At 72.6% G+C, this 103,190-nt stretch carries 88 protein-coding genes, 1 tRNA gene and 2 pseudogenes; 45 read left to right on the forward strand and 46 right to left on the reverse strand.

Features of this window, described 5'->3' with window-relative positions; translation table 11 throughout:
* Window positions 1-20 precede the first annotated feature (20 nt).
* A complete protein-coding gene (locus CHF15_RS23695; RefSeq protein ID WP_089225878.1) occupies window positions 21-905 on the reverse strand; it encodes a phosphatase PAP2 family protein in 885 nt (294 codons plus the stop codon).
* A 260-nt stretch (window positions 906-1,165) separates the two neighbouring features.
* On the opposite strand from CHF15_RS23695, the gene CHF15_RS23700 reads away from it, so the two are divergent.
* Window positions 1,166-1,849: a TetR/AcrR family transcriptional regulator gene (locus tag CHF15_RS23700; protein WP_089225879.1), complete on the forward strand. Its 684-nt coding sequence runs from the start codon at window positions 1,166-1,168 to the stop codon at window positions 1,847-1,849.
* A gap of 93 nt (window positions 1,850-1,942) precedes the next feature.
* Here the strand turns inward: CHF15_RS23700 and CHF15_RS23705 are convergent, their stop codons facing one another.
* The gene (locus tag CHF15_RS23705) at window positions 1,943-2,287 is read right to left on the reverse strand and encodes a glycoside hydrolase family 18 protein (protein WP_143681626.1); all 345 of its coding nucleotides are present in this window, start codon (window positions 2,285-2,287) and stop codon (window positions 1,943-1,945) included.
* A 179-nt stretch (window positions 2,288-2,466) separates the two neighbouring features.
* On the reverse strand, window positions 2,467-2,910 hold the full coding sequence (locus tag CHF15_RS23710; RefSeq protein ID WP_089225881.1) for an SRPBCC family protein: 444 nt from the start codon (window positions 2,908-2,910) through the stop codon (window positions 2,467-2,469).
* 299 nt (window positions 2,911-3,209) lie between these two features.
* Here CHF15_RS23710 and CHF15_RS23715 point away from each other — a divergent pair, with 299 nt between their 5' ends.
* Window positions 3,210-3,452 (forward strand): hypothetical protein, encoded by a 243-nt coding sequence (locus CHF15_RS23715; protein ID WP_089225882.1) that lies wholly within the window; start codon window positions 3,210-3,212, stop codon window positions 3,450-3,452.
* A 74-nt stretch (window positions 3,453-3,526) separates the two neighbouring features.
* Here the strand turns inward: CHF15_RS23715 and CHF15_RS23720 are convergent, their stop codons facing one another.
* The gene (locus CHF15_RS23720) at window positions 3,527-4,915 is read right to left on the reverse strand and encodes a sensor histidine kinase (protein WP_089225883.1); all 1,389 of its coding nucleotides are present in this window, start codon (window positions 4,913-4,915) and stop codon (window positions 3,527-3,529) included.
* Window positions 4,912-5,589: a response regulator transcription factor gene (locus CHF15_RS23725; RefSeq protein ID WP_089225884.1), complete on the reverse strand. Its 678-nt coding sequence runs from the start codon at window positions 5,587-5,589 to the stop codon at window positions 4,912-4,914. Before CHF15_RS23725 ends, CHF15_RS23720 begins: the two co-directional genes overlap by 4 nt.
* Window positions 5,590-5,697: 108 nt before the next feature.
* On the opposite strand from CHF15_RS23725, the gene CHF15_RS23730 reads away from it, so the two are divergent.
* On the forward strand, window positions 5,698-6,258 hold the full coding sequence (locus CHF15_RS23730; RefSeq protein WP_089225885.1) for a hypothetical protein: 561 nt from the start codon (window positions 5,698-5,700) through the stop codon (window positions 6,256-6,258).
* A 47-nt stretch (window positions 6,259-6,305) separates the two neighbouring features.
* Here CHF15_RS23730 and CHF15_RS23735 read toward each other — a convergent pair whose 3' ends face one another.
* Complete coding sequence (locus CHF15_RS23735) at window positions 6,306-7,169, reverse strand: spermidine synthase (RefSeq protein WP_089225886.1); 864 nt, start codon at window positions 7,167-7,169, stop codon at window positions 6,306-6,308.
* Between the two features lie 34 nt (window positions 7,170-7,203).
* The gene (locus CHF15_RS23740; RefSeq protein WP_245939001.1) at window positions 7,204-7,593 is read right to left on the reverse strand and encodes a hypothetical protein; all 390 of its coding nucleotides are present in this window, start codon (window positions 7,591-7,593) and stop codon (window positions 7,204-7,206) included.
* A 198-nt stretch (window positions 7,594-7,791) separates the two neighbouring features.
* On the opposite strand from CHF15_RS23740, the gene CHF15_RS23745 reads away from it, so the two are divergent.
* Complete coding sequence (locus tag CHF15_RS23745) at window positions 7,792-9,138, forward strand: transcriptional regulator (RefSeq protein ID WP_089225888.1); 1,347 nt, start codon at window positions 7,792-7,794, stop codon at window positions 9,136-9,138.
* 114 nt (window positions 9,139-9,252) lie between these two features.
* Here the strand turns inward: CHF15_RS23745 and CHF15_RS23750 are convergent, their stop codons facing one another.
* The 4 genes from CHF15_RS23750 to CHF15_RS23775 form a co-directional block, all read right to left on the reverse strand.
* Window positions 9,253-9,819: a suppressor of fused domain protein gene (locus tag CHF15_RS23750; RefSeq protein WP_089225889.1), complete on the reverse strand. Its 567-nt coding sequence runs from the start codon at window positions 9,817-9,819 to the stop codon at window positions 9,253-9,255.
* 56 nt (window positions 9,820-9,875) lie between these two features.
* Window positions 9,876-11,546, reverse strand: coding sequence for an HNH/ENDO VII family nuclease (locus CHF15_RS45830; protein WP_245939002.1), 1,671 nt, complete (start codon window positions 11,544-11,546; stop codon window positions 9,876-9,878).
* Window positions 11,547-11,878: 332 nt separating this feature from the next.
* Window positions 11,879-12,445 carry a hypothetical protein gene (locus CHF15_RS23770; RefSeq protein WP_089225891.1) on the reverse strand — a complete coding sequence of 189 codons (567 nt, stop codon included), beginning with the start codon at window positions 12,443-12,445 and terminating at the stop codon, window positions 11,879-11,881.
* Window positions 12,446-12,453: 8 nt separating this feature from the next.
* Window positions 12,454-13,074 (reverse strand): hypothetical protein, encoded by a 621-nt coding sequence (locus CHF15_RS23775; RefSeq protein ID WP_089225892.1) that lies wholly within the window; start codon window positions 13,072-13,074, stop codon window positions 12,454-12,456.
* A 37-nt stretch (window positions 13,075-13,111) separates the two neighbouring features.
* On the opposite strand from CHF15_RS23775, the gene CHF15_RS23780 reads away from it, so the two are divergent.
* Window positions 13,112-13,873, forward strand: coding sequence for a GNAT family N-acetyltransferase (locus tag CHF15_RS23780; RefSeq protein WP_089225893.1), 762 nt, complete (start codon window positions 13,112-13,114; stop codon window positions 13,871-13,873).
* Between the two features lie 483 nt (window positions 13,874-14,356).
* On the opposite strand, the gene CHF15_RS23785 is transcribed toward CHF15_RS23780, so the two are convergent.
* From CHF15_RS23785 to CHF15_RS23800, 4 genes are all read right to left on the reverse strand, one after another.
* On the reverse strand, window positions 14,357-15,829 hold the full coding sequence (locus CHF15_RS23785) for a GH1 family beta-glucosidase (protein WP_089225894.1): 1,473 nt from the start codon (window positions 15,827-15,829) through the stop codon (window positions 14,357-14,359).
* A 75-nt stretch (window positions 15,830-15,904) separates the two neighbouring features.
* Window positions 15,905-16,822 (reverse strand): carbohydrate ABC transporter permease, encoded by a 918-nt coding sequence (locus CHF15_RS23790; protein ID WP_179279929.1) that lies wholly within the window; start codon window positions 16,820-16,822, stop codon window positions 15,905-15,907.
* 5 nt (window positions 16,823-16,827) lie between these two features.
* Window positions 16,828-17,859 (reverse strand): carbohydrate ABC transporter permease, encoded by a 1,032-nt coding sequence (locus CHF15_RS23795; RefSeq protein WP_089225966.1) that lies wholly within the window; start codon window positions 17,857-17,859, stop codon window positions 16,828-16,830.
* A 5-nt stretch (window positions 17,860-17,864) separates the two neighbouring features.
* Window positions 17,865-19,211: an ABC transporter substrate-binding protein gene (locus tag CHF15_RS23800; protein WP_089225895.1), complete on the reverse strand. Its 1,347-nt coding sequence runs from the start codon at window positions 19,209-19,211 to the stop codon at window positions 17,865-17,867.
* 158 nt (window positions 19,212-19,369) lie between these two features.
* On the opposite strand from CHF15_RS23800, the gene CHF15_RS23805 reads away from it, so the two are divergent.
* The 3 genes from CHF15_RS23805 (at window position 19,370) to CHF15_RS23815 (ending at window position 21,274) form a co-directional block, all read left to right on the forward strand.
* Window positions 19,370-20,398, forward strand: a complete 1,029-nt coding sequence (locus CHF15_RS23805) for a LacI family DNA-binding transcriptional regulator (RefSeq protein WP_089225896.1) — start codon at window positions 19,370-19,372, stop codon at window positions 20,396-20,398.
* A 127-nt stretch (window positions 20,399-20,525) separates the two neighbouring features.
* Window positions 20,526-20,714, forward strand: a complete 189-nt coding sequence (locus CHF15_RS23810; protein ID WP_089225897.1) for a hypothetical protein — start codon at window positions 20,526-20,528, stop codon at window positions 20,712-20,714.
* Between the two features lie 56 nt (window positions 20,715-20,770).
* Window positions 20,771-21,274, forward strand: coding sequence for a pyridoxamine 5'-phosphate oxidase family protein (locus CHF15_RS23815; protein ID WP_089225898.1), 504 nt, complete (start codon window positions 20,771-20,773; stop codon window positions 21,272-21,274).
* Between the two features lie 7 nt (window positions 21,275-21,281).
* Here CHF15_RS23815 and CHF15_RS23820 read toward each other — a convergent pair whose 3' ends face one another.
* Window positions 21,282-22,058 carry an isocitrate lyase/PEP mutase family protein gene (locus tag CHF15_RS23820; protein WP_089225899.1) on the reverse strand — a complete coding sequence of 259 codons (777 nt, stop codon included), beginning with the start codon at window positions 22,056-22,058 and terminating at the stop codon, window positions 21,282-21,284.
* Window positions 22,059-22,166: 108 nt separating this feature from the next.
* On the opposite strand from CHF15_RS23820, the gene CHF15_RS23825 reads away from it, so the two are divergent.
* Together CHF15_RS23825 and CHF15_RS23830 are read left to right on the forward strand one after the other, a co-directional pair.
* On the forward strand, window positions 22,167-22,376 hold the full coding sequence (locus CHF15_RS23825; RefSeq protein WP_018563956.1) for a hypothetical protein: 210 nt from the start codon (window positions 22,167-22,169) through the stop codon (window positions 22,374-22,376).
* A gap of 67 nt (window positions 22,377-22,443) precedes the next feature.
* Window positions 22,444-22,953: a flavoprotein gene (locus CHF15_RS23830; protein ID WP_089225900.1), complete on the forward strand. Its 510-nt coding sequence runs from the start codon at window positions 22,444-22,446 to the stop codon at window positions 22,951-22,953.
* A gap of 103 nt (window positions 22,954-23,056) precedes the next feature.
* On the opposite strand, the gene CHF15_RS23835 is transcribed toward CHF15_RS23830, so the two are convergent.
* The 3 genes from CHF15_RS23835 to CHF15_RS23845 all read right to left on the reverse strand — a co-directional run bounded on the left by CHF15_RS23835 (window position 23,057) and on the right by CHF15_RS23845 (window position 25,232).
* Window positions 23,057-23,129, reverse strand: a tRNA-His gene (locus CHF15_RS23835).
* 91 nt (window positions 23,130-23,220) lie between these two features.
* Window positions 23,221-23,832, reverse strand: coding sequence for an oligoribonuclease (orn, locus tag CHF15_RS23840; protein WP_089225901.1), 612 nt, complete (start codon window positions 23,830-23,832; stop codon window positions 23,221-23,223).
* A gap of 5 nt (window positions 23,833-23,837) precedes the next feature.
* On the reverse strand, window positions 23,838-25,232 hold the full coding sequence (locus CHF15_RS23845; protein WP_410169657.1) for a helix-turn-helix domain-containing protein: 1,395 nt from the start codon (window positions 25,230-25,232) through the stop codon (window positions 23,838-23,840).
* 840 nt (window positions 25,233-26,072) lie between these two features.
* Between CHF15_RS23845 and CHF15_RS23850 the strand changes: the two genes are divergently transcribed.
* Together CHF15_RS23850 and CHF15_RS23855 are read left to right on the forward strand one after the other, a co-directional pair.
* Window positions 26,073-26,594 (forward strand): universal stress protein, encoded by a 522-nt coding sequence (locus CHF15_RS23850; RefSeq protein ID WP_018563952.1) that lies wholly within the window; start codon window positions 26,073-26,075, stop codon window positions 26,592-26,594.
* A gap of 107 nt (window positions 26,595-26,701) precedes the next feature.
* On the forward strand, window positions 26,702-27,298 hold the full coding sequence (locus tag CHF15_RS23855; protein ID WP_089225903.1) for an acetate uptake transporter: 597 nt from the start codon (window positions 26,702-26,704) through the stop codon (window positions 27,296-27,298).
* An 82-nt stretch (window positions 27,299-27,380) separates the two neighbouring features.
* Here CHF15_RS23855 and glmS read toward each other — a convergent pair whose 3' ends face one another.
* The 6 genes from glmS to CHF15_RS23885 form a co-directional block, all read right to left on the reverse strand.
* Window positions 27,381-29,195 carry a glutamine--fructose-6-phosphate transaminase (isomerizing) gene (gene glmS / locus CHF15_RS23860; RefSeq protein ID WP_089225904.1) on the reverse strand — a complete coding sequence of 605 codons (1,815 nt, stop codon included), beginning with the start codon at window positions 29,193-29,195 and terminating at the stop codon, window positions 27,381-27,383.
* A 43-nt stretch (window positions 29,196-29,238) separates the two neighbouring features.
* Window positions 29,239-29,514: a hypothetical protein gene (locus CHF15_RS23865; protein ID WP_089225905.1), complete on the reverse strand. Its 276-nt coding sequence runs from the start codon at window positions 29,512-29,514 to the stop codon at window positions 29,239-29,241.
* 72 nt (window positions 29,515-29,586) lie between these two features.
* A complete protein-coding gene (locus CHF15_RS23870) occupies window positions 29,587-30,753 on the reverse strand; it encodes an acyl-CoA dehydrogenase family protein (RefSeq protein ID WP_089225906.1) in 1,167 nt (388 codons plus the stop codon).
* An 8-nt stretch (window positions 30,754-30,761) separates the two neighbouring features.
* On the reverse strand, window positions 30,762-31,718 hold the full coding sequence (locus tag CHF15_RS23875; RefSeq protein ID WP_089225907.1) for a hydroxymethylglutaryl-CoA lyase: 957 nt from the start codon (window positions 31,716-31,718) through the stop codon (window positions 30,762-30,764).
* Complete coding sequence (locus tag CHF15_RS23880) at window positions 31,715-33,709, reverse strand: acetyl/propionyl/methylcrotonyl-CoA carboxylase subunit alpha (protein ID WP_089225908.1); 1,995 nt, start codon at window positions 33,707-33,709, stop codon at window positions 31,715-31,717. The genes CHF15_RS23875 and CHF15_RS23880 overlap by 4 nt, the downstream gene beginning before the upstream one ends.
* A 21-nt stretch (window positions 33,710-33,730) precedes the next feature.
* On the reverse strand, window positions 33,731-35,359 hold the full coding sequence (locus CHF15_RS23885) for a carboxyl transferase domain-containing protein (protein ID WP_089225909.1): 1,629 nt from the start codon (window positions 35,357-35,359) through the stop codon (window positions 33,731-33,733).
* A 141-nt stretch (window positions 35,360-35,500) separates the two neighbouring features.
* Between CHF15_RS23885 and CHF15_RS23890 the strand changes: the two genes are divergently transcribed.
* From CHF15_RS23890 to CHF15_RS23900, 3 genes are read left to right on the forward strand one after another with little or no spacing between them, the layout of a single operon-like run.
* Window positions 35,501-36,124 carry an SACE_7040 family transcriptional regulator gene (locus CHF15_RS23890; RefSeq protein ID WP_089225910.1) on the forward strand — a complete coding sequence of 208 codons (624 nt, stop codon included), beginning with the start codon at window positions 35,501-35,503 and terminating at the stop codon, window positions 36,122-36,124.
* 37 nt (window positions 36,125-36,161) lie between these two features.
* Entirely contained in the window at window positions 36,162-37,319 is a 1,158-nt protein-coding gene (locus CHF15_RS23895; protein ID WP_089225911.1) for an acyl-CoA dehydrogenase family protein, read from the forward strand.
* A 31-nt stretch (window positions 37,320-37,350) separates the two neighbouring features.
* Window positions 37,351-38,232: an acyl-CoA thioesterase gene (locus CHF15_RS23900; RefSeq protein WP_089225912.1), complete on the forward strand. Its 882-nt coding sequence runs from the start codon at window positions 37,351-37,353 to the stop codon at window positions 38,230-38,232.
* A gap of 28 nt (window positions 38,233-38,260) precedes the next feature.
* Here the strand turns inward: CHF15_RS23900 and CHF15_RS23905 are convergent, their stop codons facing one another.
* The 4 genes from CHF15_RS23905 to CHF15_RS23920 all read right to left on the reverse strand — a co-directional run bounded on the left by CHF15_RS23905 (window position 38,261) and on the right by CHF15_RS23920 (window position 42,849).
* Entirely contained in the window at window positions 38,261-39,445 is a 1,185-nt protein-coding gene (locus CHF15_RS23905; protein WP_089225913.1) for a sensor histidine kinase, read from the reverse strand.
* Window positions 39,442-40,104, reverse strand: a complete 663-nt coding sequence (locus tag CHF15_RS23910; RefSeq protein ID WP_089225914.1) for a response regulator — start codon at window positions 40,102-40,104, stop codon at window positions 39,442-39,444. The genes CHF15_RS23905 and CHF15_RS23910 overlap by 4 nt, the downstream gene beginning before the upstream one ends.
* Before the next feature lie 326 nt (window positions 40,105-40,430).
* On the reverse strand, window positions 40,431-41,240 hold the full coding sequence (locus CHF15_RS23915) for a phosphatase (RefSeq protein ID WP_089225915.1): 810 nt from the start codon (window positions 41,238-41,240) through the stop codon (window positions 40,431-40,433).
* Window positions 41,241-41,343: 103 nt separating this feature from the next.
* The gene (locus CHF15_RS23920) at window positions 41,344-42,849 is read right to left on the reverse strand and encodes a PucR family transcriptional regulator (RefSeq protein ID WP_089225916.1); all 1,506 of its coding nucleotides are present in this window, start codon (window positions 42,847-42,849) and stop codon (window positions 41,344-41,346) included.
* 127 nt (window positions 42,850-42,976) lie between these two features.
* Between CHF15_RS23920 and CHF15_RS23925 the strand changes: the two genes are divergently transcribed.
* The 5 genes from CHF15_RS23925 to CHF15_RS23945 all read left to right on the forward strand — a co-directional run bounded on the left by CHF15_RS23925 (window position 42,977) and on the right by CHF15_RS23945 (window position 52,643).
* Entirely contained in the window at window positions 42,977-44,446 is a 1,470-nt protein-coding gene (locus CHF15_RS23925; protein ID WP_089225917.1) for a sodium:solute symporter family protein, read from the forward strand.
* A 52-nt stretch (window positions 44,447-44,498) separates the two neighbouring features.
* A complete protein-coding gene (gene speB, locus CHF15_RS23930) occupies window positions 44,499-45,461 on the forward strand; it encodes an agmatinase (protein WP_089225918.1) in 963 nt (320 codons plus the stop codon).
* Window positions 45,458-47,065 carry a thiamine pyrophosphate-binding protein gene (locus tag CHF15_RS23935; protein ID WP_089225919.1) on the forward strand — a complete coding sequence of 536 codons (1,608 nt, stop codon included), beginning with the start codon at window positions 45,458-45,460 and terminating at the stop codon, window positions 47,063-47,065. The genes speB and CHF15_RS23935 overlap by 4 nt, the downstream gene beginning before the upstream one ends.
* Before the next feature lie 255 nt (window positions 47,066-47,320).
* A complete protein-coding gene (locus CHF15_RS23940; protein WP_089225967.1) occupies window positions 47,321-51,097 on the forward strand; it encodes an ABC transporter ATP-binding protein in 3,777 nt (1,258 codons plus the stop codon).
* A 136-nt stretch (window positions 51,098-51,233) separates the two neighbouring features.
* Window positions 51,234-52,643 (forward strand): S28 family serine protease, encoded by a 1,410-nt coding sequence (locus CHF15_RS23945; protein WP_089225920.1) that lies wholly within the window; start codon window positions 51,234-51,236, stop codon window positions 52,641-52,643.
* Window positions 52,644-52,696: 53 nt separating this feature from the next.
* Here the strand turns inward: CHF15_RS23945 and CHF15_RS23950 are convergent, their stop codons facing one another.
* The 4 genes from CHF15_RS23950 to CHF15_RS23965 form a co-directional block, all read right to left on the reverse strand.
* Window positions 52,697-53,317 (reverse strand): hypothetical protein, encoded by a 621-nt coding sequence (locus CHF15_RS23950; protein ID WP_179279931.1) that lies wholly within the window; start codon window positions 53,315-53,317, stop codon window positions 52,697-52,699.
* Between the two features lie 98 nt (window positions 53,318-53,415).
* On the reverse strand, window positions 53,416-55,209 hold the full coding sequence (locus CHF15_RS23955; protein WP_089225921.1) for a glycoside hydrolase family 3 protein: 1,794 nt from the start codon (window positions 55,207-55,209) through the stop codon (window positions 53,416-53,418).
* Between the two features lie 79 nt (window positions 55,210-55,288).
* The gene (locus tag CHF15_RS23960; RefSeq protein WP_089225922.1) at window positions 55,289-56,236 is read right to left on the reverse strand and encodes a hypothetical protein; all 948 of its coding nucleotides are present in this window, start codon (window positions 56,234-56,236) and stop codon (window positions 55,289-55,291) included.
* A gap of 88 nt (window positions 56,237-56,324) precedes the next feature.
* Entirely contained in the window at window positions 56,325-57,230 is a 906-nt protein-coding gene (locus CHF15_RS23965) for a LysR family transcriptional regulator (RefSeq protein WP_089225923.1), read from the reverse strand.
* Window positions 57,231-57,341: 111 nt separating this feature from the next.
* Between CHF15_RS23965 and CHF15_RS23970 the strand changes: the two genes are divergently transcribed.
* Window positions 57,342-58,376 (forward strand): EamA family transporter, encoded by a 1,035-nt coding sequence (locus CHF15_RS23970; protein ID WP_458363512.1) that lies wholly within the window; start codon window positions 57,342-57,344, stop codon window positions 58,374-58,376.
* On the opposite strand, the pseudogene CHF15_RS23975 reads toward CHF15_RS23970, so the two are convergent.
* The 3 genes and pseudogenes from CHF15_RS23975 to CHF15_RS23985 all read right to left on the reverse strand — a co-directional run.
* Window positions 58,363-59,040 (reverse strand): annotated as a pseudogene (locus CHF15_RS23975) (sugar phosphate isomerase/epimerase family protein); the annotation flags it as partial. The gene CHF15_RS23970 and the pseudogene CHF15_RS23975 overlap by 14 nt on opposite strands.
* 10 nt (window positions 59,041-59,050) lie before the next feature.
* Window positions 59,051-59,959, reverse strand: a complete 909-nt coding sequence (locus tag CHF15_RS23980; RefSeq protein ID WP_089225925.1) for a bifunctional helix-turn-helix transcriptional regulator/GNAT family N-acetyltransferase — start codon at window positions 59,957-59,959, stop codon at window positions 59,051-59,053.
* 87 nt (window positions 59,960-60,046) lie between these two features.
* Window positions 60,047-61,153, reverse strand: coding sequence for a LacI family DNA-binding transcriptional regulator (locus CHF15_RS23985; protein WP_089225926.1), 1,107 nt, complete (start codon window positions 61,151-61,153; stop codon window positions 60,047-60,049).
* 686 nt (window positions 61,154-61,839) lie between these two features.
* Between CHF15_RS23985 and CHF15_RS23990 the strand changes: the two genes are divergently transcribed.
* Genes CHF15_RS23990 through CHF15_RS24000 form a run of 3 tightly spaced genes read left to right on the forward strand, consistent with a single transcriptional unit; the run spans window position 61,840 to window position 65,062 of the window.
* A complete protein-coding gene (locus CHF15_RS23990; protein ID WP_089225927.1) occupies window positions 61,840-62,997 on the forward strand; it encodes a Gfo/Idh/MocA family protein in 1,158 nt (385 codons plus the stop codon).
* Window positions 62,994-64,208: a dihydrodipicolinate synthase family protein gene (locus CHF15_RS23995; RefSeq protein ID WP_089225928.1), complete on the forward strand. Its 1,215-nt coding sequence runs from the start codon at window positions 62,994-62,996 to the stop codon at window positions 64,206-64,208. The genes CHF15_RS23990 and CHF15_RS23995 overlap by 4 nt, the downstream gene beginning before the upstream one ends.
* A gap of 2 nt (window positions 64,209-64,210) precedes the next feature.
* Complete coding sequence (locus tag CHF15_RS24000) at window positions 64,211-65,062, forward strand: sugar phosphate isomerase/epimerase family protein (protein ID WP_089225929.1); 852 nt, start codon at window positions 64,211-64,213, stop codon at window positions 65,060-65,062.
* 231 nt (window positions 65,063-65,293) lie between these two features.
* Here CHF15_RS24000 and CHF15_RS24005 read toward each other — a convergent pair whose 3' ends face one another.
* From CHF15_RS24005 to CHF15_RS24030, 6 genes and pseudogenes are all read right to left on the reverse strand, one after another.
* On the reverse strand, window positions 65,294-65,737 hold the full coding sequence (locus CHF15_RS24005; protein WP_089225930.1) for a DUF937 domain-containing protein: 444 nt from the start codon (window positions 65,735-65,737) through the stop codon (window positions 65,294-65,296).
* Window positions 65,738-65,801: 64 nt separating this feature from the next.
* Entirely contained in the window at window positions 65,802-66,191 is a 390-nt protein-coding gene (gene rbsD / locus CHF15_RS24010; protein ID WP_089225931.1) for a D-ribose pyranase, read from the reverse strand.
* Window positions 66,188-67,090 (reverse strand): ribokinase, encoded by a 903-nt coding sequence (rbsK, locus tag CHF15_RS24015; RefSeq protein ID WP_089225932.1) that lies wholly within the window; start codon window positions 67,088-67,090, stop codon window positions 66,188-66,190. The genes rbsD and rbsK overlap by 4 nt, the downstream gene beginning before the upstream one ends.
* A gap of 40 nt (window positions 67,091-67,130) precedes the next feature.
* Window positions 67,131-69,097: pseudogene (locus tag CHF15_RS46605) on the reverse strand (ABC transporter permease/substrate-binding protein).
* Window positions 69,087-70,607: a sugar ABC transporter ATP-binding protein gene (locus tag CHF15_RS24025; protein WP_179279937.1), complete on the reverse strand. Its 1,521-nt coding sequence runs from the start codon at window positions 70,605-70,607 to the stop codon at window positions 69,087-69,089. Before CHF15_RS24025 ends, CHF15_RS46605 begins: the two are co-directional and overlap by 11 nt.
* A gap of 26 nt (window positions 70,608-70,633) precedes the next feature.
* Complete coding sequence (locus CHF15_RS24030; protein WP_089225934.1) at window positions 70,634-71,647, reverse strand: LacI family DNA-binding transcriptional regulator; 1,014 nt, start codon at window positions 71,645-71,647, stop codon at window positions 70,634-70,636.
* Between the two features lie 193 nt (window positions 71,648-71,840).
* Here CHF15_RS24030 and recD2 point away from each other — a divergent pair, with 193 nt between their 5' ends.
* The 4 genes from recD2 to CHF15_RS24050 all read left to right on the forward strand — a co-directional run bounded on the left by recD2 (window position 71,841) and on the right by CHF15_RS24050 (window position 77,634).
* Entirely contained in the window at window positions 71,841-74,060 is a 2,220-nt protein-coding gene (gene recD2, locus CHF15_RS24035; RefSeq protein ID WP_245939006.1) for an SF1B family DNA helicase RecD2, read from the forward strand.
* A gap of 131 nt (window positions 74,061-74,191) precedes the next feature.
* On the forward strand, window positions 74,192-75,481 hold the full coding sequence (locus CHF15_RS24040) for a citrate synthase (protein WP_089225935.1): 1,290 nt from the start codon (window positions 74,192-74,194) through the stop codon (window positions 75,479-75,481).
* Between the two features lie 424 nt (window positions 75,482-75,905).
* Window positions 75,906-76,652 (forward strand): SDR family NAD(P)-dependent oxidoreductase, encoded by a 747-nt coding sequence (locus CHF15_RS24045; RefSeq protein WP_089225936.1) that lies wholly within the window; start codon window positions 75,906-75,908, stop codon window positions 76,650-76,652.
* 229 nt (window positions 76,653-76,881) lie between these two features.
* The gene (locus CHF15_RS24050) at window positions 76,882-77,634 is read left to right on the forward strand and encodes a DedA family protein (protein ID WP_245939007.1); all 753 of its coding nucleotides are present in this window, start codon (window positions 76,882-76,884) and stop codon (window positions 77,632-77,634) included.
* A gap of 40 nt (window positions 77,635-77,674) precedes the next feature.
* Here CHF15_RS24050 and CHF15_RS24055 read toward each other — a convergent pair whose 3' ends face one another.
* Entirely contained in the window at window positions 77,675-78,337 is a 663-nt protein-coding gene (locus CHF15_RS24055; protein ID WP_179279933.1) for a TetR/AcrR family transcriptional regulator, read from the reverse strand.
* Window positions 78,338-78,456: 119 nt separating this feature from the next.
* Here CHF15_RS24055 and CHF15_RS24060 point away from each other — a divergent pair, with 119 nt between their 5' ends.
* Window positions 78,457-80,760: an MMPL family transporter gene (locus CHF15_RS24060; RefSeq protein ID WP_089225938.1), complete on the forward strand. Its 2,304-nt coding sequence runs from the start codon at window positions 78,457-78,459 to the stop codon at window positions 80,758-80,760.
* 18 nt (window positions 80,761-80,778) lie between these two features.
* On the opposite strand, the gene CHF15_RS24065 is transcribed toward CHF15_RS24060, so the two are convergent.
* Together CHF15_RS24065 and CHF15_RS24070 are read right to left on the reverse strand one after the other, a co-directional pair.
* Window positions 80,779-80,982 carry a MarR family transcriptional regulator gene (locus tag CHF15_RS24065; RefSeq protein WP_089225939.1) on the reverse strand — a complete coding sequence of 68 codons (204 nt, stop codon included), beginning with the start codon at window positions 80,980-80,982 and terminating at the stop codon, window positions 80,779-80,781.
* A gap of 196 nt (window positions 80,983-81,178) precedes the next feature.
* Window positions 81,179-81,856 carry a TetR/AcrR family transcriptional regulator gene (locus CHF15_RS24070; RefSeq protein WP_089225940.1) on the reverse strand — a complete coding sequence of 226 codons (678 nt, stop codon included), beginning with the start codon at window positions 81,854-81,856 and terminating at the stop codon, window positions 81,179-81,181.
* Between the two features lie 59 nt (window positions 81,857-81,915).
* Between CHF15_RS24070 and CHF15_RS24075 the strand changes: the two genes are divergently transcribed.
* The 15 genes from CHF15_RS24075 to CHF15_RS24145 all read left to right on the forward strand — a co-directional run bounded on the left by CHF15_RS24075 (window position 81,916) and on the right by CHF15_RS24145 (window position 101,852).
* On the forward strand, window positions 81,916-83,937 hold the full coding sequence (locus CHF15_RS24075) for a M3 family metallopeptidase (RefSeq protein ID WP_089225941.1): 2,022 nt from the start codon (window positions 81,916-81,918) through the stop codon (window positions 83,935-83,937).
* A 246-nt stretch (window positions 83,938-84,183) separates the two neighbouring features.
* Window positions 84,184-84,699 (forward strand): FxLYD domain-containing protein, encoded by a 516-nt coding sequence (locus CHF15_RS44465; RefSeq protein ID WP_143681627.1) that lies wholly within the window; start codon window positions 84,184-84,186, stop codon window positions 84,697-84,699.
* Window positions 84,700-85,527: 828 nt separating this feature from the next.
* Window positions 85,528-85,965: a hypothetical protein gene (locus CHF15_RS24090; protein ID WP_089225944.1), complete on the forward strand. Its 438-nt coding sequence runs from the start codon at window positions 85,528-85,530 to the stop codon at window positions 85,963-85,965.
* Window positions 85,962-86,990 carry a phosphate ABC transporter permease subunit PstC gene (gene pstC / locus CHF15_RS24095; RefSeq protein ID WP_089225945.1) on the forward strand — a complete coding sequence of 343 codons (1,029 nt, stop codon included), beginning with the start codon at window positions 85,962-85,964 and terminating at the stop codon, window positions 86,988-86,990. The genes CHF15_RS24090 and pstC overlap by 4 nt, the downstream gene beginning before the upstream one ends.
* A 1-nt stretch (window position 86,991) precedes the next feature.
* Window positions 86,992-88,206 (forward strand): phosphate ABC transporter permease PstA, encoded by a 1,215-nt coding sequence (gene pstA, locus CHF15_RS24100; RefSeq protein WP_220093319.1) that lies wholly within the window; start codon window positions 86,992-86,994, stop codon window positions 88,204-88,206.
* 56 nt (window positions 88,207-88,262) lie between these two features.
* On the forward strand, window positions 88,263-89,972 hold the full coding sequence (locus CHF15_RS24105) for a phosphate ABC transporter substrate-binding protein PstS (protein ID WP_089225972.1): 1,710 nt from the start codon (window positions 88,263-88,265) through the stop codon (window positions 89,970-89,972).
* Window positions 89,969-92,461, forward strand: coding sequence for a hypothetical protein (locus CHF15_RS24110; protein WP_143681628.1), 2,493 nt, complete (start codon window positions 89,969-89,971; stop codon window positions 92,459-92,461). Before CHF15_RS24105 ends, CHF15_RS24110 begins: the two co-directional genes overlap by 4 nt.
* 101 nt (window positions 92,462-92,562) lie before the next feature.
* Window positions 92,563-93,552, forward strand: coding sequence for a hypothetical protein (locus CHF15_RS24115; protein ID WP_220093320.1), 990 nt, complete (start codon window positions 92,563-92,565; stop codon window positions 93,550-93,552).
* A gap of 56 nt (window positions 93,553-93,608) precedes the next feature.
* Window positions 93,609-95,183, forward strand: a complete 1,575-nt coding sequence (locus CHF15_RS24120; protein WP_220093321.1) for an Ig-like domain-containing protein — start codon at window positions 93,609-93,611, stop codon at window positions 95,181-95,183.
* 160 nt (window positions 95,184-95,343) lie between these two features.
* The gene (locus CHF15_RS24125) at window positions 95,344-97,212 is read left to right on the forward strand and encodes a hypothetical protein (protein WP_089225947.1); all 1,869 of its coding nucleotides are present in this window, start codon (window positions 95,344-95,346) and stop codon (window positions 97,210-97,212) included.
* Window positions 97,213-97,256: 44 nt separating this feature from the next.
* Window positions 97,257-98,120: a hypothetical protein gene (locus CHF15_RS43970; protein WP_107418561.1), complete on the forward strand. Its 864-nt coding sequence runs from the start codon at window positions 97,257-97,259 to the stop codon at window positions 98,118-98,120.
* Between the two features lie 18 nt (window positions 98,121-98,138).
* On the forward strand, window positions 98,139-99,446 hold the full coding sequence (locus tag CHF15_RS24130) for an Ig-like domain-containing protein (RefSeq protein WP_089225948.1): 1,308 nt from the start codon (window positions 98,139-98,141) through the stop codon (window positions 99,444-99,446).
* Complete coding sequence (locus tag CHF15_RS24135) at window positions 99,443-100,420, forward strand: sortase domain-containing protein (RefSeq protein ID WP_089225949.1); 978 nt, start codon at window positions 99,443-99,445, stop codon at window positions 100,418-100,420. Before CHF15_RS24130 ends, CHF15_RS24135 begins: the two co-directional genes overlap by 4 nt.
* 70 nt (window positions 100,421-100,490) lie before the next feature.
* Window positions 100,491-101,255: a phosphate ABC transporter ATP-binding protein gene (locus CHF15_RS24140; RefSeq protein WP_245939010.1), complete on the forward strand. Its 765-nt coding sequence runs from the start codon at window positions 100,491-100,493 to the stop codon at window positions 101,253-101,255.
* A 9-nt stretch (window positions 101,256-101,264) separates the two neighbouring features.
* Window positions 101,265-101,852 (forward strand): flavoprotein, encoded by a 588-nt coding sequence (locus CHF15_RS24145; protein ID WP_089225951.1) that lies wholly within the window; start codon window positions 101,265-101,267, stop codon window positions 101,850-101,852.
* A 416-nt stretch (window positions 101,853-102,268) separates the two neighbouring features.
* Here CHF15_RS24145 and CHF15_RS24150 read toward each other — a convergent pair whose 3' ends face one another.
* Entirely contained in the window at window positions 102,269-102,490 is a 222-nt protein-coding gene (locus CHF15_RS24150) for a hypothetical protein (RefSeq protein ID WP_089225952.1), read from the reverse strand.
* A gap of 208 nt (window positions 102,491-102,698) precedes the next feature.
* On the opposite strand from CHF15_RS24150, the gene CHF15_RS24155 reads away from it, so the two are divergent.
* Window positions 102,699-103,190: DNA-directed RNA polymerase subunit alpha (locus tag CHF15_RS24155; protein ID WP_143681629.1), on the forward strand; the 492-nt coding region annotated here is incomplete at its 3' end.

Raw genomic sequence — 103,190 nt, forward strand, 5'->3', positions numbered from 1 at the left:
CCGCGGCCCCCGGCCCGGTGTCATCGCCGAGGTTCGACCGCCGGTGCCGGCAGGATCCCCACGTCCGCCGGGGCGACGTCGCGGGAGGTCGCGACGACCGTGGAGGAGGCGGGCCGTGGTGTCGCGAACCGGGTGCGCGCGGCGTCCCGTGTGAGGTCCACCACACGCAGCGCGGGGCGCGCCAGGAGGAGTCCGATGCCCATCACGGCGATGCCGGCCAGGGCGTCCAGCAGGTAGTGGTTCGCGGTGCCCATGACCACCAGGGTCGTGCCGAGGGGGTAGAGGACGCCCAGGGCGCGGACGAAGGAGCTGCGCCCGTGGCGCCAGAGCATGATGCCGCACCACAGGGACCAGCCGACGTGCAGGCTCGGCATGGCGGCGTACTGGTTGGTCATCCCGCCCAGTCCGCGCGGCGCGCTCGCCTCCGCGCCCCACCAGCCGTACGAGCCGTACTGCGCCATGGTGTCGACGAAGCCGTGGCCGGCGGCCAGCAGCCGCGGCGGGGCGGTGGGCATGAGCGTGAAGCCGATCAGCCCGATGAGGGTGGACACCAGCAGCCAGGTGCGGGCGAGGCGGTAGACGGTCGGCCGCCGGCGCCAGAGCCAGACCAGCACCAGCGGGGTGACCAGGTAGTGGAGTGAGGCGTACCAGAAGTCGGCGGGAACGCCGAGCGCCCGGTAGCGGCTGAAGAGGGAGTTGAGCCAGCGCTCCGGATCGATGCTGAGCGCGCTCTCGAGGTGGAGTATGGCGATGCCGTGGTCGACTGCCCGGCCCACGTCGCCGCGTACGAGGAGGCGGCCCGCGGTGTAGAGGCCGTAGACCACCGCGATCAGCGGCAGCTCGGTCCACCAGCGGAGGCCGCCCCGGTAGGCGGACGCCCGCGGGGCGGTCATGCTCATGGTCATCCGGCCGTTCTCCCCCCATCTCTCCCTTTGAGAGTCACATCGGACTACCGTACGACGTACGCTAACCAACCCGGGCACCGGCCCCGCCTATTCCCTTCACCTCCGATTCGTCCTGGATTCAAACGACTGTGCTCGGGAAGACGTGCGAAAAGACGCCCCGCCACCTCCCCGGGTTGCCCCGGAACGCGGGAGAATCAAGGAAACCGCTCAACCTCCCGACCGCTCACCCACGATTCCCCCCGACCGGACACACATCCCTCATGACTGTCACCCCGCCGGCCCGCTCCCCACGGCGCCGCGTCCCCCGTAACACCCTGAACCCGGACCGCATCCTCGACGCCGCCGTCGCGCTCCTCGACCGCCACGGGCCCGAGGCCTTCACCATGCGTGCGCTCGCCCAGGAGCTCGGCGTCGGCACCATGGCCGTCTACTCCCACTTCAAGGGCAAGGACGAGATCATCGACGCGGTCAACGAACGACTGCTCGGCGAGATCGAGCTGCCCTCCGGCACCGGCCCGCCGCGCGGGCAGCTTATTGAACTCTGTGTCGGTGTGTACCGGCTTTTCAGTGAGCATCCCTCCGCGCTCCAGTTGCTCACCAGCCGCCCGCTCCGCGGCGACGAGCCCATCGCCGTCATCGACCGCATGCTCTGCCTGCTGATCACGGCGGGACTGGACCCGTCCGCCGCCGCGCGCGCCCAAGTGGCGCTGATGCAGTACACGGTCGGCGCCGCCCTGTGGGTCGTGCGCCGCAATCGCGCGGAGTGCGAGGAGGCCGAGGCCGGGCTGCGCGAGAAGATCCGCAGCCGGCTCGCCGCCCTGCCGCCGGACAGCTACCCCTCGCTCGTGGGCCTGGCCCCCGAACTCGTCGCGGCCCAGCAGTCGGGCCAGGCGCAGTACGAGGCCGGGCTGTCCGCGCTGCTGGACGGTCTGATCCGCAACTGAGCCCGCGCACACGGGAACGCCCCGGCCGGGGCGGGGGTGCTGAACTGCCGGCCGGGGCGCCCGTGTGGGGGGCGGAAATGGTCGCGTGCGGCCTCAGCCGCCGTAGGCCGTGTAGGCATTGGAGAAGGCGCCCGCCTCCTGGAGGACCGAACCGCAGGTCGGGTCGGCGACGTTCCCGGCGCCCCCGGCGCGCTGCTTGTTCCAGGCGGCGGCGTCCGACAGCCCGAGCACGCCCTTGAGTTGTCCCTTGGCGGCGGTGGTGGCGGTGGCGGTGGCGGCGTCGATTGCGTAGGCGTCCATGTCGCCGCTGAAGCAGGGGCCGTAGTCCATCGCCGTGATGTCGACCGCGAGGGCCCCGGTCGCGTCGACCGCACCCGCGGTCACACCTCCGAGGAGGGCGACCCCGCGGGTGGGACGACGACGATGTGAGTTCCTCATGGGCCGCACGCTAGCGCTGCCGATTCGGACAAATGCCCAGAGCTGTGCGGGCGTTCGACTTCTTATGGCGCGCTTAAGATCGGGCTAAGCGCGTGATCAGGTGGGGCGCGAGTACCGCGGGCGTGAAGCCCGACGGGACGCGCCCCGGCCCCGGCCTGGTCGCGGGCGGCCGTGGTGGGTCAGCTGGCGGTGCCGAGGAATGCCGTCAGGCTGTCCAGGAGCATGGTGGTGCCCTGCTCGGCGAGGTCGCGATCCGCGGCGGTGTCGCAGGTCTGGGCCACCACGATGCGGGTCCGGTGCGCGCCCTGCTCGGTGAGTTCGACCGTCATGAGCACCGGCTCGGCCCTCCCGGGTACGTCCATGCCGATCACCAGACGCCGGTTCTCCTCGACCTCGGAGTACGAGCCGGTCAACGGGAACTGCCCGCCGTCCGGGGTGACCATCGTCGCCTTCCACGTCCCTCCCGGCCGCACGTCCATCTCGACGGATCCGGGGGCGGCGTAGGACCACTGCGCGTACGACTCCGCAGTCGTCCAGGCGTTCCACACCGCCGGCACGGGACTCTCCAACGTCCGCTCCAACGTGTAGGAGAAGCCCGCCGCCGTCGTCTGTTCCGTGGTCATCTCATGCTCCGTGTCTCGCTGTTGTCGGGTCGCCGCACGGTAGACGGGGGCCGGACCCGGAACTCATCGGTCATCGGTGCTTTTCCGAGCAGACGCCGACGGCAGCGCCGGACCGGCCCTCCGCCGAGCGCGGCGCCGGCGCATGTCAAGCCCCGAATTCCCGGGAGGTGACGCGGCGCGGCGGGCCGGGGTCAATGGAGTCATGGGTGCACACGGAACGGATGACCCGGGGGAACCGCCCTGGCCGGACCGTTCGGCCCGTTCCCCTCACCGCAACCTCACACCGAAGGAGACGTCCCATGACTCGCACACCTCGCACACGGCGCCTGCTGGTCCTCGCCGCTTCCGCCGTCCTGGCCGCGGGAGGCGCCCTGATCCCCACCACCGCGTTCGCGGCTCCGGAATCGGCGTCGGCGTCGGCGTCGACTGCGGCTTCGGCACGGGCCGGCGCCGTGAACGGATACGTCACCGACGACTACTGCTACACCGGGGAGGACGCCTACTACGTCTATTACGACTACTGCGACGTCTACTGGGGATGACCCGCCGGTCGCGGGATCCGGCCGGAGCCCCGGCCGGGTCCCGGAGGCAGGGGACCACCGGGGTCCGCCGCGGTTCAGGCCTCCGTGGCCGCGGCGGGCCGCTTCAGCCGCCTGCGGCGTACCACCCGGTGGTTCCGCTTCCCGCCCGCCGCGAGCGGCCGCAGCGCGATCCACACCCGGATCTCCGCGCCGCCCAGCACGGAGGCGCCCAGGCGCACGTCGCCCCCGGTCGATTCCGCGAGGCGCCGTACGATGTCCAGCCCGAGGCCCGTCGAACCGTCCCCGCCCGCGCCCTGGCCGCGCCGCATCGCCGCCGCCGGGTCCGTGATGCCCGGGCCGGCGTCGGAGACCAGCACGATCACCGCCTCCTGGCTGCTGTGCACGTCCACCGCGAAGGCCGTGCCCTCCGGGGTGTGCCGGAAGACGTTGCCGAGCATGGCGTCCAGCGACGCCACCAGGTCGCTCCGCACCACCGGCACCCGTACGGGGCGTTCGACGCCGGCGGTGCGCACCTCGCGTCCCTGGTCCTCGGCGAGCGCCGACCAGAAGGCCATCCGCTCCCGGATCACCTTGGCCGCGTCGCATCCCACGGTGACCGGCTGGCTCTGCGCCTGCTGGGCCCGGGCGGCGCGGATGATCTGGTCCACCTCGCGCTCCAGCTGGGCCACCGCGTGCCGGGTCTGCTCCCCGGCCGGGCCGTCGCCGAGCGAGGCGGCGTTGAGCCGCAGCACCGTCAGCGGGGTGCGCAGCCGGTGCGACAGGTCGGCGGCCAGCTCCCGCTCGTTGGCGAGCAGTTGCACCACCTGGTCCGCCATCGCGTTGAACGCCACGGCGGCCGAGCGCAGTTCGGCCGGGCCGTCCTCCGGGACGCGTACGGTCAGGTCCCCGCGCCCCAGGCCGTGCGCGGCCTCCGCGAGGCGCTTGGCGGGGCGCACCATGCGGGTGCCCAGCCGGTCCGCCACGGCCACCGCACCCACGATCAGGCCCACGCCGACCAGCGCCAGCACCGCCCACGCGGCGGTGACCCCGCGGCTGACCTCGCCGTCCGGCACGAACACCTCGACCACCGCCACCGACCCCGAGCTGACCGCGGTCGGCTGCAGCAGGGCGTAGCCCCCGGCCACCGGGACGGTGGAGGCCCGGCCCAGTTCCGAGGCCCGTTCCAGGTCGGCGTCCGGCGCGTGGGGGTCGCCGATCTGCACCCCGGCCGTGCTCTCGGTCGCCGGCACCCGCACCGCGATCCGTCCGTCGGCGCCCGCCTGTGTGGACGCCACCGCCCGCTCCAGCTGGGTCCGGTCGGTGGTGATCGCCAGCGCCGGGCCGATCGCCGCCGCCTGCCGTTCCGCGTTGCCGATCGCCCGGTCGCGGGCCATCTCCCTGACCGTGAGCGCCAGCGGCACCGCGAAGGCGACGACGACCATGGCCGTCACCGCGACGCAGACCTTGACCAGCGCCCACCTCACCGCGGTGGCTCCAGCTTCACTCCCACCCCGCGCAGTGTGTGCAGGTAGCGCGGCCGGGCCGCCGTCTCGCCCAGCTTGCGGCGCAGCCAGGACAGGTGGACGTCGATGGTCTGGTCGTCGCCGTACGACTGCTGCCACACCTCCGACAGCAGCTCGCGCCGCGCCACCACCACGCCCGGCCGGGCCGCCAGGAAGGACAGCAGGTCGAACTCACGGCGGGTCAGGTCCAGCGCAGCCCCGTCCAGGACGGCCTGGCGGCGCAGGACGTCGATCTGCAGCCCGCCCACCCGCAGCACCCGGTCCGCCTCGTGGGTGCGGGAGCGGCGCAGCACCGCCGCCATGCGGGCCGACAGGTGCTCGACCGAGAACGGCTTGACGAGGTAGTCGTCGGCGCCCGCGTTGAGCAGCCGCACGATCTCCGACTCGTCGTCCCGCGCCGTCGCGATGATGACCGGCACATCCGTGATGCCGCGCAGCATCTTCAGTGCCTCGGCTCCGTCCAGGTCCGGCAGGCCGAGGTCCAGGATCACCACGTCGAAACCGACCTGCGCGACCTCCCGCAGTGCCTCCAGGGCCGTGCCCACGCTCCGTACGGTGTGCGCGGCCTCGGTGAGGTGCCGGATGAGAGCGGAGCGCACGAACTGGTCGTCCTCGACGACGAGCACACTTGCCATGGCCCGCAACCTAGCCCATCAGGGGGATGCCGGGTGGGCGCGAGCACGTCAGAACGGGAAGCGCAACCCCCGGCTCTTTTTCGGGGGTGCGTCCGGCACTATGGGCGGATGCGAAGAGGACTGGCGCACGCCGGAGCGTGGACGCTCGCCACGAGCGCCGCCGTCGCGCTGTCGTGGTTCGGCGTCCACCACGTCCTGGCGGGCACGGCCTACGACCCGCCCCGGGCCCTGCCGATCTCCGAGCCGGTCGCCGACAAGGTCCCCGCCCCCACGCGGTCACCGGACGGCGGCGCCACGCACCGCGCCGCCGGACCCGAGGCCACGGGCGGCCCGGGCCGGTCCGCAAGGGCCACGCCCCGTACCAGCCCCTCCAACGCCCCTGCCCGCCCGCGCGGTTCGGCCACCCCCGCCAGGACCTCCTCCGCCGACACCGGCAACGTGCACGGCTACACGGTCGAGGGCGGACGGGTCGTGCTCGACCTCGGCGAGGCCTCCGCGACCCTGGTCTCGGCGACGCCCGACTCCGGCTGGGAGATGAAGGTCTGGAAGCAACCGGAGTGGATCCGGGTCGACTTCGTCTCGGCCACCACGACCTCTTCGCTCTTCTGCACCTGGAACGGGCACCCGCCCACGGTCGACACCTACAAGGCGCAGAACACCGGGGGTTAGGGCAGACCGGGATACGCCCCCGTTCCGGCCGCGCTCCCCGTCCCGGCCTAGCGGAACACCGACTCCGGGGGAACGGGGGAGGCCGCCGCCGTGGCGTCCGTGACCGCCGCCGCGCCGCCCGCGAAGGACTCCAGCTCCCTGCCGTGCTCCACCCGTCCCGGATGCGGGTCCGAGGCCACGCGCCGGGTGAACTCCGCCACGGGCAGCTCGCCGTCCGCGGCCACCAGGATCACGTTGCCGAAGCGCCGCCCCCGCAGCACGGCGGGATCCGCCGCCAGGCACACGTGCGGGAAGCACGCCCGCACCGTCGCGATCTGCGCCCGCAGGAACTCCAGCCGTCCGCCGTCCGCCACATTGGCGGCGTAGAGCCCGCCGGGCGCCAGCGCGTGCCGCACCTGCGCGAGGAACTCGGTGCTCGTCAGGTGCGCGGGGGTGCGGGCTCCGCCGAAGACGTCCGTGATCACCAGGTCCGCCCAGGCCTCCGGGACCTTGGCCAGGCCCTCGCGGGCGTCGCCGCCGCGCACCTTGATGCGCCAGGTGCGGTCCCAGGGCAGCTCCCGCCGCACCAGCTCGACCAGCGCGGTGTCCAGCTCCACCACCTGCTGCGTCGAGCGCGGCCGGGTCGCCGCGGTGTAGCGGGCCAGGGTCAGCGCGCCGCCGCCGAGGTGCAGCACGCGCAGCGGGCGGCCGGGCGGGGCGGCGAGGTCGATGACGTGGCCGAGCCTGCGCTGGTAGGAGAAGTCCAGGTGCTCCGGGTCGTCGAGGTCGACGTGCGACTGCGGCGCCCCGTCGATCAGCAGCGACCAGCCCCGCGGCCGGTCCCGGTCCGGCACGAGCTCGGCGAGACCCCCGCCGACCCGCTCGCGTATGCCTTCGGGTGCCTTAGTCGTCCTCGTCCTGCGCGGTGCCATGCCACCCAGTATGGGCGGCGGCCGGAGGGCGGACTCAGAGCCGGTCGGCCAGCTCGATCATCCGGGCCGCCTCGCCGAGTGCGTCGCGCAGCACTGCCGGGTCCGTCACGGCGGTGTCGTTGCGCGGCGGCACCAGCCAGCCGGTACCCGCCCCCGGCGGCTCCCAGAGCTCGCCGGGGACGGTGAAGCCGCCGCCCGCGGTCTGCGTGCAGGCGCTGCCCGGCAGGTCCCAGCCGTCGGCCGTGCCCGGCGGCACCAGGAAGCCGAGGCTGTCACCCGAGCTGTCGTGCAGCACGGGTCCGAGGCCGGTCCGCATGCGCAGGATGTCCACGGCCTCCAGCCCCTGCCGGGAGGGGACGGTGACCAGGTCCCATGGCTCGTCCAACAAGGCGAATCCTCCTTGGGGTCGGACGGTGGGTTGCACGGTGGATTGCACCGTGTCCAACGCGCGCGGGCGTCAACAGCTACGCCTCCTTGACGCCGTCAGGGGTGGCGTTTCATGGCGAATGGAGGGTGAGATATCCCTTTTGTAGCCAAACCCCCGGTACTCGGACCCTCACAGCGAGTACGGTCGTCGCGCCGCCACCCGGCACCGCACCGACCGTCCAACGGGAGCCCGGCGATGCACTCGTCACCTTCCACCCCCAACACAGCCTTCCGGCGCCTGCGCGGAGACCGGTCCCCCGGTGAGTTCGCCGCCGCCGTACGCCGCGCGGGGCGGGACATCGGTGAGCAGGTCAGCTGCGACGCGCGCTACATCGGCCGCGTGGAGTCGGGCGAGATCCGCTGCCCCAACTACGCCTACGAACGGGTCTTCCGGCACATGTTCCCCGGCCGCGACCTCGCCGACATGGGCTTCGAACCGCGTGAACTGGTCCGCGGCCGGCGCGTTCCGGCCGCGGCGGCGCCCCGGCCGGTGCCCCGGCCGGCCCCGCGGCCGAGCCCGTACGAGACCGAACCCGACGAGGAGAGCGACGTGCTGCGTCGCGCGTTCATGACCGGCGGTCCGGCCGCCATCGCCACCACCCTGATGCTGGGGCCCGCCGCCGCGGCGGAGACGGTGCACAAGGTCGGCAGACCCCAGGCCCGGGCCGTCCGCGCGGCCGTCCGCGAGATCCGCCTGCACGACGACCGGCACGGCGCCGGCGCGCTCTACCGCCAGGCCGGCCACTCCCTCGGCGCCGCGTACCGCCTCCTCGACGAGGGCAGCTACAGCCAGGCCGTCGCCGAGGACCTGATGGGCGGCGCCGGTGAACTCGCCATCTCCGTCGGCTGGCTGGCCCACGACTCCGGGCGCCTCGCCGACGCCCGCTCCTTCTACGGCGAGGCCCTCGCCACCGCCCGCATGGCCGGCGACCGCGCCCTGGAGTCGCACGCCTTCTGCAACGCCTCCTTCCTCGCCCGCGACGCCGGCCGCTCCCGCGAGGCCGTCCGCGCCGCCCAGGCCGCCCAGCAGGCCGCCCGCCACCTCGGCTCGCCGCGCCTGCTCTCGCTGCTCGCCCTCCGCGAGGCGGGCGGCTGGGCCGGACTCGGCGACCGGACCGGCTGCGAGCGCGCCCTCGCCCGCGCCCACACCCTGTTCGGCCGCGGCCCCTGCGCCGCGGACCCGGAGTGGATGACCTTCTACGGCGAGGCCGAACTCTCCGGCCTGGAGGCCCAGTCCTGGTCCGCCCTCGGCGACCACCACCGTGCCGCCGAGCACGCGCGGCGCGCGGTCGGCCTGCAGGCCCCGCACTTCACGCGCAACGCCGCGCTGTACACCGCGGAACTCGCCAACAACCTCGCCTCCGCCCGCCGGGTCGACGAGGCCACCGACGCGGGCATCCGCGTCCTCGACCTCCTGGGCGGCGTCCAGTCCCCGCGCGTGCGGGGCATGCTCTCCTCTGCCGCGCAGACCCTCCAGCCGTACTCCCGGCGCCCGGACGTCGCCGAATTCCTGCGTCGCCAGGCGGAGTCGCGGCCGGCGTGAACCGGCGCGCTCCGCGGTGCCGGTGGCCGCGTCAGAGGCAGAAGTCCTCCCGGACATCGCGCCCCGCGTACCAGCCGCGCTCCCGCAGCCAAGGCCGGACCGTCGACTCGTGCGTCAAACGGCCGACGCCCTCGTGACGTCGAGCAGATCGGTCTCCTGCTCCTCCCACTGCTCGTAGAGCGCGTCGGGGCCGTGTTCCTCCACGTACGCGATCTCGGCCGCGGTCACCGGGACGACGGTGAGGAGTTGCAACTCGGTGCGGCCCTCCGCGTTCACCAGGGACTCGAACCCGTCCTCGATGTAGGGGTGCGGGACGATCATCACCCCTTCGATCTCCGTGTCGGGGATGAGCGGCTCCGGCGCGGGGACGACCTGGTCGAACGTGGGGCCCACCCCCATGCGGATGGCCAGCGTCGCGGTCAGCGCCGCCAACGCGCGGGCGGCCGCTTGCTGATCCGCCTTCAGGGTGCAGGCGAGCTCCAACGGCATGATCGCGGTGAGGTTCTGGAACCGCAGACCGTTCGTCACGGCGGTGACCAGATCCCCGTCCCCCGATACGCAGAAGAACAGGGCGAAACCGCGGTTTCCGCCGCCCGCCGTGGGACCCTCCGAATCCTGGATCGGTCCCAGGTAAGCCTGGATGTGGTCGAGGAATCCTGCGTACTTTTCCTCGGTGGGCATCTGCCTACCGCCCTTCTCGGTGACCCGTTCGTGTCCCGGGCCAGCCTATCGGTTGTTCAGCCGAACGGGCTCGGCGTGCCGGCCCCCGTGCTCTCGGCCCTGTCCAGCATGCCACCGTAATGTCCATATCCTGGCGTCGAGGACTCGGATCCATGGCCGACGTTCGTGCTCGGATCCTCGACCTGGTAATGGCTCGGGTCGTTGTACTCATTGAGGATCTGCTTCCACGTGAACTTTTTCGGGTTGTCCTCCACGAGCTCCACGAGCCGCCGGAATTCGCTGTCGGGGACGTGGCCGAAGTGGAAGTTCTGCGGCTGGCCCGAGTTGCTCGGCGGATTCGGCCGTGGACGTGTGAAACCTTCGGGGTCGACCCGTCCGCGGTCGTCGTATCGGATCGCGTTTCCGTCCGAGTCGCGTTCGCAGGGTATCGTCTTTCCGGAGTTCGGGCATATGAAGTCCTCGCCGTTGGAAGTGCGCTGGGCGTCGCGGAAGACCGCGAATTGGGACTTCTTTCTGATGGTCGGGCGGCGCGGCCTCCGGAGTTTGTCGAGTTCCGGATTGGCCGACGGTGCGGGAGGCGCTCCGTTTCCTGATCCGCTCCCCGAATCGCTTCCCGTACCGCTTTCCGCGGGCTGATCCCGGCGCGGGCCCTCGGAACCGCCGCGACGGCTTATCCCGTCGAGTTCGTCCGCGATGGTGCGGTCGTTCTCGTCGTGATTTCGGTGCATCTGCCGCAGACCGCGCCGCATGTCACCCTGCACATGGCCGATGGCGCTGGTGGCGGCCCGCCCGATGCCCTCCACCACGTCCGTCGCGAGGGGTAGGACGCGCTCGGCGATCTCGCCTCGGCCACTGGTCCGGCCCCGTGCGCTGCGGGCGCGTGCCATGTGCCCGGACGATCGGGTGTCGAGAGCGCGAGTGATGCCGTCGAGCTGGGTGTCCGCCCGGTCGAAGCTGTCCCCGTCACTCTGGAAGTGACTGCCCGCGCCGCCCGTACCGCCCGCGCTGCTTCCGCCGCTACCGGCGCCGCCCCCGCCTCCGGCGCTGGCGAGGGTGAAGCTGTCGGCCTGCTTCTTGGCGCCGTCGACGCCCTCGCCGAAGCCCTCCTTGCCGGCGTCGGCCGTCCGGCCCAGGTCGACACCCTTCTGGAGGCCGAGCGCGTTCGAGCCGACCTGGATCACCAGGTCGGCCGCCATCGACTCCAAGGCGGCGTAGATCGGGGCGGTGGCGATCGACATCAGCTGGTCGACGACCTGGTTGATGACCTCCCGGAAGATCTTCTTCACGATCATCCGGGTCGCCTGGGTCGCGGCGGCCCCGGCGAAGCTCGACAGCCCGAGCGTGAAGGGTGCCGAGGCGATGGTCGCGACGATCTCGGCTGCCAGGATGCCCAGTTGGACGATCGCGGCCCCCTTGGCGACCTCGATGGCTATCGCCACTCCGTCCAACGCGACGGCACCCATCCGCGCGGCCTCTCCGAGATTGGCCAGATGCGTGCCCTTGACCTTGCCCCAGTGGGCTTCGAAGGCGTCCATGGCGGCGCCCGCGTTCGCGCCCAGCAGCTCCTGCACGGCGGTGTGGGCTTCCATGGCGCCGCCGTCGATGTCGTCGGCGAAGTCCCGCAGGGACGTGGCCATTTCGCGGTAGTCGTCCTCGTCGACGTTCGGCCAGGCGACCCCGATCAGGTCGAGTACGTACGCCAGCTCGTCGGGCAGCACGACGCCCACCGAGGACACCCCCGTGTCTCTGATTGACCAAAGCAGCAGAGGTTTTGACGCTACGCGAGTGGCAAGGGTTCCTCAACTGGTCAGAAATCGACCGGATGGCTCTCGGATGCGCCCTCTGCAGCCCGTGTCGTCGCCGACGGTCATCCAGGTGCCGCCACTCGGGGGGACGGGCTCGGAACTCGCGGCGAAGGGGTACTCGATCTCCGTCGGGGTGCGCAGCGTCGTCGCGTCGAGCACGCGCCGCGATTCGTCCGGCCAGACCTCAGGCGCCACCGCCGCGAGCAACCGGTGCCGCCACCCGCTCCGCGGTGACCGTGCCGACGCCCACCCCGCTACGTCTCCCGGCCGACCGCGCGAGGCCGGACCTCGACGTCCGCCCGCCGCCAGGAGCCGTAGGAGAAGGGGTCGTCGCCGTCGAGCAGGGCGACCCATGCCCCGCCGCGCGACCACACAGCGGACCGGGACGCGAACTCGGAGACGTAGACCTCCGGCCCGGGCGGTTCCGGCTCGCCGAGCCGGGCGCGCAGCCGCCCCGCCATCTGCCCGTACGCGGCGTCGTACTCGTCCGGTTTGGCGTCACCGTGCTGGCCCTCGGGGGTCTCGCCGTCCGTGACATAGGCGAACGGCAGCACGATCGAGCAGTCCGCACGGCACTCCGGGTGGTCGCACACCGCGTCGGCGTCGTCCCCGCAACCCGGGTACTCGCCGAGCTCCAGCCAGTGCCCGCCGATGGGCCACGCGTCGAGCCAGCCGATGACGGGCCTTCCGTCGTCGCCCACGTGGTGCCAGCCGTTGCGCACGAACGCGTTCTCGAAGGCCCGGTAGCTCCGGGGCAGATCCGCCAGTTCGAGGATCCGGTCCGGCAAGTCGCCGTCGACGGAGCGCAATTGCGCGGCCACGATCGCCTCTACCGCTTCGGCCGTACGGCGACGCCCGCGCGGCGGTAGGCGCCGTACGACATGGCGTCGTTCCCGTCGAGCAGGATCACGTACGCACCGCCCCGCGACCAACGGACGTGCCGGGTGGCGTCGATGTCCTGGTACGGCCAGGGGCCCGCGGGTTCCGGCTCCCCGAGGCGGTCGCGCAGCAGCGCCGCCATCCGCAGGTACTCGGCGTCGTAGTCCGCTTCAGTCGCCTCGCCCCGCACGTCGGGGCGGCTGTGCCAGGGCCCGAACTCGTTGTCCCACGCGGCCGGGTCCTCGGGGTCGGCGAAGTACGCGAAGGGGTGCAGGACGTAGCTGCCCGCACCGCACCCGGTGTGGGCGCACACCGCGTCGGGGGAGCCGTCGTCCACGCAGCCGGGAGGATCGCCGAGCTCCAGCCACCAGTCGTCGGCGCCCTCCTCGCGCCCGGGGAGGAACTGGACCTCCCACCAGCCGATGTCAGGGCCCTCCTCCTCGTCCTCCGGGACCTCCCAGCCGTTGGCCACGAACGCGTCCTCGACCGCCCGCCGGCTCCACGGCAGGCCGGCCAGCGCGACCATCCGGTCGGCGAAGTCGCCGTCGGCCGCCAAGAGTTGCATCGCCATGGCGCACGACCCTAACGCCCCGCCTAGGCTGCCCCTCATGACCGGACCGGAACTGCGGCGGATCCGCGCCTTCGTCGCCGCCTTCGCCCGTCGCCAGGCCGCGCGCACCGTCGAGCTCCCCGGCGGCTTCGCCGTCCTCGACGACGCCTACGCGCACTCGCACGGCAACAACCACGTGGTCGTCGACGGCGGCATGGACCCCGAGGCGCTGCCCGCCCTCGCCGACAAAGCGCTCGGCCACCTCGCGCACCGGGCCGTCACCGTGCTCGACGACGCGACGGGCACCGCCTGCGCGGGGCCCATGGTGCGCGCGGGCTACAGCCACTCCGCCGAGGTCGTCATGCTGCACACCGGCCCGGTCCCGGACGGCGGCCCCGCGGAGGAAGTGGACCTCGGCGCCTTCCGTGAACCCCTCGCCCGGCGCTGGCGCGGCTTCCTCCCGGAGGCCGGTGAGGAGGTCGTCCGCCAGCTCGTCGACCGCCGCGAGGTCCGTCACCGCGGCGCGGACGTCGTCCGTTTCATCGGCGCGCGGACGCCCGAGGGCGACGTCGCGTCCTGGGCGGACCTCTACATGGACCGCGCGTCGGGCACCGCCCAGGTCGAGGACCTCATCACCGCCGAGGCCCACCTCGGGCACGGCTACGCGGACGCCGTCCTGTCCACGGCCCTGCGCCAGGCCGTCGACGCCGGCTGCGCCACCCGCTTCCTGGTGGCCGACGCGGACGACTGGCCCCGGCACTGGTACGGCCGCCGCGGCTTCACCGTCGTCGGCCGCTTCCACAGCTTCGGACGCGGCTGACGGTGCCGTTCCGCGGTCTCGTGGACGCGGAGAGTGCGGGGGTGGACGCGGATGAACAGCTGTCCGCCGCTCGACGACGAGACGATCGGGTACGAGTCGCGGCACGGCTGGAGCGACAGGAGAAGCCGCGGCGGAAACCCACAGGGCTGTCCGGCTTCGTGCTCTGCGAGGCGGCCCCGAGGACGGGCGCCGGCGGCCCCGAGGACGACCGTTGGCGATGAGAGGGCAGTTGCAGGCCCTGCTCGCCGTGGGCCTGCTGCGCAACGTCTCCGTCCAGGTGCTGCGGCGCTCAGCGGTTCGCCGGTGCTCCTGGAGACGCGGGAGCGCGAATACCCCGCCTATGCAGAGCGCGCGGGAGACCAGCGCCCTCTACGGCGACGACCACGGAGGCAACCGCGTCGAGCGCCCGGACGGAGTTCCTCCGCGGCGTGGGACGGGACGCGGCGCCCCCCTCCGAACAGTGCGCCGCGTCCCGCCGGTCCGTCACGACGCGGTGTCCGCCTCCGCCGCGTCCGGGAGCGCGCCGGTGCGGGCGACGCCCGCGTACCAGAGGGCGCTGGACTTCGGGATGCGCTCCTGGGTCTCGTAGTCGACGTAGACCGCGCCGAAGCGCTTGTCGTACCCGTACGCCCACTCGAAGTTGTCCATCAGCGACCACAGGAAGTAGCCCCGCACGTCGGCGCCGTCGTGCATGGCGCGGTGGACCGCCTCCAGGTGGACGCGCAGGTACTCCACCCGCTCGGGGTCGTGCACGGCGCCGTCGGCGCCCACGGAGTCCTCGTAGGCCGCGCCGTTCTCGGTGATGAGCAGCGGCAGGTCGGGGAACTCGCGGTTCATCCGCATCAGCAGGTCGTACAGGCCCGTGGGGTCGACGGACCAGCCCATCGCGGTCCGCTCACCCGGGGGCTGGTGGAAGGCGACGTCGTCCGCGCCCGGCCAGGGGGAGAACTGGCTGGAGCCGTGGCCGTCGCTGCGCGGCCCGTCGACGGAGGCGCCGTCCGACACCAGCGTGGGCGTGTAGTAGTTGATGCCGAGCACGTCCAGCGGGTGGCGCTTGATCGCGGCGAGGTCGCCGTCCTGGACGAAGGACCAGTCGGTCAGGCCGCGGGTGTCCTCCAGCAGGTCCTGCGGGTACGCGCCCCCCAGCAGGGGGCCGGTGAAGACCCGGTTGCCGACGGCGTCGATGCGGCGCGCGGCGTCCACGTCGGCGGGGGAGCCGGTGAGCGCGCGGACCTGGTGCAGGTTGAGCGTGATGCCGAGCTGGGCGCGGGCCGGGAGGACCGAGCGCAGCGCCTCGGCGGCACGGCCGTGGCCCAGGTTGAGGTGGTGGGCGGCGCGCAGGGCGGCGACCGGGTCGGTGCGGCCCGGGGCGTGGACGCCGGAGCCGTAGCCGAGGAAGGCGCTGCACCAGGGCTCGTTGAGGGTGGTCCACAGCTGGACGCGGTCGCCGAGTGCCTCGCCGACGATCCGCGCGTACTCGCCGAAGCGCTCCGCGGTGTCGCGCGCGGGCCAGCCGCCGGCGTCCTCGAGCTCCTGCGGCAGGTCCCAGTGGTAGAGGGTGACGGCGGGCTGGATGCCGTGCTCCAGCAGCTCGTCGGTGAGCGCGCGGTAGAAGTCGAGGCCGCGCTCCACCGCGGGCCCGCGGCCGGTGGGCTGGACGCGGGACCAGGAGACCGAGAACCGGTAGGCGCTCAGGCCGAGGTCGGCCATGAGGCGCACGTCGTCACGGAACCGGTGGTAGTGGTCCGCGGCGACGTCGCCGGTGTGGCCCTCGAAGACCTTGCCGGGGGTGTGGCTGAAGGTGTCCCAGATCGACGGGGTGCGCCCGTCCTCTGCAGCGGCGCCCTCGATCTGGTACGCGGCGGTGGCCGCACCCCACAGGAAGCCGGGCGGGAACTGGTGGCCGCCTACTGCGGCGGTGCCGCTCGCTGCGGGACGAATGTCGGACGCTGTCATACGGGAGCGCTCCCATCGGAACGAGTGAACAAGAGGGGTAAGGGGGAGGGGCGCGGCCGCGGCCGGGGGAGGGGATCAGCCCTTGACCGCGCCCTGCATGATGCCGCCGACGATCTGCTTGCCGAAGATCACGAAGACCAGCAGCAGCGGGAGCGTGCCGAGCAGCGCGCCGGCCATGATGACGGACTCGTCGGGGATGTAGCCGCGGCCGAGGCTGGTGAGCGCGACCTGCACGGTCGGGTTCTCCTGGGTCAGCGCGATGATCGGCCAGAAGAAGTCGTTCCAGGCCGCGACGAAGGTCAGCATGCCCAGGACCGCCATCGCGGGCCGGGCGGCCGGGAAGACCACGTGCCAGACGATCCGCAGGCTGCTGGCGCCGTCGACGCGGGCGGCCTCGATGATCTCGGTGGGCAGGGCCTGGGAGAGGTACTGCCGCATGAAGAAGACACCGAAGGCGCTGACGAAGGTCGGCAGGATGACCGCCTGGAGGTGGTTCGTCCAGTCCAGGTCCGCGATCCACAGGAACAGCGGGACCACGCTCAGCTGCGGCGGCACCATCATGGTGCCGATGGTCAGCATCAGCAGGAAGTTCTTCATCTTGAACTGCAGCTTGGCGAAGGCGAAGCCGGCGATCGTCGAGAACAGCACCGTGCCGATGGTGATGCTGCCGGCGACGATGGCCGTGTTCAGCAGCGCCGTGCTGAGGTTGGCCTCGGTCCACGCGGTCTGCAGGTTGCTGAAGAGGTTCGAGCCGAACCAGAACGGCGGCGGGGTCTGCGCCAGCCGCGAGTTCGTCCGGGAGGCGGCGATCGCGGTCCATATCAGGGGGAAGAGCGATACCGCCGTGAAGACGATCAGCACGATGTAGGTGAACGGGCCCGCGTGCAGCTGCCGTCCGGCCTTGGGCGCCCCGGGGGTGCGGCGCTTCGCCTTGCGGGGCGCGTCCGCCGTGCCGGCCGCCTGATCCGCCGGGTTGGTCGAGATGGTGGCCATCGTCGTCACCCCTCGTGGTTCTTGCGCAGCCAGCGGGCGACCAGCCCGTTGGCGGCGGCGATCAGCAGCAGGAGCAGGAACATCGCCCAGGCGATGGCCGAGGCCCGCCCGAGGTGGTAGTTCGTCCAGCCCTGCTCGTACAGGTAGAGGCCCAGCGTCTGGAACTGGTGGGAGGAGCCGCCCTTCTCGCCACCGGGGCCGCCGAAGAGGAACGGCTCGCCGAACAGCTGGGTGGCACCGATCGTCGAGACCACGATCGTGAAGAGGATCGTCGGCCGCAGCATCGGGATGGTCACGTGGCGGAACTGCTGCCAGCGCGAGGCGCCGTCCAGCGCTGCGGACTCGTACAGGTCGTGCGGCACGGCCTGCATGGCGGCCAGGTAGATCAAGGTGTTGTAACCGGTCCAGCGCCAGATCACGATCGACGAGACGGCGATCTGCGAGGACCAGGTGCCCGCCCGCCAGTCGATGTGGTGGCTGAACCCGAGGTGCTCCAGCGCCCAGTTGATCATGCCGTAGTCGGTGCCGAACATCAGCGTGAAGACCAGCGTCGCGGCGGCGACCGAGGTGGCGTACGGGGTGAGCATCGCGACCCGGAAGAAGGTCGAGCCGCGCAGCTTGTAGTTGAGCAGGTGGGCCAGGCCCAGCGCGATCAGCAGCTGCGGGACGGTCGAGATCACACCGATGGTGAACGTGTTCTTCAGGGCGTTCCAGAAGAACTCGTCCTCCAGCAGACGGGTGTAGTTGTGGAAGCCGACGAACTCGCGCGCGTCGAGGTTGGTCAGCTCCACCCGGTAGAAGGAGGACCAGCCCGTGTAGATCAGCGGGAAGAGGCCGAAGGCGGCGAAGAACAGGAAGAAGGGCGAGACGAAGGCGTACGGCATCGCCTTGACGTCCCACCGGTAGCGGCGGCTGCGCCAGCGGCCGCGTCGCTCGTCACGTGCGTCGCGCGGCCGGCCGGAGCCGCCGCGCGGGGCCGCGCCCCCCTCGGAGGGGGGCGCGGTCACTGCGGTCATGTCGGAGATCTCCGAAGCCATGCGGGTCACTGGTCCAGTGCGTTGTCGATTTCCTTCTCGGCAGCCGCCCAGCCCTGAGCAGGGGACTTGCCCTGCTGCTCGACCTGCAGGATGCCGACGTCGGTGATGGCCGTGTAGATCTGCTGGTCCTTCGGACCGATCACCAGGGTCGGGATGCTCTTGGCGGCGTCGGCGAAGATCTGGCCGATCGGCGCGTTGTTGAAGTACTCGTGCTTGGCGTCCTTGACCTCGGGCAGGTCATAGGCGCCCGGGGCGCTCGGGAAGCTCGCCTGCTTGGCGAAGACCTTCGCCTGCTGGGCGGGGGCGGTCAGCCACGCGGCCAGCTTGACGGCCTCTTCCTTGTTCTTGCCGGCCGAGGGCACGCCCACGAAGGAGCCGCCCCAGTTGGCGGGCTTCGGCGCGGCGGCGACGTCCCACTTGCCCTTGCCCGCGTCGCCGGCCTTCTCCTGGATGTAGCCGAGCATCCACGACGGGCAGGGGAGCGAGGCGAAGCGGCCGTTGGCGAAGCCCTGGTCCCAGGCCTTGTCGAACAGCTTCAGCTTGGCGGTCATCTTGCCGGTGGTGGCCTCCATGGCCAGGTCCCAGGCCTCCTTCACGGAGGGGCTGGTCTTGTAGATGACCTTGCCGGAGCTGTCGTAGTAGCGCTCGGAGGCCGAGTTGCTGATCGCCTGGTAGAGACCGGCGGAGGAGTCCAGGAACGTCGTGCCCTTGGGCGCGTTCTCGGTGTAGGTCTTGCCCGCGTCCAGGTACTTGCTCCAGTCACCGGCCCACAGCTTGCCGACCTCGGCGCGGTCGGTGGGCAGACCCGCCTTCTTGAACAGGTCGGTGCGGTAGCAGATGGCCATCGGGCCGATGTCGGTGCCGAGACCGATGGTCTTGCCGTCGGAGGTGCTGGCCTGGGCCCACTTCCAGTCGAGGTAGTTCGACTTCTCGACGCCCGCGGCCTTGGAGAGGTCCTCGAACTTCGCCGCCTGGGTGGAGACGATCTCGTTGATGTTGCCGACCTCGATGGCCTGGATGTCGCTCAGGCCGCTGCCGGCGGCGAGGTGGGTGAGGAGCTGCGGGTAGTAGGCGTCGTTCCGCTCGATCACGTTCTCCTTGATCGTGATGTTCGGGTTCGCCTTCTCGTACTCCTCGTACAGACCGGCCTGCTTGTAGCCGAAGACACCGAAGGTGCCGACCGTGAGGGTGATCTTGCCCTTGCCGTCGCCCTCCGAGCCACCGGCCTTCGCGGGCTCGTCGCTGTCCTTGGAGCAGCCGGCGAGCAGGCTCACTCCGAGCGCGGCAACCGCGGTTATCGCTACGGCAGCGGTACGGCCTCGTGGCCGGGACGACTTCCTTGTCGTGCGCATTCGGGTCCTCCGGGATACGTGCGGGAAGTGTACGTGTTCGATAGTGTGGGAGCGCTCCCACATGTGATGTGTTGAAGAGTCTCCGTTCCCCGATGAGGTGTCAAGGGAGCAGACGCTCTAAGTTGGCGCAGTTACCACCTCGTGATTGGGAGGCCGTAATGGTGATCGGCGGACGGCGCAGCGGCAGACCGACGCTTGAGGAGGTCGCCGCGCGGGCCGGAGTGGGCCGGGGCACCGTCTCCCGGGTGATCAACGGATCACCTCGGGTGAGCGACCATGCCAAGGCCGCGGTCGAGGCCGCCATCGCCGAGCTCGGCTACGTGCCCAACCGTGCGGCGCGCGCCCTGGCGGGCAACCGGACGGACGCGATCGCCCTGGTCATCCCCGAGGCCGAGACCAGGCTCTTCGCCGAGCCGTACTTCTCCGACATCATCCGGGGCGTGGGCGCCGAGCTCGCCGACACCGACATGCAGCTGCTGCTCACGCTGCTGCGGACGCCCAAGGAGCGGCAGCGCTTCGCCCAGTACCTCACCGCCCACCGCGTCGACGGCGTCCTGCTGGCCTCGGTGCACGAGGACGACCCGCTGCCCGACCTGCTGGAGCAGCTGGAGATGCCGACGGTGCTGAGCGGCCGCCGCTCCGACCTGGAGTCGGTGTCCTACGTCGACTCCGACAACGTCGGCGGCGCCCGCTCGGCGGTCGCGCACCTGCTGGGGCTCGGGCGCAGGAGCGTCGCGACCATCACCGGCCCCCTGGACATGTACGTCGCCCGCTGCCGCCTCGACGGCTACCGCCAGGCGGTCGAGGGCGCGGGGCTGCTCCACGACAACGCGCTGGTCGCGGCCGGTGACTTCACCGAGGAGGGCGGCCGTGCCGCGATGCGGGCGCTGCTGGAGCGCCGGCCCGACGTCGACGCGGTCTTCGCGGCCTCGGACGTCATGGCCGGCGGCGCGCTGCAGGTGCTGCGCGAGAAGGGCCGGCGCGTGCCCGACGACGTGGCGCTGATCGGCTTCGACGACTCCGCCATCGCCCGCCACACCGATCCGCCGCTCACCAGCGTGCGGCAGCCGATCGAGGAGATGGGCCGCACCATGGCGCGGGTGCTGCTGGAGGAGATCGCGGCGAGCACCGCCACCCGCCGGCACGTCGTGCTGTCGACCGAGCTCGTGCGCCGCGAGTCCGCCTGACCGCCGCGGGGCCGGAGCGCCGGCCGGGCGAGTGAGCCCCGTCACGTGAGGAGGCTCACGGTGTGACATGGGCCCACGAGGGCGTCAACCAGGGCTCTTTGTCATACCCCTCTCCTAAAATCAAGGCATGCCACCGACCGTTCTGGACCGCCGATCCGTCGAAGCCGCCAATGAGGCCATACGGCGGTACGTCGCGGGCCGGCGCACCTGGTCGCGCGCCGAACTGGCCGAGCTGGACCGCCTCCGCGGGATCTGGCAGGCCGCCCGCGCGGGCCAGGGCGACGCCCCGGCCCGCCGCCTTCCGGGCGAGGAGTGATCCCGCCCCCGGCAATGCCGACAGAAGATGTCGGGTATGCCGGGGAGCATGGCGGCATGACGACCAGGTGGACAGACCTAGAGGAAGCGCAGCCCGGCCTCGCCGAGGCCGTGCGCACCCGATTCGGCGGCTACAAGCACCACGTCCTCGGCACCCTCCGTGCCGACGGTTCACCGCGGCTCAGCGGCATCGAGGCCGAGTTCCGGTTCGGCGAGCTGTGGCTCGGCATGATGCCCGGCTCCCGCAAGGCCCTCGACCTGCGGCGCGACCCGCGTTTCGCGCTCCACGTCAACCCCGGCCCCGGCACCTCCATGGACGGCGGCGACGTGCGGATCTCCGGACGCGCCGTCGAGGTCACCGACCCGGCGGCGATCGCCCGCTTCACCGGTGAGGTGACGGTGCCCGAGGGGCCCTTCCACCTCTTCCGTGCCGAGATCGCCGAGGTCGTGCGCACCTGTGTCGAGGATCCCGACCTCGTCCTGCAGGTGTGGCGGCCCGGCGCCCCGTTGCGCACGATCCGCCGCGGCAACGACGAGTCGCCCCCGCGCACGGACGGCTGACGCATCGTCAGTCCGTGGGGAAGGGGTTGTCCCCGCGTGCCACGGCCGCGACGAGTCCGGTGAAGTACTCCTGCACCAACTGGTGGAGCTGGTGGCCGAAGCTGATCCGCGCCACTCCCAGCTCCGCCAGACGCGCCGGCGAGGGCCCGCCGGGCCAGGACAGCACGTTCACCGGGCGGCCGTCCACGGCCTCGACGACGGCCTTGACGGCCGTCTCGTCCAGCGCCCCGATGGGGTAGACGCAGTCCGCGCCGGCCTCCAGGTACGCCCGCATCCGGTCCGCCGCGTCCGCCAGTCGCTCCGCAGGGTCGCCCGCACCGCGGATGAAGCGGTCCGTCCGGGCGTTGATCACCAGGTCGGGGTCCGCCGCGCGCAGGGCCGCGAGGTACTCCGCCTGCTCCCCGGTGTCGGCCGGCAGGCCCGTGCGGTGGTCGCTGTCCTCCAGGTTGCAGCCCACGGCGCCGGTCGCGGCCAGCCGCTCCGCGAACTCCGCGGGCCCCATCCCGTAGCCCCGCTCCATGTCGGCCGTCACCGGTACGGGGACCGCCCGGGCGATACGGGCGACCGCGGCGAGCATCTCGTCCGCGGGCGTGCCCTCCCGGTCCTCGTACCCCAGGGCGGGCGCCACGGCCGCGCTTCCGGTGGCGACGGCCGGGAAGCCCGCGTCGACCACGGCGCGGGCCGAGGCGCAGTCCCAGATGTTCGGCAGGATCAGCGGGTCACCCGGCACGTGCAGGGCGCGCAGGCGGGAGGCGAGGGAGGTACGGGAGGGCTCGATGCTCATGCCCTCCACGCTACGAGCGCGGGCACCGGCCTGCCGAGGGCCATTCACCCCTTGCGAGGCGGGGCCACTTCAGGTGCGCCGTGCGCCGGGGTGCCGCAAGCTGGACGGGTGAGCACCACCCCGATCGTCGTGTCCCCCGTCCAGGCCGGTGACCCGCCCTTCCGCATCGTGCAGATCGACGGGCAACCCGTCGGCATCGCCCATGACCTGCTGGACGTCGTCCGCATCGCTCACGACGCCGGCAGGAAGCACGTCGACTTCGACGACCCGCAGGCCGTGCGCTGGCTCGGCGGGGGCAAGTACCACTGGTCCCCGTGAGGCCCGCCGGACCTCCGGTCCCGCATACGGTTGCGTAAGATCCACTTCCCACGGTTGGGTGGTCCGCATGACTCGGACCCTCTACCTCTTCGCCGGCGCCGCCCCGCCCGTCTTCGACGTCGCGCGGGTCATCGAGGACGCCCAGGTGCGCGGCTGGAACGTCTGCCTCGGCCTGACGCCCACCGCGGCCCGCTGGCTGGAGCCGAGTCTGGACGGACTGGCCGCGCTGACCGGCCGCCCCGTGCGCCATGAGTACCCGCTGCCGGGCCATCCCGAGGTCTGGCCCCCGGCCGACGTGATCCTGGTGGCCCCGGCGACGTTCAACACGATCAACGGATGGGCGCTGGGCCTCACGGAGACCTTCGTGACCGGCACCCTCGCCGAGGGCATCGGCAAGCGCGTCCCGATGGTGGCGATGCCGTCCGTGAACGCCGCGCTCATGCAGCACCCGCAGTTCGAGCGCTCGCTGGAGACCCTGCGCACCGCCGGGGTCACGGTGCTGTTCGCAGACGCCGGCGCAGGGCCCGAGTACCCCTGGCAGCCGGCGCTCGCCGCGGCCGAGGCGGTCGCCGGCTGACGCGCCCGGGCCGGGGCCGCGCGGCCCCGGCCGGCAGGCCCCCGGTCAGGGGCGCACGACGAGGGGCCGGTCCGTTTTCACGGACCGGCCCCTCGTCGATCAGGGTGAGTGACGGGACTCGAACCCGCGGCATCCTGGACCACAACCAGGTGCTCTACCAGCTGAGCTACACCCACCATGTCCGGTGTTCACTACTGCTTCCCACCGGCCGAGAAAAAGTGTACAGGGTCCGGAGGGGTGCTCGCTGCCACGTTTTCCGCGGGTCGCTCACTCCACCGTTTCCGCAGGCAGGACGTACTTCGCGGCGATCGAGCGCGCCGTGTCGGTGTCCGGTCCCGGCTGCGGAACGAAGACGGCCTCGCGGTAGTAGCGCAGCTCCGCGATGGACTCCCGGATGTCGGCGAGGGCGCGGTGGTTGCCGTTCTTCTCCGGGCTGGCGAAGTAGGCGCGGGGGTACCAGCGCCGGGCCAGCTCCTTGACGGAGGAGACGTCGACGATGCGGTAGTGCAGGTGCTGTTCGAGCGTGGGCATGTCCCGGGCGAGGAAGCCGCGGTCGGTCGAGACCGAGTTGCCGCACAGCGGCGCCTTGCGGGGTTCGGACACGTACTGGCGGATGTAGTCCAGGACGAGCTTCTCCGCCTCCTCCAGGGTCACGCCGCCGTCGAGCTCCTCCAGCAGGCCGGAGTTGGTGTGCATCGTGCGGACGATCTCCGGCATGCTCTCCAGGGCCTCGGCCGGTGGACGGACGACGATGTCCACCCCCTCACCGAGCACATTGAGCTCCGAGTCGGTGACGAGCGCCGCCACCTCGATCAGAGCGTCCTGGGCCAGGGAGAGCCCGGTCATCTCGCAGTCGATCCACACCATCCGGTCGTTCATACGTCTCACCCTACGGGGCGATCCCGTGGAGCAGGCATAGTCGCGCTGCGGCTGCGCCCGTCACGGCCGTCCCGCTCACCCCGCGGACGCCGGGAACCGTGCGGTTCACGGGGGTCGAAACGGCTGCCCGCCTGCTCCGGGATGCGCGCCGCGTAGGGCGGTTCGCCGTCGGTCTTGAGCGAAGCCGCTCCCGCACCCGCAGGTGCGCCGGACTGGCCGGGGAGCTGCAGCACCCCGCCGTGACCGCGGTCCGCGGTGGGTGCGGGGCCCCGGCGCGGGACCGGGACGGGGCCGCCGCCCGCCTCGGCGCCGCGCGCTTCCCGGGCGGCGGCGAGCGCGTTGGGGTCCGGCTCGTCCTGCGGGCGCCGGGCCCGGTAGGCGGCGCGGTACGAGGCGGGGGAGGAGCCGAGCTGGCGGCGGAAGTGACCGCGCAGCGCGACGGGGGAGCGGAAGCCGCAGCGCGCGGCGACCTCGTCCACCGAGTAGTCGGAGGTCTCCAGCAGCCGCTGGGCCTGCAGGACGCGCTGGGTGATCAGCCACTGCAGGGGCGCGCTGCCGGTCAGCGTGCGGAAACGGCGGTCGAAGGTGCGGCGGCTCATGTAGGCGCGGGCGGCGAGGGTCTCCACGTCGAACTGCTCGTGCAGGTGCTCCAGCGCCCAGGCGACGACCTCGGCGAGCGGATCGCCGCCGATCTCCTCGGGTAAAGAACGGTCGAGGTGCCGTGGCTGGCCGCCCCAGTCGCCGCGCCGCGGCGGCACGACCAGCCGGCGGGCGAGCGCGTTGGCGGCCTCGCCGCCGTGGTCGCTCCGTACGACGTGCAGGCACAGGTCGATGCCGGCGGCGGTGCCGGCGCTGGTGAGGACGTCGCCGTCGTCGACGAACAGCTCGCGCGGGTCGACGTGGACGGACGGGTAGCGCTTGGCGAGCGTCGGCGCGTACATCCAGTGCGTGGTGGCGGGGCGGCCGTCCAGCAGCCCCGCGGCGGCGAGCACGAAGGCGCCGGTGCACAGCCCGATGATGCGGGCGCCCTCCTCGTGGGCGCGGCGCAGCGCGTCCAGCGCCTCGGCGGGCGGCGGCTGGGAGATCGAGCGCCAGGCGGGGACGACGACCGTGCCGGCCCGCGACAGCGCCTCCAGCCCGTACGGGGCGGACAACTCCAGCCCGCCGGTGGTGCGCAGCGGGCCGTCCTCGCCGGCGCAGACCAGCAGCCGGTAGCGCGGCACGCCCGCGTCCTGGCGGTCGATGCCGAACACGGAGAGCGGGATGGAGCTCTCGAAGATGGGGCCGCCGCTGAACAGCAGTACGGCGACGACCTCCTGACGGCGTCGCGCCGACAACTTGCGCGGCCCGCGGGCCTGCTGGGCGGTGGCGGCCGGGCCTGACGGAACGGAGGTGCTCACCGGGGCGCCGGACGCTCCCGGGATGTGCGGGACGGCCGGCGTCCCCGTCGGTGCGGACGGTGCGGTGGACATGCCGGCGGCCGACTGGATCTCCGCCATGGTGCCGGTCCTGGACTCCTGTGTCATGGAGCTCAAGCCCCCCTCGGTCGTCTGGTCCTCTCGGTCCTGCACGGGTCCCCCGCCGTTGTCGCTCAAGATCGAATCTACTCGTTCCGCTGTACCCGCAGTGGCAAGTTCACCACCTGCCGGTATGTCGACATGACCACGTGGCGTGAAGCATTCGATCACGAAGCGTTCCCTTCGTGAAGTGTGCCTTCCGGGAGTGGAACCGGCGCACAGCGTCCGTGCGCCCCCTCATTCCGCTTCCACCCTGGTGGCGGCGGGGGTTGTGGGACATGATCCCAAGTCCCGCCGCACAAGGGGAAGTTGGCCGAAAATGATGGGAAGTATGGTACGCACCCCTGGTCAGCGCTCCGTCGTACGCCCCCTGGGTGGCCGGGGAGCGAGTGCGCCCCCGTTGCCCCGTGCGGCCGGGAGGACGATTCCGGATATGGCCGGAGGCGGACAGCGGGAGTGGGCCGGGCGCGGGGTGACTTGTCCGATTGGCGACGGGGCGTTGCGCTCGGCCGCCGGCTCCGGCATTCTCCTGGAAACTCCGGGGTAGGGGGACGCTGTGAGAGCGCCTGCGCATCTGTGCAGGGGCCCGCACTCGCCGTACTCTGGAGTCAGCGGGAAGGGCAGCCCCTTACCGGTCGAAATCAGGCCGGTCCCGCGGCCCCCGCACTGTTGTTGTCCGCCCACTCGGCGCCCCCGGCGCCGACCTTGCCGAGAAACCGCATCATGGCCGGTTACGAGCTCCCCGAGCCCGCCGACGGAAAGCCGCTCGCCGAACCGGCGGCGGTGCCGGAGGCGGACTGCGAGGCGCGCACTTCCTGTGATCCCGCCTTCCGGCACGGCGTGGTCGTCGGTTTCGACGGCTCCGTGTCGAGTGAACGGGCCCTGTCCTACGCCATCGGCATGGCACGCCGTTCCGGTTCCGCACTGATCATCGTGCACGTCGCGAACCGGCTGCCGGCGACCGTGTGGGCGGGCTGCGAGCCGCCCGTCTTCGTCGACGTCCCCGACCACCGGACCGAGGTGCTCGGCCTGGAACTCGCCTGCGCCGACCACCTGTCGGAAGTGCCGTGGATCCTGGTCGAGCGCGGTGGCGACATCTGCCACGAGCTGGAGGAGGTCGGCCGGGAGTACGAGGCCGACGCCATCGTGGTGGGCGGGACGCACGGGATCATCGGCAAGATCTTCGGGTCGGTCGCCGGGCGCCTCGCCCGCCGCGCCCAGCGGCCTGTCGTGGTCATTCCATAACGATTCGGTGCACGACGCCGTGAATCCGGCCTCCACGGGATTGCTTGTGCCCTTGTGAAGGGTATCTCATCTGCAGTTTCTTCCCTCGTACCCGAAGGGGGCCCGCGGTGGACAACGACGTCTCCACGGCACGCACGGCAGGAGCCGGCGCAACGGCTCTGGGATATCTGACACTCGGCCTGACGCTGATCGCCTACGGGCTGCTCAGCACCGGCGTATTCGACGGCACCGCGGCGGCGGACGCCGCCCGGCTCGCGCTGGTCGTCGGCGGCGTCACGCAATTCGTCGCCGGCATGTGGGAGTTCTACGGCGGCAACGGCTTCACCGGCACCGCCTTCGCCTCACTGGGCGCCTTCTGGGTGACCTGGTCGGCGGGGTCCGGTGCGGGCACGAGCAAGGAGGCCGCCGGGCTCTTCCTGCTCCTGTGGGCGCTGCTGGCGCTCAGCCTGACGATGGCCGCCTGGCAGATGGGCGGCGTGGCGCAGGCCGTCTTCGGGCTGCTGACCGTGTCCACGGCCCTGTCCGGTGTCGCGGTACTCGCCTCCAACGGCGGCCTCGGCAAGGTGGGCGGCTGGGTCGGCCTCGCGGCCGGCGCGGTGGCCTGGTACGGCGGGACCGCACTGCTCACCAATGCCGCATGGGGCCGGCGCGCCCTCGCCGACGGCTGGCGGCTGTCCGTGCCGCACCGCGGGCACGCGGCCTGACCGACGGGGAACACGGCAGCGAGGCCCCCCGCGCCTTCGGGCGCGGGGGGCCTCGTCGTCGGCCCGCGGGTCCCCGGCGGGGCTACTCGACGGTGACGGACTTCGCCAGGTTGCGCGGCTTGTCGATGTCCCGGCCCAGCGCCAGCGCCGTGTGGTAGGCCAGCAGCTGGAGCGGGATGCCCATCAGGATCGGGTCGAGCTCGTCCTCGTTCTTCGGGACGAGGATCGTGTGGTCCGCCTTCTCCTGCTCCCGGTGCGCGACCGCCAGGATCCGGCCGCTGCGGGCCTTGATCTCCTCCATCGCGGCGCGGTTCTTCTCCAGCAGCGAGTCGTCCGGGACGATCGCGACCGTGGGCATCGCGGGCTCGATCAGGGCCAGCGGGCCGTGCTTGAGCTCGGAGGCCGGGTACGCCTCGGCGTGGATGTAGGAGATCTCCTTCAGCTTCAGGGACGCCTCCAGCGCGACCGGGTAGCCGCGCACCCGGCCGATGAACATCATCGACTTGGCCTCCGCGTAGTCGGCGGCCAGCTTCTTGATGTCCTCCTCCTGCGTGAGGATCTCCTGGATCTGCTCGGGCAGCGCACGCAGGCCCTCGATGATCCGCTTGCCGTCGGCCACCGACAGGTCGCGGATGCGGCCCAGGTGCAGGGCGAGCAGCGCGAAGGCGACGACGGTGTTGGTGAAGCACTTGGTGGAGACGACGCAGACCTCCGGGCCGGCGTGCACGTAGACGCCGCCGTCGGTCTCCCGGGCGATCGCGGAACCCACCACGTTCACCACGCCGAGGACGCGGGCGCCCTTGCGCTTGAGCTCCTGCACCGCCGCGAGCACGTCGTACGTCTCCCCGGACTGCGAGACGGCGATGTAGAGGGTGTCGGGGTCCACGACCGGGTTGCGGTAGCGGAACTCGGAGGCGGGCTCCGAGTCGGCCGGGATACGGGCCAGGCCCTCGATCAGCGAGGCGCCGATCATCCCGGCGTGGTAGGAGGTCCCGCAGCCGAGGATCTTCACGCGGCGGATGCCGCGGGCCTCGCGGGCGTCGAGGTTCAGGCCGCCCAGGTGCACGGTGGAGAACTTGTCGTCGATCCGGCCGCGCAGCACGCGGTCGACCGCCTCGGGCTGCTCGCAGATCTCCTTGTGCATGTACGTGTCGTGGCCGCCCATGTCGTAGGAGGCGGCCTCCCACTCCACGGTCTCGGGGGTGGCGGTGGTGCGGGTGCCCGAGGTCGTGTACGTGCGGAAGTCGTCGGCCTTCAGGGTGGCCATCTCGCCGTCGTCGAGGGTGACGACCTGGCGGGTGTGCGAGATCAGCGCGGCGACGTCGGAGGCGACGAACATCTCCTTCTCACCGATGCCGAGGACCACCGGCGAGCCGTTGCGGGCCGCGACGATCCGGTCGGGGAAGTCGGCGTGCATGACGGCGATGCCGTACGTGCCCTCGACGATCTTCAGCGCCTCACGGACCTTCTCCTCCAGGGAGACGGCCTGGGAGCGGGCGATGAGGTGGGTGATGACCTCGGAGTCGGTCTCGGAGGCGAAGACCACGCCGTCGGCCTCCAGCTTGGCGCGCAGCTCGGAGGCGTTGTCGACGATGCCGTTGTGGACGACGGCGACCTTGCCCTCGGTGTCGAGGTGCGGGTGCGCGTTCTCGTCGCTGGGGGCGCCGTGGGTGGCCCAGCGGGTGTGGGCTATGCCGGTGGTACCGGCGAAGCGCTTGGGGACCCGAGCCTCCAGCTCGCGGACCCGGCCCTTGGCCTTGACGGCCTTGAGCCCGCCGGACTTGCCGGCGATGACGATGCCCGCGGAGTCGTAGCCGCGGTACTCCAGTCGCTGCAGGCCCTCCAGCAGCAGCGGGGCGACATCACGCTTCCCGATGTAGCCGACGATTCCACACATGTTTCCGTCCCTCCCGGTCGCTCGAGGCGGCCCGGTCTCGCTGTCAGCCGTAGACGATGCGGCGCAGCTGCCGCAGTGAGTACGCGGGCGGGGTGACCGCCCGGTGCGGCAGCTCGGCCGTGATCCGTTCGAAGATCTCCGCGTTCTGCAGACCCTTGGCCTGCAGCTCGCGGTGGCGGCGCCGTACGAAGTCCTCGGCTGTCTCGTCGAAGTACGCCAGGACGTCGAGGACCACCCGGGCGGCCTCACCGCGTTGCAGCGGCGTGGTCCGCACCAGGTGGTCGACGAGATCGTCATGGGTCGTCTGGCGTTCGAGCACCGGTCGATACTGAGGGACGGAGGAGGCTGATCGCAAGATTTCTGCCCGATTTCGGGCAGGGGGGTGCCGAAACTACGCCGGAAGGCCGAGCTCGCGCGCGATCAGCATGCGCTGCACCTCACTGGTGCCCTCGCCGATCTCCAGGATCTTGGAATCCCGCCACATGCGGGCGACCGGGTACTCGTTCATGAAGCCGTAGCCGCCGTGCACCTGGGTGGCCTCGCGGGCGTTGGTGACCGCGATCTCCGAGGAGTAGAGCTTGGCCATCGCCGCCTCCTTCTTGAAGGGCTCGCCGGCGACCAGCCGGGACGCCGCGTCCCGCCAGGCCAGCCGGGCGGTGTGGGCGCGCATCTCCATGTCGGCGAGCTTGAAGGCGATCGCCTGGTTGCCGCCGATCGGGCGGCCGAAGGCCGTGCGCTCCTTGGCGTAGGCGACCGACTCGTCCACGCAGCCCTGCGCCAGCCCGGTGGCCAGCGCCGCGATGGCGATCCGGCCCTCGTCCAGGATGCGCAGGAACTGTGCGTAGCCCCGGCCCTGCTCACCGAGGAGGTTGGCGGCCGGCACACGGCAGTCGGAGAAGGACAGCTCCCGGGTGTCGGAGGCGTTCCAGCCGACCTTGCTGTACTTCTTCGAGACCGTGAAGCCCGGGGTGCCGGACGGCACGATGATCGAGGAGATCTCCGGGCGGCCGTCCTCCTTCCGGCCGGTGACGGCCGTGACCGTGACCAGCGCGGTGATGTCGGTGCCCGAGTTGGTGATGAAGCTCTTGGTGCCGTTGATCACCCACTCGTTCGTCGCCTCGTCCAGACGGGCCGTGGTGCGGGTGCCGCCGGCGTCGGAGCCGCAGTCCGGCTCGGTCAGCCCGAAGGCGCCCAGCTGCTCGCCCGAGGTCAGCTGCGGCAGCCAGGCGCGCTTCTGCTCCTCGGTGCCGAAGCGGAAGACGGGCATGGCGCCGAGCGAGACCCCCGCCTCCAGGGTGATCGCCACGGAGGAGTCCACCCGGGCGAGCTCCTCCAGGGCGATGCACAGGGCGAAGTAGTCGCCGCCCATGCCGCCGTACTCCTCGGGGAAGGGCAGCCCGAACAGGCCCATGCGGCCCATCTCGCGGATGATCTCGTAGGGGAACTCGTCGTGCTCGTAGAACTCGCCGATCTTCGGCGCGACGACGTCGTGCGCGAACTCCTCCACCGTGCGGCGGAGTTCCTCGTACTCGGCGGGGAGCCGGTGGGCGGTCGTCATGGCTGTGGTCACTCCTGGTGGGAGAGGGCGCGGACGGTACGGGACGGGCTCGGTCGGCCCAATTGCTCCGCCATCCACACGCTGGTGGCGGTGAGGCGGCTGAGGTCGACCCCGGTCTCGACGCCGAGGCCGTCGAGCATCCAGACCAGGTCCTCGGTGGCGAGGTTCCCGGTGGCGCTCTTGGCGTAGGGGCAGCCGCCGAGGCCGCCGGCGGAGGCGTCGACGACGGTCACGCCGTGCCGGAGGGCGGCCAGGGTGTTGGACAGCGCCTGGCCGTAGGTGTCGTGGAAGTGGACGGCGAGCCGCTCGACGGGCACGTCCAGGCCGGCGAGGGCGTCCAGCAGCGCCACGACGTGGCCGGGGGTGGCGACGCCGATGGTGTCGCCGAGGCTGAGCTCGTCGCAGCCCAGGTCGTACAGCCGGCGGGCCACCGCGGCGACCTGCGGGACGGGCACCGCGCCCTCCCAGGGGTCGCCGAAGCACATCGACAGATAGCCGCGCACCCTCGCCCCCGCCTCCTTGGCGGCGGTGACGACCGGCGCGAACATCTCCAGGGACTCCTCGACCGTGCGGTTGAGGTTGGCCTTCGCGAAGGACTCGGTCGCGCTGCCGAAGACGGCGACCTCGCGCACCCCCAGGGCCAGCGCCCGCTCCAGCCCGCGGCGGTTGGGCACCAGCACGGGCAGCAGGACCCCGTCGCCCAGGTCGTCCAGCAGCGGCATCAGCTGCTCGGCGTCGGCGAGCTGGGGCACCCACTCGGGGCGCACGAAACTGGTGGCCTCGACGGTGGTCAGCCCGGCGTCCGCCAGGCGGTGCACGAACTCCGCCTTGACCTCGGTGGGCACCGTGGCCTTCTCGTTCTGCAGCCCGTCGCGTGCGCCGACCTCGTGGATGCGCACCCGCTGCGGCAGCCCGTCCAGGGGCACGGACATGGGCAGCCCGGGGGTTCGCTCGACGGCCGTCATTCCGCCTCCCCCTGGTGCGGGGTGACGACGGCCAGCACCTGGTCCATGGCGACCGTGCTGCCCGGGGTCACGTCGATCTCGGTGACGGTGCCGTCGTGCGGGGCCGTGATGACGTGCTCCATCTTCATCGCCTCCACCACCAGCAGGCTCTGGCCCGCGGTGACCTCGTCGCCCTTGGCGACCTTGACCACGGTCACCGTGCCCGGCATGGGCGCGGCCAGGGTGTCCACCCCGCCCGCGCCGGCTCCGCCGCGCAGCGCGGCCTCTACCGGGTCGTACGGCTGCAGGTGCCAGCCGTCGCCGTCCCTGCCGAGCCAGTCGCCGGCGTGGTCGAAGGCGTGCGTGACGCCGTCCCACTCGACGGTGATCCGCTGCCCGGTCTCCGGCAGCAGCCGGGCCCGCAGCGGTGCGCCGTCGCCGACGCGGACCTCGGCGTCGTCCGCGGGGCCGCGCGTGCGTACCCGTACGGCGTCGGCACCGGAGACGCGCAGCCAGTGGTCGGTCCAGGCGGGCTCCCCGCCGAGCCGCCAGCCGCTCGGCACGGAGAAGGGGTCGGTCCAGCCGCCGGCCGCCGGCTCCAGGGCGGCCTGGCGCAGCAGCGCGGCCGCGGCGTACACCTCGGCGGGCACCTCGGAGGGCACCAGGCCCGCCAGCTCCCGGTCGATCAGTCCGGTGTCCATCTCGCCGGAGACGACGTCGGGGTGGGCCAGGAGGCGGCGCAGGAAACCGGTGTTGGTCTCCAGGCCCAGCACGGTCGTCCCGGCGAGGGCCGCCCGCAGCCGGCGCAGCGCCGTCGGGCGGTCGGGGCCGTACGCGATGACCTTGGCGAGCATGGGGTCGTAGGACGTGCCGATCTCACTGCCGGCGCTGAGCCCGGAGTCGACGCGCACGCCCTCGCCGGCCGGTTCGTCCAGCGCCAGCACGGTGCCCGCCGACGGCAGGAAGTTCCGCGAGGGCACCTCGGCGCAGATCCGGGCCTCGACGGCGTGCCCGGTCAGGGCGACCTCCTCCTGCCCGAACGACAGCCGCTCGCCCGCGGCGATCCGCAACTGCCACTCCACCAGGTCCAGCCCGGTGACCAGTTCGGTGACGGGGTGCTCGACCTGGAGGCGGGTGTTCATCTCCATGAAGCAGTAGGCGGACGGATCGGCGCCCGGGACGATGAACTCCACCGTGCCCGCGCCGACGTAGCCGCAGGACAGCGCGGCCTGCACGGCGGCGGCGCCCATGGCGGCCCGGGTCGCCTCGTCCAGCAGGACCGAGGGGGCCTCCTCGATCACCTTCTGGTGGCGGCGCTGCAGCGAGCACTCGCGCTCGCCGAGGTGCACCACGTTGCCGTGGCCGTCGGCCAGCACCTGGATCTCGATGTGCCGGGGACGGTCGATCCACCGTTCCACCAGCAGGGTGTCGTCCCCGAAGGAGCCGCGCGCCTCGCGGCGGGCGGCGGCGATCTCCTCGGCGAGCAGAGCCGTGTCGCGCACCAGGCGCATGCCCTTGCCGCCGCCGCCCGCCGACGGCTTCAGCAGCACCGGGGTGCCGATCTCCAGGGCGGCGGCCGTCAACTGCCCGTCGGTGAGGCCGCTGCCGCTGCTGCCCGGCACCACCGGGACCCCGGCCTCGCGGACCGTCTCCTTGGCGCGGATCTTGTCGCCCATGAGCTCGATGGCCCGGGCGGGCGGCCCGATGAAGGCGAGCCCCGCGTCCGCGCAGGCGCGGGCGAAGGCGGCGTTCTCGGCGAGGAACCCGTAGCCGGGGTGGACGGCCCGGGCGCCGGTGCGGGCGGCGGCCTCCAGCAGCCGCTCGATCGACAGATAGCTCTCGGTGGCGGCCGCGGGGCCGATGCGCACGGCGGTGTCGGCCTCGCGCACATGGCGGGCGCCGGCGTCGGCGTCGCTGAAGACGGCCACGGAACGGACCCCGAGCCGCCGCAGGGTGCGGATGACGCGGACGGCGATCTCGCCGCGGTTGGCCACCAGGACGGTGTCGAACATCGCTGACATCACAGTGCTCCCCTACATCCGGAAGACGCCGAAGCCCGGCGCCTGCGGATCGCGTTGCGGAATCGGCGCGTTGGCGCAGGCGGTCAGGGCCAGCCCGAGCACCTGACGGGTCTGCAGGGGGTCGATGACCCCGTCGTCCCACAGCCGGGCCGTCGCGTAGTAGGCGTTGCCCTGCTCCTCGTACTGGGCGCGGATGGGGGCCTTGAAGCCCTCCTCGTCCTCCGCCGCCCAGGTGTCGCCGGCGCCCTCGATCTGGTCGCGCTTGACGGTGGCCAGCACGGAGGCGGCCTGCTCGCCGCCCATGACGGAGATCTTGGCGTTGGGCCACATCCACAGGAAGCGCGGTGAATAGGCGCGGCCGCACATCGAGTAGTTGCCCGCGCCGTAGGAGCCGCCGATGACCACGGTCAGCTTGGGCACCCGGGTCGTGGCGACGGCGGTGACCATCTTGGCGCCGTGCTTGGCGATGCCGCCCGCCTCGTACTGACGGCCCACCATGAAGCCCGAGATGTTCTGCAGGAAGAGCAGCGGGATGCCCCGCTGGTCGCACAACTCGATGAAGTGGGCGCCCTTCTGGGCCGATTCGGAGAACAGGATGCCGTTGTTGGCGACGATCCCCACCGGATGGCCGTGGATCCGGGCGAAGCCGGTGACCAGCGTCGTGCCGTACTCGGCCTTGAACTCCGCGAAGCGGCTGCCGTCGACGAGGCGGGCGATCACCTCGCGGACGTCGTAGGGGGTGCGCGAGTCCACCGGGACCGCGCCGTAGAGCCCGGCCGGGTCGACGACGGGCTCCTCGACGGGTCCGACCGTCCACGGCAGTTCGCCGCGGGCGGGCAGGGTCGCCACGATGTTCCGCACGATGCGCAGCGCGTGGGCGTCGTCCTCGGCGAGGTGGTCGGTGACGCCGGAGGTGCGGGAGTGCACCTCGCCGCCGCCGAGCTCCTCCGCGGTGACCACCTCGCCGGTGGCGGCCTTCACCAGCGGCGGGCCGCCGAGGAAGATCGTGCCCTGGCCGCGGACGATCACCGCCTCGTCGCTCATCGCCGGGACGTAGGCGCCGCCCGCCGTGCAGGAGCCGAGGACGGCGGCGATCTGCGGGATGCCGCGCGCGGACATGGTGGCCTGGTTGAAGAAGATCCGCCCGAAGTGGTCGCGGTCGGGGAAGACCTCGTCCTGCTTCGGCAGGAAGGCGCCGCCGGAGTCGACCAGGTAGACGCACGGCAGCCGGTTTTCCAGGGCGATCTCCTGGGCGCGCAGGTGCTTCTTGACCGTCATCGGGTAGTACGTGCCGCCCTTGACGGTGGCGTCGTTGGCGACGATCACGACCTCGCGGCCGGAGACCCGGCCGATCCCGGCGACGACACCGGCGGCCGGGGCCTGGCCGTCGTACATGCCGTCGGCGGCAAGCGGGGCGAGCTCCAGGAAGGGGGATCCGGGGTCGAGCAGCCCGTCCACCCGGTCGCGGGGGAGCAGCTTGCCGCGCGCGGTGTGCCGGGCGCGGGCCTTCTCGCCGCCGCCGAGGGCGGCCGCGGCGAGCTTCTCGCGCAGCCGCGCGGACAGCTCGGCGTGCGCCTTCTCGTTGGCGCGGTAGGCCTCGCCCGCCGGATCCGCGGCGCTGGCGAGGACGGGTGCTTCCATGTCACGGGCCCCCGGAGGAGTTAGCGGTCGTTAACGTGTTGTCGACCACGTTAGCGGTCGTTAACACGGCTGTCTAGAATGGTAGGACGATGAGATCGCGGGGGGCGTCCACAGGCCGGACGCCTCGCGGAAAGGTGCGGTGTGGAGCCCACGAGGACGGCAGCCAGGACGGCCGGCGGCAGGCGCGACCAGATCCTGAGGGAGGCCGCGCGGCTCTTCGCCGAGCGCGGGTTCCACGGGGTCGGCGTGGACGAGATAGGGGCGGCGGTCGGCATCAGCGGCCCGGGGCTGTACCGGCACTTCGCGGGCAAGGACGCGATGCTCGCCGAGCTGCTCGTCGGGATCAGCGGCCGGCTGCACTCGGCGGGCCGCATGCGCGTCGCCGAGGCCGACGGCGCGGCCGCGGCGCTGGACGCCCTGGTCCGCGGGCACATCGACTTCGCCCTCGACGACCGGGCGCTGATCATCCTGCACGACCGCGAGCTGGACCGGCTCCGCGACTCCGACCGCAAGCTCGTGCGCCAGCTGCAGCGCCAGTACGTCGAGCAGTGGGTCGCGGTCGTCCGCGAGGTCCATCCCGGGGCGGCCGAGTCCGAGGTCCGCGCGGCCGTGCACGCCGTCTTCGGCCTGCTCAACTCCACCCCGCACCTCGGCCCGCACGGGGGGCTGCCCGGCCGTTCGGCGACCGCCGTGCTGCTGCACCGGCTGGCCCTGGGCGCCTTCGCCGCTCTGGACAGCGCGCACAACCGGGAAGTAACTTACTGAGCGCTTGCTTATCGCTCGGGTGCAGAGGAGGCGCCAAGTGCGTCGCACGGTATTCAACGAGGACCACGAGGCCTTCCGGGAGACGATCCGGGACTTCATCGCCAACGAGGTCGTGCCCGTCTACCCCGAGTGGGAGGAGGCCGGGTACCCGCCCCGCGACTTCTACCGGCGCCTGGGCGAGCTGGGCATCTTCGGCATCGAGGTGCCCGAGGAGTACGGCGGCGCCGGCATCACGGGCTGGAAGTTCAGCGCCGTGGTGACCGAGGAGTGCGCCCGCGCCGGCGTCAGCTTCGGCAGCAGCGGCGTGCACACCGGCCTGGTGCTCCCGTACCTCCTCGAGTTCGCAAGCGACGAGCAGAAGAAGCGCTGGCTGCCCGACTTCATCAGCGGCGACATGATGACCGCCATCGCCATGACCGAGCCCGGCACCGGCTCGGACCTGGCCGGCATGACCACCACCGCCAGGCTCTCCGAGGACGGCACCCACTACGTCCTCAACGGCGCCAAGACCTTCATCACCGGCGGCGTGGTCGCCGACCGCGTGCTGGTCGTCTGCCGCACCTCGCCCGCCACCCCGGAGGACCGCCGCCGCGGCCTGTCGATCCTCGTGGTCGACACCACGAGCGAGGGCTACGCCGTCGGCCGCAAGCTGGAGAAGATCGGCCTGCGCACCTCCGACACCGCGGAGCTGTCGTTCAGCGACGTCAAGGTCCCCGTCGAGGACCTGCTCGGCGAGGAGGGCAGGGCCTTCTCCTACCTGGCCCACAACCTGCCGGTCGAGCGCCTCGCGATCGCGGTCGGCTCCTACGCCCAGGCCGACGCCGCCGTCCGCTTCGCCACCCAGTACGTGCGCGACCGCAAGGTCTTCGGCAAGAGCGTCGCCGAGTTCCAGAACACCAAGTTCGTGCTCGCCGAGTGCGCCTCCGACGTCGACGCCATGCAGGCCGTCGTCGACCGCGGCCTGGAGGCCCACGAGCACGGCGACTTCACCGCCGCCGACGCCGCGCGCGCCAAGCTGTTTTGCACCGAGACCGCGGCCAAGGTCATCGACCGCTGCCTCCAGCTGCACGGCGGCTACGGCTACATGCTGGAGTACCCGATCGCCCGCCTGTACGCGGACAACCGCGTGCACCGTATCTACGGCGGCACCAGCGAGGTCATGAAGTCGATCATCGCCAAGTCGATGGGGCTGTGACCGGACGGTACGCCGACCCCGAGAGACGCACGTGACCCACCACGCACTGCAGTCCCTGCTCGATCTGCTCGACCTGGAGCGGATCGAGCAGGACATCTTCCGCGGCGCCAGCCGCCCCGCCGTCGTCCCCCGCGTCTTCGGGGGCCAGGTCGCCGCACAGGCGCTGGTCGCGGCGGGGCGCACGGTCCCCGAAGGACGCGACGCCCACTCCCTGCACGCCTATTTCCTGCGCATGGGGGACCCGGGCGCGCCGATCGTCTACCAGGTCGACCGCATCCGTGACGGCCGCTCCTTCACCACCCGCCGGGTGGTCGCGGTGCAGCACGGACAGCCGATCTTCCACCTCTCCGCGTCCTTCCAGACGTACGAGGACGGGCTGGAGCACCAGGAGCCGATGCCGCCGGCGCCGGACCCGGAGTCCCTGCCCACCGGGGAGGAGCTGCTGCTCCCGCACCGGGACCGGTTCCCCGACCCCTCGGTCGTGGACCGCCTCCTGGAGGCCAGGGCCGCCGTCGACCTGCGCTACGCCGACGCCCCGCCGTTCCTCGCCGCCGGGGCCGGGCCGCGTGAGCCCCGCTCCCAGGTGTGGTTCCGCACCAACGGCAAGCTCGCCGACGACCCGCTGCTCCACGTCTGCCTCGCCACCTATGTGTCGGACATGACGCTGCTGGACTCCGTGCTGCTGGCCCACGGACGCGGCGGCTGGGCGGTCGGCGACGTGGTCGGTGCCAGCCTGGACCACGCCATGTGGTTCCACCGGCCGTTCCGCGCCGACGAGTGGCTGCTGTACGACCAGCAGAGCCCCTCCGCCTCCGGAGGGCGCGGGCTCGGCACCGCGCGCATCTACACCCAGGACGGGCGGCTCGCCGTCTCCGTCATCCAGGAGGGCGTGGTCCGCGTACCGCGGGACTGATCCACCGGGTCGCAGGTCGTCGCGGCCGTCACCGGCAGGCGTCCAGCGGCAGTGTCGCCCGCACCAGGAAGCCGCCGTCCGGCTCGGGGCCCGCGTCCAGGGTGCCGCCCAGCGCGGCGGCGCGTTCGCGCAGCCCGGTCAGGCCGTGCCCGCCGGACGGCAGCGCCGGGCCCCGGCCCTCCTCGCCGCCCGGCGCGTTGCGCACCGCGACGTGCAGGGCGTCGGCGGCGAGCCGCACCGTCACCTCGGTCCGCGCCCCGGGGGCGTGCTTGCGCACGTTGGTCAGGGCCTCCTGCACGGTGCGGTACGCCGCGTGCTGCACCGGCGGCGGGCATCCGGCACGGCCCGGGGCGGGCAGGTCTCCGTGCACCTCCGGCCCGGCCGCGGCGAGCAGCGTGGCCAGCTCCGCGAGCCCCGGGCCTGCGTCCTGGCCGCCTCCCGCCACCGGCATCCGCAGCAGCCCCACCATGTGCCGCAGTTCGTCCAGCGCCTCACGGCTGAGCTGCCGCACGGTTCCTGCCGCGGCCCGGGCCTCGTCGCCCCGGGCGGTCGCCTCCAGCGCGCCGGACTGCACGGCGATCAGGCTGATGTGGTGGGCCACGGTGTCGTGCATCTCCCGCGCGAGCCGGGTGCGCTCGCGTTCCACCGCCCGCTCCGCGGCCAGCCGCCGTTCCCGCTCCCGGCTCTCGGCGAGCTCGGCGAGCCGCGCGGCAAGCTCCCGGCGCGACGCGGTGAGCAGCCCGAGCGCGGTCGGGGCCACGGCCAGCAGTGCCGACAGCAGCACCGCCAGCAAGGTCGCCGCGGGGGCCCAGTCGACCTCCCCGATCCACGGCCAGGGGAAGAACGACACAAAGGCGACGGCCGCCGCGCCGCCCCACGTCACCGCCGTGGGCGGCGTGATCCCCCTCCGGCCCGGGAGCGGCACCGTCCCCCGCCGCAGCAGCCGCCGGGCGCACGCGACGGTCGGGGCGCCCCCGTCGGCGGCGATCGTGTACAGCGCCGCCATGGGGGCCAGCCACACGTAGCCCAGCGACAGGGCGGGCAGGGTGGCCAGCAGCACCGTCAGCGGCAGCCGGCGGCGCAGCGCGAGGGCGCCGGCCGCCGCGTACGCCGCCGTCAGCGCGAGGGGACCGCCCAGGGAACGGGTGGCCCAGGCCTCGGCCGCCGCGACGGCGACCAGGCCCCCGTCGACGGCGGCCCGGCGGAGTCTCACGCGGCGCTCCCCGGCGAGAGCCCGGCCCGGTGTGCCGTGATCGCCAGCGACACCCGGTTCGGCGCGTCGAGTTTGCGCAGCAGGGCGCGGACGTGGTCCTTCACCGTGGCCACGGTGATGTAGAGCCGCTCGGCGATCTCCAGGTTCGACAGGCCCCCGGCGACCAGCAGCAGCACCTCCCGCTCCCGTCCGGTCAGCCGGTCCAGGGCCGTACCGGCGGGGTCCGTCTCCCGGGCGTCGGCCGTCCCCAGGTATCCGTCGACCACGGCGCGGCTGACGGTGGGCGTGAAGACCGTCCCGCCGGAGGCGAGCACCCGGACGGCGTCGATGAGGGTGGCGACCGCCGTGTCCTTGAGCAGGAAACCGGTCGCGCCCGCGCGCATGGCGGCGGTGATGTGGGCGCTGGTGTCGAATCCGGTGAGCATCGCGACGGCCGGCGGATCGGGCAGCGCCCGTACGGCGCGCAGCACGGTCAGCCCGTCGGGTTCGGGCATCACCGTGTCCAGGAGCACCAGGTCGGGCGCGTGCCCGCGGACGGCGGCCAGTGCCGCGCGGCTGTCGCAGTCCGCGACCACCCTGATGTCGCCGGCGGACTCCAGGATGCGCCGCAGGGCGGTCCTCACCAGTGTCTCGTCGTCGACCACTACGACCCGTATCACGCTCCCGCGCCTCTCTCCCGACGGCCTTCCACTCCACCCGGGGGTGGACCGCGATGTCCGTCCCGGGGGTGATCCTCCGGCGGCGCCGGACCGGCGGAATCGACGGCGATCGTAACGAGCGCACCGCCGGGTCGCATGCCCGGGCGGCCGTGCCCGTCGGTCGACGGGGGAGACCGGGGGCCGACGGGGGCCGGCGGGGGACGACGCGGCCCGCGGAGGAACCACGGGGAACGGGGGTTCTCATGCCGTGGACCAAGGGCGGGGGCGCAGGCCCCGGCCCGTCGGGAAACGGCGGGCCACGCCTCCTCGGGGGCGTGGCCCCGCTGTCACGCGGAGCCGGTCAGGCCCGCCGCCTCCAGCAGGTAGGCGGTCATCGGGTCGTAGTGGCGCGGGTCGGTGACGTGGTCGTCGAGCGGGACGGTCACCGAGACCGTGCCCTCCGCCTCGGCGAGGAAGAGCGCCGGGTCGTTGCAGTCGGCGAAGCCGATCGCGTCGATGCCGCGCTGTCCGGCGCACCCCGCCCAGCCGTGGTCGGCGACGACCAGGTCGGGCATCGGCCGGCCCTGCGCGGCCAGCCCGTCCAGGACCGCCGCCATCGGACCGGGGGAGTGGGTGTGCCACAGCGTGGCGCCGCGCTCCAGCATGGCCACGTCGCAGAACTGGAAGACGCCGCCCTCGTCGGTGGACAGCCCGCCGGGGATCGCGACGACCTCGGCCCCGGCGGCCCCCGCGGCCGCCGCGAGGGTCCGGTGGACGTCCAGCAGGCCGCCGGGGTGGCCGGTGGCGAACAGCACCCGCTGCCCGCCCTCCACGGCCTTGCAGAGCATTCGGGCGGCACGGTCCAGGGCGCTGATCGTCAGCTCGGGGTCGATGGTGTCCTGCCCGCGGAGGTGGCCGGGGTCGGCCACGACCCCGCAGCGCTCGGCCATGACCGCCAGCACCGCCTCCTCGTCCGTCCAGCGGTCGCCGAACTCCAGGCCGAACCAGTAGTGGCGGTCGCCCTCGGCGAGTCTGCGGTAGTGCGAGCGGTTGTTCTCGCGGGGAGTGGCGACGTCGCCCGCGATGCGCGTGCGTACGAGGTGGTCGGCGAGGGCCTTGCGGGACGGCGCGGTGACATGGGGCAGCATGACCCCCATTGTCGCCTGCTGTCGGACGTGCGTGCGGGGGGCCGGCGATCGACGCCGGTCCGTTACCTCCTGCCGGGGCGTCAGGAAGCCTGCCACCGCCGGGCGCACGGGTTCACAGCCAGCGCAGCGCGAACCACAGCTCCATGCGTACGTCCGGGTCGTCCAGGTCCGCCCCCAGCAGGGCCGCCGCCCGCCCGATGCGCTGGCGCACGGTGTTGCGGTGCACCTCCAGGGCGACGGCCGTACGGTCCCAGCTGCCGTGCAGACCGATCCAGGTGCGCAGCGTCTCCACCAGGGCGGGCGAGTCCGTCACCGGCGCCAGCAGGTCCTCCGCCCTGGCCCGGGCGTCGTCCGGGCTGACCAGTCCGGTCATGCCGGGACCGGCTCCGCGGTGGACCACCAGCGGCGCACGGGTGCCGATCGCCCGGCGCAGCGCGGCCGCGGCCTGTCCGTCCCCGGTGACGAGGGCGGCCACCGCCACGGGGCCGCTCACCCCGAGGGTCCACCCCGGCTGGGCGGTCACCTCGCGTCCGGCCGGCAGCAGCAGGCGTACGACCGCGTCGCCCGGCTCGATCAGTGCGGTGCCCAGTGCCGTGCCGAGGGCGGCGGCCGCCAGGGGTCCGGCCGGGCCGCCGCGTCTGCGGGCGTGGACGACGGCCCACCGGGACCCGGGTCCCAGCAGCGGGGCGGCCTCCTCCGGGGCCGCGCCCAGCAGCAGCCGGACCAGTGCCGCGGAACGGCCCGCCTCCGCGCTGCCCAGGTGCGGCCCGGTGAGCAGGGAGAGCAGCACGGCCGCGACGTTGGCGACCGCGTGGTCGCCCGGATCGGGACGGCCCGTCACCAGGACGAGCGCCGGCCGCTCGCTCGGGGCTCCGCCGGCGAGGGCGTACGCCGACAGGCGCGTCCCCGCGTGGGAGTCGGTCGCCGACGACGGCGCGTGCGCGTCCGGCGCCGGGCGTACCACCCCGGCGAGCCGGACCGCCGCCGCACGCGCCCCGGGGTCCGGGACACTGCCCGCCGCGTACACCTCGGAGCCGTCCGGGGCGATCAGCGCGGCCCAGGCGCCCAGACGGCCGGCGAGCCTGCGCAGCACCGAGGGGACGGGATCGGGGCGCGCGGCGGCCGCGGCCAGGGCCTGCTGCGACTCGGTGACGTGCCGCAGCTCGCGGACCCTGGCCTCGCCCATGGCCTGCCATACCGCCCGCGCGACGGCGGTGAAGGGCGTCCGCGGCGGCACCTCCACCAGCGGCAGGCCGTGCCGGTCGCAGGCGGCGAGCAGCGCCGCCGGAGTCTCGTCGTGCACCGGGGCGAGGCCGAAGCCGAGCGCCGACGCCCCCGCCTCGACGGTGCGGGCCACGTAGCGGTCCAGGTAGGCGCCGGCGCCCTTCGCCGACGCGAAGTGCACCCCCGCGGTCAGCAGCAGCTCCCCGCCGAGCAGATAGGGGAAGGGGTCCTCCATCTCGCTGGTGTGCACCCACTGGACGCGGACGTCCCGCTCGGCAGCGGACGGTCCCGCGACCTGGCGCAGCCCGAGGTCGGGCAGGGCGAGCAGGGCGGCAAGGGGGATCGGCGGGGTGGGCGGGACGGCCGGCGCCGGGTCCCGGCGCGGGGGAGTCATGTGCGTTTCCTCCGTCCGGGCCGCTGGCGATGGAGGAAACGTACACTTCAGCGTCTCTTCCCGGCCACCTATCGTCACCGCAGAGGAAGCCAGCGGCTCCGCCCGCGCTACCGATGGAGGAGGGCTCATGGCCGTCGACTACGCCGTGATCATCGCGTATCTGGCCGGCATGCTCGCCATGGGCTGGTGGGGCATGCGCCGCGCCAGGTCCAAGAGCGAGTTCCTGGTCGCCGGCCGCCGGCTGGGCCCGTCGATGTACTCCGGCACCATGGCGGCGATCGTCCTCGGCGGCGCCTCCACCATCGGCGGCGTCGGCCTCGGCTACCGGTACGGACTGTCCGGCGCCTGGATGGTCTTCACCATCGGCCTCGGCCTGCTGGCGCTGAGCGTCTTCTTCTCGGCCCGCATCGCCCGGCTGAAGGTCTACACCGTCTCCGAGATGCTCGACCTGCGCTACGGCGGCTCGGCCGGGGTCATCTCCGGCGTCGTGATGTGGGCGTACACGCTCATGCTCGCGGTCACCTCGACCATCGCCTACGCGACGATCTTCGACGTCCTGTTCGGCCTGGACCGCACCCTGGCGATCGTCCTGGGCGGCGCCGTCGTGGTGGCGTACTCGACGCTGGGCGGCATGTGGTCGATCACGCTCACCGACATGGTGCAGTTCGTGGTCAAGACCCTCGGCGTGCTGGTCCTGCTGCTGCCGATCGCGGTGGTCAAGGCGGGCGGCTTCGCGGAGATGAAGGCGCAGCTGCCGACCGAGTACTTCGCGCCCCTGGGCATCGGCGGGCAGACGATCTTCACCTATGTGCTGATCTACACCTTCGGCATGCTCATCGGACAGGACATCTGGCAGCGGGTGTTCACCGCCCGCAGCGACAGGGTCGCCAAGCTCGGCGGCACCGTCGCCGGTGTCTACTGCCTGGTGTACGCCATCGCCGGCGCCGTCATCGGCACCGCCGCGAAGGTGCTGTACCCCGATCTGGCTGCGGCCGACGACGCCTTCGCCACCATCGTCAAGGACGCGCTGCCGGTGGGCGTGCGCGGCCTGGTGCTGGCCGCCGCGCTCTCCGCGGTGATGTCCACCTCCTCCGGTGCGCTGATCGCCTGCGCCACGGTGGCCAACAACGACATCTGGTCGCGGCTGCGCGGCGTGGTCGGCCGCGGGCGGGACGACGAGGGCGCGCACGACGAGGTGGCGGGCAACCGCGCCTTCATCCTGATCATGGGTGTGGCCGTCATCGGCATCGCCATCGCGCTGAACAACGTCGTCGAGGCGCTGACCGTGGCCTACAACCTGCTCGTCGGCGGGCTGCTGGTGCCGATCCTCGGCGGACTGCTCTGGAGGCGGGGCACCGCACCGGGCGCCCTGTCCTCGGTCGTGGTCGGAGGCGTGGCGGTCGTCGGCTTGATGGCCTGGAAGGGCATCCTCGCCAACGAACCCGTCTACTACGGCCTTCTGGCGTCCCTGGTCGCCTACGTCGCGGTGAGCCTCGCCACCAAGCCGACCGACGCCGCCGTGCTGGCGGCCTGGCGGGAGCGGCTGGCCGGACGGACCCCCGTCCCGGCCGCCGAGGGGACCGTTCCGGTCGGATAAAGTCACAAAGCGAGCAGAGCGCAACGAAGCGTACGAAAGAAGGCAGTTACCCATGAGCAGCACCGAGCCGCGCGGCCCCATCGACTCCTCCCGCACCCCGCGGTACGCCGGTCCCGCCACCTTCGCGCGGCTCCCGCGCCTCGACGAGGTCGGCACCACCGACGTCGCCGTGGTCGGCGTGCCCTTCGACGCGGGCGTCTCCTACCGCCCCGGCGCGCGCTTCGGCGGCAACGCGATCCGCGAGGCCTCCCGTCTGCTGCGCCCGTACAACCCGGCGCAGGACGCCTCGCCCTTCGCGCTCGCCCAGGTCGCGGACGCCGGTGACATCGCCGCCAACCCGTTCGACATCCATGAGGCCGTCGAGACCATCCAGGCCGCCGCCGACGACCTGCTCGACACCGGCGCCCGCCTGATGACCCTCGGCGGCGACCACACCATCTCGCTGCCCCTGCTGCGCGCCATGGCCCGCAAGCACGGCCCGGTCGCCCTGCTGCACTTCGACGCCCACCTCGACACCTGGGACACCTACTTCGGGGCCGAGTACACCCACGGCACCCCGTTCCGCCGGGCCGTCGAGGAGGGCGTCCTCGACACCTCCGCGCTCTCCCACGTCGGCACCCGCGGCCCCCTGTACGGCAAGCAGGACCTCACCGACGACGAGAAGATGGGCTTCGGCATCGTCACCTCCGCCGACGTCTACCGGCGCGGCGCCGACGAGGTCGCCCAGCAGTTGCGCGAGCGCATCGGCGACCGCCCGCTCTACATCTCCATCGACATCGACGTCCTCGACCCGGCGCACGCCCCCGGCACCGGCACCCCCGAGGCCGGCGGCATCACCTCCCGCGAGCTGCTGGAGATCCTGCGGGGCCTGGCCTCCTGCAACCTGGTCTCCGCCGACGTCGTCGAGGTCGCCCCCGCCTACGACCACGCCGAGATCACCAGCGTCGCGGCCTCCCACACCGCCTACGAGCTGACCACGATCATGACCCGGCAGATCGCGGCGGGCCGCGCATGAGCGAGCGGAACGGCGGCGACCTGGTCGTCGAGTCCCTGGCGGCGCTCGGCGCGACGACCGTCTTCGGGCTGCCCGGGCAGCACGCCCTCGGCGCCTTCGACGCGCTGCGGCGCTCGAAGCTGGAGTACGTGGGCCTGCGTGTGGAGAACAACGCGGGTTTCGCCGCGGACGCGTACGCCCGCGTCACGGGCGGCGCCGCGCCGCTGCTGGTCTCCACCGGCCCCGGCGCGCTCATGACGCTCGCCGCGCTCCAGGAGTCGGCCGCCGCCTCGGTGCCGGTCGTCGCCATCGGCAGCCAGGTGCCGGTCGCCGGACTCGGCGGTGGCCGCCACGGCTACCTGCACGAACTCGTCGACCAGAAGGCGTCGTTCCGCGACATCGTCAAGTCGGTGCACACCGTGCGCACCGCCTCCCAGATCCCCTCGGCCCTCGCCGCCGCCTGGGAGACGGCCCTGACCGCGCCGTACGGGCCGGTCTGGGTGGAGATCCCGCAGGACGTGCTGCTCGCCCCCGTCACCGTCCCGCCGGTCGGGGAGCTGGCTGCCGAGCCGCGGCCGCTGCGCCCGCGCGCCGAGCTGGTCGCCGAGGCCGCGGCGCTGCTGTCCCGTGCCGAGCGGCCGGTCGTGCTGGCCGGCGGCGGGGTCGTGCGCGCGGGGGCCGAGGCCGAGCTTCGTGCCCTCGCCGAGCGGCTCGACGCCCCGGTCGCCTGCACCTTCGGCGGCAAGGGGGCCTTCCCCTGGGAGCACCCGCTGTCGCTGCGGAGCTGGCTGGAGGACCGGCACACCACCGACTTCCTGGAGGACGCCGACGTCCTGCTGGTCGTCGGTTCCGGGCTGGGCGAGCTCTCCTCGAACTACCACACCTTCCGCCCGCGCGGCCGGGTGATCCAGGTCGAGGCCGACCTCGGCAAGCTGGAGTCCAACCACCCGGCGCTCGGCATCCACGCCGACGCCCGGCTCGCCCTCGGCGCGCTCGCGGCGGCCGTCGGCGAACGCCGCGACGCGGCGGCACCCGGGGTGGTGGCGGCCCTGCTGGAGCGGGTCCGGGAGCGGATCGACGGCCAGGACCTCGGCCTGGAACGGGGCGTGCTCGCCGCCGTCCGGGACGCCCTCCCCGAGGACGCCCCCAGCTTCTGGGACATGACGATCCTCGCCTACTGGGCCTGGTCGGCGTGGCCCGGTCCGATGCACTCCGCACAGGGCGCCGGCGGCCTCGGCTACGGCTTCCCGGCGGCGCTCGGCGCGGCCGCCGCGGACCGCACCCGGCCCGTACTGGCCGTCTCGGGCGACGGCGGCGCGATGTACTCGATCGCCGAGCTCGCCACGGCCCGGCAGTACGCCCTGCCCGTCACCTGGCTGATCGTCGACGACGGCGGCTACGGCATCCTGCGCGAGTACATGACGGACGCCTTCGGCGAGGCCACCGGGACCGAACTGGCCCGGCCGGACTTCGTCGCCCTGGCCGGATCCTTCGGCGTCCCGGCGGTCCGTACGAGCCCCGAGAGGCTCCGGGACGACCTCGCGGAGGCCCTCGCGGCGCCCGGCCCCTCGGTGGTCGTGCTCCCCGCGTGCCTGCGGATGTTCGCGCCGACCCACCTGGGGTGACCGGGCGGGCCCCGGCCCGCCCGCGCCCGCCCGTCCCCCCGGGCGAAACGTTTCGCTGCCCTTTGTCCCAGGACCTCCGTCCGAGCGCTGTCGGACCTTCGTCGTAGTTTTGTTGCGGGAGGATGAAATCAGCACTCCAGCGCGTTGTGATCCTCCGGCGAGCAGGACGGGACGGAAGGACACCGGGTGGCGGCGAAGGACGACGAGGCGAAGGCCGGGCAGGCCGTGGCGGCCGAGGGCTGGCTCCGGCGGCTGATGCGCTACTGCTGGCGCTACCGGTGGAACGTGGGCCTCGCGCTCGGTTCCTCGCTCGCCGGCATGGCCGTGATGGCGCTGGTGCCGCTCGTCCCCAAGCTGATCATCGACGACGTCATCGTCAAGCACGACAAGCCGCTCGGCCCCTGGGCGGCCGTGCTGATCGCCGCCGCGGGCGTGGTCTACCTGATGACCTTCCTGCGGCGCTTCTACGGCGGCCGGCTCGCCCTCGACGTGCAGCACGACCTGCGCACCGACATGTTCCACTCGCTCACCCGGCTGGACGGCGCGCGCCAGGACGAGCTCAACACCGGCCAGGTCGTCGGCCGGGCCACCAGTGACCTGCAGCTCATCCAGGGCCTGCTCTTCATGGCGCCCATGATGATCGGCAACGTCCTGCTGTTCGTCCTGTCGATCGTCGTGATGTTCGTGCTCTCGCCGATGCTGACCTTGATCGCCCTCGCCGTCGCGCCCGCCCTGTGGTTCATCGCCGACCGCAGCCGCAAGCGGCTCTTCCCCGCCACCTGGTACGCGCAGGGCCAGGCCGCGGCCGTCGCCGGGATCGTGGACGGCTCGGTGACCGGCGTCCGCGTCGTGAAGGGCTTCGGCCAGGAGCAGCAGGAGATGTCCAAGCTGCGCTCGGTCAGCGAGCGGCTCTTCGCCGGCCGGTTGCGCACCATCAGGCTCAACGCCCGCTACAGCCCCGCCCTGCAGGCCGTGCCCTCGCTCGGGCAGGTCGGCATGCTGGCGCTCGGCGGCTGGATGGCCGTACGGGGCCAGATCACCCTGGGCACCTTCGTCGCGTTCTCCACCTACCTCGCCCAGCTGACCGGCCCGGTGCGCATGCTCACGATGATGCTGACCGTCGGCCAGCAGGCCCGGGCCGGCGTCGAGCGCGTCACCGAACTCATCGACACCCGCCCCAGCCTGGAGGAGGGCGCCGGGCAACTGCCCCGCGAGGCCGCGGCCACGGTCGAGTTCGACCACGTCAGCTTCGGCTACGACCGCACCCGCCCCGTGCTGGACGACTTCTCGCTCACCGTCGAGCCCGGCGAGACCGTTGCCGTCGTCGGCGCCTCCGGCAGCGGCAAGTCGACCGTCTCGCTGCTGCTGCCCCGCTTCTACGACGTGACCGGCGGCGCCGTCCGCGTCGGCGGCCGCGACGTGCGCGACCTCACCTTCGACTCCCTGCGCGACGCCATAGGACTGGTGCCGGAGGACAGCTTCCTGTTCTCCGACACCATCCGCGCCAACATCGCCTACGGCCACCCCGACGCCACCGACGAGCAGATCCTCACCGCGACCCGGCACGCCCAGGCGGACGAGTTCATCAGCGCCCTGCCCGAGGGGTACGACACCGTCGTAGGCGAGCAGGGGCTGACCCTCTCCGGTGGCCAGCGCCAGCGCGTCGCCCTGGCCCGCGCCATCCTCACCGACCCGCGGCTGCTCGTCCTCGACGACGCGACCTCCGCCGTCGACGCCCGCGTCGAGGCGGAGATCCACGACGCGCTGCGCGAGGTGATGGCGGGCCGCACGACCCTGCTCATCGCCCACCGGCGCTCCACCCTCGCCCTCGCCGACCGGATCGCCGTGCTGGAGGCCGGCCGGCTGGTCGACGTGGGCACCCACGAGGAGCTGGAGGCACGCTGCCCGCTGTACCGGCGGCTGCTCACCGACCCCGACGAGCTCGGCTCGGACGTCGTCACGCACGACCCGGCGGGCGAGGTCGTGCCCCTGACCGAGTGGCCCGGCGAGGGAGCGGTCGCGGACCCGGCGGCACGTCCCGCCGCCGCGGCGCCCGCGGACGGCGGCGTGACCGCGGCCCTGTGGCCGCAGGACCGCCGGCACCGCGACGAGGGCACCGGGCGTTCGCAGGCGGGGCCCACCCCGGCCGCCGTGCGCGGCGGCCCCGGCGGCATGGCCTCGGCCATGGCCGGGATGCCCGCGACCCCCGAGCTGCTGGCGCAGGTGGCCGCGCTGCCCCCGGCCCTGGACACCCCGGACGTCGACGAGCACGCGGCGGCCTCCGTCGAGAAGGACTTCGGCCTGCGCAGTCTGCTGCGCGGCTTCCGCGGCCCCCTGCTGCTGAGCCTGGTGTTCGTCGCCGTGGACGCGCTGGCCGGGTTGCTGCTGCCCGTCCTGATCCGGCACGGCATCGACTCCGGAGTGCGGCAGGCCGCGCTCGGCGCCGTCTGGGCGGCCGCGCTGCTGGGCCTCGCCGTGGTCGTCGCGCAGTGGGCGGCGCAGTGGGGCTCCACGCGGCTGACCGGCCGCACCGGCGAGCGGGTGCTCTACACGCTCCGGGTGAAGATCTTCTCCCATCTGCACCGGCTCGGGCTCGACTACTACGAGCGCGAACTGAGCGGCCGCATCATGACCCGGATGACGACCGACGTCGACGCGCTGTCGACGTTCCTGCAGACGGGTCTGGTCACCGCGCTGGTCAGCGTGCTCACCTTCCTCGGCATCCTGGTCGCGCTGCTGGTCATCGACGTGCAGCTGGCGCTGATCGTCTTCGCCACCCTGCCGGTGCTCTTCGTCGCCACCTGGGTCTTCCGCCGCAAGTCCGTCAAGGCCTACGAGCTGGCCCGGGAACGGGTCAGCGTCGTCAACGCCGACCTGCAGGAGCACGTCGCAGGGCTCCGCGTCGTGCAGGCCTTCCGCGGCGAGCGCGGCGGCGCCGTGCGCTTCGCCGACCGCAGCGACGCCTACCGGCAGGCGCGCGTGCGCGGCCAGTGGCTGATCTCGGTCTACTTCCCCTTCGTGCAGCTGCTGTCCAGCGTCGCCGCCGCCCTGGTGCTGATCGTCGGCGCCCAGCGGGTCGGCGCGGGCACGCTCACCGCCGGCGCCCTGGTGGCGTACCTGCTCTACATCGACCTGTTCTTCTCGCCCGTCCAGCAGCTCTCCCAGGTCTTCGACGGCTACCAGCAGGCCTCCGTGTCCCTGGGCCGCATCCGCGAACTGCTGCGCACACCGACCGCCACCCCGCCCGCCGAGTCCCCGCGGGGCGTCGGCCGGCTGCGCGGCGAGATCGCCTTCCGCGACGTGCACTTCCGCTACATCGAGGAGGGCGCCGAGGCGCTCTCCGGGATCGACCTGCGGATCCCCGCGGGCCAGACGGTGGCCTTCGTCGGTGAGACGGGCGCGGGCAAGTCGACCCTGGTCAAGATGGTCGCCCGGTTCTACGACCCGACCTCGGGCGCCGTCCTCGTCGACGGTCAGGACATCCGCGGACTCGACCTGACCGCCTACCGGCAGCGGCTCGGCGTCGTCCCGCAGGAGGCCTACCTCTTCGAGGGGACGGTCCGCGACGCCATCGCCTACGGGCGGATGGACGCCACCGACGCCGAGGTGGAGGCCGCGGCGCGCGCCGTCGGCGCCCACGACATGATCGCCACGCTGGACGGCGGCTACCTGCACTCCGTCTCCGAGCGCGGCCGCAACCTCTCCGCCGGACAGCGCCAGTTGATCGCCCTGGCCCGCGCCGAACTGGTCGACCCGGACGTCCTGCTGCTCGACGAGGCGACGGCCGCCCTGGACCTGGCCACCGAGGCGCTGGTCAACCACGCCGCCGACCGGCTCGCCGTACGCCGCACCACGCTGGTCGTCGCCCACCGGCTGACCACCGCCGCCCGCGCCGACCGTGTCGTCGTCCTCGACCACGGCCGGGTCGTGGAGGACGGCACGCACGAGCAACTCCTCGCCGCCGACGGCCGGTACGCCGGGCTGTGGCGCACCTTCGTCGGCGAGGACGAGAGCAGCGAGGCCGTCGCCTAGGCGGCCGCTCCTGTCGCGTCCGCGGCCCGGACCCGGTGGTCCGGGCCGCCGGTCTTTGCCCAACGCCCCCTGGCGGCGGGCCACTTCCTCCTCATAGGTTCACGGGCGACGCCCGTCGAACCCCGAAGGAGGGGGCATGCGCAACGCGCTCAGATGGCTGCTGGCGCTGATGCTGCTCATAGGCACCGCCGGCGGTGGAGTCGCCACCGCGACCGCTGACGAGCCGGACATCAAGGACCGCATCCTGGCGATACCCGGGATGAGCCTGATCGAGGAGAAGCCGGTCACCGGCTACCGCTTCTTCGTCCTGAACTACACGCAGCCGGTGGACCACCGGCACCCGTCCAAGGGGACCTTCCAGCAGCGGATCACCGTGCTGCACAAGGGGACCGACCGGCCCACCGTCTTCTACACCTCCGGCTACGGGCTCTCCACGACCCCCTCCCGCCGTGAGCCGACGCAGATCGTCGACGGCAACCAGGTCTCCATGGAGTACCGCTTCTTCACCCCGTCCCGCCCGGCTCCCGCCGACTGGTCCAAGCTCGACATCTGGCAGGCCGCCAGCGACCAGCACCGCATCTACCGCGCGCTGAGCCGGATCTACGCGGAGAACTGGCTCGCCACCGGCGCCAGCAAGGGCGGCATGACGGCCACGTACTACCGCCGCTTCTACCCGCACGACATGGCCGGCACGGTCGCCTACGTCGCCCCCAACGACGTGGTGAACGACGAGGACTCCGCCTACACCCGCTTCTTCCGCACCGTCGGCACCGCCGACTGCCGGGCGCGGCTGAACGCCGTGCAGCGCGAGGCCCTCGTGCGCCGGGGCGAGATCGTCGCCCGCTACCAGAAGTACGCCGCGGACAACGGGCTGACCTTCACCACCGTGGGCAGCGCGGACAGGGCGTACGAGAACGTGGTGCTGGACCTGGTGTGGGCCTTCTGGCAGTACCACCAGCAGGCGGAGTGCGCGGACGTGCCCGCGGCGACCGCCACCACGGACGCCATCTACTCCTTCGTCGACTCCGTCTCCGGCTTCGACTTCTACACCGACCAGGGCCTGGAGTACTACACGCCGTACTACTACCAGGCGGGCACCCAGCTCGGCGCCCCGACCTTCGCCACCCCGCACCTGAAGGGCCTGCTGCGCTACCCCGGGATCTACCAGCCGCGCTCCTATGTGCCGCGCTCGATCCCGATGCGCTTCCAGCCCCGCGCGATGGACGACGTCGACTCCTGGGTGCGCCACCACGCGAAGCGCATGCTCTTCGTGTACGGGGCCAACGACCCCTGGGGAGCCGAGCCGTTCCGCCTCTCGCTCGGAGCGCACGACTCGTACGTGATGTGGGCGCCCGGCGCCAACCACGGCGCGGTCATCGGCGCGCTGGGCGAGGCCGACCGGGCGAAGGCCACCGCCGAGGTGCTGGAGTGGGCCGGGGTCGCCCCCGCGGCCGTGCGTGCCGACCCCGAGTCGGCCAGGCCCCTGGCGCCGTTCGACGCCAAGCTCGACCGGAGCACCGAGGCCGCCGGCCGGCTGCCTTTCTGACCCTGCCCTTCTGACCGGCTGCCCTTCTGGCCGGCTGTCTTTCTGACCGGCTGTCAGAGCCGGCGGGCGCATCCCACGCCCGCCGGCCCGCCGCCCACCCCGACGTACAGGACCGTCCCGGCGGGGCAGGACCCGCGGCCGCGCGCCAGCTCCACGACCCGGAACTGCGGGGCGTGCGGGCCCGAACCGTCGCAGGGCGTCTCCTTCACCCGGCCCTTCCGGGACGTGTAGACGCAGTCGCCCGCGATCGTCCGGGGCCCGCCGCCCCCGCCCGGGTCACCGGGGTGCGGGGCCGTCAGGTTGCGCATGCAGGCGTAGCCCTGGGGGCGGGCGGCGGTGACGGTGAGCAGGAAGTCCGTGGTCGGCGGGCAGCGGTCGCCGGCCCGCGCGGCGGCCGGGGGAGCGGGCGAGGGCGAGGCGGGCAGCAGCCCGTACAGCCGGCCGACGACGCGGGCCCGGGCGCCCGGGTCCGAGCACACCACCTCCCGGTAGGCGCCCACACGGTCGCCGGCCGCGCAGTCGCCGCGGTCGAGGAAGACCGCGTCGTGCGTGGCCGGCGAGACGTCCGGGCCCGCGGCCCCGCTCCCCGTGGCGCCCGGGCCGGGCGAGCAGGCGGCGAGCAGCACGGCGGCCAGCCACGCCGCTCCCAGGAGCTGTCCGGACAACACGCGCATGGCGGCCCCCCACCCGTCCCCCCGGGCGAGTTGCCCGTTTTCGGCAGGATAGGTGGCGTGACCCCTGTGCGGGAGGGGCCGCGCCGCGCGCCGCGCGCTCAGTACCGCAGGCCCCAGCCGACGGGGTAGAGCGTCCGTGACGGATCGTCCGCCGCCGGCACCGCCACCGGGAGCTTTCCGGTGGGCCGTACCTCGCCCGCCATCACCCGTGCCGCCGCCCGCATCGACACGTCCGTCCAGCCGTAGGCGGCCAGGGACGCGGCCACCCCGTCCAGCCGGGCGACGTCGTACGGGTTGCGGATCGCGAGCTGCACCACCGGAACGCCGGTCGCGACGAGCGCGGCCACCAGCGCGATCTGGCCCGTCGACGCCCCGGTGACGTTGTACGTGGCCACCACCACGGCGTCCTTGTCCCGCGCGGCGGCCACCGCCCGGTCGATCGTCGCCTGCGCCGGCGCGGTGCCGGTCGACAGGACCTGCGCGGTGTGCCCGAGCCCGGTCAGGGCCGCGCCGAGCACCGCGGTGGGCGGGCCGCCGGTGCCCGAGGGCGCGGCCGGGTCGGCGCCGACGACCAGCAGCCGGCGGTGGGCGGGCAGCGGCAGCGCTCCCCGGTTCGCCAGCAGGGTCACGGTGCGTTCGGTGATCCGGTCGGCGTCGGCCAGGTGGCCGCGGGTGCCGACCGTCCGGTCCACGCCGCGGTGGGTGACGTACGGGTCGTCGAGCAGCCCGCGCCGCGCCTTGAGCATGAGGATCCGGGTGAGTGACTCGTCGAGGCGTTCCTCGGTGAGCTCGCCGGACTTCACGGCGGACAGGACGCCCTGCCAGGCGGTCTCCAGGACCGGCGGGTTGAGCAGCTGGTCGGCGCCGGCCTTCAGGGCGAGCACCGGGACCCGGTCGTCGCCGTACTTCTGGCGCACGCCCTCCATGCCGAGGGAGTCGGTGACGACCACGCCGTCGTAGCCGAGTTCCTCGCGCAGGATGCCGGTGAGGATCGGCCGGGAGAGTGTGGCGGGGTCGCCGGAGTCGTCGAGGGCGGGCACCAGGATGTGCGCGGTCATGATCGAGTCGATGCCGGCGGCGATCGCGGCGCGGAACGGCGGGGCGTCCAGGCGCCGCCATTCCTCCAGCGAGTGCGTGATGATCGGCAGTTCGAAGTGGCTGTCGGTGCCGGTGTCGCCGTGCCCGGGGAAGTGCTTGGCGGTGGCGACGACCCCGGCCCGCTGGTAGCCCTCCACCTGGGCGGCGACGAGCGCGGCCACGGCCTTCGGGTCGGCGCCGAAGGAGCGCACGCCGATCACCGGGTTGGCGGGGTTGACGTTGACGTCGGCGACCGGCGCGTAGTCCTGGGTGATGCCCATCGCGGCCAGTTCGGCCCCGGCGACGGCCGCGGCCCGCCGTGCGTCCTTCGTGCTGCCGCCCGCGCCGAGCGCCATCCCGCCCGGGAAGAGCGTGGCGGGGGAGCCGACCCGGGCGACGGCGCCGTGCTCCTGGTCGGTGGAGATCAGCAGCGGGATCCGGGAGGACCGCTGTATGCCGTTGGAGAGGTCGGCGATCTGGTGCGGATCGCGGGTGTTGTGGGCCCACGCGAAGTAGATGATGCCGCCGACGTGGTACTTGGCGATCAGCTCGGCCGCGTTGGAGACCCCGATCTCGGCCTGGTTGGCGGCGACGTCGGCCGGATCGGGGGCGGTGGCCGAGTGGCCGTACACGCGCATGACGAAGAGCTGGCCGATCTTCTCCTCGATGCTCATGCGGTCGATGAGCGCACGGACGCGTCTGCGGTCGGCCGCGGCCGCGCTCGCGGTGCCCGGGACGCCGAGGGCGAGGGCGGTGGAGGCGGCCGCGGCGGCACCGAGCACCGTACGGCGGGACGGATGGGGACTGCTGTGCATGACGGACTCCTTCCGGCAGGAGGTGGGGGGCGTGCTGAAAGAAACCTTCAAGCACACACGCTTAGCCGGAAAGTTATTGTCAGTCAATGAGTTGGGCACGCTCCGGGACGAGCCGGGACGGCACCGCGAGCACCGCCGCGTAGTGCTCGACCTGGATGCAGCGCTTTGTCTCGTCCCCGGTGGGCGCGGCCGACAGTTCCCGCCGGCCGATGGTCAGGACGGCGCCGGTGGGCCCGCATCCCGTGAGCACGAAGCCGAAGCGCCGCTCGTCGCCGCGTCGCGGATGCCGCGCCAGCTGTTCGCGCAGCGCGGCCGCCCCCTTGCGGGGCAGACCGGCGAGGAACGCGTCGAGCTGCCGCGCCGAGGTGACCTCGGAACTGCGCCGGCCGCCCGGCTTTCGCATGTCCTCCAGGCCGCCGAACGCCACCGTGCTCCCCGGGGCGGGCGGATCGGCCCGCGTGTTCTCCTCCTGCGCGAAGCGCGGCCGCTTCGGCATCCGGTCGCGCGGCACCTCGAACACGACGACCACCCGGTTGGCGACCAGGCACTGCCCCATCGGGGTCTGCGCGAGGCCGAGCACCAGCCGGTCGCCGCTCCGGAAGAGGGCGGCGTCCCTGGTGCTGTTGCAGCCGGTGGTCCGGGTCCAGGCGACCAGGACCGAGCGGGAGAAGTCGGTCCGCGCGGCACGCCGCGCGATGTCGTCGGCGATCTCCGGTGCCGACCTCATGAAGTAGCCGGGGAAGCGGCTCAGGTCGCGTTCCCCGTCGAGGACGGTGTGCACCGCGGGCACCCCGCGCGTGGTCTCGGTGAAGTACACGCGGCGGGTGGAGACCGTCCCGTCGGACGGGACGGATTGCGCGGCGGACGCCGAGGCGGACGGTGCCGGGTGCGCGGAGACGGAGGCGATCGCGGAGGGGGAGGGGCCGCCACCGGCGTTGTCGGAGGGGGGTACGCCGGTGGCGGGCTGCTGCGGGCCGCAGGCGGCGGAGAGGGTTGTCAGCGACGCAGCCAGCAGCGTGGCCGACACCGCTTTGCGGAGACTCCCGGGCAGCACGCCCGTTGGACGGGATCGGTACGGAAACGGTTCCTTGCGGGTGGGTGACATCCGCCCATGGTCAGGCAACGACCCGGGGGTAGTGAACGCGCAACGCCCGGACCGTCTCCGTGATGGCCGGACGTCGCGACGCCCCCGTCCGCCACAAGGCGTACAGCCGCCGCACCGGCGCAGGCTCCAGCGGCACCACGACCACGCCGTCCGGCACCGGCCCGCGCCCCAGCCGCGGCACCAGCGCGATCCCCAGCCCGGCCGCCACCAGTGCCAACTGCGTCTGGTACTCGGCGACCTGGAACGCCAGGTCGGGCTCGGTGCCCGCCTCCCGCAGGGTCCGCACCAGCCAGTCGTGGCAGACGTGCCCCGGCGGCTGGCAGATCCACCGCTCGTCGACGACGTCCTCGCGGACCAGCGCCGCGCGCGCCGCCAGGGGATGCCCGGCGGGGACCAGTACGTCGCAGTGGTCCTCGCCGATCACCACCCGCTCCAGCCCCTCGGGCGCGGGCAGCGGGGCGATGTCCCAGTCGTGCACCACGGCCAGGTCGACGACACCGCGGGAGACCAGGTCGACCGACAGGTGCGCGCCCTCCTCCACCAGCCGCAGCTCCAGCGACGGGTGGGCGGCCGTCAGCCCGGCCAGCACCTCGGGGAGCAGACCGCGCGCCGCGGTCGGGAAGGCGGCCATGGTCAGCCGCCCGGTGGGCCGGCCGCGCCGCTCCTCCAGCGCGACCTCGGCCCGCTCCACGATCGCCATCAGCTCCTGCGCGGTCTCCGCCAGCAGCTGCGCGGCCTCGGTCAGCGCCACGCCGCGGCCCTGCCGCTCCAGCAGCGTCGTACGGGTCTCCCGCTCCAGTTTGGCGATCTGCTGGGACACCGCGGACGCGGTGTAGCCGAGGGCCGTGGCCGCCGCCCCCACCGATCCGTGCACATGCACGGCGTGCAGCGCCCGCAGCCGGGCCAGGTCCAGCATCCGTTCACCTCGTCATTCCGGGCGCCAGGGGCGCATTGTTCAGCAACGCTGAATCCGACAGTGCAGCAACAATCGCTGGTGCTTAAGAGTACGGTGCCCGATGCTGGAGCGATGCGACCGGCACATCTGGCCCTCGCGGTCCTCGTCGCCGCGGTCTGGGGCGTCAACTTCGTGGTCATCGAGGTCGGGCTCGGCCACTTTCCGCCACTGCTCTTCTGCGCCCTGCGCTTCCTGGTGGCCGCCGTGCCCGCGGTCTTCTTCGTCCGCCGTCCCGGCGTCGCGGCGCGCTGGATCCTCGCCGCCGGACTCGTCCTCGGCGTCGCCAAGTTCGGCCTGCTGTTCATCGGCATGGACCAGGGCATGCCCGCCGGGCTGTCCTCGCTGGTGCTGCAGGTCCAGGCCGTCTTCACCGCCCTCCTCGCGGTCGCCCTGCTGGGCGAGCGGCCCGGCCGGCTCCGGACGGCCGGCATGGGCGTCGCGTTCGCGGGGATCGGCGTCGCCGCGTACGGCGAGGGCGCCTCCGGCCCGATCGGCGCTTTCGTGCTGGTCGTCGCGGCCGCCGCCTTCTGGGGGCTGTCCAACGTGCTCACCCGCCGTGCCGCCCCGCCGGACGCGCTGAGCTGGATGGTCTGGGTGAGCCTCGTCCCGCCGCTGCCGCTGCTCGCCCTCTCCCTGGTCGTCGAGGGTCCCGCGGCGGACGTCGCCGCGCTGCGCGGCCTCGACTGGAGCGGCGCCGGTGCGATCGTCTACGTCGCCTGGATCACCACGGTGTTCGGGTTCGGCGCCTGGGGCTTCCTGCTGCGGACGTACAACGCCTCCACGGTGGCGCCGTTCTCCCTGCTCGTCCCGGTGTTCGGCATGACGTCGGCGGCCCTGCTGCTGGACGAGGGCGTCGGCCCGCTGCGCTGGACGGCCGCGGTGCTGCTGGTGGGCGGGGTCGGCTTGACGTCGCTGGGATCGCTGGGCTCGATCCGTCCGGGCCGGGGCCGGGGCCCGGGCGAGGGCGCCGGGCTCAGGCGGACTCGCCGAGCAGCCGCAGCAGGTGCGAACGGCCCCGCGACAGCAGCTCCGGCAGCGCCCGCACCTGCGGGTACCAGCGCTTCTCGTACTCCCAGCACAGCCAGCCGTCCCAGCCCGCGCGGCTGAGCACCTCCACCGTGCCGGCCAGCGGCAGCGCCCCGTGGCCGAGCGGCAGCGGGGTGGTGTCCTCCGCCGAGGAGACGTCCTTGACCTGCACGTAGCCCAGGTAGGGGGCGAGCACCGGATAGGTGTGCTCGGGCTGTTCCCCGCCCAGCCACGGGTGCAGCACGTCCCAGAGCGCGCCCGCGTGGTGATGGCCCACCAGCCCCAGGATCCGCGCCACGTCCGCGCCGGTCCGGTGCGAGTCGTGGGTCTCCACCAGGATCCGCACGCCCGCGTCCGCCGCCTCCGGGACCACCGCCGCCAGCCGGCGGGCCGCCCGGGTGTCGGCGGCGTCCCCGTCGTCCTCACCGGCGCCGGGGAACACCCGTACGTAGGAGGCGCCGAGGTCGGCGGCGAGGCGCACGTGGTCGCGCAGCCCGCGCAGCGCGGGGGCGTCCTCGCCGGGAGCGGCCACCTGCACGTAGGAGGCGACCGCCAGGACCTCGACACCGGAGTCCCGGAACTCCCCGGCCACGTCGGAACGCTGCCGTTCCGTCAGGCCGCTGTGCACCGGCTCCTCGTGACCCGCCCGCAGCTCCACGCCGTGGTAGCCGTGCTCCGCGGCGAGCCGGACGACGTCCGGCACGGGGAGCCCCGGCACACCGAGGGTCGAGAACGCGAGCTTCACTTTTCGGACGTTACAGCACCAGTCGCCAGTCCTGCCCGACGAGATCGCGGCCGAAACTGCGGTGCGGCTTCTCCCCGACGAGCTCGAAACCGGCCGCCTCGTAGATCCGCCGGGCGGAGACCAGGACGTCGTTCGTCCACAGCACCAGCTCGCGATGGCCGGCCGCGCGGGCGTGCGCGACGCAGGCCTCGACCAGCCGGCGGCCGATGCCGTGGCCCCGGGCGGCCGGGTCCACCAGCAGCAGGCGCAGCCGTGCGGTGCCGGGCGCGTCGTCGCGTACGCAGAAGACGCAGCCGGCGCGTTCGCCGTCCAGTTCGGCGATCCACGCCCGTTCGTGGCCGCCCGCGACGATCCGGGCGACGAGGGTCTCGTACTCGGCGTTCCAGCCGTACTCCTCGGCGTAGACCTCCGCGTTGCGCTGGACCACCCAGCCGAGATCGCCGGGGCGCGGCTCGCGCAGCCGGACCCGGGGCCCGGGAGGGGCTTCCTCGGCGGCGCCGCCGAGGATGTCGCGGACGGTGCGCATGGCCTGTGCCAGGCGTGCGCGCTCGCTCGGGGCGAGCCCGCCGAGCATGGAGGCGACCGCCTCCCGCGACCGGTCCTCCAGGAGCCGGGCGGCCTCCCTGCCGTCGGGCGTCGGTTCCACGCGCTGCCGCCGGGCGTCCCGTGGTGACGGCGCGCGGGTCACCAGCCCCCGTTCCTCGAAGGCCGCCAGCATCCGGCTGAGCTGCCCGGCGTCCACGGACAGGGCCGTGCGCAGGTCGGCGGCGTCCAGTCCGCCGCCGGCGGCGTGGGCGAGCTCATACAGCACGCGGGCCTCGGTGAGGGTGTACGGGGTGTGCAGATGGCGGCTGTAGTCGAGCGCGCCGATGAGGTTGGTGTAGAAGCGGTTGAACGCCCGGATCTCCTGGACGGTCACGGCGGGTCCCCTCCGGAAATTCTTTGACTGCGTCAAAAGTATCCCCGCCGGGCGGTCCTGAACAGGTGTCGGCGCGATCCCGGGCGGCTATGCGCCCTTCCGTGGTGCCGCCGTCGACGCCCGCACCATCAGCTCCGTCCGCACGGTCGCCAGTCCGCCGGGAGGCGGCGCCTGACGCCCCATGACCAGCCGACCGGCGCGGGCGCCCGCCTCCTGCAGCGGTATGCGCACGGTGGTGAGCGCGGGCGCGGCGTCCACGCTGAAGGGCAGGTCGTCGAAGCCGGCGACCGAGATGTCCTCGGGGATGCGCAGCCCGCGCTCGCGCAGCGCCGCGCAGACGCCGAGCGCCACCGTGTCGTTGGCGGCGACGACCGCGGTGAGCCCGGGCTCGCGGCGCAGCAGCTCCAGCGCCGCGTCGTAGCCGGAGGAGCGGTCGTAGTAGCCGTGCACGGTGAGGCGGTCGAGCTCCGCGGGGGAGCCCGCGAGCCCGGCCTCGGCCAGGGCGGCGCGGTGGCCCTCCAGGCGGTGCCGGGTGGTGCTGCGCTCCGCGGGGCCGGCGACGTAGCCGATGGTGCGGTGGCCGAGGGCCAGCAGGTGCTCGGTGAGGCGCTGCGCGCCGCCGCGGTTGTCGAAGGCGACGGTCATCACGGAGTCCGCGGCGGCGCCGGGCAGGTCGGCGAGCTCCGGTACGGGCGGGCGGCCGCACAGCACGATCCGGGTGCCGGAGGCGGCGAGCCGGGCGAGGCGGCCGGCGACGGCGGTGCTGTGGCCGGTGCCCTCCACGGCGCCCCCGGTGAGCACCACGCCCGCGGCGCGCTGCCGCTCCAGCAGGGTCAGGTAGTTGAGCTCGGCCTCGGGGGAGCCCCCGGTGTTGCAGACCACGGCGAGCTTCCCGGCGCCCGCGGGCAGTCCGGAGGGCTGGTCGGCGCCGCCGCTGATCTCGCCCTGCACGGCGCTGGCGATCAGCCCGAAGAAGGGGTCGGCGACGTCGTTGACCAGCACCCCGACGAGGTCGGAGGTGGCGGCGGCCAGCGCGCGGGCGTGCCCGTTCACGACGTAGTCGAGGTCGTCGACGGCCCGCAGGACCCGCTCGCGCGTACTTCCCGCGACCGGGTAGTTGCCGTTGAGGACACGCGACACGGTCGCGGCGGACACTCCGGCGCGCGCCGCAACGTCGGCGAGGGTCACTGCCATCTCGTCTGTTTCCTCCGGGTTGGTCCTCCCCGGGCCCTCCGCCCGTAGCCGCACATGCTCTCACCTCGGGGGCCGGTGGGGGAGCGGAGTCGCGAGGGACCTTGCCGGAGGCCCTCCACCGCTTCGGGGCCGCGGTGGGGGAATGCGCTTTCTGCCGCCCATTCCGGGGTCGTGACGCCGGCGTCGCCGCCGTCGGCCGACCCTGATCCGGGGCCCTCGGTCGCCGGCCCCGGTGTCTTTGTGGCGCCGGCGCACCGGGGCCGCCGCCCGTAGTCGAGGCGGTCGATGAGCGCACCGCGCACTCCCGCGCCGGCGCCCGGTTCGTCGCGCCGAAGTCCCCTCCCCGGAAGGCGCGTCGGCGCTCGGGGGCGAAGGCCGCCGCCGAGCTCGCGGACGCCCCGCTGCGGGCGCTCGCCGAGCGGGACCCGGCACGCCCGGCGTGTGCCGGACGCGCGGCCGCCGGGCCCGCCGCCGTGCCGGCCGGGACATGCCCCGGCCGCGGCGAGGGTGCGGTGCCGCAAGCGCGGCCGTCCCCACGGCCAGGGCGATGACTCCACGTCAGGCGGTGGGCAAGCGCTTTCACTTCGCTGCGCCCCCTCTTGTCGAAGCTGTTCGGCAGCGGTTAGCGTGATGCGGGAGAAAGCGCTTGCTATCGCTCGGCGATCCGCCGGAGAGGGGAATTCCACGTGACACGCAGGACCGTGCGGATAGCCATGAACGGCGTCACCGGCCGTATGGGCTACCGCCAGCACCTCGTCCGCTCGATCCTCGCCCTGCGCGAGGAGGGCGGGCTCGACCTCGGAGACGGCACCGTGCTGTGGCCCGAGCCCGTCCTCGTCGGCCGCCGGGAGCACGCGCTGCGCGTCCTCGCCGACCGCCACGGCCTGGACCCCGCCCTGGTCTCCACCGACCTGGACGCGGTGCTCGCCGACCCCGCCACCGAGATCTACTTCGACGCCCAGGTCACCGGCGCCCGCGAGGAGGCGATCACCAAGGCGATCGCCGCCGGCAAGCACATCTACACCGAGAAGCCCACCGCCACCGGCCTGGACGGGGCGCTGCGGCTGGCCCGCCTGGCCACCGACGCCGGAGTGCGCCACGGCGTCGTCCAGGACAAGCTCTTCCTCCCCGGCCTGCTCAAGCTCCGCCGGCTGATCGACGGCGGCTTCTTCGGGCGGATCCTCTCCGTCCGCGGCGAGTTCGGCTACTGGGTCTTCGAGGGCGACTGGCAGGCGGCGCAGCGCCCCTCGTGGAACTACCGCGCGGAGGACGGCGGAGGCATCGTCGTCGACATGTTCCCGCACTGGGAGTACGTCCTCCACGAGCTGTTCGGCCGGGTGCTGTCCGTGCAGGCGCTCGCCACCACGCACGTCCCGCAGCGCTGGGACGAGCAGCGCAAGCCCTACGACGCCACGGCCGATGACGCCGCCTACGGCATCTTCGAGATCGAGGGCGGCGTGGTCGCCCAGATCAACTCCTCCTGGGCCGTGCGCGTCAACCGCGACGAGCTGGTGGAGTTCCAGGTCGACGGCACCGAGGGCTCGGCCGTCGCGGGACTGCGCAACTGCCGTGCCCAGCACCGCTCCACCACCCCCAAGCCGGTCTGGAACCCCGACCTGCCCGCCACGGAGGTCTTCCGCGACCAGTGGCAGGAGGTCCCGGACAACGCCGGGTTCGACAACGGCTTCAAGGCCCAGTGGGAACTCTTCCTGCGCCACGTCTACCTCGACGAGCCCTACACCTGGGACCTGCTGGCCGGTGCCCGCGGTGTCCAGCTCGCCGAACTGGGCCTGCGCTCCTCCGCCGAGGGCCGCAGGCTCGACGTGCCGGAGCTGACGCTGTGACACTTCTTCACCTCCCCTCCGAGTCACGCGAGTTGTACGCGTACCGGCCGCGCACCGAACCCGCCGCCCATGCCGGAGCCCCCACGACCCCGGGCGAGCCACGCAGGCGCGTGGTGTATGCGGCGGCCCATGTCGTCGCCGACCCCTTCCGCACCGCGGCCGACCGGCCCGCCGCGCTGGACTGGGAGGCCACGCTGGCCTTCCGCCGGCACCTGTGGTCGCACGGACTCGGCGTCGCCGAGGCCATGGACACCGCGCAGCGGGGCATGGGCCTGGACTGGGCCGGCGCCGCCGAACTGATCCGCCGATCCTCCGCCGAGGCCCGCGCCGAGGGCGGCCGCATCGTCTGCGGCGTGAGCACCGACCAGCTGCGGCCCACCGGGTTCGGTCATCCCTACGACCTCGCCGACATACGGGCCGCCTACGAGGAGCAGCTCGCCGTCGTCGAGGAGGCGGGCTCCCGGGCCGTCCTCATGGCCTCGCGCGCGCTGGCCGCCGTCGCGAAGGGCCCCGAGGACTATCTGGAGGTCTACGGCCACCTGCTGCGCCAAGCCACCGGGCCGGTCGTACTGCACTGGCTGGGCCCGATGTTCGACCCCGCGCTGGAGGGCTACTGGGGAAGCACGGACCTGGACGCGGCCACCGACACCTTCCTGGAGGTGATCGCCGCCCACCCGGGCAAGGTCGACGGCGTCAAGATCTCCCTGCTCGACGCCGGCCGCGAGGTCGAGCTGCGCCGCCGCCTCCCCGACGGCGTGCGCTGCTACACCGGCGACGACTTCCACTATCCCGAGCTGATCGCCGGCGACGACCGGGGCTTCAGCCACGCGCTGCTCGGTGTCTTCGATCCGCTCGCGCCGCTCGCCGCCCGGGCCGTTCGCCTGCTGGACGACGACGACGATGACGGTGACAGCGGCGGCGGCACCGGCACCGGTGGCGTCGCGGGCTTCCGGGCGCTGCTCGACCCCACCGTCGAGCTGTCCCGCCACCTCTTCGGCGCCCCGACCCGCCACTACAAGACGGGTGTCGTCCTCCTCGCCTGGCTGGCCGGCCACCAGTCGCACTTCACGATGGTCGGTGGTCTCCACTCCGCACGCTCCCTCCCCCATCTGGCCCGCGCCTACGAACTGGCCGACCGGATCGGGCTCTTCCCCGATCCGGCGCTCGCCGCGGCGCGCGTCCGACAACTTCTCTCCGTGTACGGAGTGTGACATTGCGTACTGACAATCGGTCCTCCGGCGACCTCGCCCGGCTCAGCGTCAACCAGGAGACCGTGCGGCAACTGCCTCTTCCCGAGCTGGTCGAGGGGCTGGTGACGCTCGGCGTCCCCGGCCTGGGCCTGTGGCGCGGGCCGGTGCGGGAGTACGGCGTCGAGGCCGCCGCGAAGCTGGTGCGCGACGCCGGGCTCACGGTCACCACGCTCTGCCGCGGGGGCTTCTTCACCGCATCCGACCCGGACGAGCGCGCCGCCGCGCTCGCCGACAACCGGGCGGCCGTCGACGAGGCCGCGGGCCTGGGCACCGGCACCCTCGTCCTGGTCTCCGGAGGCCTCCCCGCCGGCGACCGCGACATCGCATGCGCCCGTGAACGCGTCGCCGACGCGGTCGCCGAGCTCGCCCCGTACGCGGAGGAACGCGGGGTGCGCCTGGCGATCGAGCCGCTGCACCCGATGTACGCCTCCGACCGCTGCGTCGTGTCGACCCTCGCCCAGGCCCTCGACATCGCCGAGCGCTTCCCCGCACGGCAGGTCGGCGTCGTCGTGGACACCTACCACCTGTGGTGGGACGACCGGGCGGCCGAGGGCATCGCGCGGGCCGGCGCGGGCGGCCGGATCGCCTCGTTCCAGCTCGCCGACTGGGTCACCCCGCTCCCCGAGGGCGTGCTCCTGGGCCGCGGCCAGCTCGGGGACGGCTGTGTCGACCTGCGCGGGTTCCGCGAGCTGGTGGACGCGGCGGGCTACACGGGAGCCGTCGAGGTGGAGATCTTCAACCCCGCGCTGTGGGCCCGGGACGGGGCCGAGGTGCTGGCCGAGACGGCCGCCAGGTACCGCCGGCACGTGCTCTGAGAAATCTCTGAAAATTTCTTCCGGAAGCCGTGCAACCATCCCCGGTGCCGGCGTGTCTACGTAGCGTCAAGACCCGGAGGGGGGCCTCACAAGGGTCTTGAGTGGGGGAGAGCGTGACGTCCGGAGGGGGCTCGGGGCATCGCGCAGAGGGAGGGGAACGCCAAAGGGGTCCGGCTTGCCGGACCCCTTTCGCCATGTAAGGCCGGCTCGGCGCGCCCGGCCCGCCGCGGTTCAGCGTTTTTCGCGGGCCCGCCGCGCCAGCACGGCCGCCATCACGGGGATCACCGTCTCCAGCGCGGCCGTGACCGCCTCGACCGGGAGCCCGGTCCGTTTGGCCACCGCCCGCGCCGCAGGAGCGGCGACCTTGGCCAGCACGGCGGCCAGCACTCCACGGCCCGGTTCCTGCCCCGTACCGCCCTGCAGCCCGGCGAAGCCGATGGCGGCCGCGGGCAGCGGCTCGGGCTCGTTCGCGGCCTGCTCCATGGCCTGGCACAGCTCCGCGGTGCCGCCGGGCGTCACCGCGTCGTCGGTCAGCACCCCCGTGATCGAGGCCACCGCGCTCCCCACGACCTGCTGCGCCTGATCGGCGTCGGTCCCGAGCAGCCCGGTGATCTCCCGGAGCCGGTCGTCCCCCAGCTCCTCCAGCACCTCGTCCTTCAGCGGTCGGTCGCTCATGGTCGGGACGCTACGCGCGATTCGCCCGCCCGGCCCGCCGACCGCAGCCGGACGGATGTACGGCCTAGAAGGGCACGCCGCAGCGCAGGATCACGTTGGCGTACGGCCGGGACTCGCCGGTGCGGACGACGAGGCGGGCCTGCCGGGTGCGGGCCTTGAACTCCTCGTGCGGCACGAGTTCCAGGTCGGGGAAGGCCTCGTCGAGCCGGGCGGTCACCTCGGGATTGTGCTCGCGGACCTCCCTGGCCGCGATCGCCCCCTCCACCACCAGTTCCTCCAGCAGGCCGTCGAGGACCTCGGAGAAGGACGGCGTGCCAGCCCGGAACGCGAGGTCGACGACGATCGGCCCGGGAGGGATCGGCAGCCCCGCGTCGCAGACCACCACCAGGTCGGTGTGGCCCAGCACGGCGATGGCGCCCGCCAGATGGCGGTTGAGGATTCCGGACTTCTTCACAGCTGACCCACTTCTTCGAGGGTGGGGAAGGATTCCTGCGCACCCGGCTTCTTGACGGCGGCGGCGCCCACCCGCACCGCGAACCGCACGGCGGTCACCAGGTCGTCGCCCGCGCCCAGCCGCCAGGCCAGCGCCCCCGTGAAGGAGTCGCCGGCGCCGGTGGTGTCGACGGCCGCCACGCGCGGGCTGGGTATGCGCACGGTGCCGTCCGCCGTCGCGGCGAGCGCGCCCGCCGCGCCGAGCGTGACGACCACCGAGCGCGGGCCGAGCGCGAGCAGGCCCGCCGCCCACGCCTCGGGGGTGTCCCCGGCCTCCGGACCCAGCAGGACGCGTGCCTCGTGCTCGTTTACCACGATGGGGTCGCAGCCGGCGAGCACCTCCCGCGGCAGCGCGGCGGGGGGCGAGGGGTTGAGGACGATCCGCGTGCCGGCCTCCGTGGCCGCCGCCACCGCGGCGGCCACGGATTCCAGGGGGATCTCCAGTTGCAGCGAGACCACCCTGGCGGCGGCCAGCAGCTCGCGTGCACCGGCCACGTCCGCCGGGGTGAGCCGGGCGTTTGCGCCCGGCGACACCACGATGCTGTTGTCGCCCGAGGGGTCCACGGTGATCAGCGCGACACCCGTGGGGGTGTCGCCGCTCAGGACGCGGGTGGTGTCGACGCCGGCCGACGTCAGCGAGCCGGTGAGCAGCCGCCCGTGGGCGTCGTCGCCGACCCGCGCGAGCAGCGCGGTGCGGGCGCCCAGGCGGGCCGCGGCGACGGCCTGGTTCGCGCCCTTGCCACCGGGGTGGGTGGCGAGGTCGGAGCCGAGGACCGTCTCACCAGCATCCGGGCGCCGGTCGACGTGGATCACCAGGTCGGCGTTGGCCGACCCTACGACCAGCAGGTCGTGGCCGTGCATCTGCGTGTCCCTTCGGGTGTTCAGCCGGACCGGTCGTCCGTCAGGAGGAGAAGTCGGCGACGTTCTTCTCGGTGACGACCTTGACCGGCACCTTCACCAGGCTGCTGAGCTTCTCGCCCTTGGCGGCCTTCACCGCGTTCTGCACGGCCAGCTTGCCGAGTTCCTTCGGCTGCTGGGCCACGGACGCGAAGAGGGTGCCGCCCTTGACCGCGGTGAGGCCGTCGGGGGTGCCGTCGAAGCCGACGACCTTGACCGACTTGCCGGCCTTGTCGCCGAGCGCCTTGATGGCGCCGAGGGCCATCTCGTCGTTCTGGGCGAAGACGCCGGTGACGTCGGAGTGGGCCTGCAGCAGGTTGGTCATGACGTCCAGGCCCTTGGTGCGGTCGAAGTCGGCGGCCTGCTGGGCCACGACCTTGATGCCCGGGTAGGCCTTGATGCCCTCGTTGAAGCCCTGGCCGCGCTCGTTGGCCGCGGAGGTGCCCGCGGTGCCCTGGAGGACGACCACGGTGCCCTTGCCGCCCAGCGAATCGGCCAGGGTCTTGGCGGCGAGCCGGCCGCCGGCGACGTTGTCGGAGGCGACGGTGGTGGCGAGCTCGGCCTTGTTGACGCCGCGGTCGGCCGCGACGACGGGGATGCCGGCCTTGTTGGCGGCCTTGACCGAGGGGCCGGCCGCGTCGGAGTCCACCGGGTTGACGATGATCGACTTCACGTTCTGGCTGGTGAAGTTCTGCAGCTGGTTGGCCTGCTGCGACGCGTCGTTCTGCGCGTCGGTGACGGTCAGGTCGACACCCTCCTTCTTCGCCTCGGCCTGCGCGCCCTCCTTCAGCTGGACGAAGAAGGGGTTGTTGAGGGTGGAGACCGACAGACCCACCTTGACGTCGGAGGACGAGCCGGAGCCGGAGTTGCAGGCGGTCGCGGTGAGCGCGAGGGCGGCGACGGCGACGGTGGTGGCGGAGATGAGCTTGGTGCGCATGGCAGTTCCTTGCTGGTGTGGTGCGGAGAAGAAGAAGGGGTCTGGGGTGCGCGCTGCGGTCAGCCGCGGCGGCGCAGCGTGTCGAGCAGGACGGCCAGCGCGATGACCGCGCCGATGACGACCTGCTGCCAGAAGGCGGAGACCGAGAGCAGGTTGAGGCCGTTGCGGAGGACGGCGAGGATCAGCGCGCCGATCAGGGTGCCGGACGCCTTGCCGACGCCGCCGGAGAGGCTGGCACCGCCGATGACGACCGCCGCGATGGCGTCCAGCTCGTAGCCGTAGGCCGCCTGAGGCTGCGCCGAGGCGAGACGGGAGGCGAGCACGATGCCGGCGACCGCGGCGAAGAGGCCGGACAGCGCGTAGATGATGATCTTCTGGCGCTTGACCCGGATGCCGGAGAGGCGGGCCGCCTCCTCGTTGCCGCCGATCGCGTACATGGCGCGGCCTATGTAGGTGCGGCCGAGGATGATCGCCGTGGCGGCGCCGGCGACGATCATCACCAGGACCGGGACGGGCAGCCAGCCGCCAATGGTGTCGCCCAGGTGGGAGACGGAGTCGGGGAAGGCGATGGGGCTGCCCTGGGAGATGACCAGGGTGAGGCCGCGGCCGATCGAGAGCATCGCGAGGGTCGCGATGAACGGCGGCAGCTTGCCGAAGGAGATCAGCAGGCCGCTCAGCAGACCGCTGGCGACACCTGTGGCGACGGACAGCACGACCGCCAGCCACACCGGCAGGCCCGCCGAACTCGCGCTCCAGGCCAGGACCGTCGCGGAGAGCGCCGCGACCGAGCCCACCGACAAGTCGATGCCGGCCGCGACGATCACGAAGGTGGAGCCGAAGGCGAGAATGGCGACGACGGCCGCCTGGACGCCGACGTTGAGCAGGTTCTGCGTGGACAGGAAGTCGCCCGAGAGGAACGACAGGGCCACGAGCAGGACCACCAGGGCGCTGAGCGCGCCGTTGTTGAGGAGCACACGGCGTGCCGCGGCGACGCCGCCCGTGTCCGTACTGCTTTTGAGCGTGTCAGTGGCCACGGGAGCCCTCCACATCCTTCGTTGCTGTTGCGTTGCCGCCCTCGGCGGGCGCTGTACCGACGGCCAGGGCCATGACGGAGTCCTGGGTGGCCTCGTGCGCGGGGAGTTCACCGGCGATCCGGCCCTGGGACATCACCAGGACGCGGTCGCTCATGCCCAGCACCTCGGGGAGGTCGCTGGAGATCATCAGCACCGCGTGGCCGGAGGCCGTGAGCTGATTGACGAGCTGGTAGATCTCGACCTTGGCGCCGACGTCGATGCCCCGGGTCGGCTCGTCGAGGATGAGCACCTTGGTGTCGGCCAGCAGCCATTTGCCGATGACGATCTTCTGCTGGTTGCCGCCCGACAGGGTGCGCACGTGCTGGTGGAGCCCGGCCATGCGGACCTTGAGCTGCCCCGAGATCCGGTCCGCCTCCTTGCGCTGCCCGGCCCGGTCGACGAACCCGGCGCGGGTCGCCCGGCCGAGGGTGACCAGGCCCAGGTTCTCCTGGATGGTGGCGTCCAGCACCAGGCCCTGGCCCTTGCGGTCCTCCGGCACCAGGCCGATGCCCGCGTCCATGGCGGCGTTGACGTCGTGGCGGCGCAGCCGCTTGCCCAGTACCTCGATCGTCCCGGAGTCGTACGGGTCGGCGCCGAAGACCGCGCGGACGACCTCGGTCCGCCCGGCTCCGACGAGTCCGGCCAGCCCCACGACCTCGCCGGCCCGCACCTCGAAGGTCACGTCGCGGAAGACGCCGCCCCGGGTGAGGCCCTCGACCCGCAGCAGGGGCGCGCCCGCTTCGGCGCGCTCGCGCGGGTACTGCTGCTCGATGCTGCGGCCCACCATCAGCCGGACCAGTTCGTCCTCGGTGGTGCTCGCGGGCACCTGGGCGACGCTGCGGCCGTCGCGCAGGACGGTGACGCGGTCGCCGAGGGCGGCGATCTCCTCCAGGTGGTGGGTGATGAAGACGATGCCGACGCCGTCCTCGCGCAGCTGGCGCACGATCCGGAAGAGCTTGTCGACCTCCTCGCTGGTGAGCACCGCGGTCGGCTCGTCCATGATCAGGACGCGCGCCTCCAGGCTGAGCGCCTTGGCGATCTCCACCATCTGCAGGCGGGCGATGCCCAGTTCGGAGACCGGGGTGCGCGGGTCGACGTCGATGCCGACCCGGGCCAGCAGGGCGGCGGCGTCCGCGTTCATCTGCTTGCGGTTCACCAGGCCGAATCGGCGCGGCTGGCGGCCCAGGAAGATGTTCTCGGCGACGCTCAGCGCCGGGACGAGGTTGAACTCCTGGTAGATGGTGGCGATGCCCAGTTTCTCGGCGTCCTGCGCACCATGGATGCGCACCTCACCGCCGTCGACGAGGATCCGGCCCCCGTCGGGGCGGTTGGCGCCGGAGAGCATCTTGATCAAGGTGCTCTTGCCCGCGCCGTTCTCGCCGAGCAGGACGTGCACCTCGCCTCCGCGCAGGTCGAAGTCGACGCCGTCGAGGGCCACCACACCGGGGAAGACCTTGCGGACGCCCTCCATGCGGAGGAGCTCGGGGCTGCTCGTGCTCAACGGGGGCTCCCTTCGGACGCGCCGCAGGAGCGGCGGACAACGAGACGGGCGGACACGGTGACCGACGGTGCCGGCCTGCCCTCCACCCGGTCGATCAGCGAGCGCACGGCCGCGCGGCCGAGCTCGCCGGTGGGCTGGGCGATCGCGGTGATCGGCGGATCGGTGTGGAGGAACCACGGGATGTCGTCGAAGGCGGCGAGCGCGATGTCGTCGGGCACGCGCAGGCCGCGGGCGCGGATCTCGTCCATGGCGCCGAGCGCCATCAGGTTGTCCGCGGCGAAGACCGCGTCGGGCGGGACCGGCAGGTCCAGGAAACGGGCCATGGCCCGGCGCCCGCTGTCGGCCTGGAAGTCGCCCTGGCCGATGTACTCGTCGGGCAGCGGCAGACCGAAGGCGGCCAGCGCCTCACGGAAGGCCCGCACACGCTCGCGGCCCGTGGTGGTCGCGGCGGGGCCCGCGATGATCGCCAGTCGGCGGTGGTCCAGGCCGTGGAGGTGGGCGACCAGGTCGCGCACCGCGTCGCAGCCGTCGGTGCGGACCACCGGGACGTCGTTGCCGATGCCGGGGATCCAGCGGTCGACGAAGACCATCGGGGTGCCGGAACGCACCGCGTCCAGGATCAGCGGGGAACCGCCGTCGGTGGGGCTGACCAGCAGCCCGTCGATGCGGCGGTCCAGCAGCGTGCGGATGTGGTGGTCCTGCTGCTCCGGCCGCTCGTCGGCGTTGCCGATGATCACGCTGTAGCCCAGTGCCCTGGCCTCGTCCTCCACCGAGCGGGCGAGCTCGGTGAAGAAGGGGTTCAGTACGTCGCTGATGACCAGGCCGAGGGTCCGGGTCTGGTCGGTGCGCAGTGAGCGCGCCACCGCGTTCGGCCGGTAGCCGAGTTCGGCCACGGCCTCCAGCACCCGGGTGCGGGTGTCCGGGCGGACCGCCGGGTGGTCGTTGAGCACGCGGGAGACCGTCGCGACGGAAACACCGGCGCGTGATGCCACGTCCTTGATGCTCGCCACCCGTCCCACCTCCTCGTGGAATCGATTACAAAGAGGATTGGAATCGATTACATGCTCCGAGGCAAGAGCGTGAAACCGGATCGTTACATTCCGGGGGGTCGGCCGGGCGGTGTCGTCCACAGGCCCCGGCGGTCTGTCGGGGCCGGGCGGTACCGTCGGATCACGACGCAGATCCGAGGAGGTGGCCCGCGCCGTGGGGGAGTTGAGACCGGCCGTCGTCGAGGGCGTCCTCGAGCGGATCACGTACGCGAACGAGGAGAACGGCTACACGGTCGCCCGGGTCGACACCGGCAGGGGCGGCGGCGACCTGCTGACCGTGGTCGGGTCGCTGCTGGGCGCTCAGCCGGGCGAGTCGCTGCGCATGGAGGGCCGTTGGGGCTCCCACCCGCAGTACGGCAAGCAGTTCACCGTGGAGAACTACACCACCGTCCTCCCGGCGACGATCCAGGGCATTCGGCGCTACCTCGGCTCCGGGCTGATCAAGGGCATCGGCCCGCGCATCGCCGAGCGGATCGTGGAGCACTTCGGCATCGGCACCCTGGAGGTCATCGAGCGCGAGCCGGCCCGGCTGGTGGAGGTCCCCGGGCTGGGTCCCAAGCGCACCAAGCTGATCGGCGCCGCCTGGGAGGAGCAGAAGGCCATCAAGGAGGTCATGGTCTTCCTCCAGGGCGTCGGCGTGTCCACCTCGATCGCGGTGCGGATCTACAAGGAGTACGGGGACTCGTCGATCTCGGTGGTCAAGAACCAGCCCTACCGGCTGGCGGCCGACGTCTGGGGCATCGGCTTCCTCACGGCGGACCGGATCGCGCAGGCCGTCGGCATCCCGCACGACAGCCCCGAGCGGGTCAAGGCCGGTCTCCAGTACGCGCTGTCCCAGGCGACCGACAACGGCAACTGCTTCCTGCCCGAGGAGCAGTTGCTGTCGGACGCCGTGAAGCTGCTCCAGGTGGACACCGGCCTGGTCATCGACTGCCTCGCGGAGCTGGCCGGCGAGGAGGGCGTGGTGCTCGAGCCCGTGCCCGCCCCCGACGGCGGTGGCGACCCGGTGCGCGCGGTGTACCTGGTGCCCTTCCACCGGGCGGAGCTCTCCCTGGCCGGCTCGCTGCTGCGGCTGCTGCGCGGCACGGAGGACCGGATGCCCGCCTTCCACGACGTGGACTGGGACAAGGCGCTGGCCTGGCTCGCCGAACGGACGGGCGTGGATCTCGCCCCCGAGCAGCAGCAGGCGGTGCGGCTGGCGCTCACCGAGAAGGTCGCCGTGCTGACGGGCGGCCCGGGCTGCGGCAAGTCCTTCACGGTCAAGTCCGTGGTGGCGCTGGCCCAGGCGAAGAAGGCCAAGGTCGTGCTGGCCGCGCCGACGGGCCGGGCGGCCAAGCGGCTGGCCGAGCTGACCGGGGCCGAGGCCTCCACGGTCCACCGGCTGCTGGAGCTCAAGCCGGGCGGCGACGCCGCGTACGACCGGGAGCGGCCCCTGGACGCCGATCTGGTCGTCGTGGACGAGGCCTCGATGCTCGACCTGCTGCTGGCGAACAAGCTGGTCAAGGCCGTGGCGCCGGGAGCCCACCTGCTCTTCGTCGGCGACGTGGACCAGCTGCCCAGCGTCGGCGCCGGCGAGGTGCTGCGCGACCTGCTGGCCGAGGGGGGCCCGGTCCCGTCGGTCCGGCTGACCCGCATCTTCCGGCAGGCCCAGGAGTCCGGCGTGGTGACCAACGCGCACCGGATCAACTCCGGAGCGCATCCGGTCACCCAGGGGCTGGACGACTTCTTCCTCTTCGTGGAGGAGGACGGCGAGGAGACGGCCCGGCTCACGGTGGACGTGGCGGCCCGCCGCATCCCGCGCCGGTTCGGCCTCGACCCGCGTCGTGACGTCCAGGTGCTCGCCCCCATGCACCGCGGTCCCGCGGGCGCCGGTGTGCTGAACGGCCTGCTGCAGCAGGCGGTCACCCCGGCCCGCCCCGACCTGCCGGAGCGGCGCTTCGGCGGCCGGACCTTCCGTGTCGGCGACAAGGTGACGCAGATCAGGAACAACTATGAAAAAGGCGCCAACGGCGTCTTCAATGGAACGGTGGGGGTCGTCACCTCCCTGGACACCGTGGAGCAGCGGCTCACCGTACTGACCGACGAGGACGAGGAGATCCCCTACGACTTCGACGAGCTGGACGAGCTGGCGCACGCCTACGCGGTGACGATCCACCGGTCTCAGGGCAGCGAATATCCCGCCGTCGTGATCCCTGTCACCACCGGGGCGTGGATGATGCTCCAGCGGAACCTGCTCTATACCGCTGTTACCCGGGCAAAGCGATTGGTGGTGCTCGTGGGTTCGCGCAGGGCGATCGGCCAGGCGGTCCGCACCGTCTCCGCAGGCAGACGCTTCACGGCTCTCGACCATCGGCTGGCGAGGGCGGCAAAATAGGCACTGGGTGCCACCATTCGGCTCCTCGACCGACCCCGAGTGCACGTGGTCACGCCAAATGGGGGACAGTAGGGGTAGTCAGGGCACCTACAAACCTCGAAGAAGAGGCACGACGTCGGTGAGGGAATGACGTGAGCGACAACTCTGTAGTACTGCGGTACGGGGACAGCGAGTACAGCTACCCGGTGATCGAGGGCACCGTTGGGGACAACGGCTTCGACATCGGCAAGCTGCGTGCCAACACCGGCCTGGTCACCCTGGACAGCGGCTACGGCAACACCGCGGCCTACAAGTCCGCGATCACCTACCTCGACGGCGAGCAGGGAATCCTCCGCTACCGCGGGTACCCCATCGAGCAGATCGCCGAGCGCGGCTCCTTCCTGGAGACCGCGTACCTTCTCATCAACGGTGAGCTCCCCACCGTCGACGAGCTCGCCGCCTTCCGCGGTGACATCACGCAGCACACGCTCCTCCACGAGGACGTCAAACGGTTCTTCCAGGGCTTCCCCCGTGACGCCCACCCGATGGCGATGCTGTCCTCCGTGGTCAGCGCGCTGTCGACCTTCTACCAGGACAGCCACAACCCGTTCGACGAGAAGCAGCGCTACCTGTCGACGATCCGGCTCATCGCCAAGCTGCCGACGATCGCGGCGTACGCGTTCAAGAAGTCGGTCGGCCACCCCTTCGTCTACCCGCACAACGACCTCGGCTACGTCGAGAACTTCCTGCGGATGACCTTCGCCGTGCCCGCCGAGGAGTACGAGCTCAACCCGGTCGTCGTCGACGCCCTGGACAAGCTCCTCATCCTCCACGCGGACCACGAGCAGAACTGCTCCACCTCCACCGTCCGTCTGGTCGGCTCCTCGCAGGCCAACCTGTTCGCGTCGATCTCCGCGGGCATCAACGCCCTGTGGGGCCCGCTGCACGGCGGCGCCAACCAGAGCGTGCTGGAGATGCTGGAGGCCATCCAGGCCGACGGCGGCGACGTGGACGCCTTCATCCGCAAGGTGAAGAACAAGGAGGACGGCGTCCGCCTGATGGGCTTCGGCCACCGGGTCTACAAGAGCTTCGACCCCCGGGCGAAGATCATCAAGGCCGCCGCCCACGATGTGCTCTCCGCGCTCGGCAAGTCCGACGAGCTGCTGGACATCGCGCTGAAGCTCGAGGAGCACGCGCTCAGCGACGACTACTTCGTCTCGCGCAACCTGTACCCGAACGTCGACTTCTACACCGGCCTGATCTACCGGGCCATGGGCTTCCCGACCACGATGTTCACGGTGCTCTTCGCGCTCGGCCGGCTCCCCGGCTGGATCGCCCAGTGGCACGAGATGATCACCGAGCCGGGCTCCCGGATCGGCCGTCCGCGCCAGGTCTACACGGGCATCGTCGAGCGGGACTACGTCCCGGTCGAGGCCCGCTGACGCGAGCGCCCCGCGCAAAGAGAAACGCCCCGCGCCGAATCCCCCCACGGGTTCGGCACGGGGCGCTCCCGTTTCCCGGAGCGGATCCCCCCACGGGTCCGTACCGGGCGTTCTTTGGGTGCGCTCGCCCAGCCGGGACCAGCCACCCGGGAGGGCCGCTCAAAGCTCTCCGGGCAGTTCGCCCCGGCATGGCGACCGGGCTGTCCCCCAAAGACAACCCGCTCATCATCTCACCGAGTCCGCCGGGAGCCCGGTGTCTTCGCTCGGTTAGACCCCCTCGTAAACCAAAAGGTTACGTTCCAGCCAGTGTGATCTCGGTCATGTCTACGCATCTTCTACGCCATCCGCATCATGGCTGACCCCCGTGTCGGTCGCGCACCCGGGGTCCCGTAACGTGCTGTCCCTTCTGGAGGGGCGGAGCGTGATGTCGCAGAACGCAAGTGTGGGCCGGCACGTCGTGGTGACCGGCGGGGGAACGGGCATCGGCCGGTCGGTGGCCACCCTCTTCGCCGAGGCCGGCGACCATGTGACCATCGTCGGCCGGCGCCGCGAGGTGCTGCGGGCCACCGCCGACGACCTGCGCTCCCACCACGGCTACGACGTCACCCCGGTCGTCTGCGACCTCGCGGACCCCGACGACGTGGAGGCGACCCTCGCCCGGCTGCCCCGGCGCATCGACGTCCTGGTCAACAACGCGGGCAGCCGCGAACTGGCGATCGGGGCCGGCCCGCACGGCGTGCTGGCCCGCTGGCGCGGCGACTTCGAGCGCAACGTCCTCACCGCCGTCCTGGTGACCGAATCCGTACGTGACCGGCTTCCCGAGGGCGGCCGGGTCATCACCGTCACCTCGGTGGCCGCGCTGCGCGGCGGAGGCTCCTACGGGGCCTCCAAGGCCGCCCTGCACGCCTGGAACCACTCCCTGGCGGCCCAGCTCGGTCCGCGCGGCGTGACCTGCAACATCGTCGCCCCGGGCACGGTGGCGGGCACCGAGTTCTTCGGCGCCCGGCTCGACGCCGCCGAGCTGACCCGCAGGGCCGGCCGGACCCTGGTCGGCCGGGTCGGACGGCCCGAGGACGTCGCCTCCGCGGTGGTCTTCCTCGCCTCCCCTGGGGCGGGTTTCATCACCGGGGAGATCCTGCAGTGCAACGGCGGCGAGCTGCTCGGCCGCTGAGCCGCGGGACGCCGGGACCGCCCGGGCCGCGGGGAGTACGCCCGGCGTACTCCCCGAGCCAGAGCCGGAGCCCCCGGCCCCGTACCTGAGGATGAGGCGCCCCCGGGAAAACCCTGGGAATGCCCCGATCCCGGCGAAATCGCCTTGCCCCCTCCGTCGCGGCCCTGCGAGCTTTGAGGCCTGGGACGGGACACGGGGGACGGGCCGGTGCGGGAAGAGGGGCGGCCGTATGGACGTTTCAGGCATCGTGTCGGCCCTCGACTTCACCGCGGGCCTCGAGGGGTATCTGCGGGACGGACACGTCTTCTGGGCGTACGCGGTGCTCGCCGCCACCACCGCGCCGCCTCTGGTGCCCAACGCGGCGCTCCTGGTCACCGGGGGCGTGCTCGCCGCCCAGGGGCGGCTGTCCCTCGCGCTCGTCCTGCTGGTCGTCGCGGGCAGCGCCCTCGCGGGCGACCTGCTGATCCACCGCACCGGCCGGGCCGTCAGCGGGCGGGTCCTGACCAGGCTCTACCGTCGGCCGCGCCGCCGTGCGCTGCTGGAGTGGGCCAGCGTCCGGATACAGCGGCACGGTGTGCCCTTCGTCATCGCCGTCCGCTTCCTGCCCAGCGGGCGGGTGGTCGGCGGCCTGTCGGCGGGCATCGTGCGCTATCCGGCCCGCCGCTACATGATCGGCGCGGGCGTGGCCGAGGCGGTCTGGGCCACGTACTCGGTGGGCCTGGGCTACTTCGGCGGGCTCGCCGTGTCCAACTCGCTGTACGCCGTCGCGCTGGGCCTCGGCGTCTCCCTGGCCGTCGCCGGGGCCGGCGGCGTGGCGCAGATGCTCTCCGGGCGCCGCTCGGCACGGGCGGGTGCGGCGCCGCCCGGACGCGTGGTGGCCTCCGGCGGCGCCGGGCCCGGCGGTGCGGGCGCACCGGAGGCGGGCGTACCGGAGGCGGACGCCCCGGACGGGGAGCCGGCGGACCGGGCACTGCGGGGCTGAGGCGGGCCGCCGGGGAGCGGGAGCCGTGCCGTCCGCGGTCTCAGGCGGTGGCGGCGGGGGCCGGGCCGGCTTCGGTCATCGCGACGGCCCCGGTGCCGACGTACGGGGCGAGGTAGCCGTAGAGGGCGGCCTTGACCTCCCCGACGTACGCGTCCCGCTCGGTGCCCTCGTGCGCCAGGACCAGGGCGAGGCCGGCCTTGAACAGACCGAAGGCCATCGCGGCCACCCGGCCCCGTTCGGCGGCCGACAGGGCGGGCGCGCGCAGGCCGAGCAGGTGCTCCACGCGCTCCAGCAGGGAGCTGTGCAGCACGTCGTGCTCCATGACGACCGTGCCGGGTACGTCGCTGTCGTGGACCAGGGCGAGGAATGCCGGGTTCTGGCAGTTGAACTCGATCATCGGGTCGACGATGACCTCGAGCATCTCGCGCAGCGGGAGCGAGGCGTTCTCGGGGGTGAACAGCTCCCCGTGCCCCTCGCGCATCCGCTGGTTGAGGATGCCGCCCAGTTCGATGGCGATGGCCTCCTTGTTCGGGAAGAACTGGTAGAGCGTGCCGGGGGACACGCCCGCCTCGCGGGCGATCGCGTTCGTGGTGGCCGCGGTGTAGCCGACCTTGCAGAACACTCCGGCGGCCGCCTCCAGCAGCTGTGCCACGCGCCGTTCGCCGCGGGCCTGCCGGCGTCGAGGCCTCTGCTCCTCAGGCACGTGTAATCCCCAATCACTGTTGACAAACGCGAGTGGTCGCTCGCATTCTGAAGAAACGCGAGTGATCGCTCGTGTTCGCCATTTTACGGCGGTTCCTCAGGGGAGGGGACACCTCTGCCATGTCCGATGTCAACCGCGAGCGCCCGCCGAGGGGCTGGACACGGGCCATGACCGCCCGCCCACGGCTCACCCTGCTGCTGGCGCTGCTGTTCACCGCCCTGGCCGTGGTCGCGGGCAGCGGTGTGGGGGACCGGCTGCGCAGCGGCGGATGGGAGGCTCCCGGCTCCGAGTCGGCCTACGCGGCCGAGGCGCTGGACCGCTACTTCCCGGACGCGCAGCCCAATCTGATCCTCCTCGTCGACGGCCGTGGCGCCGGTGTGGACTCCCCGGAGGTGGCGGCCGAGGGACGGGAGCTCGGTCGGCGGCTCGCGGCGGACAAGGACGTCACCGGCGTGACCTCGTACTGGACGACCGGGGCGCCCACGCTGCGCGCTGAGGGCGGCCGAGAGGCCGTGATCGCCGCGCGGATCGGGGGTGACGACGACGCCGTCGCCGAGGCGGTCGAGCGCCTCGCCCCCGAGTACCGGGGCAGGCACGGCGCGGTGGAGGTCGAGGTCGGCGGCATGGCCGCCTTCCGGAACGAACTGCAGACCACGATCCAGGAGGACCTGGCCCGCGCGGAACTCATCGCCCTGCCGGTCACCCTGTTGCTGCTGGTCATGGTGTTCGGCAGCGCCGTCGCTGCCGTACTGCCGCTGGGTGTCGGCATCGTGGCGATCCTGGGGGCCAATGCCGTGCTGCGGGGCCTGACGGCGTTCACGGACGTCTCGATCTTCGCGCAGAACCTCACCACGGCACTCGGCCTCGGACTCGCCATCGACTACGCCCTGTTCGTCGTCCGGCGCTTCCGGGAGGAGCTGGACACCGGCGCCGACCCGCTGACCGCCGTGGGCGCCACACTGCGCACGGCAGGTCGCACCGTGCTCTTCTCGGCCCTCACCGTGGCCGCCGCGCTCTCCGCGATGTTCCTCTTCCCGCAGTACTTCCTGCGCTCGTTCGCCTACGCCGGCATCGCCGTGGTGCTGCTCGCTGCGGCGGCGGCGCTGGCGATCCTGCCCGCCGCGCTGCTGCTGCTCGGGCCGCGGGTCAACTCCCTGGACCTGCGCCGCGTCCTGCCGCGACGGCGGAGCCAGGAGGCCGGACGGGAGCCGGGCGAGGGCTACGCGCGGCTCGCGCGGCTGGTGATGCGACGCGCCCCGCTGTTCGCGATCGGCACGGTCGCCGGGCTGGTCCTGCTCGGGCTCCCCTTCCTGCAGGTGCAGTTCGGCACCGCCGACGACCGCCAGCTGCCGGCGACGGCCGAGGCACATGTCGTGCAGCAGCACATACGCGATGGCTTCCCCGGCAACCCGGGCGGCGCGATCACCGTGCTCGCCGAGGGCCGTCCCACCGCGGAAGCGCTCGGCGACTACAGCAGCAGCCTGTCGGCACTGCCCGGAGTGGTCGTCGTCGACGGACCGGCCGGCCAGTACGCGCAGGGCCGGCGGACCGCGGCGCCCGGCCCGGCCGAGGCGGCCAGGGCAACCGACGGCGCGGCGTACCTGACCGTGCTGCCCAAGGCGGAGTCCGTGGACGAGGCGAGCCAGGACCTGGTCGGCAGGATCCGGGCGGTCGACGCCCCCTTCAAGGCCTCCGCCACCGGCACCGCTGCCCAACTGGTCGACACCAAGGACGTCATAGCCGACCGCCTGCCCTGGGCGGCCGCGCTGATCGTCGCGGTGACGCTGCTGCTGGTCTTCCTTCTCACCGGCAGCGCGATCATCCCTCTGCAGGCCGTGCTGCTCAACGCGTTGAGCCTCACCGCCATGTTCGGCGCGGTGGTGTGGGTGTTCCAGGACGGCCACCTGTCCGGTCTGCTCGACTTCACCGCGACGGGGAGCATCGAGACCACGCTGCCGGTGCTGATGTTCTGCGTCGCCTTCGGACTCTCGATGGACTACGGCGTCTTCCTCCTGTCGCGCATCAAGGAGGAGCACGACCGCACCGGTGACCACCGTGCGGCGGTCGTCTTCGGGGTGCGCCGCACCGGTGGCCTCATCACGGCGGCCGCGGTGATCCTGGCGGTGGTGATGGTGGCCATCGGCACCTCCCGGATCGCCAACACCAAGATGCTGGGCCTGGGGATCGCGCTCGCCGTCCTCATGGACGCGATGGTGGTGCGCACCCTGCTCGTGCCCGCCGTGATGCGGCTGACCGGGCGGGCCACCTGGTGGGCGCCGCGGCCGCTGAAGGCGCTGCACGACCGGTTCGGACTGAGCGAGGGCGGGGACCCCGGCAGGGCCCCCGGGCGGGAGGAGCCCGTACCGGACCCGGACCGGGACGTGAACCCGGACCTGCAGCCGGAACCGGCCCGCTCGGGCTGAGCGGCGGCGGGGCCGACGTCAGCCGAACTCCCGGCGCCCGCGGTTCCCCGGGCGCCGGGAACTCCACAGACGGACGGTGTCGGCGTACCAGAACGGCTTGCCGCCCTCCACGACGTCGGGGGGCGGCAGGTGCCCGTGCTTGCGGTACGAGCGCACGGTGTCGACCTGCACCCGGATGTGAGCGGCGATCTCGGCGTATGACCAGAGGGTCCGGTCCGTCATCTCCCACGCACCTCCCATGCGCCGGCCTCGGGGGGTGGCCGGCCTTTCCGGGACAACGACATGCGATCAGGGGCGGAAGGGGCTGTTGATCATCTGTGACGCGAAGCCCGCGTAACGGTGACAAATGTGGCGGGCGCATGACCGGCCTCCCTGATTGTCGGAGAAGCCGCCCGGGCGCGGAAGGCCGTGCCCTGCCTCAGACCTCGAACCGGGCGGGCAGCGAGGAGACCGCCACCGCCCTCTCGCCCGCTGCGGCCCCGTGCGCCGCGGCCCTGAGACGGTGGAGGACGGCGGTGCCCGCACGGGTGTAGGCCCCGGCGTCGTCGAAGAGCACGGAGTGCAGGTTGCCGGCGTCCATCAGCGCGATCAGCTCGAAGGCCAGCAGCGGGACGTCGGCGTCCGCACGCAACTGCCCAGCCCGCCGGGCCTTCTCGAGGGTGATCTCGACATAGGTGGTCCACTCCAGCCGGGCCTGGGCGACCGCGTCGTGCACCGGCCCGCTGCGCGCGTCGAACTCCGCCGACACCGCGAACAGGAAGCAGCCGCCCGGGAACACCCGCCGCCGCGAGTAGTCCAGCCACGACTCGCACAGCCGCCACACCCGCGCCAGCCCCGCCGGCAGCTCCCGCGACGGTTCCACCACCTGCCGGATGTACACCTCGCGGGCCGCCCGTACGGTGGCGAGCTGCAACTCCTCCTTGGAGCCGAACAAGGCGAACACCCCGCTCTTGCTGAGCCCGAGCTCGGTCGCCAGCCGGCCCAGGGACAGCCCTTCCAGACCCTCGGCCGAGGCGATCGCCATGGTGCGGTCCAGCACCAGCCGGCGGGTCTGGTTGCCGCGCTCCACCCGGCCGTCCGTACGCGTAGCTGCCATCCGGGCATCCTAGGGAAGGCCACGTCCGGGCGGCAGGCGCCGGGCGTAAGGTCGATGGCGTGACCTCGACGAACCCTTTCCTCAGCCCGAGCACCCTGCCGTACGAGCTGCCGCCGTTCGCGGACATCCGCGAGGAGCACTACCTTCCCGCCTTCGAGCAGGGGATGGCCGAGCAGCTCGCCGAGACCGAGGCCGTCGCCGCGAACCCCGAACCGCCGGGCTTCGAGAACACGATCGTCGCCCTGGAGCGCTCCGGAGACCTGCTGGACCGCGTGTCGAAGGTCTTCTTCAACCGCGCGAGCGCCGACACCGGTCCGGGCATCCAGGAGATCGAGGCCCGGATCAACCCCGCCCTCGCCGCCCACGCCGACGCCATCCACCTGAACCCCGTCCTCTACTCCCGCGTCAAGGCGCTGTACGAGACCCGGACGGAACTCGGCCTGGACGCCGAGGCGCTGCGGCTGCTGGAGCGGTACCACACCCGTTTCGTCCGCGCGGGCGCCGAGCTCACCGAGGAGGGCCGCGAGCGGCTCAGGGCGCTCAACGCGGAGATCGCGGAGGCCTCCACGGCCTTCGAGCAGAACCTGTTCGCCGACACCAAGGCCGCCGCCCTCGTGCTCGACGGCGCGGACGAGCTGGCCGGGCTCTCCGCCGACGCCGTCGCCGCCGCGGCCGCCAACGCCACCGCCCTCGGCCACGACGGCAAGTACGTCCTCAGCCTGAAGAACTTCTCCAACCAGTCCGAGCTGGCCTCGCTCGACGACCGCGCCCTGCGCGAGCGCCTGCTGACGGCCTCGCTCGGCCGCGGCCTGACCTCCAACCGCGAACTCACCGTCAGGCTCGCCCGGCTGCGCGCCGAGCGTGCCGCCCTGCTCGGCTACGAGAACCACGCCGCGTACGTCGTCGCCGACCAGACCGCGGGCACCCCCGAGGCCGTGACCTCCCTGCTCGCACGCCTCGTCCCGCCCGCGGTCGCCAACGCCGAGCGCGAGGCGGCCGCCCTGGCCGCCGCCTCCGGCCTGGAGGACTTCGCGGCCTGGGACTGGACCTACTGGTCGGAGAAGGTCCGCAAGGCGGAGTACGACATCGACACCGCCGCCATGCGCCCCTACTTCGAGCTGGACCGGGTCCTGCGGGACGGCGTCTTCCACGCCGCCGGCCAGGTCTACGGGCTGGGCTTCACCGAGCGCACCGACCTCGCCGGCTACCACCCCGACGTCCGGGTCTTCGAGGTCTCCAACGCCGACGGCTCGCCCCTCGGCCTCTACCTCGGCGACTTCTTCGCCCGCGCCTCCAAGCGCGGCGGCGCCTGGATGAACAGCCTGGTCGACCAGTCGGCGCTCTTCGGCCGCAAGCCCGTGGTGGTCAACAACCTGAACGTCGCCAAGCCCGCCGCCGGCGAGCCCGCGCTGCTCACCTACGACGAGGTCAACACCCTCTTCCACGAGTTCGGCCACGCGCTGCACGGCCTGTTCTCCGAGGTCCGCCACCCCTTCTTCTCCGGTACGGCCGTCCCGCGCGACTTCGTCGAATACCCCTCCCAGGTCAACGAGATGTGGGTGACCTGGCCGGAGGTGCTGGCCCACTACGCCCGCCACCACGAGACCGGCGAGCCCGTGCCCGCCGAACTGGTGACCCGCATGGAGGCCGCGGAGCGCTTCGGCCAGGGCTTCCGCACGGTGGAGTACCTCGCGGCCGCCGTCCTCGACTGGGCCTGGCACACCATCCCGGCCGGTCACGACCCGGGCGACGCCGAGGAGTTCGAGGCCGCCGCCCTGAAGGAGGCGGGGCTCGCGCTGCCCGCGATCCCGCCGCGCTATCGCAGCACCTACTTCGCGCACATCTTCGCCCACGGCTACAGCGCCGGGTACTACTCGTACATCTGGAGCGAGGTGCTCGACGCCGACACCGTGGAGTGGTTCAAGGAGAACGGCGGCATGCGGCGCGAGAACGGTGACACCTTCCGCCGTGAACTGCTCTCCCGCGGCGGCAGCGTCGACCCGATGGCCGCGTTCGAGGGCTTCCGCGGCCGGGCGCCGCGCATCGAGCCGCTGCTGACGCGCCGGGGTCTGACCGGCTGACCTTTCCGGGGATCCGGGGACCTTCCGGCCCGAGGGGGGCGTCCGTACCGCCGTACGGCCGCTCCCCGCCGAGCCGTTGGTCGGCGAGTCCCCGGTCGCGGGAACCCGATCGGACCCCTGACGCAGACTTATCAGGAATGATCTATACCGGATCGGTCACGGCCACATTACAGACAGCTCTTGTCTCTGCGCGCATGGTGAAGCTCTGCCACGGTGTCTTCACATCCGAGCCTCAGGGGGTTCACCATGTCTCAGTCGTCGCACGCATCGCCACCGGGTCACTACCCACCGCATCAGGAGCCGGACTGGAGCCGGCCGCCGAAGAAAAAGGGTGCCGGGAAGATAGTCGGAATCGGGGTCGTCGCCATCGTTGTCATCATCGGCGGCAGCGTCGCCTTCGCCCTCAAGACCGGTGAGGACAAGAGCGGTTCGGGGAACGACTCCCCGGCCTCCGTGTCCCCGGCGGGGGACAGCGGCCAGAAGTCGGCCCCGCGGGACGCGAAGGTCACCTCGTGCGCCCTCGCCGCCTTCAGCAAGTGGCCCAGTGCCGAGGTGACCATCACCAACCACAGTTCGGAGACCTCCGACTACCAGGTGCGCATCGCGTTCGTGGACGCCGGCGGAGGTCGTATCGCCGAGGCCGTGGCGAACGCGACGGGTCTGGCCTCGGGGGACGCGATCGACACGAGCGCCCAGGGATCCGAGCCCGCCTCCGGCGACATCGACTGCAAGGTCATCGAGGTGCTGCGCAAGGCGAGTTGACCCCTCGCCTGCCCTGCCGGCCGCCGGGGCGTGAACGCGGCGCGATCCGCCGCCCCTCCGGCGCCGGTGACACCGGCCGGTATTCCGGACCCCGCGGTACGGGACCGCGGGGTCCTTCCGCTTCTCGCCCGGGCCGCCGCCGTGCGGGCGGTAGTCGGATTCCGTGAAGGTTCCGCATAAGGCTCCGACACACGCCAGGACGATCCGAAATGGCGGAAAAGCGTCACGGGCATGCGGTGCCACGAGGTGGGTCCCGTCCATCTGACGGCCCGTTCCGTCGTATGAGGGCGCCGGGCGCGGGTGATACGTGTGCGTGTATCCCCCATGTACCCCATTTCGGGTGCGGAGTGTCACCGATGCCCTGATCCCGATCACCTTGCGTGGACCTGCACGTCTCGTTCATCTTCTCTCCGTTCGGCCTTCACTCTTCCTTGAACGCAGCCCCCTCATGGCCCGCGACTGTCAGTGCCGCCTGAGGACGCATTTTCGGCCTGAGGCGCACCGGCGCGAAGGGGAGGGAGGTCGGCCGCCATGGTCCGGCCACGCGTTCTGTACATGTCGGCTCACGCGGGTGGCAGGTCCCTGCCACAAGCCTCATCGCCCGCGCGACCGGGGAATTCGGAGGATCCCGGGTCCTCCTCGGAGGGCTCGTCGCGTGCGGCGAGACCCGGCGGGGGAACCAGACCCGACGGCCCGGACCGGCGGGGCCGCGACGAGCGGGGCGACCGTCACGACCGCCCCGCAGCGGCGGCCGCCGCGGTCGGCTGGCGGCTGGTCGGCGCCAACAACCGGGAACTGGGCCGCAGCGCTGTCACCTACGCCTCCCTCGTGGAGTGCCAGGCCGCCGTGCTGCTGCTCCGCGAGCACATCGGTCAGATCCGCGCGCAGCTGTCCATGGCCGACGCGGGCGGCACCTGGACGTGGCGCGTCGAACTCGCCGGCAGGGACGTCGCCGTGTCCGGGCGGACCTACCACCGCCTGCGCGAGTGCCAGCAGAACCTCGGTCGCTTCCTGGCCGCGGTCCCGGTCGCCGAGTTGACCGAGGGCACGGCCCAGCGCCCGCGGCTGCGCGGCCTGCGCGCCTCGGCGCCCGCGCGGTCTACGCGAGGAGAACCGGAGGAACCCCGCGACGGGCGGGCCCGGCGGGGTACCGCCGTCCAGGCCGCACCTGCGGCGACCGCCGTGAGCGCCGTCCAGGCCGCGACCGCCGCGACCGCCATGCCCGCCGCGTCCGCCGTTTCCGGTATCGGGGCGGTGGCACGATGACCACCTTCGTTCCCGGTCTCACCGGCACGGAGCCCGGCCCGGCCGCCGATGACGTACCGCGCGACATCCGTTCGTCCCCCGAGCCGGCGGACCGCGCGTTCCGCCTCGTCGCCCGCGGCAGCGGTGCCGCGGTGCTTGCGATCATGCTGCTGGTCGGCTTCTTCCTCACCTACCGCGCTTGGGGCGCGCTGAGCGTCGCCGGCTTCTCGTTCCTCACCACCTCCGCCTGGGAGCCCGACTCCCACCGCTTCGGCATCGCGGCGGTGATCACCGGAACGGTGCTGATCGGCCTGGTCGCCATCAGCCTCGCCCTGCCGCTGGCGCTGGGCACGGCGCTGTACATCTCCGAGTACGCCCCGCGGCGGCTGAAGCGGTTCCTGGTCAGCCTGGTCGACCTCATGGCGGCGGTGCCGAGCGTGGTCTACGGCCTGTGGGGGGCGTTCTTCCTCCAGGGGCACGTCGTCGGGCTCTCCCGCTGGATCTCCACGTACTTCGGCTGGATCCCGCTCTTCCGCGTGGAGGGGGCGGAACCGGACGACCCGCTCGCGAGCATGACCGTCTACACGTCCTCCACCTTCATCGCCGGCATGGTCGTCGCGCTGATGGTGACCCCGATCGCCTGCTCGGTCATGCGGGAGGCGTTCTCCCAGGCACCGCCCGGCGAGCGCGAGGGCGCGTACGCGCTCGGCGCGACCAGGTGGGGCATGATCCGCTCCGTCGTCCTGCCCTTCGGGCTCGGCGGCGTGATCGGCGGGACGATGCTCGGCCTCGGCCGGGCGCTGGGCGAGACCATCGCGGTCTACATGATCATCTCGCCGGTGTTCGAGATCCAGCCGCACATCCTGCAGAACGGCGCCATCTCCGTCTCGTCGCTGATCGCCCTGCGCTACGGATCCGCGAGCGAACTGGGCATGTCGGCCCTGATGGCCGCAGGTCTCACGCTCTTCGTCATGACCCTCATCGTCAACTTCATCGCCTCCTCGATCGTGGCGCGCAGCCGCTCGGGCGCGGGGGCGGAGGCCTGAAATGACCGATCTCCTCAAGACGCCGCGGACGACGATGCCCACCCGCGAGGAGGACGCGGGGCCAGAGGTGCGCCGCAACACCTCGCCCGTGACGGTGGAGGACCGGCTGGCCGTGGCCGGCGCCCTGGCCGGTTCCGTGGCCCTGACGTTCGTGCTGTTCGGCTGGATCGCCCCGTTCGACTCGCTGCTGGGCTTCGTCGTCGTCGCCTACCTCCTGTTCATCGGCCTGTACGCGGTGCTGATCTCCCTCGACGAGAACCGCGTCGCGGTACGGGACCGGGTGACGGCGGTGGTGTGGCAGAGCCTCGCCGCCCTGCTCCTGGCGGCTCTGGGCTTCGTGGTCATCTACGCCCTGCTGCGCGGCCACCGGGCGCTGGGGCACTGGAACTTCTACACGCAGGACATGTCGAGCACCGGCCCGCTGGCACCGCTCACCCAGGGCGGCGTCCTGCACGCGATGGTCGGCACGCTGGAGCAGATCTCCATCTCGCTGGCGATCACCGTGCCGCTGGGACTGATGTGCGCGGTCTTCCTCAACGAGGTGCCCGGCGGCTACGCCCGCTTCGTGCGCACCGTCGTGGAGGCGATGACCGCACTGCCGTCCATCGTGGCGGGCCTGTTCATCTACGCCACCGTCATCCTCATGATCGGCGTCGACAAGTCCGGCTTCGCTGCCGGCCTCGCGCTGAGCGTCATGATGCTGCCGATCATCATCCGCGCCGCAGACGTGGTCCTCCGCCTGGTGCCGGGCTCCCTGCGCGAGGCCTCCTACGCGCTCGGCTCCGGTCAGTGGCGCACCGTCTGGACGGTGGTGCTGCCCACCTCCCGCTCCGGCCTGACCACCGCGGTGATCCTCGGCACCGCCCGAGGGATCGGGGAGACCTCCCCGGTGCTGCTCACCTCGGGGGCCGCGGCCGGCGTCAACGCCAACGCGCTGAGCGGACCGCAGACCTCGCTGCCGCTCGCCACCTTCCAGCTCGTCACTCAGCCCCAACCCAACATGATCACTCGGGGATTCGGCTGCGCCGCGCTGCTGATGTTCCTGGTGCTGCTGCTGTTCCTGCTGGCCCGCGTCATCGGCGGCCGGGGCCCCGGCGAGCTCTCCCGGGGCAGGCAGCACCGCCGGGTGCTGGCCTCCCGCCGGGACGTGGAGCGCATGGAACGCCGCCCGCAGCGGTTCCCGCAGCCCGCGGCCCCGTCCGGGACCGAGTCGTGACCGCCCACCCCGCCCGTACCCCGGGCACCGCCCGCACCGATCAGGAGCAACCCGCCATGCCCGGAGCACGTCCGGCACCCTCCGAACGTCCCCGCGTCAGAGTCCTGACCGCCCTCGCCCTGATGCTGGCGGCGTTGCTGTTCGGCGCCTCGCTGCCCGTCGCCGAGGAGGCGGCCGCAGCGACGTACGTCCCGATCTCGGGCGCCGGGTCCACCTGGAGCCAGAACGCCCTGGACCAGTGGCGGGCCAACGTCAAGCAGTACAACATGACGGTCAACTACACCGGCAACGGATCCTCCGACGGCCGCAACCAGTTCCGCAACGGCACCGTCGACTACGGCGTCTCCGAGATCCCCTACGGCGTCAAGGACTCCGGCGTCGTCGACAGCGCCCCGAGCCGCAAGTTCGCCTACATGCCGATCGTGGCCGGCGGCACGTCGTTCATGTACAACCTCACCATCGGCAACCGGCGGGTGACCAACCTGCGGCTGTCCGGCGAGGTCATCACCAAGATCTTCACCGGGGTCGTCAAGACCTGGAATGATCCGGCGATCGCGGCGGACAACCCCTCGCTGGCCGCGGCGCTGCCGGCCCGCAGGATCGTTCCGGTCGTCCGCTCGGACGGCTCCGGGACCACCGCGCAGTTCTCGGCCTGGATGGCCAGCGAGCACGCCGGACTGTGGGACGCCTACTGCCGCAAGGCCGGCCGCAGCACACCCTGCGGTACCACCTCCAACTACCCGATGGTCTCCGGCAGCGGCTTCGTCGGCCAGGCCGGCTCCAACGGCGTCTCCGGCTACGTGGCCCAGAAGGGCAACGTCGGGACCATCACCTACGTCGAGTACTCCTACGCCGTCTACACCACCGGCTTCCCGGTGGTGAAGGTGCTGAACAAGGCGGGCTACTACACCGAGCCCACGGCCCGGAACGTCGCGGTGGGTCTGCTCAAGGCCGACATCAACCCCAAGACGCTGACCCAGGAGCTCACCGGCGTCTACCGCGACAGCGACCCGCGCACCTACCCGCTGTCCAGCTACAGCTACATGATCGTGCCGACCGCGGTGGAGGCGAACTTCAGCAAGCAGAAGGGCAAGACCCTCGGCGCCTTCGCGTACTACTTCCTCTGCCAGGGGCAGCAGCACGTGGACGACCTGGGCTACTCACCGCTGCCGGTCAACCTCGTGAAGGCCGGTCTGCAGCAGGTGCGCCGCATCCCGGGTGTCGACGTCGAGTCCGTGAACATCAAGAATTGCCACAACCCGACCTTCTCCGCCAGCGGCGCCAACACCTTGGCCAAATCCGCCCCCTACCCGCCCACCTGTGACAAGAAGGGCGCATCCCAGTGCGCCACCGGCACCGGCGGCGACAAGACCCCGACCCAGGTGACCGGCGGCAAGGGTTCGGGCGGTTCGTCCTCCGGGGGCGGGTCCGGCAACGGCACCGGCAACACCTCGACCGGCGGCAAGGGCGGTACGGGCGGTACCACCGGCGGCACGGGCGGCGGGGACGACGGCGGGACGTCGGCCGGCGGCACGAGCGCCTCGCCCTCGGTCGACCCTGACACCGGACAGGTGGTCACCAACGACGGCTCGGCCTCCGGCACCGTCGACGGCGGTGCCTACTCCCAGCCCGTCACCACCGCCAGCAGCATCGGCGGCGGCACGCGCCGCGCCCTGATGGTGCTCGCCGCGGTGCTGCTGCTGACGCTGACCGTGGCGCCGCCGCTGCTCACTTCGGTGCTCAACGCGAAGCGGAGGCGGTCGTGATCGCCCCTCGCATGCGCCGGCCCCTACTGCGGGCGCTCGTCGCCTGTGTCCTGGTGCTGAGCGGCGCGGCCGCGCCCGTCGTCTCCTCGCAGGCCGACACCGGGGCGAGCGGCTCCGCCGTGACCGTCTCCGGCACGGGGGAGTTCGCCGACCTGAAGGTGTCCGTCGACCAGACGGGGAACCTGGTCAACCAGGTCGTGAAGGTCACCTGGAAGGGCGGCAAGCCCACCGCCGACGACACCAAGTACCCCGCCGACTACCTCCAGATCATGCAGTGCTGGGGGGACGACGCCAAGGGGCCGAGCCCCGAGCAGTGCCAGTTCGGCGGCTCGGCCGACGGCGGTACCGGTGGCGGCGCGGGCGCGTGGACCAACACCCGTCAGCTCAGTTACGGGAACCTCAAGGACCCGGCGCAGACGCTGCCGCCTCCCCCCGAGCACAGCACCCTGTCGTTCATGCCGTTCCGCTCGGTCACGGGCGAGCGGCTGAACACGGGCAACACCAACGTCTACTTCGACTCGAACACCACCAACGAAGTGCCCTACGCCCGGACGGGCCCCAACGGCACCGGCGAGGTGTACTTCGAGGTGCAGACCGCGAGCGAGGCCCCCGGCCTCGGCTGCGGAGAGGTGCCCAAGGGCCGGACCAGCGCGCGCTCGTGCTGGCTCGTGGTGGTGCCCCGCGGCGAGACGGAGGTGGACGGCACCTCGTACCGGTCCCACACGGACGGCGTGCTGCAGTCCTCGCCGCTCTCGGCGACCAACTGGAAGCAGCGCATCGTCGTCCCCCTGCGCTTCGAGCGGACCGGCACCTTCTGCCCGATCGGGGCCGACGAGCGTCCCACCCTGGGGACGGAGATCGTGGGCGAGGCCGTCCGCCGCTGGCAGCCCACGCTGTGCCAGACCGGCGGCAAGACCATCTACGGCTATGCCCAGGTGACCGACGACACGGCCCGCGCCAAGCTGGTCTCCGGCAAGCCCGGCATGATCTTCGTCAACCGGGCGGCGACCGCCGACCAGGTGCCGTCGGACCAGAAGCCGGTCTACGCGCCGGTGACCCTGTCCGGGCTGACCATCGGCTTCTTCATCGAGAGCCGGGCGAAGAGCGACGCGCCCGACCCTGTCCAGGAAGCCAACGGCAGCCGCCTCGACTCGCTCAACCTCACCCCGCGCCTGGTGGCCAAGCTGCTCACCGAGTCCTACCAGGACGGGAACTCCCGCTTCGCCGAGAGCACCGCGAAGAACCCGTACAACCTCGGTTACGACCCGGAGTTCGTCAAGTACAACCCGAAGTACGCCGACCTGGTCTTTCCCGGTTACCTCGGCGACGCCATCGTGGCCCAGCCACTGGCGGACGCGACCTGGCAGCTGTGGGAGTGGATCGACAAGGACCCCGCCGCCCGGGAGTTCCTCGACGGCACCCCCGACAACGAGGGCAGCCACGGCGACCCGTCCTTCTCCGGGATGACGGTCAACCCGCACTACAAGGACATGGACCTGCCGCAGAGCAGCTTCCCGAAGAGCGACCCCTACTGCCAGGAGTTCACGGAGCTGCCGGACCACCCCAACCAGCCGCCCCTGTGCATCCAGGACAAGCACCCGTACGCCGCAGACCTGCACGCGGCCGCCCGGGCCGTGGCCCGCGGCGAGACCCTGTCCCGCGGCAACTGGGACCCGACCACCAAGCCGCCGGCCTACAAGAAGGACCCGCCGCTGGCCGCGGGCAAGCGCGCGATCCTGGCCGTGACCGACACGGCCACGGCACTGCGGTACGGGCTGGTGACGGCGAGCCTGCAGAACGCCTCCGGCGCCTTCGTCGCCCCGACCGACGCGTCCCTGCTGGCCGGAGAGAAGGCGATGAAGCCCAGCGGGGTGGCCGGCGTCATGGTGGCCGATCCCAGGGCCGCGGCCAAGGGCGCCTACCCGCTCACGCTCCTCAGCTACGCCGCCACCGTCCCCGAGAAGCTCAGCAAGCAGGAGGGCCGGGACTACGCCGCGCTGCTGCGGTACGCGGTCGGCAAGGGCCAGGCGCCCGGAGTGACCTCCGGCACCCTCCCGGACGGCTACGCCCCGCTTCCGGCGTCGCTGCGCGAGCAGACCGAGTCGGCCGCCGACGCCATCGCCTCCCGGTCGGGCCCCTCCGCGCCCGAAGAGGAGGAGGAAGAGGCCTCCGACGGCAGCGGTGGCGGCACGGGCGGTGGTGGCGGGCAGACCGTCGTCCCGCCGCCGGCCTCCACCCCGCCCCCGTCGGCCTCGCCGAGCACCCAGGCGTCCACGTCGCCGCCGGTCCCCGTGGCCGCCGAGGGCCCGTTGTCCCGTACGCCCGAGTGGGTGCTGGGCGCCGTGCGCTACGTCCTCCTGATCGCCCTGGTCGCCGGGCTCGTCGCGGCCGTCTGCGGCCCCCTGCTGCCGAGGGTGGCGCCGCGGCTCGCGGCAGGCATCCAGACCTGGCGCGCCAAGGGCACGGCCGGTCGAGAGCCGAGGGGGTGATGCCCGAACCCGAGACCACGACAGGTCCGCGCCAACGAACTGTCTGAAACAACCGTGCCGGGCACCACCCCGGCGCAAGCCTATCCGAGAGGTAAACGCAAGTGAACATACGCAAGTTCGCGGTGGCCGCCGTCGGCGTCGCCGGTCTGCTCACCGGTACCGTCTGCGCCAGCGTCGCCGTCGCCGACCCTTCCGGCGCCCCGGCCTTCCGCCAGCTGTCCGGTGTGGGTTCCGACACCACCCAGGACGTCATGAACGGCATGGCCCAGTCGATCACGATCGGCGGCCAGAAGGTGATCGGCTCCTACGACGCCACCGGTTCGGCGAAGATCACCACCAAGAGCGGCACGACCTGCACCATCGACCGCCCGAACGGCTCGGGTGCCGGCCGCAACGCGCTGGTCGCCTCCCTGCAGGCGAATGACAACTGCCTCGACTTCGCCCGTTCCTCCAGCCTCAGCCTGGGCGCCGTCGACCCGGACCTCACCTACGTCCCGTTCGCCGTGGACGGCGTGACCTACGCGATCACCGGCTCCAGCCAGATCCCGCGCAAGCTCACGCTGAACGACCTCAAGCAGATCTACACCTGCAACAAGGACTACGTGGGCACCGCCCCCAACTTCACCATGACCGCCTACCTCCCGCAGGCGGGCTCCGGCACGCGCAGCTTCTGGGAGTCCACCGTCGGCATCTCGGACACCGACGTGAAGAACGGCGTCTACCCCTGCATCAAGGACGTCAAGGGCGGCAACCCGGTGCAGGAGCACGACGGCCGCATCCTCGACGACAAGTCGATCGTGCCGTTCTCCATCGCCCAGTACAGCTCGCAGGCCACGCAGACCATCGCCGACCTGCGCGGCAAGGCGGTCCTCGGCACCATCGACGGCGTCGCGCCGACCGTGCTGAACAGCAACTTCGGTGTCAAGCGCGACGTCTACAACGTGATCCCGACCAGCAAGGTCGGCACGGCGCCGTGGAGCACGGTCTTCGTCGGCTCGAACTCGCTGATCTGCCAGAAGACCGACGTGATCAACACCTACGGCTTCGCGGCCAACGCCAACTGCGGCGACACCAGCAAGCAGACCCCCTGATACACGCCCTGTTGCTTCCGTCACTTTCGCACACTCCGAAAAGGGAGAGCACGACAGTGTTCAAGAACAAGCTCTCGCGGGCCATGGCGGGCGGGCTCGCGAGCCTGGTCGCCGCCTGCGCGGCGGGCCTGATCGCGGCCCCGGCCGCGCACGCCGCCGAGATCGGCGGCCTGACCTTCAGCCCGGCCACCGGCACCGACACCACGGGTATCGCGCTGACCACGTCGGACGTCTGTCCCGACGAGGCGACCAACGTCATCGTGTCCGTGACCGGTTCGGGCTTCCCGGCCGAGGGCCAGACCGTCGTCGGCAACGCGTCGAAGGACATCTACCCGATCTCCGGCGACGGCGGGATGATCGTCCCGCTGACGCAGACCATGCGCGACTACGCCAAGGACGCCGGCTTCAACGAGCTGAAGGGCGAGTACGCCTTCAAGGTCACCTGCCGGCTGGCCTTCGGCTCCTCGAACTTCGGCGACTTCACCGGCTCGATCTGGTTCACGTCCAACGAGACGTACCAGAACACCGACCCGAGCGTGAAGATCGACACCACCACCGCCCTCGCGGTGTCCCCGGCCAGCCCGGTCACCCAGGGCGAGACCGTGACGCTGACCGCCAACGTGACCCCGGCGGCCGCCGAGGGCAAGGTGCAGTTCAAGGACAACGGCACCGCGCTCGGTTCCCCGGTCGCCGTCTCCGCCGGCACCGCGGTCCTCACCACGAACGCCCTGGCCGCGGGCGACCACGACCTGACCGCCGAGTTCGCCCCGACCGGCGCCGCGTACAACCCGTCCGCCTCCTCCGCGGTGGCGTACAAGGTGAACGCCCCGCAGGCGACGGCGACGACGACCTCGCTGGCCATCTCGCCGTCCGCCACCACGCCGCAGTTCAGCCCGGTCACCATGAACGCCACGGTCACCCCCGCCGCTGCGGCGGGTTCCGTGAAGTTCCAGGACACCGTGGGCGGCACCACCACCACGCTGGCCACCGTCCCCGTCTCGGGCGGCCAGGCCTCCTTCACCACCAGCAGCCTGGCGAAGGGCGAGCACAGCTTCTCCGCGGCCTTCGTCCCGGCGAACAGCGGGGCCTACACCGGTTCCGACTCCGGCGCGGTCCCGTACCTGATCGGTGACTTCGCGGGCGTCTCCGCCTCGCAGGACATCACCACGACCGTCGAGTCCGGCGCCCTGGTCATCAGCGTTGACAACCCGCACGTCACGCTGCCGTCGCCGGTGCTGAACGCCGACGGCGACCTGCTGACCACCGCGGGCGACATCAACACCGTCACCCTCACCGACACCCGCGCCGGCAACCCCGGCTGGAGCGTCAGCGGCCAGGTGACCGACTTCTCCGACGGCGGCACGCACGCCATCAACGGCCAGAACCTGGGCTGGACGCCGAACGTGGTCGACCACGCCCCGGCGCAGACCGTCACCGCCGGCTCCGCGGTCTCCGCGGCGCAGGGTGTCGCCTCCGGCGACGCCGGCCAGGGCGGTCTGAAGTCCTCCCGTTCCCTGGCCACCGGTACCGGCCTTGGTACCGCGCACCTGGGTGCGGACCTCGCTCTGAACGTGCCGACCTCGACCGTGGCCGGCACCTACACCGCGACCCTCACCCTGACGGCCATCTGAGCCGGCGGACGGCCTGAGGGGCGCTGACGCCCCCGGGGCCGGTCCGGGCCGGGACGGGCAGCGATGCCCGTCCCGGTTCCCGGGTCCGGCCCGTCCGCACGACCCGGCAAGTACGCCCCGCACCACCTTGTCCCACCCGCGCCCGATCGGACGACCTGACATGATCACACGATCAGCCCGCCGTATCGCCGCCGTCCTGGCCGCCTGCGTCCTCGCCGTACTACCGGCCGCCGAAACGGCGTCGGCCGCCGCCCCGCAGGCCGCCGCCTCCCACACGGCCTCCGCACGACCAGGCGCGGGCCCGAACGGGCGCACCACCTTCGGCGTCCAGCCGTCCTCGGCCGACAAGCCGGACGGCCGGCCCAACTACTCCTACGGCGTGACCCCGGGTGCCGTCATCCGGGACCACATCGCCATCTGGAACTACAGCGCCAAGCCCCTGACGCTGAGCGTCTACGCCGCCGACGCCATCAACTCCGCGGAGGGCGGCTTCGACCTGCTCCCGCGGGCCACCAAGTCCAGCGACGGCGGCACCTGGATCAAGCTCGGCAGGTCCAGGGTGACCGTGGCCGCCCGTTCCCGCGTCATCGTCCCGTTCACGCTGACCGTGCCGCGCACGGTGACCCCCGGCGACCACCCCGCCGGCATCGTCGCCTCGCTGTCCGCGATGCGCACCGGCGCCAAGGGCGACCGGGTCCAGGTCGACCAGCGCGTCGGCGCCCGGATGTACCTGCGGGTGGCCGGCCAGCTCAGGCCGCTGCTCTCCGTCGAGGACCTGCGCACCGACTACCACGGCACCGCCAACCCCTTCGGGACCGGCACCGCCACGGTGTCCTACACCGTGCGCAACACCGGCAACGTCCGGCTGGCCGCCGAGCAGACGGTCCGCGTCCACGACGCGTTCGGCGGCATCGCCACGGTGAAGGGCTCGCGCGACCTCGCCGAGATCCTCCCGGGCAACGCGCTGAGGATCAGCGTCACGGCCACCGGCGTCCTGCCCACGGTGCGCGACACCACCACCGTCTCGGTCGACGCGGTCTCCGTGCGCGGCGACGTCGCGATCCCCGACCTGCCGAGCCTGACGCGTTCCCAGGGCTTCTGGGCGGTGCCGTGGTCCCTGCTCGCCGTCCTGGCGGTGGTCGTCGCGGTGGCCGTCGTGTGGTGGGTCCGCCGCAGGCGCCACCGCCGCGGACCGCGTCAGGGCGCCGCCCGCACCGCCACGACCGCGCCGAAGAAGCCGGCCCCCGCCTCGCGCGCCTCCGCTCCCGTCGCCATGGTGCTGGCCGCCCTCTCGCTGTGGGCGGCCGCTCCCGCCGCCCACGCCGCGGCGCCCGGCGGCCTCACCGTCGCGCCGCAGCACGGCAGTGCCACCGAGCCCATCACCCTGACCGCCGCCGGGCCCTGTCCCGACGGGACGCGGAACGTCATCGCCTGGGTCAAGGGCGCCGGATTCCCCCGTGACGGCAAGGTCGTCGTCGGCAACTCCGAGATCGGCACCTACCCGGCGGCACCGGGCGGCGGACGGGTGATCCCGCTGACCTACACGATGCAGGACTACGCCCTCGACGCCGGCTTCAGCACCCTGCGCGGCACCTACACCTTCACCGTCAGCTGCCTTGAGGCCCCCTTCGGCCTCAAGAGCCTGCGGGACTTCAGCGGTTCGCTCCGCTTCACCTCCAGGACCTCCTACACGGACGGCACCCGGGCCACCCCCGAGAAGCCCGCGGCCGGATCCTCCGCCCAGCCGGGCGGCACGGCGGGGCAGGGGCAGCCGTCCACTCCTGACGGGTCCGGCCCGTCGGCCCCGGCCGGCGGCGAGGGCACCGTGCCCTCCGGCGCGCCCGGCCAGGGCGGAGTCACCGGGGTCGTGAACGCCGCCTCGGCCGACCCGGCCGGCGACGCGTACGGCTCCCTCGCGGCCTGGTCGCTCGGCGGCTTCGCGGTCGCCTTCCTGGTGCTCCTGACGGGAGCCGCCCAGTGGGTGCGGGGGCGCAGGGGGCGTGCCGCGCGAGCGGGCACGTCCGGCTGAGCACCCGTCACCCACGTCCATCACAAGCAATGAGGAGAAAGACAGTGTCGTTCACACGCCTGCACCGCTCGACCGCGGCCGCGCTCGGCTCGCTCGTCCTGGCCGGAGGGGCGGTGGGCATCATGGCCGCGACCTCCGCGCACGCGGACACCATCGGCACGCTGAAGATGAACCCGGCCACCGGCACGGACACCAGCGGGATGGACTTCACCACCTCGGCCATGTGCCCTGCCGAGGCGACCCACGTCATCGTGTCCGTCACCGGTTCGGGCTTCCCCGAGGAGGGCATGAACCTCGTCGGCAACGCGTCCAAGGAGATCTACGCCGAGACCGAGGGCGGCTTCCGCGTTCCGCTGACGCAGACCATGCGCGACTACGCCAAGGACGCGGGCTTCGACGAGCTCGAGGGCCGCTACGAGTTCACGGTCACCTGCCGCTTGGCGTTCGGCGAGACCACGTACGGCGACTTCAAGGGCTCGGTCTGGTTCACCACCAACACCACCTACCAGGACACCGACCCCGCGGCCGGCACCCCGACGCCCACCCCGACGAACACCACCACGCCGAGCGGCACCCCCACTCCGACGTCGGACCCGACCGACACCGGCGAGCCCACGGACACCAGTGAGCCCACCGACACTGGTGAGCCCACGGACACCGGTGAGCCCACCGACACCACCGGCGGCGACACGACCGGTGGCGACACGACCGACGGCGGCTCGGAGGGCATCTCCACCGAGGTCGACGGCGGTGCCTCGGGCGACGACGGCGGCTCGCTGGCGGCCACCGGTGCCGACGCCGGCTGGCTCGCCGCGGTGGCGGCCGCCCTGGTCGCCGGCGGCACCGTCGCCGTCCGCCAGGCCCGCCGCCGCGGTCTGCTGTCCTTCGCCGACACCCCGAACGACTGAGACGGCGGGAGACGACCAATGAAGATCACGACCATGCGCCGGCGACTGTCGTTCGTCCTCGCCTCGGCGATCGCCGCGGGCGGCATCGCCGTCGCCGCCGCCGGGACGGCCAGGGCCGAGGTCATCGGCTCCATGGAGGTCGCCCCGGCCACCGGCACGGACCTCTCCGGGATATCGATGACCACCTCGGCGCCGTGCCCAGAGGAGGCGACCAACCTCATCGTCAAGGTCAGGGGCGCGGGCTTCCCGGCCGAGGGCCAGAACGTGGTGGGCAACTCGGACATCGCCATCTACCCGGCGGCGCCCGGGGGCGGCTTCTCCGTCCCCCTGATGCAGACGATGCGGGACTACGCCAAGGACGCCGGCTTCGACGAGCTGAAGGGCCGTTACGACTTCACCCTGACCTGCCGCAAGGCCTTCGGGGCGGACACCTACGGCGACTTCACCACCGCCATCTGGTTCACCTCCAACACCGCCTACCAGAGCACCCCGCCCCCCACCCAGGCCGCCACCACGACCACCCTCGCCGCCACCCCGGCGAGCCCGGTGGTCCAGGGCACCGCGGTGAAGCTCACCGCGACGGTGGCTCCGGCGGCGGCCGGCGGCTCGGTCCGCTTCCTGGACGGCGCGACCGCGATCGGCTCCCCGGTCACGGTGTCGAACGGCACGGCCTCGCTGACCACCACCGCCCTGGGCGTCGGCACCCACGCGCTGACCGCGGCGTTCACCCCGGCCGACGCGGCGGCGTACAAGCCGTCGGCCTCGGCGGCCCTGCCGTACACCGTCAAGGTCAAGCCCCCGGTGGTCGTCACGGCCGCGAAGGTGACCGGCACCGTCAAGGTCGCCTCGAAGGTGACCTGCTCCGCCACGTTCAGCGGGGCGACCTCCTACGCGTACGCCTGGCTGCGCGACAACAAGGTCGTCAGCGGCGCCACCGCCAAGACCCGGGGTCTGACCTCGACCGACTACAAGCACAAGGTGTCCTGCCGGGTCACCGCGAAGAACAGCACCGGCAGCACCGCGGCGACCAGCCCCGCGGTGACCGTGGGCGTCGGCCCGGCGCTGAAGAACACCAAGCTGCCGACCATCAGCGGCACCGCCAAGGTCGGCAAGCGGCTCACCGCCAAGGCCGGCAGCTGGAGCCCCTCCGCCACGTCCTACGGCTACGAGTGGCGGCGCGACGGCAAGGTGATCCGCGGCGCCACGCACTCCACGTACACGCTCACCAAGGCCGACCGCGGGCACCGCGTCGCGCTCAGGATCACCGCGAAGCGGTCCGCCTACACCAACGGCGGCGCCACCTCCAAGTCGGTGAAGGTCGGATGACCCCACTCGGCACGCCGGTCCGGGTGGCCCCCGGCCCCGTCCGGCCCGCCCCCTCGGGGAACGGGCCGGCGGACCCCACCCCGCCGCCGGGGCCGGCGGCCGGCCGGACGCGCACCGCGCGTCCGGCCGGCCCCGGCCTGCGGGTCGCCGGGGCGGCCCTGAGCATCCTGGCGGCCCTGCTGCTCGGCTTCGTCGTGGACGTGGGCCTGCTCGGCCAGGTCCGCCACGCCCGCGACCAGCAGGTGGACTACGCGAGCCTGCGCGGCGACCTCGCCAACGGGGTGGCGCCCGTGGGCGGGTCCGGCGACGGCATCAAGCCGCTGGTCTCCGGCACCCCCGTGGCGGTGCTCTCCGTCCCGGGGCTCGGGCTGCGCGAGGTCGTCGGCGAGGGCAGCACCTCGGAGGTCCTGGCCCGGGGCCCGGGCCACCGCCGCGACACCCCGCTGCCCGGCCAGGCCGGCGTCAGCGTCATCATGGGGCGCCAGGCCACCTACGGGGGCCCCTTCCGGCACCTCGGCGGCCTCCACCCGGGCGAGCAGTTCACCGTGACCACCGGCCAGGGCGTGCACCGCTACCGCGTCGTCGCGGTGCGCAGCGCCGGTGACCCCCAGCCCGCGCCGCCCGCGGCCGGCAAGGGGCGCCTGACGCTGATCACCGCGGAGGGCACCGCCTTCATGCCGCGCGGCATCCTGCGGGTGGACGCCGACCTGATGTCCGACGTCCAGCCCGCCTCCGCCCCCTCCGTTCCCGCGGGCGCGCTGCCCCCGGAGGAGGGCGCGATGGCCGTCCAGGAGTCCGCCTGGCTGCCCGTCGTCCTGTGGGGCCAGGGCCTGCTCCTCGCCGCCGCCGGGCTCGCCTGGGCGCACGCCCGCTGGGGACGGCGGCACGCCTGGGTCGTCGGCGTCCCCGTGCTCGGCCTGCTCGGCCTCCTCGTCGCGGACCACGCGGCCATGCTCCTGCCCAACCTGATGTGAGGACCCGTTCGTGACCGAGACCACCATCCCGCTCCCGCCGATCACGGAGGACGCCGGCACCGGCGCCACCCTGGAAGCCCGCCGCATCTCGTGCTGGTTCGGCGACCACAAGGTGCTCGAGCGGGTCTCCCTGACCATGCCCGCCGGGCAGGTCACCGCCCTCATCGGGCCCTCGGGCTGCGGCAAGTCCACCTTCCTGCGGACCCTGAACCGGATGCACGAACTCGTGCCGTCCGCCTCCCTGGCGGGCGAGGTCCTGCTCGACGGCGAGGACATCTACGCCCGCGGGCGCCGCCTGACCGAGGCCCGGCGCCGCATCGGCATGGTCTTCCAGAAGCCCAACCCCTTCCCGGCGATGTCGATCTACGACAACGTCACTGCGGGACTCAAGCTCACCGGGCAGCGGGTCCGCGAGTCCTCGAAGGACGCCCTCGTCGAGGAGTGCCTGACCAAGGCCGGCCTCTGGAAGGAGGTCCGGGCGCGGCTGCGCCAGCCCGGCGGCGCCCTCTCCGGAGGCCAGCAGCAACGCCTGTGCATCGCCCGTTCGCTGGCCGTACGGCCCAAGGTGCTGCTCATGGACGAGCCCTGCTCGGCGCTGGACCCCACCTCGACCCGGCGCATCGAGGAGACGATCCGCGAACTCGCCCACGAGGTGACGATCGTGATCGTCACCCACAACATGCAGCAGGCCGCCCGCGTCTCGGACCAGTGCGCCTTCTTCCTCGCGGAACAGGGCACCCCCGGCGGCATCGTGGAGCACGGCCCCACCACCGCCATGTTCGGCAACCCGACCGATCCCCGGACGGCCGACTACGTGGAGGGCCGGTTCGGGTAAGGGGTGGCCATGGCTTCTCACACGTCCCTCTCGCAGCCGCGGCCGGTCCGCGGGGTCCTCGCCGTCGTCGGCTCGGCCGCCGACGGCGTCGAGACCCTGCGCGAGGGCCTCGTCCTGCCCGCGATCGCCCGCGGCTGGCGCGTCGCCGTCACGCTCACCCCGACCGCCGCACGCTGGCTGCGGGAACGGGACGAGATCGGGCGGCTGCGCGATGTGACGGGCCTGCCCGTACGCGACCGGTCGCGGCTCCCCGGCGAGCCGCGGCCCCATCCGGCCGCGGACTGCTGCGTGCTGGCCCCGGCGGGCGCCAACACCCTGGCCAAGCTCGCCCTCGGCATCGCCGACAACCAGGCCCTGACGCTGCTCGCCGAGGTCCTCGGCACCCCGCACGTGCCCCTCGTGGCCGTCCCGGCCGTCACCGCGGCCCACACCCGGCACCCCGCATGGCCCCGCCATCTGGCCACCCTCCGCGAGGCAGGCGTCCACGTCCTCCACGACCCGGACGCGCGGCCCCTGCCGGAACCGGGCGAGGAGTCCGACGGACGCGGCCTTCCCTGGGCTCATGTCCTGGACGCGGTGGACCGCCTCACGCGATGAGGGGATGCCCGCGCCTGATGGCAGGGGCGTAGGCCGGGGCACGGCGCACGGCATGGCCCCCGCGGTGAGAAGGCACGGGTGCGGTGCCGGCAGACCTGCCGGCCCGCGTGCCGTCGGCCCCTGTCAGGGGTATCGGGACCCGCGCGCCCGCGGGAGGCGGCTCGCCCTCGGCCGCAGGCCGCCCACCGCCGAAGCGACGCCTAAGCGGGGTCCTGGACGTCCTCGAGCAGGACGGTCTCGTCCTCCCCGAAGTCCGGGGCCTGGAAGGGGTTCGTCGCCGGAGGCGGCGACGCCGCGGTCGCAAAGCGGGGCTGCCCGTCCGGGGCGGAGAACAGTGACGTCTGGTCGATGAGAGGTTTCCCTTTCGTTACAGGTCCCTGGAGGGGCCTGGCGTGCCGTGACCCGGCACAGCGGTCCTACAGCTTGGTCATCTTGGCGTACGGACTCGGGATCCGCACTTGGGCCGAGCCGAAATCGACGAGCGCCGCGACTCCGTCGTCGACGCCGATCACCCGGCCGAGACCGTAGATGTCGTGTGTGACCTGGTCACCGACGGCGAAGTGCTTGGGAGCCGGCGTGGCCGGGGCCTTGAAGGGGCTGGTAGGCAAGTGACGCTTCGGTGCAGCAGGCTTTGTCATCGTCCCCAGTATGCACCCATGAAATGGCCGGGTGGCCGACTCCCCGGGACGGGAGCAGCTGATCGTCGGACTTCAGTCCGACAGGTGCCTGGCCTGCCCGCCGGCGGGCAGACGGGCGGGTCAGCCGCGAAGGAGGCGGAACGGCCCGTACCCTTCATTGTGTCTACGGCGTCACATAGCGGGCGCCAAACACTGGAGGCCATACCCCGTGCTGATTGCACAGCGTCCGTCACTGACCGAAGAGGTCGTCGACGAGTTCCGTTCCCGGTTCGTGATCGAGCCGCTGGAGCCGGGCTTCGGCTACACCCTCGGCAATTCGCTCCGCCGCACGCTCCTCTCCTCGATTCCGGGTGCCGCTGTCACCTCGGTCCGGATCGACGGTGTCCTGCACGAGTTCACGACCGTGCCGGGCGTCAAGGAGGACGTCACCGACCTCATCCTGAACATCAAGTCCCTGGTCGTCTCCTCGGAGCACGACGAGCCGGTCGTGATGTACCTGCGCAAGCAGGGTCCGGGTGTGGTCACCGCCGCCGACATCGCGCCCCCGGCCGGTGTCGAGGTGCACAACCCCGATCTGGTGCTGGCCACCCTGAACGGCAAGGGCAAGCTGGAGATGGAGCTGACCGTCGAGCGCGGTCGCGGCTACGTCTCGGCCGTGCAGAACAAGCAGCAGGGGCAGGAGATCGGCCGTATCCCGGTC

It is taken from the genome of Actinacidiphila glaucinigra (assembly GCF_900188405.1).
GTDB classification, from domain to species: domain Bacteria; phylum Actinomycetota; class Actinomycetes; order Streptomycetales; family Streptomycetaceae; genus Actinacidiphila; species Actinacidiphila glaucinigra.

Excerpts from the sequence above, each read along its gene's own strand:
- CHF15_RS23695 (WP_089225878.1), bottom strand. The coding sequence starts at position 905 with ATGACCATGAGCATGACCGCCCCGCGGGCGTCCGCCTACCGGGGCGGC.
- CHF15_RS23700 (WP_089225879.1), top strand. The coding sequence starts at position 1,166 with ATGACTGTCACCCCGCCGGCCCGCTCCCCACGGCGCCGCGTCCCCCGT.
- CHF15_RS23705 (WP_143681626.1), bottom strand. The coding sequence starts at position 2,287 with ATGAGGAACTCACATCGTCGTCGTCCCACCCGCGGGGTCGCCCTCCTC.
- CHF15_RS23710 (WP_089225881.1), bottom strand. The coding sequence starts at position 2,910 with ATGACCACGGAACAGACGACGGCGGCGGGCTTCTCCTACACGTTGGAG.
- CHF15_RS23715 (WP_089225882.1), top strand. The coding sequence starts at position 3,210 with ATGACTCGCACACCTCGCACACGGCGCCTGCTGGTCCTCGCCGCTTCC.
- CHF15_RS23725 (WP_089225884.1), bottom strand. The coding sequence starts at position 5,589 with ATGGCAAGTGTGCTCGTCGTCGAGGACGACCAGTTCGTGCGCTCCGCT.
- CHF15_RS23730 (WP_089225885.1), top strand. The coding sequence starts at position 5,698 with ATGCGAAGAGGACTGGCGCACGCCGGAGCGTGGACGCTCGCCACGAGC.
- CHF15_RS23735 (WP_089225886.1), bottom strand. The coding sequence starts at position 7,169 with ATGGCACCGCGCAGGACGAGGACGACTAAGGCACCCGAAGGCATACGC.
- CHF15_RS23745 (WP_089225888.1), top strand. The coding sequence starts at position 7,792 with ATGCACTCGTCACCTTCCACCCCCAACACAGCCTTCCGGCGCCTGCGC.
- CHF15_RS23750 (WP_089225889.1), bottom strand. The coding sequence starts at position 9,819 with ATGCCCACCGAGGAAAAGTACGCAGGATTCCTCGACCACATCCAGGCT.
- CHF15_RS23775 (WP_089225892.1), bottom strand. The coding sequence starts at position 13,074 with ATGGCGATGCAACTCTTGGCGGCCGACGGCGACTTCGCCGACCGGATG.
- CHF15_RS23780 (WP_089225893.1), top strand. The coding sequence starts at position 13,112 with ATGACCGGACCGGAACTGCGGCGGATCCGCGCCTTCGTCGCCGCCTTC.
- CHF15_RS23785 (WP_089225894.1), bottom strand. The coding sequence starts at position 15,829 with ATGACAGCGTCCGACATTCGTCCCGCAGCGAGCGGCACCGCCGCAGTA.
- CHF15_RS23790 (WP_179279929.1), bottom strand. The coding sequence starts at position 16,822 with ATGGCCACCATCTCGACCAACCCGGCGGATCAGGCGGCCGGCACGGCG.
- CHF15_RS23795 (WP_089225966.1), bottom strand. The coding sequence starts at position 17,859 with ATGGCTTCGGAGATCTCCGACATGACCGCAGTGACCGCGCCCCCCTCC.
- CHF15_RS23800 (WP_089225895.1), bottom strand. The coding sequence starts at position 19,211 with ATGCGCACGACAAGGAAGTCGTCCCGGCCACGAGGCCGTACCGCTGCC.
- CHF15_RS23805 (WP_089225896.1), top strand. The coding sequence starts at position 19,370 with ATGGTGATCGGCGGACGGCGCAGCGGCAGACCGACGCTTGAGGAGGTC.
- CHF15_RS23810 (WP_089225897.1), top strand. The coding sequence starts at position 20,526 with ATGCCACCGACCGTTCTGGACCGCCGATCCGTCGAAGCCGCCAATGAG.
- CHF15_RS23815 (WP_089225898.1), top strand. The coding sequence starts at position 20,771 with ATGACGACCAGGTGGACAGACCTAGAGGAAGCGCAGCCCGGCCTCGCC.
- CHF15_RS23820 (WP_089225899.1), bottom strand. The coding sequence starts at position 22,058 with ATGAGCATCGAGCCCTCCCGTACCTCCCTCGCCTCCCGCCTGCGCGCC.
- CHF15_RS23830 (WP_089225900.1), top strand. The coding sequence starts at position 22,444 with ATGACTCGGACCCTCTACCTCTTCGCCGGCGCCGCCCCGCCCGTCTTC.
- orn (WP_089225901.1), bottom strand. The coding sequence starts at position 23,832 with ATGAACGACCGGATGGTGTGGATCGACTGCGAGATGACCGGGCTCTCC.
- CHF15_RS23850 (WP_018563952.1), top strand. The coding sequence starts at position 26,073 with ATGGCCGGTTACGAGCTCCCCGAGCCCGCCGACGGAAAGCCGCTCGCC.
- glmS (WP_089225904.1), bottom strand. The coding sequence starts at position 29,195 with ATGTGTGGAATCGTCGGCTACATCGGGAAGCGTGATGTCGCCCCGCTG.
- CHF15_RS23870 (WP_089225906.1), bottom strand. The coding sequence starts at position 30,753 with ATGACGACCGCCCACCGGCTCCCCGCCGAGTACGAGGAACTCCGCCGC.
- CHF15_RS23875 (WP_089225907.1), bottom strand. The coding sequence starts at position 31,718 with ATGACGGCCGTCGAGCGAACCCCCGGGCTGCCCATGTCCGTGCCCCTG.
- CHF15_RS23880 (WP_089225908.1), bottom strand. The coding sequence starts at position 33,709 with ATGTTCGACACCGTCCTGGTGGCCAACCGCGGCGAGATCGCCGTCCGC.
- CHF15_RS23885 (WP_089225909.1), bottom strand. The coding sequence starts at position 35,359 with ATGGAAGCACCCGTCCTCGCCAGCGCCGCGGATCCGGCGGGCGAGGCC.
- CHF15_RS23915 (WP_089225915.1), bottom strand. The coding sequence starts at position 41,240 with ATGGGGGTCATGCTGCCCCATGTCACCGCGCCGTCCCGCAAGGCCCTC.
- CHF15_RS23920 (WP_089225916.1), bottom strand. The coding sequence starts at position 42,849 with ATGACTCCCCCGCGCCGGGACCCGGCGCCGGCCGTCCCGCCCACCCCG.
- CHF15_RS23925 (WP_089225917.1), top strand. The coding sequence starts at position 42,977 with ATGGCCGTCGACTACGCCGTGATCATCGCGTATCTGGCCGGCATGCTC.
- speB (WP_089225918.1), top strand. The coding sequence starts at position 44,499 with ATGAGCAGCACCGAGCCGCGCGGCCCCATCGACTCCTCCCGCACCCCG.
- CHF15_RS23935 (WP_089225919.1), top strand. The coding sequence starts at position 45,458 with ATGAGCGAGCGGAACGGCGGCGACCTGGTCGTCGAGTCCCTGGCGGCG.
- CHF15_RS23940 (WP_089225967.1), top strand. The coding sequence starts at position 47,321 with ATGCGCTACTGCTGGCGCTACCGGTGGAACGTGGGCCTCGCGCTCGGT.
- CHF15_RS23945 (WP_089225920.1), top strand. The coding sequence starts at position 51,234 with ATGCGCAACGCGCTCAGATGGCTGCTGGCGCTGATGCTGCTCATAGGC.
- CHF15_RS23950 (WP_179279931.1), bottom strand. The coding sequence starts at position 53,317 with ATGCGCGTGTTGTCCGGACAGCTCCTGGGAGCGGCGTGGCTGGCCGCC.
- CHF15_RS23955 (WP_089225921.1), bottom strand. The coding sequence starts at position 55,209 with ATGCACAGCAGTCCCCATCCGTCCCGCCGTACGGTGCTCGGTGCCGCC.
- CHF15_RS23965 (WP_089225923.1), bottom strand. The coding sequence starts at position 57,230 with ATGCTGGACCTGGCCCGGCTGCGGGCGCTGCACGCCGTGCATGTGCAC.
- CHF15_RS23970 (WP_458363512.1), top strand. The coding sequence starts at position 57,342 with ATGCGACCGGCACATCTGGCCCTCGCGGTCCTCGTCGCCGCGGTCTGG.
- CHF15_RS23985 (WP_089225926.1), bottom strand. The coding sequence starts at position 61,153 with ATGGCAGTGACCCTCGCCGACGTTGCGGCGCGCGCCGGAGTGTCCGCC.
- CHF15_RS24005 (WP_089225930.1), bottom strand. The coding sequence starts at position 65,737 with ATGAGCGACCGACCGCTGAAGGACGAGGTGCTGGAGGAGCTGGGGGAC.
- rbsK (WP_089225932.1), bottom strand. The coding sequence starts at position 67,090 with ATGCACGGCCACGACCTGCTGGTCGTAGGGTCGGCCAACGCCGACCTG.
- CHF15_RS24025 (WP_179279937.1), bottom strand. The coding sequence starts at position 70,607 with ATGGAGGGCGTCCGCAAGGTCTTCCCCGGTGTGGTGGCCCTCGACGGC.
- CHF15_RS24045 (WP_089225936.1), top strand. The coding sequence starts at position 75,906 with ATGTCGCAGAACGCAAGTGTGGGCCGGCACGTCGTGGTGACCGGCGGG.
- CHF15_RS24050 (WP_245939007.1), top strand. The coding sequence starts at position 76,882 with ATGGACGTTTCAGGCATCGTGTCGGCCCTCGACTTCACCGCGGGCCTC.
- CHF15_RS24060 (WP_089225938.1), top strand. The coding sequence starts at position 78,457 with ATGTCCGATGTCAACCGCGAGCGCCCGCCGAGGGGCTGGACACGGGCC.
- CHF15_RS24065 (WP_089225939.1), bottom strand. The coding sequence starts at position 80,982 with ATGACGGACCGGACCCTCTGGTCATACGCCGAGATCGCCGCTCACATC.
- CHF15_RS24070 (WP_089225940.1), bottom strand. The coding sequence starts at position 81,856 with ATGGCAGCTACGCGTACGGACGGCCGGGTGGAGCGCGGCAACCAGACC.
- CHF15_RS44465 (WP_143681627.1), top strand. The coding sequence starts at position 84,184 with ATGTCTCAGTCGTCGCACGCATCGCCACCGGGTCACTACCCACCGCAT.
- pstC (WP_089225945.1), top strand. The coding sequence starts at position 85,962 with ATGACCACCTTCGTTCCCGGTCTCACCGGCACGGAGCCCGGCCCGGCC.
- pstA (WP_220093319.1), top strand. The coding sequence starts at position 86,992 with ATGACCGATCTCCTCAAGACGCCGCGGACGACGATGCCCACCCGCGAG.
- CHF15_RS24105 (WP_089225972.1), top strand. The coding sequence starts at position 88,263 with ATGCCCGGAGCACGTCCGGCACCCTCCGAACGTCCCCGCGTCAGAGTC.
- CHF15_RS24125 (WP_089225947.1), top strand. The coding sequence starts at position 95,344 with ATGATCACACGATCAGCCCGCCGTATCGCCGCCGTCCTGGCCGCCTGC.
- CHF15_RS24130 (WP_089225948.1), top strand. The coding sequence starts at position 98,139 with ATGAAGATCACGACCATGCGCCGGCGACTGTCGTTCGTCCTCGCCTCG.
- CHF15_RS24135 (WP_089225949.1), top strand. The coding sequence starts at position 99,443 with ATGACCCCACTCGGCACGCCGGTCCGGGTGGCCCCCGGCCCCGTCCGG.
- CHF15_RS24145 (WP_089225951.1), top strand. The coding sequence starts at position 101,265 with ATGGCTTCTCACACGTCCCTCTCGCAGCCGCGGCCGGTCCGCGGGGTC.
- CHF15_RS24150 (WP_089225952.1), bottom strand. The coding sequence starts at position 102,490 with ATGACAAAGCCTGCTGCACCGAAGCGTCACTTGCCTACCAGCCCCTTC.